Raw genomic sequence first — 88,343 nt, forward strand, 5'->3', positions numbered from 1 at the left:
GGAGTCATGAGTAGCCAGCTTCGTGAGACGAAAACCGGGTGCCGTAAGTGTCTGAGCGGGCACGCGGACTCGACTTATGGGTAAAGCTATGGACTACATCGACTGACAGACTGACTGAACTGTTTGGGTCCTACACCACACTGCCAAGCGAAACGGCGTCCTTGCGGGCCAATGACCGGTAATGGCCTCGTTTCCTGGTCCCTGTATCGGCATCCACGGCTGAAACTTGATCGATCCCTGAAGCGAAGTCGCGGAGTCAGCGGCTGCAAGCTGCTCTGGTAGCGAGTTGGCATCGGGCGCGTCAAGATTTCTGGTCCTATGAAATCAATGGTTTGAGCCGCCGCTGGTTTGGGAGTGACGATATGCGCCGTCATGAGGTGACACCTTGTGTCATTTTGAGACGGCAGGTATTGCTGCATGGCTATTCCCGAGGATATCTGGCCCCATGGCGGGCGCATGCGATGCGCTGGCATATCTCGCTCAAGTCTCTTGCTCCGTCAGCCAATCCTCCAGTACGTCGGTGATGCGTTCGAGCGGCGTCGTCTGGGAATGGAAGCTGGACGTCTTGTGACTGGCTCCCTCGCACAGGATCCGGAGCAGATCCGCATAGTCGAGGAGCGACGAAAGCTGACGATAGCTGGCCCCACGGGTAATGATGCCCTTCAGTTCGGCGATATGGGTCTCGGTTTCGGAACCGGTCAATGCGTAGTGTCTCAGGCGCATGAGCAGACTCAGTTCCAGCTTGATGGCATCGGCCGAGGCACCGGGAGACTCACGCACGTAGTCGGCCGCACGCTTGGTGTTGTGTGTCCGATGGTCCTGCCAGGTTCGCTCGCGCGCCCGGCGGACCGCCTCCCCGAAACGGGAGCCGTTGGTCATGAGGTGATAGAAGGTCTCGGCGAAGGTCGGGGCCGCCTGGTCGTCCACGGCCCATCCGGCGGCGACCACGGCACGCACCCCCATGCGAATGAACTGGGCCGCCAGGTTCGCCGCGATCCGAGTGCTTTCCTTGACCGTCCAGGCGTCCGAGGTGACAGCAGTTGATGAACACCAGGTCCGGTCCGCACAGCGGACCTACCGAGGCCGCGAGCGTAGGGTCCGCTGTGCGGACCGAGTCGCTATGGTCGGCATCGGGGATGCGCTCGATCGGAGGGTGAGGGCCGATCTCGGGTAGGGCGCAATAGGCCGCCATCGACGGGTGGCTGAGACCTTTGTCTTCTGGTTGTCCATTTCATGAATCGCCGGCGTTCGATCTCGGGGCGGCCGTATTGCGCCGTATGGGAGTGGCAGACGCGATCCAGGTCTCGCGGCTGCCTGCCATGCGGCGCAATACGCTGGCGCTATTGCGCCCTACGTCGCGGGTCGGCGTTCATCCTAGCCGGCCTGCACGGCCGCCAGTGCGGTCATGTTGAGCAGGCCCCGCACCGAGGTGCTGGGGGTGACGATGTGCGCGGCGTGGGCGGTGCCAAGCAGCATGGGGCCGAAGGCGCCGCCTTCGTTCATCGTCTTGAGCAGGTTGAAGGAGATGTTGGCCGCGTCCTGGTTGGGCATGACCAGCAGGTTGGCGCGTCCCTCCAGGCGCGAGTCGGGGAAGCGGGCCTGGCGGCCGATGGCGTCGAAGGCCAGGTTGGCGTGCATCTCGCCCTCGACCTCCAGCTCGGGGTCCTGGCCGCGCAGCAGGCGCAGGGCCTCGTGCATCTTGGTCGCGGTCGGCGATTCGTGGCTGCCGAAGTTGGAGTGCGAGACGAAGGCGACCTTGGGCACCAGTCCGAAGCGTCTGATCTCGGCGGCGCAGAGACGGGTGATCTCGGCCAGGTCCTCGGCGCTGGGATCCGCCTGGACGTAGGTGTCGGCGATGAAGAGCGGGCCCTTGGGCAGTACCACGGCGCTCATGGCGGTGAGCTTGCGCACCCCGGGGGCGGTGCCGATGACCTCCTCGACGTGTTTGAGGTGACGGGCGAAGCGGCCGACGATGCCGCAGATCATGGCGTCGGCGTCGCCGCAGCGGACCATGGTGGCGGCCAGCACCGTGGGGTCGTTGCGGATGTATTCGCGGGTCTCGTCGGGGGCGTAGCCGCGGCGCTTGACCCGATCGTAGAAGGTCTGCCAGTGGGTCTCGAAGTTGGGGTTCTCGCAGGGGACGATGAGGTCGAAATCCTTGTCCGCTCGGATGCTCAGGCCCAGATCCTCGAGACGGTTGCCGATGACCTCGGGACGGCCGATGAGCATGGGGCGCGCGATGCCCTCGGCGACCGCCTGCTGGGCCATCTGCAGCACACGCTCCTCCTCGCCCTCGGCGAAGACGACCCGCTTGGGCGCGAGCCGGGCCTGGTCGAAGACCGGCTTCATGGTGATGCCGGTGCGATAGGCGCGGTGGCCGAGTTTCTGGCGGTAGGCATCCAGGTCCTCGATGGGGCGCGTCGCCACGCCCGACTCCATCGCCGCCTGGGCGACCGCCGGGGCCAGGTGCTCCATGAGACGCGGGTCGAAGGGCTTGGGGATGAGGTATTCGGGACCGAACTGGAGCTGGTGTCCGCCGTAGGCCGCGCGCACGATGTCCGAGGGCTCGGCCATGGCCAGGTCGGCGATGGCGCGCACGCAGGCGACCTTCATCGCCTCGTTGATCTCGCTGGCGCCGCAGTCGAGCGCGCCGCGGAAGATGAAGGGGAAGCAGAGGACGTTGTTGACCTGGTTGGGGAAGTCCGAGCGGCCGGTGGCGATGATGGCGTCCGGGCGCGCCTCGCGGGCCAGGTCGGGCATGATCTCGGGGACCGGGTTGGCCAGGGCCATGATGATGGGGCGCTCCGCCATGCGCGCCAGCCATTCGGGCTTGAGCACGCCGGCCGCGGAGAGCCCGAGGAAGATGTCGGCGCCCTCGATGGCCTCGGCCAATGTACGCTGGTCGGTCGCGACGGCGTAGCGGCCCTTGTAGGGGTCCATCTCCTCGACGCGGCCCTCATAGACGACGCCGGCGATGTCGGTGAGGGTGACGTTCTCCCTGGGCAGGCCCATCTCGACCAGCAGATCGACGCAGGCCAGTGCTGCCGCGCCGGCCCCGGCGGTGACCAGGCGTACCTGGCCGATGTCCTTGCCGACCACGCGCAGCCCGTTGAGGATGGCCGCGTTCACCACGATGGCGGTGCCGTGCTGGTCGTCGTGGAAGACCGGGATGCCCATGCGCTCCTTGAGGGCGCGCTCGATGATGAAGCAGTCGGGGGCCTTGATGTCCTCGAGGTTGATGCCACCGAAGCTGGGCTCCAGGCGCGCGACCGTCTCGATGAACTGCTCGGGGTCGCGTTCCTCGATCTCGATGTCGAAGACGTCGATGTCGGCGAACTGCTTGAAGAGCACCGCCTTGCCTTCCATCACCGGCTTGGAGGCCAGGCCGCCGATCGCACCCAGGCCCAGGACGGCCGTGCCGTTGCTGATGACGGCGACCAGGTTGCCGCGCGAGGTGTAGTGCGAGGCGGTCAGGGGATCCTTCTCGATCTCGCGGCAGGCCGCCGCGACGCCGGGGGAGTAGGCCAGCGCCAGGTCGCGCTGGTTGGCCAGCGGCTTGGTGGCCTTGATCTCCAGTTTTCCCGGCTTGGGATAGCGATGGTAGTCTAATGCACTCTGGTTGAGCTCTTCCGACATCTGGGTCTCCGATGGTGGGGCTTGGTCGATCGGGACGGCTCTTTGGCCGTTGGATCGTGCAAAGCCATGATGCAGCGCAACATATTACCGCAAAATGTAGGACTCGAAGCCGTCGCCATCTACCCCGAAGATTCTGTCCATCGCCTACTATGAGGCACTGGACTCTGAGTTCTACGATGTTCACGGGCCGGCTCTCAGTCTTCTTCCCGCTCGACGCTCTTTCGCCCCGCAGTCTCGGCGATCCTCGGCCTGACAGATATCCTCGTTCGCCTATTTCGTCCCGCAGGGGGTCGCGATGTTTCCGATCATCTTTCTCATGGGGTTTCCGCTCGTCGCGGGCCTGGCCATCGCCGCCGCGCCCGATGCCGAGACCCGAGGGCGCTGGGTCCGTCTCTCGGTCGCTCTGATCGCCCTGGTCTCCGTACTGCTCGCCCTTTCCTCGATGGGCGAGGCGCCGCGCTTCTTCGCGCTGGGTGAGGGCACCCAGCATGGGTTCGATCTCGCCATTACGGCGGCATCGCTCGCCCTGGCGCTGGTGCTGCTCTATTTCTGCCGCCGCATCCGCCCGCGCGAGTGGTACATCCCGGTCCTGATCCTGCTCCAGACGGGGCTCATGCTCGCGGTCGAATTCGCCGCCGAGCATCCCGAGGTGGAGCACGCGCTCTACGTCGACAGCTTCTCGGCGCTCATGGCCCTGATCATCGGCGGCGTCGGCGGTCTCATCTGCATCCACGCCATCCGCTACATGCAGGACTATCAGGCGCATGCCGAAGGGATTTCCGACCGGCGTCCGGCCTTCTTCTTCATGCTGTTCCTCTTCCTGGGGGCCATGTTCGGCATCGTCTTCGCCAATCATCTGCTGTGGCTCTTCTTCTTCTGGGAGGTGACGACGCTCTGCTCCTTCTGGCTGATCTCCTATTCGGGGACCGAGGAGGCGGTGCGCAACGGCTTCCGTGCCCTGGGGCTCAATCTGGTCGGCGGTGTCGCCTTCGCCGGGGCCCTGGTCTGGCTGACGATGGGGCCTGGGCTCCACACCTGGGAGCTCGACCGTCTGGTCGATGCCGGTTCCACCCTGGCGCTGATTCCGGCGGTTCTGATCGCGGTGGCCGGTCTGGCCAAGTCGGCCCAGCTGCCTTTCTCATCCTGGCTGCTGGGCGCTATGGTCGCGCCCACGCCTATCTCGGCCCTGCTGCACTCCAGCACTATGGTCAAGGCGGGCGTCTTCCTGCTGGTGAAGCTGGCCCCGGTGTTCCACGGGACCTTCGCCGGCTTCTCGCTGTCGCTGATCGGCGGTGTGACCTTCCTCGTCACCTCGCTGATCGCGGTCAATCAGCGCAACGCCAAGCTGGTCCTGGCCTATTCGACCATCGCCAATCTGGGGCTCATCGTCATGTGCGCCGGGATCGGGACGACGGCGACGCTCTGGGCGGCGATCCTGCTGATCCTCTTCCACGCGGTGGCCAAGGCGTTGCTGTTCCTGGGCGTCGGGACCACCGAGCATCTGATCGGCAGCCGCGACATCGAGGACATGGAGGGGCTGGTCTATCGCCATCCGACCATGGCCGCCATGCTGCTGGTCGGCGTCCTCGGCATGTTCCTGGCCCCGTTCGGCATGCTGTTGAGCAAGTACACCTGCTTCCAAGCCTTCCTGACCGTCGACGTGATGCCGGGCGCCGGGGTGCTGCTGGCGGCGATCCTCGCCTTCGGCAGCGCGCCGACCCTCTTCTTCTGGAGCAAATGGATGGGCAAGCTGGTCGCCGTGCCGCGCTCGGCGCCGAGTCCCGAGCCGAAGATCCCGCGCGACGAGTGGATCGCGCTGGTGAGCCTGACGGTCGTGACCTACGTGGCCTGCGCGCTCTTCCCACTGGCCGATCTGGCCTTCGTTCAGCCCTACACCCAGGCGCTCGTGGACTCCGGCCTGATCCCGGCGTCCGCCGACCGCATCCCCTGGGAGACGATCGTGCTCATGAGCGTCATGCTGGCCGGGCTCTTCACACTGCCCCTGGCTTTCTGGCTGCGGCGTCCCCAGTACGCGGAGGTGAGCGGATATCTGAGCGGCGCCAACGTCTCCGGTGGGGCCTCGTTCCGCGGGGCCATGGGCCTGGAACGCCAGGTCGAGAGCCGCTCCTACTATCTGCAGTCGTTCATCCATGAGGTGCCGCTGATGCGCTATGCGCTGATCGGCTCCGCTCTTCTCGTGATCCTGATGTTGGGGGCTGGACTATGAGCGCCTATACCTGGTGGCTGGCGATCGGCTTTCTGGTGCTGGGGCCCCTGGTCGGGGCGCTGCTGGCCGGCATCGACCGCATCCTCACGGCACGCATGCAGTCGCGCAAGGGCCCCCCCCTGCTGCAGCCGGTCTACGACGTCCTCAAGCTGTTGGAGAAGGACACGCTCGTCGTCACCCATCTGCAGAGCCTCTATCTCTGGGGCTTCCTCTTCTTCATGCTCATCTCGGGCTTCATCCTCTTCCTCGGCAGCGATCTGCTGCTGAGTCTCTTCGCCCTGACGGTCTCCGGCATCTTTCTCTGTCTGGCGGCCTATTCGACCAACTCGCCCTACAGCAACATCGGCTCGGCGCGCGAGCTGATGCTGACCATGGCCTACGAGCCCATGCTCATCATGGTGGCGCTCGGCTTCTTCCTGGTCTCGGGCAGCTTCCGGGTGTCCGACATCGTCCAGGGAAGCCCCTGGCAGGTCCTGCAGCTGGGCGGGATCCTGATCGGGTTCCTCTTCGTCCTGACCATCAAGCTGCGCAAGTCGCCCTTCGATCTCAGCGCCTCGCACCACGGTCATCAGGAGCTGGTGAAGGGCATCACCACCGACCTCTCCGGGACCGATCTGGCGTTGGTCGAGATCGGACACTGGTACGAGAACGTCATCCTGCTCGGCTGGCTCTATCTCTTCTTCGCGCCATGGGGACTCGCCGTGGCGCTGCCGATCTCGATCGTCCTCTTCTTCGCCGAGGTGCTGGTCGACAACACCCATGCGCGGCTCACCTGGTCGAGCGCGCTGCGGGTGTCCTGGTGGGTCACCGTGCTGTTCGGCGTGACCAATCTTCTGGTCCTCCCTCTGATCGGTCATTCGTCATGAGCTTCCTCAAGAAATCCCCCTGGGTGCTGCACTATGCGGCGACGAGCTGCAACGGCTGCGACATCGAACTGCTCGCCTGTCTCACGCCGCTCTACGACGTCGAGCGCCTGGGCATCGTCAACACCGGCAACCCCAAGCACGCCGACATCTTCCTGGTCACCGGGTCGGTAAACGAGGAGTCGCGCAAGGTGGTCGAGAATCTCTATGCCCAGATGCCCGACCCCAAGGTGGTGGTGGCCATTGGCGCCTGTGCCCTGAGCGGGGGCATCTTCCGCGACGCCTACAACGTCTACGGCGGGATCGATCAGGTGCTGCCGGTCGACGTCTATGTCCCCGGATGCGCGGCCCGGCCCGAGGCCATCATCGACGGCGTGGTGCAGGCATTGGGCATCCTCGAAGAGCGCGCCAAAGAGCGGAAACGTCAGCGTAGAATGGTGAGAGCATGAGTGAGCAAGAATCCTTCACGGACCTGGAGCTGGACGCCTGGGTCCCGACCGCCGAGCGTCACCGCGACCAGGGCTATCGGCTGGTGCAGATGACCGGCACTGCGCGCGCGGATCATTTCGAGATCATGATCAGCTACGACAAGGACTACCGCTGCAACCACTATCGGGTCTGCGTCCCGCGCGAGCGTCCCCGGCTGCCCAGTCTGAGCGGCGTCTTCCTCGCCGCCTTCACCTACGAGAACGAGCTCAAGGACCTCTTCGGTTTCGAGGTCCCCGGGCTCGCGGTCGACTACGGCGGCGGCTTCCTGCGCACCAAGACCAAGATCCCCTTCTCCGGGAAGGTGGAGCTGAAGACCGAATCGGGTGCCAAGGCGCCCGCCACCAAGGTCGCCGCGCCCTCGACATCCGGTTCCACCGGGGAGGCTTGAGCCATGGCCGATACCACCATCGTACCCTTCGGGCCGCAGCATCCGGTCCTGCCCGAGCCGATCCATCTCGACCTGGAGCTCGACGACGAGCGCGTGGTCCAGGCGCTGCCCTCGATCGGCTACGTGCATCGCGGTCTGGAGCTGCTCGCCGAGCGTCACGACTTCCTCGAGATGGCCCAGGTCGCCGAGCGCATCTGCGGCATCTGCAGCTTCATCCACAGTCAGGGTTACTGCCAGGGGGTCGAGACGCTGATGGGGCTGGAGCTGCCTCCGCGCGCCGTCTATCTGCGTACCTTCTGGGGCGAGGTCTCGCGCATCCAGAGCCATCTGCTGTGGCTGGGGCTCTCGGCCGACGCCTTCGGCTTCGAGAGCCTCTTCCAGCACAGCTGGCGCATCCGCGAGGGGTTGGTCGACATCATCGAGGAGACGACCGGCGGGCGCGTCATCTTCGGGACCTGCAAGGTCGGCGGCATCCGCAAGGACGTCGACGACGAAACCCTGGGCCGGGTGCGCCAGCGGATCCGCGAGATCGAGTCGGACTACGACGAGGTGGCCGGCATCTTCCGCCGCGATCTGACCGTGAAGCAGCGCACCGTCGGGATCGGCGTGCTCAGCGCCGAGGACGCCTATGCGCTGGGGGCCGTGGGTCCGGTGCTGCGCGGCAGCGGCGTCGCCCGGGATACGCGCCAGCTGGGCTATGCCGCCTACGGCGAGCTGGACTGGGAGCCGGTCGTCGAGCAGGCCGGCGACTGCTACGCCCGCTGCGAGGTGCGGCTGCGCGAGATCAGCCAGTCCTTCGATCTCATCGCCCAGTGTCTCGACCGCATGCCCCAGGGCGAGATCGACGTCTCGGTCAAGGGCAAGCGTCCCAGCGGCGAGCTGATGAGCCGGCTCGAGCAGCCGCGCGGCGAGGTCTGCTATTACATGCAGGCGGACGGCAAGAAGAACCTCGGCCGATTCCGGGTGCGCACCCCGACCTTCGCCAATATCGCCCCGCTGGTTCACATGCTGAAAGGCTGCGAACTGGCCGACGTTCCAGTCATCGTGCTGACCATCGATCCCTGCGTCAGCTGCAACGAGAGGTGACGCCATGTCATGGTCCTGGTTGTCCGTTTCATCGCTGGTCACGCGCAGCGCGCTCAAGCCCCCGGTCACCCGGCTCTATCCGATCGAGCGCCGCACGCCCTACGCCAAGACGCGCGGCCATATCCTGTTCGTGGTCGACAATTGCAACTTCTGCACGATCTGCGCCCACAAGTGTCCGACCAGGGCGATCGTGGCCAACAAGAAGGAGAAGACCTGGGCGATCGATCACAGCCTCTGCATCCTCTGCGGCAACTGTGTCGAGGACTGCCGCGAGGGCTGCATTACATTGAGCGATCAGCCCTGTCCGCCGATGCGGGCGAAGGAGGTGCTGCAGTTCAGGAAGGAGCACGATACGCCCTCCGCCTGATCTGCTCAGATTCCAGGCTCGTCGATCTGCATCCAGATGAGGGAAGCCACCGCCACCTTGCGAGCCTGGTTCGACGTTTCAATAGGGCCGGCATTGATGCCGGCCTATCCATTTCGCTGATTCAGGTGTTCGACATGCCTTTTCCTGGACTTGGCTCGTGGCGAGATGCTACCGCCAAACGCGCATCGATTTCCGGTTCGGTACTGCTGTGGACTGTGTCCCTGTCGGTACTTCTGTTGCTCGTCGCTGGCTGCACCCGGCACCAGGATCCGCAGATCGCCTTCGATGGTCCCACCATGGGGACCTACTACTCGGTCAAGATCGCGCGTCCACCCGAGGGCATGACCGCCGAATCCCTGCAGCCCGGGGTCGCCGAGGTGCTCGACGCGGTCGTGGCCGAGATTTCCACCTACGACGACAGCTCCGAGCTGTCGCGGCTCAACCAGAATCCGAGCACCGACTGGATCCCCATCTCGGCGAACCTCCACCGGGTGATCGCCGAGGGTCAGCGCATCTCCTCTCTGACCGACGGCGCCTTCGACATCACCATCGGTCCGCTGGTGAATCTCTGGGGATTCGGCCCGGAGACGCGTCCGGCCCGACTGCCGACCGAGGCGGAGATCGCCGACGCCAAGGCCCGGGTCGGCTGGCACAAGCTGGAGCTGAGGGCCGATCCGCCGGCCCTGCGCAAGGCGCGGGGCGACATCTATATCGATCTCTCGGCCCTCGGCGAGGGCTACGGCGCCGACCGGGTCGGTAACTGGCTGGAGTCGCAGGGCATCGAGAACTACATGGTCGCGGTCGCCGGCGCCATCCGCACCCGTGGGATCAACGCCAAAGGCGAGCCCTGGGCCATCGCGATCGAGGAACCGCTCCCCGACCGGCGCAGCGTGCATCGCATCATCCCGGTCTCGAACAGGGCGCTCTCGACCTCGGGCGACTATCGCAACTTCTTCGAGGAGAACGGCAAGCGCTATTCGCATGAGATCGATCCCATGACCGGGGCGCCCGTGGACAAGCGGCTGGGATCGGTCACCGTGGTCGACGAGACGGCCATGGTCGCCGACGGCTGGGCGACGGCGCTCATGGTGCTGGGCGATCGGCGCGGTCCGGAGGTGGCCGAGTCGCAGGGGCTCGTGGCCTATTTCATCGTCCGCGACCAGCAGGATCAGCCGCGCGGATTCGGCTCCAAGTCCTTCGAGTCCCTCCTCGGTCGCTGAGGGTTTGGCTCGTATCGATTGTGGATGCGTTCACGATATGATGGCATCCTTCTTGTCGCCGGGGTGGCGAGGCACTAATCTGACCGAATCAGTCGGCTAGGGCGAATCCTCACCGAAGCGTGCCCTTCGGGTGTCGGCTTGCCATTCGTCGCCCGATACGTCCCCTGGTCTCGTCATGCAGTCCCCGATCGCTCCTTCGGTTGCGAGGCCCTCGTTCATGTCCATGTCAGGAGATGCACCAGCATGAAGAACCGAGTGACGCCGACGTCGGTCGAGCGCGTGATGCGCGAGGACGATTTCATCGTCTCCAAATCCGATCTCAAGGGTCGGGTGACCTACGGCAACCGAACCTTCATCGAATTCTCGGGCTTCACCGAGAAGGACCTGCTCGGGAGCCAGCACAACATCATTCGCCATCCGGACATGCCGCGCGCCGTGTTCGCCCTGCTCTGGGAGACCATTCGAGGTCAGCGGGAGTTCAACGGCTATGTGAAGAACATGGCCAGGGACGGCAGCTTCTACTGGGTGTTCGCCAACGTGACCCCGGACATGGACGAGGAACGCCAGGTGACGGGCTATTTCTCGGTCCGGCGCAAGCCCAAGGCGTCTGCCGTCGCGACCATCTCCCAGCTCTATCGCGGAATGGTCGAGGCCGAGCGGAAGGCCGGTCCGCGCGATGCGATCGCCGCCTCCTCCAAGATCTTGCAGGACAGCTTCCGCGAGAAGGGGATGACCTATGATGAATTTGTCCTTGGGCTCTAGGATCGCGGCTCCGCTCTGGTCCCTGACCGCGCTGCTGGTGCTGACGGCGGGCGTCGGCATCGCCCGTTCGGGCTGGAGTTGGCAGCTGATCGTCCCAGTGGTGCTGGGCGTGGCCATCGCCGTCTGGGCTCAGATCGGGCTTCGCAATCTGCTCTCGTCCCTGGCGAATCTGAAATGCATCGTCACGGAGATGAGTCAGGGCCGGTTCGGCAAGCGCGTGACCAGAATCCGGGCGAACGACGAACTGGGCGAGCTGGCCTGGAAGATGAACGATCTGGTCGACCAGCTCGAGGCCTATCATCGCGAGCAAGTGACCAGCTTCCGGCAGCATCTCGATGGCCACTTCCATCGCAAGGCATTCCTGGGCGGTCTCCGAGGGATCTTCAAGGACGGTATCGAGAACAACAATCGGCTGCTGGACAGTATCAAGGACGTTCAGCTCGAACGTCTGCGCAATCATCTCATCGCGCGTATCCAGAGTCTCAACAGCACGAATCTGCTGGACAATCTGGCCTCGAACCAGCGTGATCTGGTGCGGGTGAACGATGAGATGCAGGCCGTTCTCAAGCTCGCGAGCGCCACGGTCGAGGAGGCCGAGGAGAGCCGCGACGGCGTGCACCAGGCCGTGACGCATCTGGGATCCATCAGCGAGCGTATCGACCATACCGCCGCGGTCGCGGCCAGTCTCAGTGCCCGCAGCCAGCAGGTGACCTCGACGGCCCAGCTGATCAACTCGATCGCCGATCAGACCAACCTCCTGGCGCTGAACGCGGCGATCGAGGCCGCGCGCGCGGGGGAGGCCGGCCGCGGATTCGCCGTGGTCGCCGAGGAGGTGCGCAAGCTCGCCGACAATACCAAGAAGGCATCGGAATCCATCGGCGAGGTCATGGGAGGGCTGAGCGACGAGACCGAGCGAATGGCGGAATACGCGGGCACCATGTGCGAGGTCGCCAAGCGGACCGGCTCCATCGTCGACGAGATGGAAGGGCGATTCGGGCGTTTCGCCGCCTCCGCCCAGGAGACCCGGACCCGCGCCCTGCTGGCGGGCGACATGGGGTTCAGCTCGCTGGTCAAGGTCGACCACATGATCTACAAGCAGCGCGCCTACATGGCCATCAGCACGGGCGGCCAGGATTCCAGCTTCACCGATCCCATCAAGGTGGACCATTTCAGCTGCCGGCTCGGTCAATGGTATGAGGCCCAGGGCCGCGATCTGTTCGGTGCGACAGACAGCTACACTGCCCTGCAGGAGCCTCACTCCAGGGTGCATTACAGCGTGCACAAGGTGCTCGAGGAGCTGAAGCGCGACTGGCAGACGGACATGTCGATCCAGCAGGAGATCGTCGATTCCATGCGTGCCACGGAGCAGGCCAGCCAGGAGGTCATGACGCTCTTGGATCGCATGGTCGAGGAGAAGCACGGATTGGTCTAGCCGGTGCGCGTCCGGCACGCCTGAAAGCGACAAGGGGAGAGTCATGGTCGGTTTCTACGGCAAGCTGCCCGATCTGGGGGGGGTCGTCACCCGGCGTCTGCCGAAGGAGTTCATCCAGCCCTGGGATCTCTGGCTACGCGAGTCTCTGGCCAGCGGCCAGCTGCAGCTGGGCGACGATTGGCTGGACGTCTATCTGACCAGTCCGTCGTGGCGTTTCGCATTGACCTCGGGCCTGGCCGGCCAGTCGGCCTGGGCCGGGGTCATGATGCCGAGCGTCGATCGGGTCGGGCACTATTTCCCGCTCACCCTGGCCTGTCCGCTCTCGCCGGACCGGAATCTCATGGCCGTCCTGGGCGAATCCTACTGGTTCGAGCGTGCCGAGCTCCTGCTGTTGTCCACCCTGGAGGACGAGTGGACGTTCGACGCCTTCGATTTGCAGGTCCAGTCTTTGGGCGAGCCGCCCTCGAGCCCGTCGGTTCCTGAGCCGTCTCAGCCCGAGGGTCTGGTGCGGCCCAATGCCTGGCGTCTCTGCGCCGACACGCCCGCCGAGATGCGCGCCGCTTGTGCGCCACTGCTGAGGCGCGCGCTGGATCAGATGTTCTTCGGTTACAGCTTCTGGTGGTCGCAGGGGTCCGAGCGGGTCTCCCCCTCGCTGCTGCTGTGCCAGGGGCTTCCGCCGGCCGAGGGCTTCAGCGCGCTCATCGGCGGTAACTGGTCCGGTCACGGCTGGTGGGAGTTCCCGCCGGCTCGGGAGGATCCCTCGTGTTCGAGCGAGGAGCCACGATGACGCCTTCCATGTCGCTGGAATGGCGATCCGGTGCTGCGACGGATGCGGGCCGGGTCCGCACCGACAATCAGGATGCCTTCCTGGATCGCCCGGAAGCTGGACTTTGGGCGGTGGCCGACGGGATGGGCGGACATCAGGGGGGAGGGGCCGCGAGCCGCATGATCGTGGAGCGGCTGAGCTCCATGGGCGCCGCCTCGCTGCTGGGCGTCGCGGCCGACTCGGCGAGCGCCATCGTCGCCGACATCAATCATCGTCTGATCGAGGAGGCGGCCCTGTCCGGTGGCGGCATCATGGGCAGCACCCTGGTCCTGATCCTCGCGGTCGGCGACCATTGCGTCCTGCTCTGGGCCGGCGACAGCCGGGCCTACCGGCTGCGCGACGGCGGTCTGCTCCAATTGACGACCGATCATACCCAGGTGCAGGAGATGGTCGATCAAGGTCTGCTCGCCCCCGAGGAGGCCGAACACCACCCGCTGTCCAACGTCCTGGTGCGTGCCGTCGGCGGCGAGATCGATCTGGTGCTGGATCGCAGGATCGAGGCACTTCGGGGTGGCGACCGCTATCTGCTGTGCAGCGATGGTCTGGACAAGGAGCTGACCTCGGATCGGATCGCAGAGATACTGGCGCGCGCCGAACCGCCGGAGGCGACGGCCCAGTCGCTGGTCGAGGCCGCCTGCGAGGCGGGCGGACACGACAATGTGACGGCGCTGGTAGTGGATTTCAGCAGCTTTGGATCCTGAAGGCGCGGCATGTGTAGGCGACGCATGCATCGAGCGGGCGGGGGAGGGGTGTCCTCACGCCGCCACGCGCCAGCCCAGCTCGATACGCACCCCCTCATAGGGGAAATGCAGTTTGCCGTTCTCGGACTTGTCGATCAATCCGATCGCTGCCAGGCGCTGGGCATCGGCATGGACCGCGCGCACGTCACGTCCGACCCGGCGCGCGAGCTCGCGGACCCCGATGGGATCGGTTCCGGCCAGCGCCTTGAGGATGGTGAAGCGGTTGCCGTTGAGCGTGTCGAGCAAATCCTCGTCGGTCTGGAAGGAATACCCGGGCGGTTGCGGTTCTCCGCGCTCGATGGCCTGTAGCAGGCGCGCGCTCCATTCGGCTTCGGTTTCAACGCGAATCGTCAGTGTGTCCATGGGCTCGCCTCCAGGTCTCGATGTCACGGTGGAAGTCCGCGAACAGGGTTGCGAGATCGACGAAGGTCACCGGGGTCTCGATATCGTCGATATGCTTGTGGTCGCCCTTGCCGCGCTCGTTGTCGTAGCGCAACACGCACCGATCCTCATGCACCAGAGCCAATCGGTACTTGTATCGATGTCTGCATCCATCCATCGGTTCCGGCAATCGCTAAACCTTGACCTCCTTGAACAGGTCGATTGCGAGGGGCTGGCGTTCGTGGGCGAGGAGTTGCGCCGGTATGTTGCTATCATAGCAACACTCGGGGGCGTCGACGGGTGGACAACCCTTGTTTCAGCGTCTGGAGCGAAAGAAGGCGCGCAGCATCTCGCCGCAGGTCTCCGCCAGGACGCCGCCTCGGCATTGGGTGCGGTGGTTGAAGCGTCCATCCGAGGGGAGCAGGTCGAAGACGCTGCCGCAGGCGCCGGCCTTGGGATCGGTCGCGCCATAGATGACCTCGCCGACGCGGGCATGGACGATGGCGCCGGCGCACATGACGCAGGGCTCCAGGGTCACGTAGAGCCGGGTGTCGGGCAGGCGGTAGTTGCCGACCCGCCGGCCGGCATCCCTCAGTGCCTGGATCTCGGCATGGGCGGTGGCGTCATGGGCGCCGATCGGCCGGTTCCAGCCCTCGCCGATCGGCTCTCCGTCGCGGACCAGGACCGCGCCTACAGGCACCTCGCCCTCCTCGGCCGCGCGCTCGGCGAGGGCGAGCGCATGGCGCATCCAATGCGCGTCCTGCTCCGTCTCCAGGATTACTCCCACTCGATGGTGCCCGGCGGCTTGCCGGTGATGTCGTAGACCACGCGCGAGACGCCCGGGACCTCGTTGGCGATGCGTCGGCACACCAGATCCAGGAAGTCGTAGGGCAGGTGCGCCCAGCGGGCGGTCATGAAGTCGATGGTCTCGACCGCGCGCAGGGCGATCACGTGGGCGTAGAGCCGGTTGTCGCCGACCACGCCGACCGAGCGCACCGGCAGGAAGACGGCGAAGGCCTGCGAGACCTGATCGTAGAGATCGGCCTTGCGCAGTTCCTCGATGAAGATGTGATCGGCCTGGCGCAGTGTCTGGGCATAGTCCTTCCGGACCTCGCCGAGGATGCGCACGCCCAGGCCCGGGCCGGGGAAGGGATGGCGGTAGACCATCTCGGAGGGCAGTCCGAGCTCGATGCCGATCTTGCGGACCTCGTCCTTGAACAGCTCGCGCAGGGGCTCGACCAGATCGAGATTCATCTCCTCGGGCAGTCCGCCGACGTTGTGGTGCGACTTGATGACCTTGGCCTTGCCGGTCTTGGACCCGGCGGACTCGATGACGTCCGGATAGATGGTGCCCTGGGCCAGCCATTTGACGTCCTGGATCTTGCTCGCCTCGTCGTCGAACACCTCGATGAAGGTGTTGCCGATGATCTTGCGCTTCTGCTCCGGATCGCTGACGCCCTTGAGCCGGCCGAGGAAGCGGTCCTCGGCGTCGACGCGGATCACGTGCACGCCCATGTGGCGGGCGAAGGTGCTCATCACCTGGTCGCCCTCGCCGAGACGCAGCAGACCGTTGTCGACGAAGACGCAGGTCAGCTGGTCGCCGATGGCGCGGTGGAGCAGGGCGGCCACGACGCTGGAGTCGACCCCGCCCGAGAGTCCGAGCAGCACCTTGTCGTCGCCGACCTGGTTGCGGATCCGGGCGATGCTGTCCTCGATGATGTTGTCCGGGGTCCAGAGCCGGCCGCAACCGCAGATGTCGTGGACGAAGCGGTCGAGGATGCGCTGGCCCTGACGGGTATGGGTGACCTCGGGGTGGAACTGGACGCCGTAGAAGCGGCGTTCCTCGTCGGCGATGCCGGCGAGCGGTGCGTTGTCGGTCTCGGCGATGACCTGGAAGCCGGGCGGCAGGCTCTCCACCCGGTCGCCGTGGCTCATCCAGACGTCGAGCAGGCCGAAGCCCTCGGGGCTGGCGTGGTCCTCGATGTCGCGCAGCAGGCGCGAGTGTCCGCGCGCCCGGACCTGGGCATAGCCGTATTCGCGATGGGTCGAGGGCACGACCGTGCCGCCGAGCTGGGCCGACATGGTCTGGAGTCCGTAGCAGATGCCCAGGACGGGAACGCCGAGCTCGAAGACGCAGGGATCGGCGCGCGGGGTCTCGGCCTCGTGGACCGACTGGGGGCCGCCCGAGAGGATGACGCCGCTCGGCGCGAAGGTACGGATGGCCTCCTGGTCCATGTCGTAGGGATGCAGCTCGCAATAGACGCCGGCCTCGCGGACGCGCCGGGCGATGAGCTGGGTGTACTGGGATCCGAAGTCCAGGATCAGGATGCGGTCGGCGTGGATATTGGCCATGAGTGTGCTGGGTGATGGGGACGAGCCCGGTTGAACGGGGAGGACGCCGAGCGGTGGTCGGCTGGAGCCGGCGGGGCTGCCGTCTCGAGCCCCGCCGGTGCGTCGCGATGGACGATCGCCTCAGTTGTCGATCCGGTAGTTCGGCGCTTCCTTGGTGATCTGCACGTCGTGCACGTGCGACTCGCGCATGCCGGCGGCGCTGACCCGGACGAACTGGGGCCTGGTCCGCATCTCGTCGATGGTGCCGCATCCGGTATAGCCCATGCTGGAGCCCAGGCCGCCGATCAGCTGGTGGATGATGTTGAAGAGGCTGCCCTTGTAGGGGACGCGGCCCTCGATGCCCTCGGGGACCAGCTTCTCCTTGTCGGTGCCTTCCTGGAAGTAGCGGTCGCTCGAGCCCTCGGACGAGCCCATGGCCCCGAGCGATCCCATGCCGCGATAGGACTTGTAGGAGCGGCCCTGATAGATCTCGACCTCGCCCGGCGCCTCGTCCGTGCCGGCGAAGAGCCCGCCGATCATGACGCTGTTGGCGCCGGCGGCGATGGCCTTGGCGACGTCGCCCGAGAAGCGCAGCCCGCCGTCGGCGATCAGCGGCACGCCGGTGCCCTCCAGTGCCTCGGTGACGTTCGAGACGGCGGTGATCTGGGGCACGCCGACACCGGCGACGATGCGGGTGGTGCAGATGGATCCCGGGCCGATGCCGACCTTGACCGCGTCCGCTCCGGCCTCGACCAGCGCCCGCGCCGCGTCCGCGGTGGCGATGTTGCCGCCGATCACCTGCAGGTCCGGATAATGGGTCTTGACCCATTTGATGCGGTCCAGCACGCCCTGGGAGTGGCCGTGTGCCGTGTCGACCACGACCACGTCGACCCCGGCCTCGACCAGCGCTGCGACGCGTTCCTCGGTGCCCTTGCCGACGCTGACCGCCGCGCCGCAGCGCAGACGCTCGTGCGAGTCGCGCGAGGCCTTGGGGAAGTCGCGCGCCTTCTGGATGTCCTTGACCGTGATCAGGCCGCGCAGCTCGAAATCGTCGTTGACCACCAGCACCTTCTCGATCCGGTGCTTGTGCAGGAGGGCCATGACGTCCTCGCGGCTGGCGCCTTCCTTGACGGTGACCAGTCGCTCCTTGGGTGTCATGATGGCGGAGACGGGGGCGTCCATCCGAGTCTCGAAGCGCAGGTCGCGCCCGGTGACGATGCCGACCAGCTCGCCGTTCTCGGTCACCGGCACGCCCGAGATGTTGTTGGCGTGGGTGAGCTGGACCACCTCGCCGATGCTGACGTGCGGCGAGACGGTGATGGGGTTGCGGATGATGCCGCTCTCGTATTTCTTGACCGCCAGCACCTCGCGCGCCTGGCGTTCGGCGGTCATGTTCTTGTGGATGATGCCGATGCCGCCCTCGAGCGCCATGGCGATCGCCAGCCTGGATTCGGTGACCGTATCCATCGCCGCCGAGACGAGCGGGATACGGAGATCGATCTCGCGGGTGAGTTTGGTGTGGAAATCCACCTCGTTGGGAAGAACGCTCGAATGGGCGGGAACGAGGAGAACGTCGTCGAAGGTGAGTGCTTCCTGGATCAGGCGCATGGGAATCGGGCTCCGCGAATCGCTTCCAAAGACTGGAAAGTAACAGATAACTATAAAACTATGATGACCTCTTGTAAATACAAGTCCGGCGTTATCGGGCTCTGCTTCGACCTGGTCTTCCGGGCGTGAGGCCTCTCGCCGGAGACCCGCGTTCAGGATACGGGGGTCGCGATATCTACAGCGTGGCGCGCCTCACGAGCGAGGTCCGATCCGTTCTCGACGGCAGCTTCCCGGCGGTCTGGGTGCGCGGCGAGATCTCCAATCTGGCGCAGCCCGCATCCGGGCACATCTATTTCACCCTGAAGGACGAAGGGGCCCAGATCCGCTGCGCCATGTTTCGCTCCAAGCGTGTCCTGCTGGCGTTTCGACCGGGGAACGGCCAGCAGGTTCTGGTGCGCGCCAGGGTCACGCTCTACGAGGCGCGCGGCGATCTGCAGCTGGCGGTGGACCACATGGAGCCGGGTGGCGAGGGCGCCCTGCGACTGGCCTTCGAGCGGCTGAAGCAGCGGCTGGCCGCCGAGGGGCTGTTCGACGAATCGCTCAAGCGGTCTTTGCCGCCCTTCCCGCGACAGGTCGGGCTCGTCACCTCGCCGACGGGCGCGGCGGTGCGCGACCTGTTGGCGGTCTTCCGGCGGCGTTTCGCCGCCTTGCCGCTCCTAATCTATCCGGCCCAGGTCCAGGGCGAGGCGGCGCCCGCGTCCCTGATCGCCGCGCTGGCCCTGGCCAACGCGCGCGCCGAGTGCGATCTGCTGATCCTGGCACGGGGCGGTGGCTCGCTGGAGGATCTGGCCGCCTTCAACGACGAGGGGCTGGCGCGCGCCATCCGCGCATCGGCGATTCCCGTGGTCAGCGGCGTCGGTCACGAGACCGATCTGACCATCGCCGATCTGGCCGCCGATCGCCGCGCGCCTACCCCCTCGGCCGCGGCCGAGCTGGTCGCGCCTTCGGCCGAGCATCTGACGCAGAGGGTCGCCGCGTTGGCCTTGCGTCTGAGCGACGCGCAGCGGCGGCGTCTGACGGCGGAGCGTCGGCGCGCCGAGGCATTGGCTCGGCATCTGGCGCTGCTGCATCCGAGCGCGCGTCTGCAGCAGCAGGCCCAGCGGCTCGATCATGTCCAGCAACGTTTGACCTTTCTGCTGTCCGAGCGCGTGGCCAGGGGGCGTGCGAGGTTGCATCCGCTCATCTCGGCCCTGCACGCGGCTTCTCCCGAGCGGCGTTTGTCGCAAATCGAGATGCGGCTGGACATCCTGGCGCGGAGGCTCGCGTATGCCGGCGAGCGGATGCTCCATGTCCGAGGCGATCGGCTCGGGCGTCTCGTCGCCGGGCTCGAGGCCCGCAGCCCGCTGGCCACGCTTGCCAGAGGCTATGCCATCGTGACGCGGTCGGATGACGGCCGCATCCTGCGCGATGCCACCGACGCCGTGCCTGGAACACGGATCGAGGTGCGTCTGGCCGAGGGTGTTTTGACCGCCGTCGTCGAGCCGGGGACTGGACATGCCGGGTCTGCCGGGTCTTCGGAGGCATCCGGAAGGCGATCCGGGCGGCGCCCCAAGTCGAGCGACCGAGGGTCGGGTGACTGAGGTTTCGCCATATCCAGATCGCGCACGGCGTCTGGCGTTCCGGTTCCTGCGACGCTCCTCGGGGGCGAGAGGATCGGGGGCTTTTACGCATACTCTATCGCTTTGGACAGGGTACACTACTCTTGAATCCTACATAGCGTGTTCCCGGGCCCGGCCACGCGTCCTTGTTTCCACTCTATTTTCCGGTGCTATCTATGTCCGTCTTCGGCTTCGGCATTCTGGCGCGCGCGCGTCTGCTGTTCGCGGTGCTTGGCGGCTTGTCTCTGATGGCCGGGCTCGGTGCCTACTATATGGCCGGCCATGTCCAGTCGGCGCTCGACGAGATCGTCGTCAAGCAGGATCAGATCGAGCAGTTGTCCTACGAGTTCAGGATCGACGTCGTCCAGATCCAGCAATGGCTGACGGACATCAGCGCGACGCGGGGTCTGAACGGCTTGGACGATGGTTTTGACAAGGCCCGCGAACATTACGAGCAGGCGGGGAAGACCATCGAGCTCCTTGAATCGCTCTATTCGCAACCGGACGCGCTCCCCAAGGATCTGCGCCAGGCTCTGACGGACTATTACCTCGCCGGTCAGCGCATGGCCCATCTCTATGTCGAGCAGGGACCGGAGGCGGGCAACCAGCTCATGGCCGGATTCGACGCCACCGCCGAGGTGATGGGCGAGAAGCTGGATATCTTGCTCGAGCACGCCAAGTCCGAAAAGCTCGACGCCCAGCTGGGCCTGGAGTCTCAGCTGAGAGTGGCGACCACCGTCAGTTGGATCGCGACACTGCTGGTGGCGATCGCGCTCATCGGCGGTCAGTTCGCCCTGCAGCGGATGCTCGCGCCGCTCGCGGTGCTCGAGGGCCTGACCGGTCGCATGGCGCAGAAGGATTTTCGCGGCGAGATATCGGTTTGCGGCAATACCGAGATCTCACGGCTCGGCTGTGCCGTCATGAGCCTGCAGCAGAGCCTGGTCCGGACCTTCGCCCAAACCGCCGAGGACGTGGGTCAGATCCATGGGATCATGCAGCGCTTGCGCTCGGTCGCCACCGGCAGCTTCGAGAGCATCACCCGCGAGCGGGACGAGATCGACCAGATGGTCACCTCGATCACCGAGATGGCCGCGACCGTGCAGGACGTGGCGCGCAACAGCGCCGTCGCCTCCGATTCGGCCGCGGACGCCAAGGTGGACGTCCGGCACAGCGAGGAGGTGATGCAGACGGCCATGCGTTCGGTCCAGAGTCTGGCCGAGGGTGTGCTGAGCGGTGCCGAGGCCATGTCCAGACTGGATGCGGACATCGAGCAAATCGGCTCGGTGGTCGGTGTGATTCGTGGCGTCGCCGAACAGACCAATCTGCTGGCGCTCAATGCAGCCATCGAGGCGGCGCGTGCCGGCGAGCAGGGGCGCGGCTTCGCCGTGGTTGCGTCCGAGGTTCGCATGCTGGCGTCGCGGACCCAGCAGTCGACCCAGGAGATCGAGGGCATGATCGCGCGCATTCAGCAGGGCTCGCAGGCGGTGACCGAGGCGATGAGCCGGGACCGCGATCAGGCCGAACTCATGCGCGAGCAGACGGCCGAGGTGGATACCGCGCTCAAGGCGATCGGCCGTGCCGTGATGACCATCAGCGATCTGCTGATCCAGATCGCGACCGCGACCGAGGAGCAGAGCCAGGTCGCCGCCGAGATCGACCGCGGCGCCCATGCCATTCAGGGGTCGGTCGGTCAGACGGCGCAGGGCGTCTCGGAGACCGCCGATGCCTGCGAGCGGCTCAAGGCCCTGGTCGACGAACTCGACCGGGAGATGGCCGCTTATCGCTTCGGTCCAGCGGAAGGCCGGGAGACGTCCTGACATCCGGGGTCCTGGAGCGGCTCGCACGGCCGAGATGCCGCTCCGAGGTTCGGTAGGCGCATCCTGCGGTCGTCCGCGCGGTCAGTATCGTCCCCCGCTCTTGAGCAGATAGTTGCGCATCTCGGCGCTCTCCAGATTCATGCGCATGAGGTTGGCGTGGGTGATGCGGAAAATGGCGCGCATGATCTTGAAGACCAGATGCGGATGGGTGTCGATCAGTGCCTCGAAATCGTCCGGCTCGAGCGTCATCACCTGGCTGTCGGCCTCGGCGCGCAGTCCGGCCTTGCGGGGCGAGCCGTCGACGAAGGCGCGGGTGCCGGCGCATTCGCCGGGGCGCATCCGATAGACCGTCTCTTCGGTGCCGCCGATGCAGCGGCAGACGCAGACGCGGCCCTCGGCGAGCAGGAAGAGCGTGCGCCGCTCGTCGCCTTCCTCGACCAGGCGGTCGCCGTCCGAGAGCGACTCCAGGCCCATCTTGTCGGCCAGGACCTGGCATTCGTTCGGATCGAGTTCGGCACCCAATGCCGATTGCTTGACGGCTTCCGCCTTGTTCAGTGTGTTCATTTCGTGTCTCTCCCGAGTTTCGATGTGGGTTCCTGATCCAGGAGCGGGTCATGCCGCTCGCCGGTGCAATCCATGACGGGAAGTTTACAGCGAACCCCGGCTTCTGGTTTTTTCGATCGTCGCACCTTCGCCGATCGAATGATGCCTATGGGGATCCGGGTCGCCGACCGATATCCGTGATCCGCCGTTCCAGAGCGCGCAGGCTCATGATGATCTGGGTCGCGTCCTCTCCGTCTCCGAGCCGGATGGCGAAGCGGTTCCAGGACTCGAAGAAGGCGTATCGGATTCCGGCGATGAAATAGGCCGGGCGGCGATCCGTAGCGCGTGCGGCCGCCGAGCGGAGCAGTGTCTGGACCCCGCTCAGGTCCAGGCTGTGCTCGATCAGGCTGTCGCTGATCTGGCGTACGCCCCGAGCGATGAGACCGACGAGCGGATCCGTGCCCTCTCCGCGCGGCATTTCGGTCGTGATGCCGTCGGCGAGACGCTGTTTGAAGGCGTCCCGGATGGCAGGCAGATCCACGAAGGGTGCGATGGCCTGAGGGTCCGGCTCGGAGAGCGCCTGATCGATACGCAGGATTCCGTAATAGGGCCAGACGGCGTAGGCGACGAGGACGAAGGAGAGCAGAAAGGCGATGATGCGGCCCATGACCGGGACTCCCTGGATGGCGGCTGCGGAACGATGGGCCATTCTACGGTGGTTTCGGGGGCGCTTATAGATGAGGCGCCACTATAATCGGGTGTCTGACTATCGATGCGAGGCATTGCCGTGGACGAGATGACTCAGACCCTGGCGTTGACGCTCGGAGCCGGTTGGGCGAGCGGCATCAACCTCTATGCCACCGTTCTTCTGCTGGGCCTGCTGGGTGCGACGGGGACCGTGGATCTGCCGCCCGGACTGGATATCCTCATGGATCCGCTGGTGCTGCTGGCGGCGGGCTTCATGTATCTGGTCGAGTTCGTGACCGACAAGGTGCCGGGCGTGGATACCGCCTGGGATTCGCTCCATACCTTCGTGCGGATCCCGGCCGGTGCCATGCTGGCCGCGGGCGCGGCTGGCGATCTGGGGACCGGGGCGGATCTCGCCGCGGCCATCCTGGGTGGCGGGCTCGCCGCGGCCTCGCACGTCGCCAAGGCCGGCAGCCGCGTCCTGATCAATGCCTCGCCCGAGCCGTTCACCAACTGGGCCGCATCGTTCGGCGAGGATGTCGGAGTGGTGGGCGGTCTCCTGCTCGCCGTCAGCCATCCCCTGGTCTTCCTGGTTCTGCTGGCGGTCTTTCTGGCGTTCCTGGTGTGGCTGCTGCCGAAGATCTGGCGTGGGCTGGGGCGTCTGTTCCGCTTCATCGGCCGCTGGTTCGGCGGCCGCGAGGAGCGGGATGCCGGAACGGCCGGTCCCGGCGGGGGGCCGCCGGGCTAGGCCGAGTGCGCCTCAGGGCCGATATGGCTGACCAGCTTCTTGTCGGATCCGGTGGTGTGCAGTGCGAACCATTGGAAGAGGAATTCCACCATGGAGCCCAGGTCGTCGTCCTCCTCCAGCCGGTATTGGTGGATCCGGTTGTCGAGGCTGCTGACGAGCATGGCGTGCTCGCGCTTGTGCGCCTCGTAATCCGGATAGGCGTGGTCGATCATGATGTTCTCTTCGCTGTAGAAATGGAAATCGGCGTATTTGCGGATCTCCGTCAGGAGGCGAAGGATACGTTCGCGCGGCGCCTTCTGGTCGTCGGCGAGCGAGACGTTTCTGATCAGGTCGAGAAAGACCTGATGCTCGTGATCGATACGTGCGTGGCCGACGGAGAATTTATCGTCCCATTGGATGTCGATCATCGGTTCCTCCTGCCCGCGGGGCGTCGGGCGGAATTGGGATGGCGTCTGGAATGCGCCATCGCATCCTGATGGCCGGACGCGGTTTGGTCGATGCGAAGGCGACGCTCGATCCGCTGACGACGAACCGAGCGCCTCACCTGGTCGAGGGAGCGGGAATCAGCTCCCCGTCAGCGCAAGCAGGATGCCGGCCGCGACCGCCGAGCCGATGACGCCGGCTACGTTCGGCCCCATGGCATGCATGACGAGGAAGTTGTGCGGATCCTCTTCCAGCCCGACCTTGTTGACCACGCGCGCCGCCATGGGCACGGCGGAGACGCCGGCGGCCCCGATCAGAGGATTCACCTTGCCGCCGCTCGCCCGGTACATGATTTTGCCCATGAGAACCCCGGCCGCGGTGCCGATACAGAAGGCGAGTGCGCCCAGGACCAGGATGCCGAGCGTTTCGACCGCGAGGAACTTGTCGGCCGACAGCTTGGAGCCGACCGCCAGGCCGAGCATGATGGTCACGGTGTTGATGATCTCGTTCTGGGCCGCGCGGCTCAGGCGCTCGACCACGCCGGCCTCGCGCAGCAGGTTGCCGAAGGTCAGCATGCCGATCAGCGGGGCCGCCGAGGGCAGCAGCAGGGCGCAGAGGATGAGCACCACGAAGGGGAAGAGGATGCGTTCTAGACGCGACACCGGGCGCAGCTGCTGCATGACCACGGCGCGTTCCTGCTTGGTGGTCAGGGCGCGCATGATCGGCGGCTGGATGATGGGCACCAGGGCCATGTAGGAATAGGCCGCCACGGCGATGGCCCCGAGCATGTCGGGCGCCAGACGCGAGGCGAGGAAGATGGCCGTGGGGCCGTCCGCGCCGCCGATGATGGCGATGGATGCGGCCTCCTGGAGCGTGAAGTCGAATCCGGGCAGATAGTTGAGCGCCACCGCTCCGATCAGTGTGGCGAAGATGCCGAACTGGGCGGCCGCGCCGAGCAGCAGCGTCGAGGGGCGGGCGATGAGCGCGCCGAAATCGGTCAGCGCCCCGACCCCCATGAAGATCAGCAGCGGGAAGACCCCCGTCTCCACGCCCACGTGGTAGATCTGTCCGATCATGCCGTCCGGACCGCCGATCCCGGCGACCGGGATGTTGCTCAGCAGTGCGCCGAAGCCGATCGGGACCAGGAGCAGCGGCTCGAACTTCTTGGCGATCGCCAGATAGATGAGCACGCAGCCGATGGCCATCATCAGGAGCTGGCCCCATTCCATGTTGGCGAGGCCCATCGACAGCCAGAGTTTCTCCATGACTTCCATAGGTGTCAGCCCAGAACCATCAGCGGGGTGCCGAGGGCGACGGTGTCGCCTTCCTTGACCCGGATCTCGGCCACCTGGCCCGCCCATGGCGTGCGGACCTCGGTCTCCATCTTCATCGCCTCGAGGATGACGACGACGTCACCGGCCGCGACCGTCTGGCCCGGCGTGACGCAGAGCCGGACGATGTTGCCGGCGAGCGGCGTCTCGACCACCTGGGTGCCCGTCGGTGCCGCCGCTGGAGCGGCGGCGGCCTGTGCTGCGCTCGGGACGACCGAATCGACGGCGCCCTGAGGGGAGACGCGCACCTCGTAGGCGCGGCCGTTGACCTCGACTCGATACTGCTCGGGACCGCCGGCCGGTGCCGCGGTCGGGGTGGCGGCGGGCGCCGGAGCGGCCTCCTGGATCTCCCAGGGGCGCGGTTCGAAGGCTCCCGGGTTGTTGCGATTTTCGAGGAACTTGAGACCGACCTGGGGGAACATGGCATAGATGAGCACGTCGTCCACGACCTGGTCGACCAGATCCAGGCTGCGCTCGCGGGCGATGCCCTCCAGCTCCTCGGTCAGGCGGTCCAGCTCGGGCGGGAGGTCGTCGGCCGGGCGGCAGGTGATGGGTTCCTCGCCGGACTGCAGCACGCGCGACTGGAGCTCGGGATCGACCGGGGCAGGGGTGGCGCCATAGGCCCCCTTGAGCACGCCCGCCGTCTCGTTGGTGATGCTCTTGTAGCGCTCGCCGGTGAGCACGTTCAGGACCGCCTGGCTGCCGACGATCTGCGAGGTCGGGGTGACCAGGGGCAGATAGCCGAGTTCCTCGCGCACCTTGGGGATCTCGGCCAGTACCTCGTCCAGACGTTGCTCCGCGCCCTGTTCGCGCAGCTGGTTCTCCATGTTGGTGAGCATGCCGCCCGGCACCTGGGCGACCAGGATGCGCGAGTCCACGCCCTTGAGCGAGCCCTCGAAGCGCGCGTACTTCTTGCGTACCTCGCGGAAATAGGCCGCGATCTCCTCCAGCAGCTCGAGCTTGAGGCCGGTGTCGCGTTCCGTGCCCTGCATGATGGCCACCACGGACTCGGTCGGGGAATGGCCATAGGTCATGCTCATCGAGGAGATAGCGGTGTCGACCATGTCGATCCCGGCCTCGGCCGCCTTGAGGATGGACGAGGTGCTCAGGCCGGTGGTGGCATGACACTGCATGGCGATCGGGATGGAGCAGGTCTCCTTGAGACGGGTCACCAGATCCTCGGCGACATAGGGCCGCAGCAGCCCGGCCATGTCCTTGATGCAGATGGAGTGACAGCCCATGTCCTCCAGACGGCGCCCCATGTCGACCCAGTAGTCGACGTCGTGGACCGGGCTGACCGTATAGGACATGGTGCCCTGGGCGTGGGCGTCCGTGTTCAGGGCGGCATGGACGGCCCGCTCCAGATTGCGCAGATCGTTCATGGCGTCGAAGATGCGGAAGACGCCGATGCCGTTGATGGCCGCGCGCTCGACGAACTTCTCCACCAGATCGTCGGCGTAATGGCGGTAGCCGAGCAGGTTCTGACCGCGCAGCAGCATCTGCTGCGGCGTGTTGGGCATAGCGGCGCTGAGCTGGCGCAGACGTTCCCAGGGATCCTCGCCCAGGTAGCGGATGCAGGCGTCGAAGGTGGCTCCGCCCCAGGACTCCATCGACCAGTAACCGACTTGATCCAGCTTCTCCGCGATCGGGAGCATGTCCTCGATGCGCATGCGGGTCGCCAGCAGCGACTGATGGGCGTCGCGCAGGACGACTTCGGTGATACCGAGTGGGATGTTCTGATTCATGGCATGTTTCTGCGTGTTCGCGCCGATCCCGGCCTCGGGCCGTGGGTCAGGCGTCGTCGGTGAGGGTTCGGGACTTGCCGAGGCGTGGCCTGCCTCAGCGATGGCCTCGACGGTAACGCGCGACGGCCGCGCCGATGACCGCGATCAGGTCATCCGAATCGGACGCCGGTGGATGCGGGAGTGGGCTGGGGCTCGGGACCGGGTGCGCTTCGGCCGGAACGATGCGCTGCGCGACGGACGACACGAGCTTGAGGATGCCCACCAAAAGCAGCAAGAAGCCGAAAACGATGCCCATGCCGATCATCATCAGGCGCAGGCTCTCCATCATCAACGTGCTCTCACTCATGACTCAAGGCTCCAACAGATTGCGTGGTCGGTTCGTCGCCGTTCGTTGGGACAGCTCCGCCGTCGGTGCGCCGACGGTGCTGGCGGCGAGCTCGACGGATGCCGCATTCGGCGCATGAATGACCACGCAGACCTCTACCCGGGAATTCGGCGAATCCAACCGCCCCAGACGGCATTGAAGGCGGCGAGGTTAACCGCGAAGTCTCTGATCGGCAAGATTTCTGTCAGCCCGCCGTGATCTCGGAACCCGCGGATCGGTGAGCGAGCCGTGATAGAATCCGGCTCCCGAGGTGGCCGTCGCCCGTCCTTTCCACATCCCGTGCGATCCTTTCTCCCCCAGAGATCCGCCGTTGCCTCACGGCCGTTCGCGGCCATGGATCGGGTCCGAAAGGGTCCTGTCGGTATGTACCCGGCGGCACGATGCCGTGAGCGACATGACAGCATGAGAATAACAGCACGCTTCTTCGTTTTTCTGTTCGTCTGTCTGCTGACGGCGGCGCTGCTCACCCCGCCGCTGATGTCGACGGATTGGATCGCCATCGAGCCGCATCGCGTCATGGGGCGTCTGGCCCAGCTGTTCATTCTGCTCGGTCTGTGGCCCATGCTCGTCGCCCTGAGACTCGACGATCGCGCGTCGCTCGGATATCGCCCGAAACGCGCCGAGCTGCTGCGCAGCCTGGTGACCGGCTGGTCGATCGGGGTCGCGATCCTGATCCTGCTGGTGGTGGTGCTGCTGGTTCTGAAGATTCGCGTCCCGGATCCCGGGGTCGAGATCTGGCCGGGATTCGCCGGGAAGGCGCTGCAGGCGTTGATCGGAGGGCTTCTGATCGGGGTCCTCGAGGAGACCTTCTTCCGCGGGGCGCTCTACACGGCGATACGGCGCCGCGACGGTCTGCGCTCGGCGGTGATCTGGTCGTCGCTCCTCTATGCGGCGCTGCATTTCATGAAGCCCAGCGCGCTGCCGGCCGGGACGGCGCTCGACTGGGCCGGGGCGCTGTCGATGTGCCTCCACGCCGTTCTCGATCTCTTCCAGTGGAAGAACCTGGATTCCCTGCTCGCGCTCTTCCTGGTCGGCGTCTTCCTCTCGCTGGTGCGCGAGCGCAGCGGACATATCGGCTGGTGCATCGGGATGCATGCCGGCTGGGTCTTCGTCATCCAGTCGACGCGCCGTCTGACCGACGGCGATCCGGCTTCGCCCTGGAGCTTCCTGGTCGGGGACTACGACGGCACCATCGGTCTGCTGGCCGCGGCCTGGATCGGCGCGCTGGCCTGGCTCTTCTGGCGGTTTTCGGCGCGGATGCGCTCCGCCTAATCGGTCTGCCGGTCGCGCTGGCCGAGCCAGCGCCGGATCTGGGCCAGATGCCGCCGGCTGACCTGCAGCCGATCGGGGCAGTCGTGAAGCCGAGCCCAGGTGGTGCCGTCCGAATGCTTCTCGAGACCGAGAAAACGGTTGCGCGCCACCAGGGCGTTGCGGTGGATGCGTACGAACAGATCCGGGAATTCCTGTTCCAGCGAGCGCAGCGACTCGTCGATCAGCAATTCGCCGCCCAGATGTTTCACCGTGACGTATTTGTGGTCCGCGCGCAGATAGATGACGTCGCTCAGATCCACCGAGCGAACCCGGCCGCGGTATTGGGCGCTGATCCGGCCGCGTCGCATCGGATATGGGGGCGCGTTACGGCCGATATCGCTGTCCGCGCGCAGGTGTCGTAGGCCTTCCCGCATTGGAGATGTGTCGTCAACGGCCAGAATCTTCATGCTGATGTTCCGCCTCCATGGAATGAGTCGTGTACGCGCAAAGATAGCGCAACCGCATAAATAGTGATTTCTTCGTGTGGAAGGAACCCCTGGGCGGCCTATTTCGCTGCCGGGCCGTGTGTCATGTTCGTCTCGAACCGGTCCCGGGTGCCTGATCCGCGGTGTCCGGTGTGTCTCTCCGTGCCCCATCCGGCGAAACCCAGCGTGTAGAATTGGTTCTTTGCCTTTCGCTGGAACGACCGATGCAAGACTCCAATTCCGCCTCGAAACCCTGGGCCGGGCGCTTCAACGAGCCCACCGATGCCTTCGTCGAGGCATTCACCGCCTCCGTCGACTTCGACCGCCGGCTCTATCGCTACGATATCCAGGGCTCGATCGCCCATGCCTCCATGCTCGCCCGCCAGGGGATCCTGACCGAGGCCGAGCACGACGCCATCGTGTCCGGTCTGGAGGCGGTGCGCGCGCGCATCGATGCCGGGGACTTCAGCTGGTCCATCCCGCTCGAGGACGTCCACATGAACGTGGAGTCCGCGCTCACCCAGGACATCGGCATCACCGGCAAGAAGCTCCATACCGGTCGTTCGCGCAACGACCAGGTCGCCACCGACGTGCGGCTCTGGCTGCGCGACGAGATCGACACCATCCGCGCCGAGATCCGGCGTCTGCAGCTGGCCCTGCTGGACCTGGCCGAGCGCGAGGCCGAGACCATCCTGCCCGGCTTCACCCATCTGCAGGTCGCCCAGCCCATCACCTTCGGCCACCACATGCTGGCCTGGCTCGAGATGCTGGAGCGCGACCGCGAGCGTCTGGCCGATTGCCGCCGCCGGCTCAACGTGATGCCGCTCGGCGCCGCCGCCCTGGCGGGGACCACCTATCCCATCGACCGGCACTACACCGCCGAGCTGCTGGGTTTCGACCGTCCGGCCGAGAACTCGCTCGACGCGGTCTCGGATCGTGATTTCGCGATCGAATTTAGCGCCGACGCGGCCATTTTGATGATGCACCTGTCACGTTTCTCCGAAGAACTCGTTCTGTGGTCGTCCGCCCAGTTCGGATTCGTGGAGCTTTCCGACAGTTTCTGCACCGGCTCCTCCATCATGCCGCAGAAAAAGAACCCGGACGTGCCCGAGCTGGTGCGTGGCAAGAGCGGACGCATCTTCGGTCATCTCATGGGATTGCTGACACTGATGAAGGCCCAGCCGCTGGCCTACAACAAGGACAATCAGGAGGACAAGGAGCCGCTGTTCGACACGGTCGACAACCTCAAGGGTTCGCTCAAGGTGTACGCCGACATGATGGCCAAGGTCCGCTGCAACCGCGAGCGCATGCGCGAGGCCGCCAAGCAGGGATTCAGCACCGCGACCGACCTGGCCGACTATCTGGTGCGCAGGGGCATCCCCTTCCGCGACGCCCACGAGATTGTCGGCAAGGCGGTCGCGCTCGGGGTGCGCGAGGGTCGGGATCTGGCCGAGCTGACCCTCGATGAGCTGCGTCAGTTCTCCGCGGCGATCGGCGAGGATGTCTTCGAGGTGCTGACGCTCGAAGGGTCCGTCGCTGCGCGCGACCACCTCGGCGGGACCGCGCCGGTCCAGGTTCGGGCCGCCGCCGCGCGGGCGCGCGAACGGCTGACTCATGGCTGACGGCTCGGATCGGCCCGACAGCCTGGACCGCCTGAATGCCCGTCTCCTGGATTTCGCCCGCGAGCGCGACTGGGAGCCGTTCCATTCGCCCAAGAACCTCGCCATGGCCCTGGCCGGCGAGGCCGGCGAGCTGCTCGAGCACTTCCAGTGGCTCACCGAGGCGCAGAGCGCCGCGCTGGACGATGAGAAGAGGCGCCGGGTCGCCCACGAGCTGGCGGACATCCTCATCTATCTGATCCGGATCTCCGAGCGGCTCGGGGTCGATCTCATCGCCGCCGCCGAGGAGAAGATCCGCATCAACGAGCGTCGATATCCGGCCGACAAGGTGCGCGGCGACGCGCGGCGGGCCGAGGAGTACGGGGACTGAGCCGGCCCGCGGTGTGCGTGTCCATGCCGTCATCGAGTCTGTAGTGGGGCTTGAGACCTAATGAATGACATCCTTGACCCGGAAGGATCGCATCCTTGCGAGACAGCGGATTCGAGCCGGGAGGATCTCGCCGAACCCTATCGGCGGCTCGCGAGCCATGGCGGGCCCCAGCTCCAGCGCGTCACCGACGCCTTGCCCGCGCTCATCTCCTATATCGATAACGAGATGAGATACAGGTTCGTCAACAGGGCCTATACCCGGCTGCTCGGCTTCGAGCACGAGAGGGTCCAGGGGCATCGCGTCGCCGATGCCCTGGGGCCGGAGATCTACGATCAGCTGCGGGTCTATCTCGAGACCGCCCTGGCGGGCCGTGAGGTGGCCTATCGGTTCAGCTACGACCACCCGACTCGCGGGCGGCTCCATTTCGAGGGCTCCTATCTGCCGCATCGCGACGGCAACGGACGGGTCCTGGGGCTCTATTCCCTGGCTCGCGATATCACCCGTCAGACGCTGGTCGAGTCCGAGCTCGGGCGTCGGGACGGTATCCTCTGTGCCGTGGCCAATCTCTCGCAGCTGTTCCTCAAGGCCAATCGCTGGACCCATGTCATGGCCGATGCGCTGGAACAGCTCGGTCGAGCCGCCGGGGTCAGCCGTGCCTATCTGTTCGAGGGATCGCGCGACCGCGACTGCGGGCATGGCTGCCGCCTGGGCTACGAGTGGTGCGCGGAGGATCTGGAGCCGACCCGGGCGCGGTGGGAACGACTCGAGATCGACTGGCGGGCACTGGACCTGTGGCACTGGTATCTCGTCCTGAGCAGCGGTGGAAGTCTGAGCTGTCTGCGTCGCGACTATTCGCCCGCCGAGGAGCGGTTTCTGGTTCCTTTGGGGGTGAGATCCCTGCTCCTGGTGCCGCTCTTGGTCGACGGCGTCTTCTCCGGATTCCTGGGCTTCGACGATTGTCACGAGGAGCGGGTCTGGTCGCTGCCCGAGGTCGCGGCGCTCCAGTCGGCGGTCGCCGTGATGGCGGCGGCGATCGAGAAGGCGGACATGGGCCGGCGTCTGGCCGAGCGCGAGCGTCGCTATGTGCTGGCCACCGAGGCCGGCAGGGTGGGGGTCTGGGAATGGGATCTGAGCACCGACAGGGTCTTCAGCGATCCTGTTCTGCACCGCATCCTCGGTTGCGTCTCGGGCGGCATCGATGCCGATGCCGATGCCGATGTCGATCATCTGATCGCCTCTCTGCCTCCTCGGGACCGCTCGTCCGCCAGCTTGCTGCGCCGGAAACTGGAGAGGGGCGAGTTGACCGAGTTCGATCAGTTGCTGCGCGTCCCCGGACGGAGCGGCTTCGATCTCTGCCTGGCCTTTCGCGGTACCCTGGTGCGCGATTCCGCGGGAATGCCCTCGAAGGTCGTCGGGACCGCCATCGATCTCAGCGATCGGCATCGGGTCGAGGAGGAGCTGCGCCGGGCCAACGACGAATGGTCCAAGACCTTCGACACGGTTCCGGATCCGATCCTGATCCTCGATGTCGAGGGCCGGATCCTCAAGGTCAACCGGGCCTGTTCCGAGCGGTTCGGCAGCGGTATCGAGAGCCTGATGATGCGTCTCCACCGCGCCGTTCCGACGCTCGGCGGTCAGGGTGGGCAACCCCGCGTCAGCGAGATCGAGGAGGACGGACCGGGGCGTCTTTTGCGCGTTACAATGTCCCCATTGTACGATCATGCGGAGCGGCTCTGCGGCTGGGTTCACGTCATCCACGACATCACCGATCGCCAGCGTGCCGAGCGCGATCGGCTGGCCAAGCTCGAGCGGCAGCGCGATGTGCTGGTGCGGGAGGTGCATCACCGCATCAAGAATCATCTCCAGGGGCTGATCGGGCTGCTCTCGCTGGGCGCCAGCGAGCAGACCGGGTGCAGCGGCGTCATCGCCGGGGCGGTCGCTCAGGTGCAGTCGATCTCCGCCGTCTATGGGCTTCAGAGCCGCGATGCCGGGTCGGACGTCTGTTTTCGCGAGATGCTCGAGGCGATAGTATCCAACGTCAAGGGGTTCAGCCCGGTTCCCCTGCTGCTGGCCCCCGAGGAGGCGAGCGGGCGCGAGCCCCGCATCGCCCGCGACAAGGCCGTGGTACTGGCCCTGGTGGTCAACGAACTGCTCGTCAACGCCGTGAAATGGAGCACGCCGGATACCGCTGGCTGTCCGGTCGAGCTGACGCAGCGCAACGATCGGGAATGGCTGGTCCTCGTCATCAGCAATGCGGGCGCCCTGCCGGCCGGGTTCGATTTCGATGCCGGGCGGGGGCTGGGAACCGGACTCGAGTTGTTGCGGGACATGCTTCCGCATCAGGGGGCGCGCCTCTCGATCGAGCAGCTCGAGGGGCGGGTCGCGGCGACGGTGCGCATGGGGCCGCCGCTGCTGATCGATTCTCCGGCGATGGATGCTTCGGCATGACTCGCCGGAAGGCATCGTCGGTCATGAATGGGATGCTCGGCTCACGAGGTGATATGTACACATCGACACTGTTGGTCGTGGACGATGATGAGGTCGTGCTGGCGACCTTCGGCAAGGGTCTTCGGGATGCCGGTTTTCTCGTGGAACTGGCCAGCTCGGGTTCCGAGGCCCTGATGAAGGCGAGGTCGGATCCCCCCGATCTGGCGATCCTGGATCTGCGCATGCCGGGGCTCTCCGGGGTGGATACCGCCGATCTGATGCGTGAGATGGGGGTCCCCGTCGTCTTCCTGTCGGCCTATGACGATCGGGAATCGGTCGAGCAGGCGGTCAGCCGCGGGGCGCTGGGCTATCTGGTCAAGCCCATCGACGCGGTGCGGGCCATTCCCGGTATCCGGACCGCCCTGGAACGGGCCCGAGAGATTCGCGATCTGCTCGAGCAGAAGGAGCGTCTCGCCCATGCCGTCGATACGGGCAGTCTGGTCAATGTCGCGATCGGGATACTGATGGAGCGTCACCACATCGGCCGCAACGAGGCCTTCGAGACGATGCGCGAGCGATCGCGCAACGAGCGCCGCAAGGTGCGCGAGGTGGCCGTCGACGTGCTGAACGCCTGGCAGCTGATCAACGATCTGCGTCCCTCGGCTCCGGGCGGGTCGGAGGAGTCCCCGCTCCCCTCGCGCGGCCGGCAGGGCAAGAAGGAGGCGGGACGCTCTGGTTGATGCCTCGGGGCGCGAGCCCGGTTGAACCCGGGTTGGCCTCATGCTATGTATTGATCCGGCCGATCGACGGTCGGTGCTCGAGTCACGGAGGACCCTGACCCCGACGTCCTCCGGTCTCTCGGTCCGCGTCCCCTGTCCCCGGACGCCTCTCGCCTTGAACGACCGCCCTTCCCCCGCGGCCTTATCCATACTGGTGTGCCGATGGATGAGCACGATCGGGATTCTCTCCCGGATGTTCGCCCGAGGGTTCCGAGGTCGGCGGACGGCCAACCGACGGTAGCGACGGGTGGGAAATGTGCCGCCTGGCCATTTCTGGACTCCGGACCGGCCCTTGCCGAGGCCATCTTCAGGAATGCCCGCGAGGGTATCCTGGTGACCAATGCCGAGGGGCTGGTCATCGACATGAACGACGCATTCGGTCTGATTTCCGGCTATTCGCGCGAGGACATCCTGGGTCGCAGCCTGTTCTCCCCGGCCTCCGGGACCCTGGGATCTGTCTCCATCCCGGACGTGTGGCGCGATCTCGTCGACAAGGATCATTGGCATGGCGAGATCTGGAACCGGCACGCCGACGGTCGGTTCTTCCCGGGGACGGCGATCATCGACGCCGTGCGCGATCCCCAGGGGGTGCGGCGGCATTTCGTGGGACTCTTCTTCGAACTCTCGGGCCACGAGGAGCATCGTCGCCATCTGGAATACGTCGCCCATTACGATCTGCTGACCGGTCTGCCCAATCGGGTCCTGCTGGCCGAGCGGCTCCAGCGCGCCATGCTCGAGGTCAAGCGGCGCGGCCGACGCCTGACGGTCGCCTATCTGGACCTGGATGGCTTCAAGTCGATCAACGACCTCTATGGTCACGACGTCGGCGACCGGCTCTTGATCACGCTCGCCCAAAGGATGCCGCAGGCGCTGCGCGAAGGAGACACCATCGCCCGTCTCGGCGGGGACGAGTTCGTTGCCGTGCTCCTGGATACCGACGAGGATGCCGTCTGCGAGCCCATTCTCCGGCGTCTGCTCACCGCCGCCTCGGATTCGGTGCTGGCTGGCGAACTCATCCTCCAGGTGTCGGTCAGCATCGGCATCACCCATTACCCTCAGGCCCATGAGGTCAACGCCGATCAGCTCCTGCGCCAGAGCGATCAGGCCATGTATCAGGCCAAGCTCGCGGGCAGGAACGGCTATCAGCTGTTCGACTCGGACCAGGCGCACAGCCAGAAGGACCGCCACGAGTGCCTGGTGCGCCTGCGTGCCGGACTCGAGCGCAACGAACTCGTGCTCCACTATCAACCCAAGGTCAACATGCGCTCGGGGGTCGTGGTCGGGGCCGAGGCGCTGATCCGCTGGCAGCATCCAGAGCGCGGTCTGCTGTCGCCGGCGGCCTTTCTGCCGGCCCTGGAAGGACACGCCCTGGCGGTCGAGGTGGGCGAGTGGGTCATCCGCAGCGCATTGAGACAGCTGCGCGTCTGGCGCTCGGCCGGTCTCGAGATCCCCGTGAGCGTCAATGTCGGGGCCCATCAGCTGCAGCAGACCGATTTCATGGACCGTCTGTCGATGCTGCTGTCGGCCCATCCGGATGTTCCGCCCGGTCTGTTGGAGCTCGAGGTCGTCGAGAGCAGCGCTCTGCAGGACACCGAGCAGGTGTCCAGGATCATGCATGAATGCGCCGGGATCGGCGTGCGCTTCTCGCTCGACGATTTCGGTACCGGCTATTCCTCGCTGACCTATCTGAAACGTCTTCCGGTTTCCTCGCTCAAGATAGACCAAACCTTCGTGCGCGACATGCTCGACGATCCGGACGATCTTTCGATCCTGGAGGGCGTGCTGGGCCTGGCCAGGGCCTTCGAGCGCGAGGTGATCGCCGAGGGGGTGGAGACGGTGGAGCATGGGCGCTTGCTGCGCCAGCTCGGCTGCGAGCTGGCGCAGGGTTTCGGAATCTCGGCGGCCATGCCGGGGGGCGAGCTGCCGGCCTGGGTGGCGGCCTGGCGGCCCCCGACGCTCTGGGCGAGCGAGTCGCGGATGGAGCGAGACGATCTGCCCCTGATCTTCGCCCATGTCGAGCATCGTGCCTGGCTGCGCAAGCTCGAGGGGGTCGTGCGTTTCGACCGAACCTCGCCACCGCCCCTGGATGGGCGCCATTGCCGCTTCGGTCGCTGGCTCCATGGCGAGGGTCGCGCCCGTTACGGAGGACTCGAATCCTTCGATGTCCTGAGCGCCAGGCACCATTGGATCCACGCGCGTGCGGTCGAGATGCTGGAGCTCAAATATCAGGCGCGGGACGAGGAGGCGCTGGCGCTGCTCGATGAGCTCATGGTGGCGCGCGAGTCGTTCCTCGAGCAGCTGCTGTCGCTGGCTCGGGTGCCGCGCGTGTCGGGCCCGAGGCCGCTCGGCCGGCTTCCAGATCGCCCTTAAACGACCGCAGAGGACTGATCCATGGGGTTTGTGATATCGGGTTTCTCGGTTGGAGTCAGGCTGATCATCCTCGTCTGTTGCGGACTCCTGTTCGGCCTGGCCATCGGTTTCCTGACCGCCTTCCTGTTCTGGGGCCGGCCGGTCGATCCGGGGACGCTCGGTGTGGCGGCCGACTATCCCTGGTCCTTCGGTGCCGGGATCCTGGGCATTTTCATCCTCTTCGTTCTCATGTCCTGGTCCGTCATCTGCGACATCAGATCTCCACTCCAGAACCTGAGTCAGTCGATGCGGCGAATCGCCGAGGACGGCTGCGTCGATCCTCTCGGCGGTTTCGATCGGAATGACGAAATCGGACGCATGAGCGCCGCGCTCCAACAGCTGTTGGGACGTATGCGAGATTTCTTGGTCGCCGTGCAGTGCGAGCTGTCGGGCTTGGTGCTCGCGGGAGAGGGTCTGTCGTCCACCGGAGCTCGGGTGTCGCGGCAGATGCATCGGTTGGACCGAGAGACCTCCCTGGTCGCCTCCGCCGTCAAGCGGATGTCCGCCTCGGCCGAGGAGATCGCGCGCAACGTCGGGGCGACCGCGAAGAATTCCGGTGACCTGGATCGGCAGGCGCTGGCGGGTCGGGAGGTCGTCGACGGTGCGCTGGTCGCGATCGAGACATTGGCCGCGGGGATACGGGATGCGGGCGACCGCGTGGGGCGCCTCGCCCAGGATGCCGAGGGTATCCGTTCGGCCGTCGAGACGATCCATGGGATCGCGGATCAGACCCATCTCCTGGCGCTCGACGCCGCCAGCGAGGCCGCCAAGGCCGGAGAGCGGGGGCGGGGATTCTCGATCCTGGCCGAGGATGCGCGTGAGCTGGCCCGGCGTACCCAGCTATCGGCCGATGAGATTCGGCTTCGGATCGAGCGTCTCGACCAGGACGTCGGAGAGACGCTGGATCGAATGAAGTCCTGTCTGGACTCTACCGGTGAGGGACTGAGGCTTGCCACGGAGGCCCGGCAGACATTGGATTCCATTCATGACTCGGCGACCGCGATCGGCGCGCTGAGCGCACAGATCGCCAGGGCCTCCCTGGATCAGAGCCGGGTGTCCGAGGAGGTCGCCCGCACCATGGTCGATATGGATAGAATCGCCGCTGCCATGCTCGATCTGGGGGGGGAATCCGCTGGCCGGAACGGCCGGTTCGGCTCCGCTCTGGCGAAGGTCGTCGACGCACTCGGGGCCTTCCATACCGTCGACGACTGGGCCTACCAGATCGCCGCGGCCAAGACCGCGCATCTGTTGTGGAAGATGCGTGTGCGCGCCTTTCTCGACGGCCATCTCGAGTTGTCGGCCGACGAGTCGATGTCGCATCTGGACTGCGGGCTCGGCCGCTGGCTGGAGGCGCTGTCGGCCAGGCGCACGCGGCTTCCCGAGGCGCTCGTGGCGATCGCCGCGCCGCACCAGTCGCTGCATCGGCTGGTTGGGCAGATCGTCGAGCTCGAGCGGGCGGGGCATGCGTCCGAGGCCGAGCGGCTCTTCGACCAGTTCGAGCAGGATTCCATGGCGATTCTGGAGGGGCTCGATCGGGCGCTGCTGGACGTCGGGAGATGGGGCTAGCGCCCGTCGGGGGCGGTCGGTCAGGACGAGCTCAGCTCGCGTGCGTCCCATTGGTCCTTGATGCCTAGTATGCGGGGCAGGATCTCAAGGAAATGTCCGACCAGGCGCGGCTCGAAGTGGGTCCCCGAGCTGGTTCTCAGGGTATCCACCGCCTTTTCGATCGGCCAGGCATCCTTGTAGGGACGCTTCATGGTCAGGGCGTCGAAGACATCGGCGACGGCGACGATACGCGCCGATTCCGGGATGGCCTCGCCTGCGAGTCCATCCGGATAGCCGCTGCCGTCCCATTTCTCATGATGACGCAGTGCGATTTCGGCCGCCGATGCGAACACCGGGGCGTCGCTCTTGCTCAGGATGTCGTAGCCGATACGGGCATGGGTCTTCATCACCTCCCATTCGTGCGCGTCCAGCTTGCCGGGCTTGCGCAGGATCTCGCCCGGAATGCCGATCTTGCCGGTATCGTGCATGGGGGCGGCGCGTTCGAGATCCTCGCAAGCGGCCTGGCTCCAGCCGCAGGCACCGGCCAGCTCGCGCGCGAACGCGGCCATGCGCCATATATGGGCTCCGGTATCCGTGTCGTTGTAATGGCCGGCCTCGCCGAGCATGGACAGCGCGTCGCCATAGCTCTTCTCCAGGCGCGAGGCCTGGACGAGGGAGAGATGGGTCTTGACCCGGGCGCGCACGATGGGCGCCGACAGAGGCTTGACGATGTAATCGACCGCGCCGGCGTCGAACCCGGCCGCCTCGTCGCCCACGTTGGCCAGCCCGGTGACGAAGATGACCGGGATGGGTTCGGTCGTCGGGTCGGTCTTGAGGGCGCGGCAGACGGCGTATCCGTCGAGGTCGGGCATCTGGATGTCGAGCAGGATCAGCGAGGGCTGGCGGGCGACGGCGGCCCTCAGCGCCTCCTGGCCGCTGCGGGCGAAGATCAGCGGATGATCCCCGGCGAGAACCTGACGCATGGCCGCCAGGTTCTGGGGCTCGTCGTCGACGACCAGAATTGGACCGTTGCGCATCAAGGTTCCTCGATCGAAATGTTCATCCTCTCGGCCAGCTCGCCGATGGCGGCGATACCCGCGGTGGAATCGAAGCTCTGGACGGCCTGGCGCACCGGGGCGAGCAATCCGGCCGGCAGCCGCTCGGAGAGGGTATCCAGTATGGGCTCGGAAGAAATGATATCGAAGTCTTCGAAGGCCGCGAGCGCATCGCGCAGCAGCTGGGCGGTGCGGCCGGGATCCGGATCCTCCCACGCCGAACCAGTGCCTGGCGTCTCTGGACCGGCAGGGTCCGAGGCGTCTGCGGCATAGGCGCCGATGGATGTCATGGCGGTCTCGAGCGCGTCTTTCAAGGCCCTGTAGTCGGCGGATCCAGCCGATCCGGACAGCGTCCGCTCGAGCCGCTCGGCGCAGTCGGCGACCCGGGGCAGTGCCAGCTGGTGGGCGCCGCCCTTGAGTTTGTGCAGATAGCGCCTGGCCTCTTCGCGTTCGAGCTTGGCCAGATGCGCCGGCGCGTTACGGTAGTCCTGGGCGAACTGGCGCAGATATCGGCGATAGACGGTCGGATCGCGCCACAGCCTCAGTCCCTTGCCGACGGCCAGTCCGGGCAGGTCGCGTCCCTGTTCGTGCTGCGCTTCTCCGGTTTTCGTCCCCTTCTGCGTGCCATCCATCTCGATGCCGGAGGCGGCCATTGCGTCCCGATCGGGACGAGCCCGGTCATTGCCGGTGAGATGCCGAATCAGTGCGATCGTCTTGGATACGTCGAAGGGTTTGGGGAGGAAGGCGTCCATGCCGGCCTCCAGCGCGGCCGTCTCCTGATTGTTCAGCGCCCCGGCGGTGAGCGCGATGATCGGCAGGTCCGAGATGGCCTGCGTTCGGCGGATCAGGCGGGTAGCATCGTGTCCGTCCATGACGGGCATCTGGACGTCCATCAGCACCAGATCCACCGCGTTCGGGTGCGCGACGAGCCACTCCACCGCCTCGCGTCCGTTTTCGGCCATGAAGACTTGCGCGCCCGCGTCGGCGAAGATGCGTCTGGCGACCTCGCGATTGATGTCGCTGTCGTCCACGACCAGGAGGCGCAGACCGGAGAGCTGGCCCTCGGCCGTCTGTGGCGAGGGCCGCTCGGGCGATCGAACCCCCAGGCGCCGGCTGCGGGCCCGGATGACCGCGTCGTAGAGCGGGGAGGGGGCGATCGGTCTGGCGAGCACGGCGTCGGCCGAGTCGGCGCCGGGCATCGCCAGGATGCGCTCGCGGCGGTGCGCGCTCGAGATGAACAGCAGCGGTTGTCTGGATCTGGGGAGTGCCTGGCGGATGGCGCTCGCGACGGCCAGTCCGTCCATGTCCGGCATGCGCCAGTCTAGAAGTACCAGGGCGTTGGGGCCCTGCAGGTCCGTGTCTTGGAGCACCATCTGCAGTGCGCGCTCGCCGGAGTCGACCTGCCGGCCCGTCCAGCCCAGTGCCGTGACGGTGGTCGCAAGCGCCTCGCGGACGAGGGCCTTGGCGTCGGCGACCAGGACCTTCATGCGCATTCCATGGTCGCGCCAGGGGTCGTCTCGGCGCTCCATCAGATCCAGCTCCAGCTCGAACCAGAAGGTGCTGCCCTGGTCGGGCTCGCTCCTCACCCCGATGCGGCCTCCCATGAGATTCACCAGCCTGCGGCAAATGGCCAGACCGAGGCCGGATCCGCCGAAACGGCGCGTCGTCGACGGATCCGCCTGCGAGAAGGGCCGGAAGAGTCTTTCCTGGGAGGCCATGTCGATGCCGATACCCGTGTCGATGACCGAGAATCTGAGTCCGACCCTGGTCTGGGTCTGCTCGAGAATCTGGATCCGCACCTCGACCATTCCGGATGCGGTGAACTTGATGGCGTTGCTGGTGAGGTTGATCAAGACCTGCTCCAGCCGCAACGCGTCGCCGCGCAGGATCATATCGATGCAATCGGGCGGTGTGATGATCAGCTCCAGCGGCTTGTCGGCGGCGGTGGCGGTCATGATGGTCGCCAGATTGTCGAGGACGTCGCAGAGCCGGAAGGGGGCCTGCTCGATCTCGACGCCTCCCGACTCGATCCTGGAGAAGTCCAGGATGTCGTTGATGATGCCGAGCAGGGTCTGGCCGGACTTCTGGATCTTGCGCGCCAGATCCTGGGCGTCTTCGGGCAGGTTCTGCTGCTCGAGCATGTAGGCCAGTCCCAGGACCGCGTTCATCGGGGTGCGGATCTCGTGGCTCATGTTCGCCAGGAAGTCGCTCTTCGAGCGCGCCAGCCGCTCCGCCTGCTGTCGGGCCAGCTCCAGCTCGGCGGTGCGTTCGGCCACTCGCGCCTCGAGCGCGTCGCGGTGGCGTCGCAGTTCGTCCTCCATCGCTCGGCGCTCGGTGATGTCGCGGGTGATCTTGACCACGCCGCAGAGCGAGCCGCCGGCGTCGCGCGCGGCCGAGAGCGTTACCTCGGCATAGAATCTGGAGCCGTCCCTGCGGACCCGCCATCCCTCGTCGCAGCTGCGTCCCTCGGCGATCGCCTGCTCGAGCCGGTCGCGAGGGCGTCCGTCGGCGGTATCCTCGTTAGGGTAGAAGAGGGATGCCGGCTGACCGATGATCTCATCCGCCTCGTATCCCATGAGGTTGGCGGCCCCCTGGTTCCAGGTCGTCACCCTGCCCTGGGTGTCGAGCATGATGATGGCGTAGTCGCGGATGTTGTCCATCAGCAGACGCAACCGCTCCTCGCTCTCGCGCAGCGCCCGCTCGGAGGCGAGCCGCTGGGAGATGTCGCGCAGCATGATGGTGTAGATTTTCTCCTCGTTGCACCTGGCCCTGGAGCAGCTGGCCTCGAGCGGAAGGGTCCGGCCGTCCTTGTGCGTGCCCCGGAGGACGATGTAGTGGCTTTCGTAGACCCGAGTGCCCGCTGGCTCGGGGGCCAGCTTGGCGGGGATGAGCTTGAGGCGGTGGAAGGCGTCGCCCGGCAGCAGAACCCCGATGTGCTGGCCCAGGATCTCGCTCGCGTTGTATCCGAACGCGGTTTCCGCGCCCTTGTTGAAGATCTGGACGTAGCCCGTTTCCTGAACCACCAGGATGGCGTCCAGGGTGCTGTCGAGGATGGCCCGGTACTGGACCTTGGTGACCAGGGTCTGACGCCGGTTGGCGGATTCCTTGAGTTCGCGCTCCAGTGCCGGACCCAGCCGCGCCAGGTTGTCCTTCATGAGGTAGTCGTTCGCCCCGCTGCGCATCGCCCGGAGTCCCACGTCGTCCATGAGGGTCCCCGAGACGAACAGGAAGGGTGTGTCTCGGTATTGCTGGCGCACCAGTTGGAGGGCGCGCAGACCTTCGAGCTCGGGCAGTTCGTAGTCCGAGACGATGACATCCCAGAAATAGCCCGCGTAGAGGATCTCGCGCAGCTCGCGCTCGTTCGTCACGCGCTGGTGTCTGACGGCGTATCCCGCCTCCGCGATCGCGTTCAGGAGCCGAATCTCGTCGTCCGAGGAGCTCTCGATCAGCAGCAGACGCAGCGGCTTGAGTGTGCTCATGAAAATGTGGAGGCGATGAATGCGGTGTCCGGTGCGGTGCGATCCTCAGCCGTTGTCGGCCATCCATGTCTCGAAATCGGCGGATGGCAGCGGTCGGCCGAAGAGATATCCCTGGCCGTCCTGGCAGCCGTGCTCCATCAGACATCGTCTCTGTTCCTCGGTTTCCACGCCCTCGGCCGTGGTGCCGAGATTGAGCTGACGACCCAGCGCCACGACCAGATCGGCGATCCCGCTGTCGTTGGGGCGCCCGATCTCCTGGACGAAGGCGCGGTCGATCTTGAGCCGGTCGATGCCCAGCTGCTTGAGCACGCTCAGCGAGGAATACCCCGTACCGAAGTCGTCGAGCGCGATGGAAACGCCCATGCGCCGGATCTCGGCGATCTTGGCGGCCGTGGACTCCATATGGCCGATGGCGATCGATTCGGTCAGCTCCAGCTCGATCTGCTCGGGCGCGACCTGGTATTCGCGCAGCACGCGATCCAGCATGGAGATGAAGTCCGGCTCGCGGAACTGGGTCTGAGAGACGTTGACCGCCATTCGGAATCCCGATTGCTTTCGGTCGTCGAGTCGCTTCAACTGCAGGCAGGCGGTCCTCAGAACCCATTCGCCGATGGGGATCATCAGCCCCGAATGCTCGGCCAGCGGAATGAAGCGCTCGGGTGGGATGACCTGACCCTCCTTGGTCGTCCAGCGCAGCAGGGCCTCCGCCCCGACCACGCGTCCGGTCTCGAGTTCCACCTGGGGCTGGAAGGCGAGATGGAGCCGCTCGGCATAGAAGGCGGAGCGCAGGCTGGTGAGCAGGCGGATGCGGTCGCGTGCCGCCAGCGAGAGATCCTCGGTGAAGAGGGTGGCCCGGCCCCGGTTCAGGCGTTTGGCCTGTTTGAGCGCGATGCTGGCGTCCTTGAGCAGATCGGCGCCTCCGCGCGGCTCGGGACCGACGCGGATGAGACTGGCGGTCGCCGAGATGCGGATGGACTTGTCCTGCAGATCGAAGGGGGTCGAGAAGACCTGTTCGATGGCGCGGCGATCGATCGCCTCGCTGGGGCCGAGCAGGGCGAATGCGTCGGCCGTGACACGGGCGATCAGGGTCGGCGGCTGGAAGACCTGCTCCAATCGGTAGGCGACCGCGCGCAGGACCCGGTCGCCGAAGTGGTGGTCGAGCGCCGCGTTGATCTCGGCGAAGTCGTCGAGGTCGACCAGGGCCAGCGTGGAGTCTCGATGAGCGTCCTTGCGATCGTCGATCAGCTGAATGAGCCGCGTGCGGTTGGGCAGGCGCAGCAAGGGATCGTAGTAGGCCGAATCCGTGAGCTGCTCATGCAGCAGCGCGTTCTCGAAGCCGACCGTCACGTTGGCGCAGAACACCTCGAGCAGGTTGCGGTTCACCCGCTCGAGCGGGAGATCGGCCGCCACGTGAGCCGCGATGCCCTGGGTGCCCTGCACATCGAAGTAGAGACAGGTCCGCGGCTCTAACACATGGGTCTTGAGCCTCAGGCAGCGCTCCAGCGCCTCGCGCACCTCGGTGTCGGGCAATGCATGGAGCGGGGACTGGATGAGATCCCGGTAGTGTCCGGCGGCCGCGATGAGCCAAGGCGATTCACCTCCAGCGGGGGAGGCAACGCATACCAGCCCTTCCGGGGCGATGTTCAGGAGCGCACAGAGCTGGGTGACCACGCCCTCGGCGAAGCAGTGCAGTGCCCTGCGCTTGGCCAGTCCGAGGCTTGCCGAGACGATGAGCTCCAGGCCGCGCCGGCCCATTTCGAGCTGGTGGATCTGGCGATAGGAGCGGATGGCGACGGTCAGGCTGGTGAACAGCCGTACCCGGGTCAGCTCGGACTTGGTCTTGTAGTCGTTGATGTCGTAGGCGCGAATGGCATCGATCTCGGGGGCATAGCCGGGCTGTCCGGTGCGCAGGATGATGCGCACCGCCCGCTGGGCAAGCTCCTCCCGAATCCGGTGGACCAGTTCGAGCCCGGCGCCCTCCGACTCCATGACCACGTCGAGCAGCACCACGGCGATGTCCTGGGTCTCGGCCAGGATGTCGTAGGCCTGCTGTGCCGAATAGGCGTGGAGAAAGACGAGCGAGCGATCGTCGATGATCAGATCGCGGAGGGCCAGCTCGGTGGCCTCGTGGACATCCGCCTCGTCGTCGACGATGAGGATGCGCCAGACGTCCCTGGGTTGGTCGCGCCCCTCGGGCCGATCCTCGATGAGGAAGAGCGCGTCCTCGTCATCCGGACTCGAGGCGGGATTCATGAGGCTCCCCAACCCGATCTCGTCCGATGTCGCGGGTCGGCAGCCTGCCGGCGTCCATCGAGCGGCCATGCATGCCCTGCGCGCCATCCATCCTGCGAATGCCATCTGCCCTGTGGGCTGAGAGTACCTGCGTTCATGGGTCCGTTCTCGCCCGGGGATGGCTGTACTTTCTGCTCCGACCATCTGATCGTTTCGCTGAAGGTCTCACGATGTCGAGCGCGGACGCAAGATGCGCCGCATCGAATTGAGAGCCAAGTCTCAGACATCATGATCCACCTCTTGCATGATTACCTACCTTGGCCGAAGAACTCTCAACCCTGGTGTATCGGCCGGATTCCCGCCATCTTTAAAATATCTTCAAGACGCCCCCGTCGAGGTGCGCATCAAGGTATCGGTCGCGTTCGGAAGCGTCGGTATGCGCGGGTTTTCGAAGGGGATCCCCGCACCTTTCCTCAGTCCGCTTCCAATTGGATCGGCGGCTCGCTCTCATTCACCAGCCGCCGGTGTCAGGGATAGGCCGCTGACGCGCTCGACGCCTCGGCTCAGGGCATCCGCCAGGACCTGAGGCTCCTGATAGAGCAGGGTGAACCTCTCACGGGCGCGCGTGATGCCGGTGTAGAGCAGCTCGCGGGTCAGCACCGGATTGGGCGCGTCCGGCAGCACCAGTGCGGTATGGACGAACTCGGAACCCTGGGATTTGTGTACCGTCATGGCGAGCACGGTCTCGACCGATGCGAGCCGGCTGGGCAGGATCCAGCGGATTGCGCCGCTTCCGTCGCCGCTCGGGAAGGCGACGCGCAGGACGCGCCGAACGCCGCCGTCGGACTGGCGCACCGGGACCTCGAGCGCGATGCCGATGTCCCCGTTCATCAGCCGCAGCCCGTAATCGTTGCGGGTGACCATCACCGGCCGGCCCGCGAACCAGCCCTCGGTGGTGCCGCCGAGCCTCGGCGAAGGACCGGCGTGTGGCCGCAGCAGCGGCTCGGGTCCGGCGCTCAGCACGCCGATCAGCCGCCGGTTGAGCCCCTCGACGCCCCAGGCGCCCCGGCGCAGCGCTGTCAGCAGCTGGAAGCGGCCATGGGCCTCCAGAACGGCGGCGGCCCAGGCATCCAGCGCCTCTCGGCTCGCCCGCTCCCCCGGATCGTCATCCCGCATCCGCCGCAGATAATCGGCATAGCCGTCCCGCGCCAGACGATCGAAGTCCGCGTCCTCCGCATCCCTCAGCCGAATGGCCTCGATGCGCCCGAGCGGACCGTCGGCTTCGGGCTGCCGACGCGCGAACAGTGCGTCGAGCGCCGACAGCCGCTCGGCGGCCGATCTCCTGTCTGGCAGGCTGGTGTTGACCAGCTCGGCCAGTGCGCCGATCCCTCCCTCGGGGCTGAAGCGGTAGCTGCGGCGCAGCATGACGATGGCCTGGTCGAGCGGCCGACCATCGGGGTCGAGATGGATCGATGGAATCGGGTGGCCGGTGACGTCACGCAGCCAGTCGGCGGTCTCCGGACGATAGTGCGCCTCGCGCGCCCGCTGACAGAGATCGCCGAGCACGGCGCCGGCCTCGACCGAGGCCAGCTGGTCCTTATCGCCGAGCAGGACGAGACGGGTCTCGGGGCGCAGCGCCGCGAGCAGGGCGGCCATCATCTCGACATCGACCATGGATGCCTCGTCGACCACCACCAGATCGGCTGGGAGCGGATTGCCGGCGTGATGGCGGAAGTGCCGGCTGTCCGGAACCGGCCCGAGCAGGCGGTGCAGCGTGGTCACCTGGGTCGGGATCTCGGCGCGGATGCGCTCGCCCTCCGAGAGCGCATCGAGCGGCAGACCGGCCACCTGGCCGGCGATGGAGGCGTTCAGCCGCGCGGCGGCCTTGCCGGTGGGCGCGGCGAGGCGGATGCGCAGCGGCGTCTCGCCGCGCCCCATCGCCAGCCCCTGGAGCAGCGCCAGCAGACGCACCACGGTGGTGGTCTTGCCCGTCCCCGGTCCGCCGGTGATGACGGCGAATGTATTGCGCGCGGCCAGTGCGCAGGCGATCTTCTGCCAGGGGTCGAGCCGGGCGCCGGACTCGGCGGGGAACAGCCGGTCCAGCAGATCCCTGACCCGGTCCAGGGGCAGATCCACGACCGTCGCGAGACGCCGCTCGATTCCGGAGCGGATCCGTTGCTCGTCCAGCCAGTAGCGGCGCAGATAGAGCAGGGGCCGATCCGGCGTGCCCTGCAGAACCAGGGGTGGGGGTTCGTCCATGTCCCCCGTTTCGTCCGTCTGGAGCGGGTCGGGCATGTACTGGATCGCCGGGCTGGCCGAGAGCCGGGCCAACCAGTCCCGGATCCGCAGCGTCGCCAGCAGTCCCGAGAGGGCGCGGCGGGCCTCGCCGGCCTCCACCGAGTCGGTGCGCGGTCCGCCGAGCACCAGGTCGGGCCGCTGCAGGGTGCCCACCAGATCGAGGCACACATGACCGTGCGCGTTGCGCTCGCTGGTCAGGGCGACCGCGAGCAGCACGGCCGGATCCGTCTCGCCGCCCCGGTCGTGGACGAATCGGGCCAGCGCCAGGTCGAGCGCGCGCATGCCGCCGGCGTCCACCCAGGTCTCGAGGCGCTCGAAGAGATCCTCCGCGTTCATGACCCCGTCCCTTTCGGCGTTCCCGCCCTCGCGGTCTAATGTCTCCTTATCGGTCTGCATCGCTGCCCCCTTCGGTTGCCCGGCCCCCGGCGAAGAGCGCGTCCAGCGTCTCGATCGCCTCGCGGCCGGGGCGGTCCATGTAGAGCCCCTGACTGGGGTTCTCGGTGCCGCGCAGGAAGACGTAGATGGCCCCGCCGACGTGGCGCTCGTAGTCGTAGCCCGGCAGCCGCGCCTTCAGCTGGCGGTGCAGGGCCAGCAGATAGAGCAGGTACTGGAGGTCGTAGCGCTCCTCGAGGATGGCCGCGCGCATGGCCTCGGTGCCGTAGTCCGCGTCGGTGTCGCCCAGCTTGTTCGACTTCCAGTCCGCCAGGTAGTAGCGCCCACGGTGCTCGAAGACCAGATCGACGAATCCCTTGAGCATGCCGTTCAGCCGATGCGGCGCCAGGGCGGGACGGGGAATCCCGGGATGGATGTGGTCGAGCGCCAGACGGTCGATGCGCCGGGTATCCACGCCCAGGCTCGGCAGCCAGAACTCCATCTCGACCTGCATCCGCTCGGGTTCCAGGTCGCGCAGGGCCAGTTCGGGCGGATCGGCCGGATCTGGGGCCAGATCCCGCAGCCTCCAGGTGCGTCCGAGCAGGTCGCTCAGCCAGGCGTCGAGCGGGTCGATCCAGCGTTCCAGGTCGCGCAGATTGCAGCGTCGGCCGAGCATCTCGCGGCGCAGCGCGTCCGATTCGGCCGCCGCGGCATAGCCCCTGAGGAGGCGTCCGTCCGCCGTCCGGGCGCGCTGGTCCGCGGCCCATTCGAGGATACCGTGGAGGAAGGTTCCGTAGCGTCCGCCCGCCGGGAGGTCGTGCAGCCGGCCGCGCGAGGGTCCGGTCTCGGCCGGGTCCCGCGTGGGGGCGGCCGGTCCGCTCGCGTTCGCGGATTCCTCCTGCGCGGTCTCCTGCTCGGCGGTCTCGGCCGAGAGCGTCGGGTCCGATCCCGTCTCGGCCCCGGCGCCGCGTCTCAGCGCCGAATAGCTGGCGATCCACCAGGGCTGGAGCCGGATCTCGGGGGCCGGTCTGGCCCGGTCCAGCGTCCGGACGTCCTCGGGCTGCAGGGGGATGGCGAGCGCCGTCGGGACCGGCTCGATGCGGATGTCCTTGCACTTGCCTTTCAATTCTCCCAGCGCCTCCCAGACCGCCTGCGGATCCTCGAAGACGGCCCCGCCGCCGAGCAGGTGTCCGATCGCCGACTTCTCCAGCTGGGGCCGTCTGGAGCGTCCGCTCTTGAGCGGGGCGATGCCGGCCCAGATCGCGTGGCGGGCGCGGGTGAAGGCGACGTAGAGCAGACGCATGTCCTCGCTCAGACGCGCCTCGTCGGCCGCCTGCCATGCCTCGGCGAATCCGCTCTTGGCGGCGATCTCCAGATAGGTCTGGCCATCATGGCGGTAGGGCACCTGATGCCGCCTGCCGTCCACCTCCTTCCAGCCGCAGATGAAGGGCAGCAGCACCAGCGGGTACTCGAGCCCCTTGGATTTATGGATGGTGACGACCTGGATCAGCTCGGCGTCGCTCTCCAGGCGCAGGATCTGTTCGCTGTCCGAGGACCCGAGCTGCTCGGCGAGATGGCGGATCAGGGCCTGCTCGCCGTCGATCGCCGTGGCCGCCGACTGGAGCCATTCGGCCAGATGCAGCAGATTGGTGAGGATGCGCTCGCCGTCGGCGCGTCCGACCAGGCGGGCCGGCAGGTCCAGGTCCTGCATCAGACGGTGGAGCATGGCGAGCACGCCCTGGCGGCGCCAGATACGCTGGTAGAGACCGAAACGCTCGACCTGCTCCTCCCATTCGAGCTCGTCGTCCTGGAGTCGCGCCAGCTCGGCGAGCGGGACCGCGAGGGTGTTGGTGCCGAGCGCGGCTCGCACCAGCCCCTCGTCCCCGGGCGCGGCGCAGGCGCGCAGCCAGTGCAGAAGGTCGGCCGCCTCACGGGTCTCGAGCACCGAGTCGCGGTCGGAGAGATAGACGCTCGGCACCTGGCGCTCGGCCAGCGCCTCGCGCATCAGGGCCGCCTCCTGGCCGGTGCGGACCAGGATGGCGATGTCCCTGGGTCTCAGCGGCTCGAATCCGCCCTCACCGGCGAAACCTGCCTGGCCCCGGCGCGCCGCGCTCAGCCAGTCGACGATCCGGGTCGCCGCGGTCTCGGCCATCGTCCGGCGATAGGTCTCCGGCGAGACCGGGTCCTCGCCCGCGTCCAGGGTCCAGAAGGTGAGCGCGGGAGGCTCCGACCCATCCAGCCTGAGACGCTCCGGGCGGCCCTTGGCCAGGACCGGCTCGAAGGGGATGGGGTTTTCGCCGGTCTCGTTCCTGAAGCGAAAGGCGCCCCGATCCCAGCTCTTTTCGGCATGTTTGAAGAGTTGGTTGCAGGCAGCGACCAGCGGCTTGGTGGCGCGGTAGTTGGTGTCCAGGCTGTCGTGGCGACCCTCGGTGGCCGAGCGGGCCGCCAGATAGGCGTGGATGTCGGCCCCGCGGAAGCCGTAGATGGCCTGCTTGGGATCTCCGATCATCACCAGTGCGCTGCCTGGATGGGGCTTGGCGACCCGATAGATGCGGTCGAAGATGCGGTACTGGATGGGGTCCGTGTCCTGGAACTCGTCGATGAGCGCCACCGGGAACTGGCGGCGGATGGTCTCCGCCAGGTGGGCCGCACGGTCGCCGCCGAGGTCCGGGTCCAGGGCGGAGTCGAGCTGGCGCAGCAGGTCGTCGAACCCCATCTCGGCGCGGCGCCGCAGGCGTCGGTCCAGCTCGCGGCGCACCCAGGCCGCGGCGTGCGCGAGCAGACAGGGCTTCAGCGGCGGTTCGGGCGGGTCCGGCGGGACCGGGCGCGCGCCGTCGGCCGCCGTCCAGTCGGCGATCGCCTGAAAGGCAGCATGCACGGGTTCGGTGCGAACCTTGGCGGTCTTCTTGAAGGAGAAGGCGCCCTGGGCGAAGTTCTTGAGCTTGCCGGGTGCCTGGGCGCCCTCTGACCAGTCGGCGACGGACCGGAGCAGCTGGTCGAATTTGTCCGGCTTGGCGCTGTCGTGCGAGGTGCCGTTGAGATGCGGCCGCAGGTCGCGCAGCAGCGACTCAAGACCGGCCCGGTCCGCCCGCCAGGCCGCGCGCGCCCGATCCTCCAGTGCATGCAGCTCGGTCTCGAGCTCTGCGCATTCGGCCTCGATCGCCCGTCGCTCGGCGGACCAGGCCAGGTGCGCGGACAGGGGCGCATCCAGCGAAGCGCAGATCAGCGGCTCGCCCTTGTAGGTGAATCCGGAATCGCGCCGCCGGATCCATTCCGAGAGCTCGCGGCCCAGGGCCTCGGGCGACCCCGCGACCTCCAGCACGGCCTCCGCCCGGTCCGGTTCGAGCGGATAGAAATGGGCGCGCCAATAGTCCCTCAGCACCTCAGCCACCAGATCGGACTGGTCGGTGACCAGCTCGCGGTCGAACAGACCCCGGGTGTCGAAGGCGTGCTCCGCGAGCATGCGGTTGCACCAGCCGTGGATGGTCGAGATGACCGCCTCGTCCATGGCCTCGGCGGCAAGCCGCAGACGGCGCGCGCATCCGGGCCATGCCTCCGGTGGGTAGGCGGCCCGCAGCTCCCTCATGGGGTCGCGGCCCGAGGGGGGCTTCCCCCTGTCCTCGTCCCTCGACTCGAAGAGCGCCGACGCCTCGACCAGACGCGCGCGGATGCGGTCGCGCAGCTCCTGGGTCGCGGCCTCGGTGAAGGTCAGCACCAGGATGTCCGAGGGCGTCAGATCGCGCCCGAAGCGGGTCTCGTGTCCCAGGACCAGACGGGTGTAGAGGAGCGCCAGGGTGAAGGTCTTGCCGGTCCCGGCGCTGGCCTCGATGAGACGGCTTCCCTCGAAAGGGAAACGGAGCGGTTCGAGTGTCCGGCTCATGTCGGATTCACCTCCGTGCGGGTCGCCGGATCCAGGCTCGGGTGCTCGAAGAGCGGCCGGTAGAGCCGGTCGATCAGCGTCTCGAATATCGGGCCGGCGGAGAGCCGGCCGTAGTTCGGCCAAAAGCGCGCATAGCCCGGGTGGTCGTCGATTTCTCCGGCCTGGTTGAAGCCACCCTCGTAGACGGCCGTAGGGTTCGCGGATTTGCCCTCCTGCGAGCGGAGCAGGGCGAAGCCCGTCCGGCAGGCGAGCGGTTGGAGTGTCGTCATGCCCTGGAGATAGGCGTCGAGCAGGTCCTCCAGCAGCGCGCGCGCGGTCTCGACCGGTAGCGGGTCCAGGGCCAGGTCGGTCTCGGGTCCCAGCAGCCGGGTGACGACCGGGCCCTCGAGCTGGGCGGCGAGATGCGTTGGCCAGTGGCGCACCAGATGGTGCCACTTGAGGTCGTCGCCGGCGTGGAGCCGGCTGGCCTGGAGCTGGACCAGGATGCAGCGTCCGTCCGCGTTCCGGCGCAGGTCGTCGAGGCTGTCCTCGAGCCGGATCCCGGGCCGTTCGAGCAGCAGTCGCCTGGACGGACAGGGCTCCGGATAGTCCCTCAGCAGCGCCTGATAGCGGGCGACCGGGTCGCGCAGATGCTCGGTCAGCGACTGGATCCAGGCCGCGTCGAAGGGCGGCAGGGGCAGATGGCCGGCGCGGGCCAGGCGCCCCATGTCCCGCTCCAGGGCGGTCTCGACAGGGATGTCCGGATCCCGGTGCAGACGGCTCGCGACCGACTGGATCAGGCGGTTCTGCAGGTCCCAGTTCTGCAGGGCCGTCAGCGCGAAGGTCTCCTCGTCCTCGGCGCCCTCGCCGGGCTCGGTGAAATGGAGCGCGAGCCTTTGTCGATAGAAACTCGCGACCGGATGGCGCAGGAAGCGCCCCAGCGTCTGCAGCCGGACGGGCGCGTCCAGGATTGGCGTATCGAGGCTGGGCGGCGGCTCGATGTCGGATGGACGCTCCTCGTGGACCAGACGCCATTCGCCGGCATAGGTGAAGAGCCTCGGATCCCGCCCGGGCTCGAAATAGCGCCGGCTGAAGGGCTGAAGCGGATGCTCGGTGGTGAGCGCCTCCAGCAGGTCCTCTCCGCTGCCGCCGGGCGTGCGCCAGGCGGCGGCGATGTGGTCGCGCAGCTGCCCGACCAGCACCGAGGGCGGTCTGACCGAGTTGTCCCGGATGCTGCGTCCGACCCAGCCGATGACCAGGCGCTCGCGCGCCGAGAGCAGCGCCTCGAGGAAGAGATAGCGGTCGTCCTCGCGGCGCGAGCGGTCGCCGGGGCGGTAGTCGTCGGCCATGAGGTCGAAGTCGGCCGGCCGCCGGCTGCGCGGATAGTCGCCGTCGTTCATCCCCAGCAGCCAGATGTGGCGGAAGGGGATGGCGCGCATCGGCATGAGGGTGGCGAAGTTGATCGCGCCGGCGAGGAAGCGCTGGCTCAGCGCGGGCTGGTCGATCTCGCCCAGCAGTGCCTCGCGTACCACCTCGAGCGGCAGGTCCTCTCCGGTCGCCCCGCCTTGGCGGCAGGCGTCCTCCCAGTGCTCGAGCGCCTGCTGGACCTGGGCGATGGCCAGCGCATCCGGGTCGCCCGTCTCGGCGAAGGCGTCGGCGAGCAGCCGGCCGATCAGCGCGGCCCATTCGGCGGGCCGACGCGCCTGCTGCAGCTCGGTCCAATAGTGCTCCAGGGTCTCCAGGAGCCGGCTCAGCGGGCCCAGCAGGGCCGCCTCCAGACCGCCGATCTCGTCGTAGGGCTCCACGCCGCGCCAGGGTCCGGCCCCGGCGCTGGCGAACCCGAGCAGCATGCGTGCGAGGCCGAAGCGCCAGCTGTTCTGCTCCAGTCCCTCCGGCAGGTCGAGCGCGGCACGCTGGCGGGCGTCCAGGCCCCAGCGGATGTTGGCGCCCGCGACCCAGGCGCGCAGCCGCGGCAGGTCGGACTCCTCGATGCAGAAACGGGCGCGCAGGGCCGGGATGTCGAGCAGGTCGAGCAGCTCGCTCACGGCGAACCGCGAGCCGGGCAGTCTGAGCAATGTCTCCAGTCCGATCAGCAGCGGGTTGCGGTGGCGCAGACCCTGGTCCGAGATGTGGAAGGGGACGAAGCGCGGATCGCCCGGCTCCAGCCGGCCGAAGACGGCCTGGATGTGGGGCGCATAGGTGTCGATGTTCGGCACCATGACCAGCACCTCGCGCGGCTGCAGCGGCCGGCCGGTGCGGGCGGAGCGCTCGAAGGCGTCGAGCAGCTGGTCCTGGAGGATCTCCATCTCGCGCTGCGGGCCGTGGGCGACCAGGAACTCCAGGCTGCGGTCCGCGTCCGGGTCGATCCGGGTGTCCGACTCCCGGCGCTCCTGCAGCGGACGCAGATCCAGGATGTCGCCCTGCAGCTGGCGAAGCAGGCTCGATTCGCCGGGGGATTCGAAGAGATCGATCTCCAGGCTCTGGGCGCGGAAGTGCGATTCGTAGGACTCGCGCCGGTCGTGCTCGTCGAGCAGACGGATGTAGTCGCGGCCCTGCTTGCCCCAGGCGGCGAGCAGCGGATGGCCGTGCAGATGCAGCAGATCTTCGTCCAGGTCCTCGGGCACCTTGCGCGCCGCGCTGCGGCGGTAGGCGCGGCGGAACAGCTCGCGTCCCTCGACGATGTCGCCCCAGTAGTGCCGGCTCGGGTTGTGCACGAAGAGCATCACCTGCGAGCGTCCGGCGATCGCCTCCAGTACCTCGAGCGATTGGCGCGGCATCGAGGAGACGCCGAAGAGGATGACCCGGCGCGGCAGCCGTTCGCCGTCGCCTGGATCCTCGAAGCTGGGCGCGGCCTCGAGAAAGCGGAGATGGACGGCGGCGCGGCTGGCGCGGTCGAAGGGGCCGTCGCCGAGATCCGGGTCCGAGGCGATGTCGTCCCTCAGCGCGCGCCAGAGCGCCGGCTGCCAGCGCTGGGCCGGGTCGATCGCGGGGCGCTCGCCGTTCGGGCGGATGAGGATGTCCTGGCCCCGCTCCCAGGCGTCCAGCCAGTCGGCGCGGTAGACCTGATACTGGTCGAACAGATCGGCGAGGCGCGCGGCCAGCTGATGGCGACGGCGCGCGTCCTCGTCGCCGTCGAGGAAGCCGGTCAGCGGCGCCTGCCAGCCGCCGTCCGGGTCGAGCGTCCCGAGCAGCCGGTAGAGCCGCCAGGTCAGGGGCCTCTTGTCGAAGGGCGAGCTGTCCGGAAGATCGCCGAGGACGGCGCGATAGGCCTCCCAGACGAAGCGTCCCGGCAGCATGATCCGCATCGCCGCGGCGATGCCGCAGCCGCCAGTTTCATCCTCGCTCGGGTCCGCGGCCAGCGCCAGCCTCAGCCACTGGGCGATACCGTTGCTCTGGACCAGTACCAGCTCGTCCTCCAGCGGTGCGAGCGGATAGCGCTTCATCCAGGTGACCATGAGGCTGCGCAGCAGCTCCAGGCGGTTGCCCTGGATCAGCATGAATCCGGTCGGCCACTCGTCCGTTCGCAGCGACATGCGGGTCTCCTCGCGTCAAGGACGCCGCTGGTCGAGCATCCCCTGCTCGAGGACGAAATCGACGACCGCGTCGAGTCCCTCGCCCGACTTGAGGTTGGTGAAGACGAAGGGGCGCTCGCCGCGCATGCGCCGCGAGTCCCGCTCCATGACCTCCAGAGAGGCGCCGACATGGGGCGCGAGGTCGATCTTGTTGATGACCAGCAGGTCCGAGCGGGTGATGCCCGGGCCGCCCTTGCGCGGGATCTTCTCGCCCTCTGCCACGTCGATGACGTAAAGGGTCAGATCGGCCAGCTCGGGGCTGAAGGTGGCGCTCAGGTTGTCGCCGCCGCTCTCGACGAACACCAGATCCAGGTCGGGGAAGCGCCGCTGCAGGTCCTCCACCGCGGCCAGGTTCATGGAGGCGTCCTCGCGGATGGCGGTGTGCGGACAGCCGCCGGTTTCGACGCCGAGGATGCGCTCTGCCGGGAGCGCCTGGCTGCGGATCAGGAACTCGGCGTCCTCGCGGGTGTAGATGTCGTTGGTGACCACCGCGATCTGGTAGCGGTCGCGCAGACGCTTGCAGAGCAGGTCGAGCAGGGCGGTCTTGCCGGAGCCCACCGGGCCTCCGACACCGACGCGCAGGGGGGACTGACTCATTTGATGCTCCTCGGGCGGAGAACGGCCGTCTCCGCGCCATGGCTGGGTGATGGCGTTCGCGACGCTTCGCCGACGTTGCCGGCTAATGTACATGGTGGAAGGCCAACTCGATATCTTCTAGATCGCCGCGCAAGCGTTGTGCCTCTCTGTACCTTTGGGCAGGTAACGGTTCGGGTCCGGGGCGGGCGCGATGTCCATCACGCCTCCCACTCCACGCAGGAACGCCTTTGAGATGTTTGGTTACACTAGCCTTCAAATCGGATTTCAACAATAAAATATTGATTTTTATATTTTTTATTGTTATTCGGAATAGCGGTCTAGCTTGCCTGTTCGAGCGCGCGCCACCTCTCCCGCGAGAGCCGATACAAGCAGTGCTCCCGAACCAGGCTTTCGGCGGGAACGGCCGGATGTTCGAAGGTGGCGGATTCCTCGACCATCCCGAGCCGCTCCATGACGTTCCTCGAACGTCGATTGCGAGCGGCGGTGAAAGAGACGATTTCGGAGAGTCCGATCCCTTCGAAGCCAACCTGCAAGGCTCCTTGGGCGGCCTCCGTTGCGAAGCCCTGTCCCCAATACGCATGCGCAAGCCGCCACCCGATCTCGACGCAGGGTGAGAAGGGCAGCTCTGGAATGGGTACGTGCAGCCCCACGAATCCGATGAATTCTCCGCTTCCCTTGATTTCCGTCGCCCAGAACCCCCAGCCGCGCTCGGCGATCAGCGCCTCACAGCGATCAGCTATGGCATCGCTCTCGGATCGATCGAGAGACGATGGAAAGAATTCCATGACCCGTGGGTCGGCGTTGACCGCGGCGAAGGGCGCCCTGTCTTTCGGTTGCCACTGGCGGAGGCGGAGTCGAGGCGTTTCGAATTCGATTGGGGTGATCATCGTGGATAATATATCCGTTCCTTTTCCGCGTTCCTTTTCCGCGTTCCTTATTCCGGGTGTTGTCGGAGTTGGCACGAATTCCTTCGCGCCCCCCAGCCGTCACCGCTGTGTGATATGTCCTCAAGAATCCTAATGCCGTAGCTGAAGAGTCGGCCCCGGGTGTGCTAGTCTCCTTTCGAGATCAGTGAATTCGAACGCTGTCAAGCGTCTGATCGCAGTATCCTGTGTTTCCTCAAAGGATGCGCACCGCAGGGCGGGGCTTCGATGTTCGAAGGCGCCCGTTCTCGCAACCGACGATGAATTCCGCCTCGTGGGGTTCCTAACCCTCGGGGTTTTTTGTCTTGGGCGTCACCTACGTCCACGCGAGGAGCTTCGCCATGACCCGATCGGAAGCCGCCAGAAATATCTTGAATATGCGGGCGTTTCGCCGCCAAGTGACGGCCTCGCCAGAGGCTGCGCGCCAAGCCCTCAAGGATGCCGGGATCATGACCGAGGAGGGGCGGATTGCCGCGCCCTACAAGGCGCTCTTCGAGCGTGAAACCAGCAAGTGTACCGAAGAAACCCAAGCATAGTCTTCGGGTTTCATGCGACGACGGCCGAGACGGCCAGAGCGCTCGTCGAGCGTCCTGAGACCCCATTCAGGCCCAGCGAGAACGATTACGATTGGCTGGGATATGGGATGTACTTTTGGGAGAACAGCGTTCATCGCGCCGAGCGGTTTGCGAAGGATCTCCGGATTCGGGATGCCGTGGTGGTCGGGGCGGCGCTCGACTTGGGACATTGCCTGGATCTGACGGACAGCGAGGCGCTCGCCTATCTGGCGAGTGCCTATCAGGTCCTCAGGGCCACGCTGGGTAAGGTCGGCATACCTTTGCCGGAGAACAGGTCTCCCAAATCCTGTACCAGCGGCGACCTTCTGCTTCGCAAGCTCGACTGTGCGGTGATCAACTTTCTCCATTCGCAACGCGACAGAGCTTGGCGTGACCGCGTGGCCGACGGACACGAGCCGGAAGAGCCGCCCTACGATTCGGTTCGCGGCGTCTTCTGGGAGGGCGACGATCTTTACCCGGGAGCTGGTTTCAAGGAGAAGAACCACATCCAGCTTTGCATCCGCAATCCGAACTGCATCAAGGGATTCTTCTATCCGAGGAACAGTGTGCAGTGGCCCCTGCCTGAAAATGCCTCGCTAGAGCGGTAGCCGTTGGGCGATATCCCGCCGGAGACGCCCTCGTTCCTGACTCTCCTCTCCCGTTCCGCAAAGCCCCATCACCAGACCTCGAGCCGACTGGCGAAGAGATCGAGTCCGGGGATGCGGACCTCGTCCCTGGCGGTTTCGAGCTACTGGGCGCGCCAGGTCCCGTCGCCCGGAATGGTCGCGCGCTTGATCTTGTCCTCAATGTCCACCGGCCATGCTTGCTGGGTCTCCAGACCATCCTCGTCGAGAGCGGCGGTTCGGCTCAGGACCGGAACAACCGGGTGTACTGGGTCTCGTGCAGGCTGCTGGCGATGGCGAGCGCGGGCGCGCCGGCGCCGATCTCCGCGTCCTCGACGGCGAGCGCACGGTCGATGGCGCGCGGGACGGACTGGATCAGCCGGGCGAGCGTCCGCTGGCCCTGGGTCTGGCCGAGCGGGACGATCTTGACGGCGGCGATCACCAGATTCTCCAGCCAGCTCCAGGCATAGGCGAGCAGCGTGCGGCGCGGGTCGATGTCCCAGCGGGCGGCAGCGTAGGCGAAGCCGGCCGCCTGGGCCCGGGCGATCGCCGGCTTGCGGTCCGCGGCGCCCTCCACCTCCAGAGACACCAGCAGGTCGGCCAGGGCGCGGCCCCGGTTGGATTCCTCGTCGCGCAGCTCGCGGGTCTCGCGGCTGGCGAGCAGCAGGTCGGTCCAGTCCGTCATGGCGCAATCGTCGCTCGCGAGCGCCGCGGCGTGCAGCCGGGCGACCAGCGGCAGGTCGAGTCTGGCCATCTGGTTGCGCAGTTGGTCCCCCAGCCATCCTTCCAGGTCGGCCGGGCTGCGTACCCAGCCGCATTCGACGGCCCACTCGATCCCCTGCGAATAGCTGAACGCGCCGGTCGGCAGTGTCGGACTCGCCAGGTGCAGCAGCCGCAGCAGGGTCAGGTCAGCCATCATGATGATGCCGATGGTCGTGCGCATGATGGCCGGCCCCGTAGGCCCCTGGCTCGGGCTCGAAGGGCGCCTGCTCCAGTCCGACCTCGAGCCCCAGTCCGCGCAGCATGGCGTCCAGGACGTGGTCGTGCGGGTAGCTCAGACGTCCCGGTCCGATCTGCAGGGCGACGTGACGGTTGCCCAGGTGATAGCAGGCTCGGGCGAACAGCAGGGGATCGTCGCAGCGCACGCAGGACAGGGCCTCGTCTCCGGCGCGGACGCGAACTGCCAGTCCGTCCTCCGAGATCAGAGAGTCGCCGTCGCGCAGGCAGATTCCCCGTTCGAGGAAGATGCCGGCCTCGCGGCCGTCGTCGAGCAGGACGCGCAGCCGGCTGCGAATCCTTTGGTCGTAGGTGAGGGTCAATGAGACGCCGGTGTCGACGGCCTGGTCTGACTTGCGTGTGAGACGGATCATGGATATCCGGAGTGGTTGAATGTCTTGGACCCCTATGGTCCGCGTCCGGGGGGCGATTGCCAAGTGGTTCCATGCTCCAGATTTCGATCGCCATCTGTTTTCTAGGTATGGCGCCGAGTCGCGGTTATGCTTCGCGCCCCGGTCTAGGCGTTTGGGCCGGCATCTCCATTCCAATTTCACGATTCAAGAGGCAATCACATGTCCAATCTGGTGCTCGAGGACATCCTGAGACGTCTGCGCGAGACGCAGCGGGAGTTCGATCGGGAGCGCGATCGCATGCTCGAAGAGGGGCGCGATCGCTTCCGCTACGAACTGCGGCGCGGCAAGGTCGTCTTCGAGCGCAACGTGCGGCGTTTGCATCGGCAGCGGCGCATCGGCCTGTGGCGTTATATCAGGGATGCGCCGATCGCCTTCATCCTGACCGCACCCGTCATCTACGGCATGATCCTGCCCTTCGCGATCCTGGACCTGTCGATCACCCTCTATCAGAACGTCTGCTTCCGGGTCTACGGCATCCCCCTGGTCAGGCGCTCGGACTATCTGATCATCGACCGTCACCGCCTGCCCTATCTCAACCTGATCGAGAAGCTCAACTGCGTCTACTGCGGATACGGCAATCAGGTCCTGGAGTACGCCCGCGAGGTCTCCGCCCGCACCGAGCAGTTCTGGTGTCCCATCAAGCATGCCCGGCGCACCATGGATCCCCATCCGCGCACGCCCCATTTCGTCGATTACGGCGATGCCGACGGCTATCGCGAGGCCCTGCCGAGTCTGCGCAAGCAATGGCAGGAAGAGCCTGTGCTGCAGTCGTGAGAGGCAGCTTCCAGCCTTCAGCTGCCAGCCTCCAGCCATACAATCTCGCTGGCAGCGGGTAGCTCAGAACAGAAAATACCGCTGCGCCATCGGCAGGACGGTCGCCGGTTCGCAGACCAGCAGCTCGCCGTCGGCGCGGACCTGGTAGGTCTGGGGATCGACCTCGATCCGGGGCAGGTAGTCGTTCAGCACCATGTCCTTCTTCTTGAGGTCTCGGCAGCCCTTGACGACGCCGATCCGGCTCTGCAGACCGATGGCGTCCTGCACGCCGGTCGCCACGGCCGACTGCGACAGGAAGGTCATGCGGGTCGCCGTGCGCGCGCCGCCGAGCGCGCCGAACATGGGCCGGTAGTGCACCGGCTGAGGCGTCGGGATGGAGGCGTTGGGATCCCCCATGGGCGCGCCCACGATCATGCCGCCCTTGATGATGAGGCTCGGCTTGGCGCCGAAGAAGGCCGGCTTCCAGAGCACCAGGTCGGCGAGCTTGCCGACCTCGACCGAGCCGACCTCGTGGGCGATGCCGTGGGCGATGGCCGGGTTGATGCTGTATTTGGCGATGTAGCGCCGGGCGCGCAGGTTGTCGTGCTCGGCCGGGTCGCCCTTCAGGCTGCCGCGCTGGACCTTCATCTTGTGGGCGGTCTGCCAGGTGCGGGTGATGACCTCGCCGACCCGGCCCATGGCCTGCGAATCGGATGCGATCATCGAGAAGGCACCCAGGTCGTGGAGGATGTCCTCGGCGGCGATGGTCTCGCGGCGGATGCGCGACTCGGCGAAGGCCACGTCCTCGGCGATGCTCGGGTCCAGGTGATGGCAGACCATGAGCATGTCCAGGTGCTCGTCGACCGTGTTGACCGTATAGGGTCGGGTCGGATTGGTCGAGGAGGGCAGGACGTTGGGCTCGCCGCAGGCCTTGATGATGTCCGGTGCATGGCCGCCGCCGGCGCCTTCGGTGTGGTAGGTGTGGATGGTGCGGCCCTTGAAGGCGGCCATGCTGTGCTCGACGAAGCCGGACTCGTTGAGGGTGTCGGTGTGGATGGCGACCTGGACGTCCATCCGCTCGGCGACGTCGAGACAGCAGTCGATGGCGGCCGGCGTGGTGCCCCAGTCCTCGTGCAGCTTGAGCCCGATGGCACCGGCGCGGACCTGTTCCTCCAGCGCTTGCGGCAGACTGGCGTTGCCTTTGCCGAGAAAGCCCAGGTTCATGGGCAGGGCGTCGGCGGCCTGGAGCATGCGGTGGATGTTCCATGGGCCCGGCGTGCAGGTGGTGGCGTTGGTGCCGGTCGCGGGACCCGTGCCGCCGCCGAGCATGGTGGTGACGCCGGACATGAGGGCGTCCTCGACCTGCTGCGGACAGATGAAATGGATGTGCGAGTCGATTCCGCCCGGCGTGAGGATCTGGCCCTCACCGGCGATGGCCTCGGTGCCCGGACCGATGACGATGTCGACCCCGGCCTGGGTGTCCGGATTGCCGGCCTTGCCGATCCCGGTGATGCGTCCGTTCTTGATGCCGATGTCGGCCTTGACCACGCCCCAATGGTCGAGGATGAGTGCGTTGGTGATGACGACGTCGACCACCTCGTCCGCGATCCGCTGGGACTGTCCCATGCCGTCGCGGATGACCTTGCCGCCGCCGAACTTGACCTCGTCCCCATAGACCGTGTAATCGCGCTCGACCTGGATCCAGAGATCCGAATCCGCGAGCCGCACCCGGTCGCCCGTCGTCGGGCCGTACATCTCCGCATAGGCCTGCCGGCCGATCTTTGCCATTGCTCAGTGTCCAGATTTGCGTTGATAGAGGGGTTGTCGATCAGCCCGCCCGCTCGGCGGGCTTGGGTCAGCAGACATCGAAACGCCTGCGTTGCAGCCCTTGCTCGGTCTCTCGAGTCTGAGGTCGGCGTAGATGCGATCCAGGCTGGATGCGTGTTGGTCGCGAATCGCGCGAACCTCGTCCAGGATGCGGCTACTCATGTTCATCTCCGATCAGTGATGAATGGACCCGTACCGGATCCGCGTCACTTCCAACCTGCTCCGCTCCTCCATGAGGACGACCATCCTTCTCCCGAAACTGCGGCACTCAAAGGTGCGCCGAAGAACTGCCGGAGCAGCGACAGCACGACATCCAGCTCGATCGGCTCCAGTGCGTTCTTTCCGAGGAAGGCGCGCCATTGGATCTGTTTCTGGCCGTCCGACGCGAATTCCTCCGACAAACCGAAGGGCATGCCGGCAGGGATCGGCGTGGCCCGTCGGTCGAATGTCGCTCGGATCGCCTGGGTCAAGATGGCACCCTCGAACTCCGAATGGGTCGCCAGTACCCAGAGATCGAAATAGTCCTTCATGCGACTGTTGGCGATGCCGAGGGACGTCAGCGCCTCCAGCTTCTCGGCGATGACCGTGTAGCGCGGGTAGGCTCGAAGCCGAGGGGCGGGCAGATCCGGCAGCATGGTCGGATAGTCGACCAGTTCGGGGGGCGGGGTAACCGCGTCGCCAAAACCCACGTCGATCTGCACCGGGCAGCGGGCGCCGGCGAGCCGCCCAACCAGGGTAATGCGGATGCCTCCGTAGTTGGCCTCCTTGCGGATCTCGCTGGCCGAGACCGTTTCGGGCTGAAAGCGGATGCCGTCGTCGGGTTCGCCAGGGAGGGTGCAGAGCTCGGTGAAGAGGGTCTCCAGGGCCGAGACCTCGGCGGAACCAAAACCCAGCAGGTCGGCATCGCGCGTCGGGCGATGGGGAATGTCGAACCAGAGATCGAACAGCAGGGCGCCCTTGAGCAGGAAACGCTCGGCATGTGCCGAGGAACCCAGGCGGTACAGAAGCCGCTCCAGTGCGTACCGAGTCAGGATCAGGTTGAAGTCCTGGCCCTCGGCCTTCGCCTTCTTCAGCAGACGGGCTCGGATCGATGCGCCGATGTCGGGTCCACTCATGCCAGGCTCTCCAGGTACGGCCGCATGACGTTGGCAACCCGATTCAGCCGGGCATAGCGCCACAGTTCGTCGATGCTCGCGCGACGGCTGCCCCCTGGCTGACCCAGGGTCTCCTTCAGCGCCTCCAACGCGACATCCAGACCAATCTTGTTGCGGTATTTGAAGCAGTCCGCCACGGTTCGAGCCACGTTCGTGATTCGCACGGGCACACCCTCGATCTCGTATTCATCGACCCCCTCGGTCATGCCCGCCTCCGAGAGGCGCACGATACGCAGCGGGGGATAGTCCGGTCTCGGGGCACGCGACTGGCCCGGGACGCCAAGCCAAACCTCGAAGGGAGCCTGGGTCGTCAGCTCATGGAAACGCAGCGCCGACAGGAGACAAACAAGGCTCCGCGGATGCTTGCGAGCGACCTCGGCCAAGGCCGAGTGCTCCGACACCGGCCGATCCGGCAGCGCATACAGCCCACGTCCGACCCGCTCCAGGCGACCCTGACGGACCAGCCGCGTCAGGGATACCCTCGGCAGACCATGAGCATCCAGATCGATAGGGCGGATGAGTCCCCGGTCCTGGGCAAGGGCAAGGATGGAATCCTGGGTGGTCATACTGGGAGAGTGTTCCGATTCTGATATAGATATCTATATTTTATGACATTTTGGAACATCTGCCGGTGACGATCATCTGTACTTGGCTCACATGACTACAAATGACCCATCACCTTGGCGTTGAAGCCGTAGACCTCGCGGTCACCGGCATAGGTGACGAGCTCGACGTCTCGGCCCTGGCCCGGCTCGAAGCGGACCGCCGTGCCCGCCGGGATGTTGAGCCGGTAGCCGCGCGCCTTCTCGCGGTCGAAGCGGAGTGCCGGGTTGGTCTCGTAGAAGTGATAGTGCGAGCCGACCTGGATCGGCCGGTCGCCGCTGTTCTCGACGCGCAGCATGATGGTGTCGCGTCCGGCGTTGATCTCGATCTCGCCGGGTGCGGCCACGACTTCGCCTGGAATCATGGTTGTCTCCACTGGAACTGAATTCGGTTGATCCGCATGCGTCAGACGATCGGCTCGTGCACCGTGACCAGCTTGGTGCCGTCGGGGAAGGTCGCCTCGACCTGGACCTCGTGGATCATCTCGGGCACGCCCTCCATCACCTCATCCCGCGTCAGCAGGGTGCGCCCGTAGTCCATCAGCTCGGCGACGCTCCGGCCGTCGCGCGCGCCCTCCAGGATGGCGGCGCTGATGAAGGCCATGGCCTCCGGATAGTTGAGCTTGAGGCCCCTGTCCCTGCGCCGCTCGGCCAGCAGGGCGGCGGTGAAGAGCAGCAGCTTGTCTTTCTCGCGTGGGGTGAGTTCCATGGTCGATCCTCGTGCTGTGTCAGGTGGCCCAGATGCGCGGCGCCTGGGCCGGGCGGCCGAGCAGCGGCTGGCGAATGCCTGCCCAGATGGCGGTCAGTCGGTTGCGGACCCGGTCGCTGGCGAGCCCCAGTGCGCGCACGATCAGCAGGTCCTCGATGCGGGTGATGCCGATCAGGGTGTCCGGGTCCGGCACCAGGGTCTCTCGGGCCAGTCTCAGGACGTCGTTGTCGGCGCCGGTTGCGATCAGGGTTGCGGTGACGGGCATGCCGCGCAGACCGCTGGGGCCGTCCAGGTCGTTCGCATCCTCGATGTTCAGCCGATCCCAGAGCAGCGGACGTCCGTCGCGTTCGATGCGCAATTGTAGGCTGGCACGGCCGGGATCCAGCCGCTCTCCGTTGCTCGGCAGGCCCAGACACTGGATCTCCCAGCCGATGAAGCGGGCGTCTCCATGCAGCTCGACCCGGGTGCTCAGGTGCGCGTTGCATCCGGGGAAGAGGATGTTCTCCTGCGGCAGCCATTCGAGGCCGGCGTCCCGGATCCGCAGACGCTGATGCTGCTCGGCGCGGGGTCCCAGACTGCGGTAGAACTTGGCCGCGCCCGGCGTGGTGATCATGGCCGAGGATCCGGGGTCGAGATCCAGTTCCACCTCGAGCCGGTCGCCGCCGACCAGTCCGCCGGGCGGATGGAGCAGGTAGAGATGGCAGAGGTCGCCCTCCGGATAGAAGGGACGCTGGACCGTCAATGGACCGCGCGCACTCCGTTTGGCCAGTACGGTGCGTGCGCCGCGACGGGCGAATCCGAGCGAGAGTCGGGCCTCCCAGCCCATGGGGGCCGCGTCTGCTGCCTCGCTCGGATGGGTATCGATGCTGAGCGGATGGGTCACGGGCGTTGGTCGGTCTGTCGGGTGACGGGGATCGCTTGGCTCCGATGGTCTGCACAATTCCCGGAACGGTCAAGGGGGATGACGGGACCGGACCTGGGCGGCTCATGCCCGGATCGAGCCGGTTCCCGGCTGCCGCCGAGTCCGGATCAGCCGGATCAGCGCCAGGATCAGGAGTCCGCCCAGCAGCCAGACCAGTGCCGGTCCCACCGTCACCAGTGCCGTGAGCTCGGTCCGGCTCGGCAGACCGCTGAGGTTGAGCCCGATGCGCAGGAAGGCGGCCGCGGCCAGCGTCGCGAACAGCAGTCCGGTGAAGGTCGCGGTCCGTCCTGGGCGTCCGGACTCGGCCGCCAGGCCGAAGGCGCTCGGCAGCGCGCTGCCCCAGCCGAGCCCGGCGAGCGCATAGCCGCCGACCGCCGCGCCGAGTCCGTCGAGCGTCGTCAGGGCCAGGCCGGTCGCGCCGGCCAGACAGCCGGCGATGAAGACCCGGGGGGCGCCCCAGCGTGCGCCGAGCTTGCCGGCGGCGAAGACCAGCAGGCTGAAGGCGACCCAGAAGACGGGCATCAGCCAGGGCAGGGCGCTCGGGTCGACCTCGCGCAGATAGCGGGGGCCGGCGTTGATGAAGACGCCGATCTGGAAGGCGAGCGATGCCAGAAGCAGTGCCGGGATCCAGCCCCAGGCGGGCAGGGGGCGCGGCGGTTCGGTCTCGGGTGCCGGTTCGGCTGGGGCGCGGCGCTCGGCGACCAGGATGCCGGAGCAGACGGCGAGCAGGGTCAGGCTGGAGAGGGCGAATGGCAGGCGCGGATCCATCTCGGCCAGGAGGGTGCCCAGATAGGGCGAGACGGCCGCCGCCAGCCCCATCCCGATCAGCGCCAGGCCGGCCAGCCGGGGAACGGCCGGGGTGGCGGCATGACGGGCGAGCAGGGCGAACAGCGGCGAGCGCAGAGCGGCCGAGGCGATCACCCAGACGGCCGTGACGCCGAGAAAGAGCGCCGGACCCGCATCGGCTCCGGGCAGCAGCGGCAGGGCCAGGAAGGCCGCACAGGAGATGGCCGTGAAGCCCAGCACCCAGTGCCCGATCCGGGCGTAGAGCCGGAAGGCCCGGTCCGCCAGGAAGCCGACCGCCACGTCGAAGCAGGCGAAGAGCGCCTGGTCGGCGAGCAGGATCCAGCCGGTCCAGCTGCGGGCGATGCCGACCGACTCCAGCAGTCCGGGTAGATAGACCGCATAAACGGTCCAGGTGAGCAGCAGCAGGAACTGCAGGACACCGAGATAGATCGCGAGTCCGTTCGAGGAACCTGTCCGAGGCTGGGCATCTGGCATGGGAGGCTCCCTCGTCTGCGGGTGGTGTGTTCCGGGCCGGGTATCCGCCGGGTTGCCATTGCGGTCACGCCGCACATGATCGGTCGGATCGACCCGGATGGGCTCGCTGCGGAAGATGGGGATGCGGATGGAGGGCCAGAAGGGCCTGGTGCAAGATGCGCGCGGAAACCCCGTTCCCGTGCCCGGCTCGGGTCAGACCGTCAGGTATTCGCGGACCAGTCCTTCGTCGAGTCCTTCCATGGGTCCGTTCGCCACGGCCCGGCCGCGGTCCAGGATGCAGAAGCGGTCGGCGACGCGGCGCGCGAACGGCAGCTTCTGCTCCACCAGGACGACGGTCAGACCCATCTCGCGATTGAGCCGGCGGATGATGTCCCCGATCTCGTGCACGATGTTGGGCTGGATGCCCTCTGTCGGCTCGTCGAGGATCAGCAGCTTGGGGTCGATCGCGAGTGCGCGGCCGATGGCGAGCTGCTGCTGCTGTCCGCCCGAGAGGTCGCCGCCGCGCCGGCCGAGCATCTGCTCGAGGACCGGGAAGAGGGCGAAGATCTCCTCCGGGATCCGGCGCCGGCCGTCCGGCCGTGCCCCGAGACCGATACGCAGATTCTCCTCGACCGTGAGCAGCGGGAAGATCTGGCGTCCCTGGGGGACGTAGCCGATCCCCAGTTCGGCGCGTCTCTCCGCCGACAGCCGCAGCAGATCCTGCCCGCGATAGGCGATGCGGCCGGACGCCACCGGCAGCAGCCCCATGATGCACTGGAGCAGGGTCGTCTTGCCCACCCCGTTGCGGCCCATGATGCAGGTACATCGGCCCTCGGGAACCTCGAGGTCCAGGTCCCAGAGCGTGTGGCTCTCGCCGTAGAACTGGTTGAGCCCCTGCATGCTCAGGAGCATGGCGTCCTTGGCCCTGTCATCGGGGGCTGCCCTTTCAGCTATTGGATCGCTTGTCATGAGGAATGACCGCGTTGGATGCCTTGGCACCTGTGCTCTGGTCCCAGGGGGCGGGGGTCGATAAGGTCTTGAGCAGACGCTCGTTTGGCGCTGGAGGGGCGTCGAGACGCGCTCGGAAGGCAGCGAAGGCATCGGGCTCGGCCCGAAGGAGTCTCTGATCGATCATGCGACTTTCCTCGGGCCTGATACGCTGGTTCAGCGTCTGGCCGTTCGTTCCGGTGTCTTCCGCTGTGGGCATGCTGGGATACCTGGTGCAGGTGCGGCCTGGGATGCTGTATTGACATTGTTTGATTCTCGCTTCCGGATAGGCAAGGGGGGCGTCAGGCCATGGGGCCATGCACGTCCTCGCCGCCCAGATACACCTCGATCACACGAGGGTCGTTCTGGACCTCGTCCATGGTGCCTTCGGCGAGTACGCGGCCCTGATGTAGCACCGTGACCTTGTTGGCGATGGAGCGCACGAAGTCCATGTCGTGCTCCACGACCACCACCGAGTGTTTGCCGGCGAGCGAGGTCAGGAGCTCGGCGGTGCGGTCCATCTCCTGGTGGGTCATGCCGGCGACCGGCTCGTCGACCAGCAGCAGGTGCGGGGCCTGCATCAGCAGCATGCCGATCTCCAGCCACTGCTTCTGGCCGTGCGAGAGCGCGCCGGCGCGCCGGGTTCGATGCTCCTGCAGACCGATGGTCTCCAGCACCTCCTCGATGCGGGTCCGCTGCTCGGGGGTGATGCGCGCCCTCAGGGTCGGCCAGACGCGCTTGTCGGCGGCCATGGCCAGCTCCAGGTTCTCGAACACCGTGAGCGGCTCGAAGACGCTGGGTTTCTGGAACTTGCGTCCGATGCCGACGCTGGCGATCTCGGGTTCGGACAGACGCAGCAGGTCGATGGTCTGGCCGAACCAGGCGGTGCCCGTGTCGGGCCGCGTCTTGCCGGTGATGATGTCCATCATGGTCGTCTTGCCGGCGCCGTTCGGCCCGATGATGCAGCGCAGCTCGCCCGCGTCGATGTAGAGATTGAGCCCGTCGATGGCGCGGAAGCCGTCGAAGCTGACCGAGATGTCCTCCAGATAGAGGAGCGTGCCGTGGCTGGTGTTCAGCTCCAGGCTGAGGTCGGGGCGCGTCAGGTCCCAGGCCCGATTGCGGAGGAGACCTTGGCGCAGTCTGTCGAGCGTCTTCATGCCTGGACCTCCTTGCGGCGCATCAGGCCGGCGATGCCCTGCGGCAGGAAGAGGGTCACCAGCACGAAGAGCCCGCCCAGGGCGAACAGCCAGGCGTCCGGCATGACCCCGGTGAGATAGGTCTTGCCGTAGTTGACCAGCAATGCGCCCAGCACCGCGCCGTAGAGCGTGGCGCGCCCGCCGATGGCGACCCAGACCACGATCTCGATCGAGTTGAGCGGCGAGAATTCGCCCGGGTTGATGATGCCGACCTGAGGCACGTAGAGCGCCCCGGCGATCCCGGCGAGCACGGCCGAGAAGGTGAAGATCCAGAGCTTCACCTGCTCGACCCGGTAGCCGATGAAGCGGGTGCGGCTCTCGGCGTCGCGGATGGCGACGGCGACCCGTCCCAGTTTGGAGTTGACCAGATAGCGGCAGGCCAGATAGCCGCCGGCGAGTGCCAGCGCGCTGGCGATGAAGAGCCCGATCCGGGTCGCGTCCGATTGCAGATCGAATCCCAGCAGATCCTTGAAGTCGGTCAGGCCGTTGTTGCCGCCGAATCCCATCTCGTTGCGGAAGAAGGCCAGCATCAGGGCGTAGGTCAGGGCCTGGGTGATGATGGACAGATAGACCCCGGTGACGCGCGAGCGGAAGGTGAGCCAGCCGAAGACGAAGGCCAGGGTCCCGGGCACCAGGATCACCATGAGGGCGGCGAACCAGAACATGTCGAAGCCGTGCCAGAACCAGGGCAGCTCGTGCCAGTTGAGGAAGACCATGAAGTCCGGCAGATCCGGGTTGCCGTAGACGCCGCGGTCGCCGATCTGGAGCATCAGATACATGCCCATGGCATAGCCGCCGAGGGCGAAGAAGGCGCCGTGTCCCAGGCTGAGGATGCCGAGATAGCCCCACACCAGGTCCACCGCGACGGCCAGCAGGGCATAGGTCAGATACTTGCCGAGCAGGGTCACCGTGTAGGTGGAGACATGCAGCGGGCTGTCCGCGGGGACCGCCAGGTTGAGGATGGGGACCAGGAGGGTCGTGACCGCCAGCAGGGCCAGGAAGATCCGGCCGCCGCGATCCAGATGCAGTGCCTCGAGTCGCATGGTCGGTCAGGCCTCCGCCGCCCGGCCCTTCTGCGGGAAGAGTCCGCGCGGGCGTTTCTGGATGAAGAGGATAATGAAGACCAGGACCAGGATTTTGGCCAGCACGGCCCCGGCCCAGGGCTCCAGGAACTTGTTGACGACGCCGAGCGACATGCCCGCGACCAGGGTCCCCCAGAGATTCCCGACCCCGCCGAAGACCACCACCATGAAGGAGTCGATGATGTAGCTCTGCCCCAGATTGGGTCCCACGTTGGTGAGCTGGCTGAGCGCCACGCCGGCGACGCCCGCGATCCCGGATCCCAGACCGAAGGTCAGGGCGTCGACCCGCGCCGAGCGCACCCCCATGGCCCGCGCCATGGCGCGGTTCTGGGATACCGCACGCACCTGCAGACCCAGCGCCGTTCTGCGCATCACCAGATAGAGCGCGGCGAAGACGATCAGACAGAAGGCGATGATGACCATGCGGTTCATGGTCAGGGAGAGGACGCTGTTGATCTGCCAGGCGCCCGACATCCACTCCGGATTGGCGACCGGCACGTTCTGGGGCGAGATGAGGGTGCGCACCAGCTGCTGCAGCACCAGGCTGATGCCGAAGGTCGCGAGCAGGGTCTCGAGCGGCCGGCCGTAGAGGAAGCGGATCACGCCCCGTTCGATGAGGATGCCGACCGCCCCCGAGACGAGGAAGGCCGCCGGGACGGCGATCAGGACGGAGGCCCCGATGTGATCCGGCATCAGCTGCTGGACGATGTAGGTGGTATAGGCGCCGAGCATGATGAGCTCGCCGTGGGCCATGTTGATGACCCCCATGACGCCGAAGGTGATGGCCAGCCCGATCGCCGCCAGGACCAGGACCGATCCCAGGCTGAGGCCGAAGAAGAGGGTCTCGGCCAGGCTGTAGAGCTGGAGCTTGAATTCGATGCTGTCCGTCGCCCGCTGCGCGGCCTGGCGCACCTCGGGGTCCGGGTCGGTGTCGATCAGGCGCCGGATGGAGCCGCGCACGGCCGGATGCAGGGTGCCTTTCAGTTCGGCCAGCGAGGCGATCCGGGCCTCGGGGTCCGGGCTCTCCAGATCGCCGAGCGCGATCGCGGTGGTCATGGCCTCGCGCACCTCCGCGTCCGGTTCGTTCGGCATGCGTGCGCGCAGCAGATCCAGACCCTCGGCGTCCAGATTGGCGATCATCTCGGTGACGCCCGACAGACGGACCGCCGGATCCGGGTGCGAGAGATCCAGTCCGGCGATGGCCGAACGCAGCTGGCTGCGCAGTCGGTTGTTGATGCGGACGCGTTTGAGCTCGCGCTTGGAGGCGACGCTTCCGGCCGGCTCTCCGGTGAGTGGGTCGAGGAGATCGTAGCCGTCCGTGCCTCTGGCCGCGACGACCAGGGTCCGGTCGGACTTGCGCAGATAGAGATCGCTCCCCTGCAGCGCCAGAAGCAGCTTGCGTGCCTGGGGATCGCCGCTGGCGGCGACGAGCGCCACGCCCTCCTCGAGGCTGGCGAACCGGTTCTCGGCGATCAGCGCGGCGCCCCGCTGAAAGTCGGCCGGATCGGCGAAGGCGGTCGGAATCAGGGCGATCAGCAGGAGTCCGGCGATCAGGCCGGCTCGCCATCCGCCGGTTCCGCCGCCGCGGCTGAGACATCTGACTGGCATAGCGGGCCCTCGGACCGCGTCCCGGTCGCCGGGGCTCGGTCATGGATGTGTTGGGTTGCGGGATGGTTGAGGAGCTCGGCGCCGGGCGGAGAACCGGCGCCAGCCCACCCAGGGACACGCTGGATTGCATGACAGCGCGACCCGTGACTCGGTCCGTCCCGGTCCGGCCGGTCGGCCGGATTCGGATCGGTCGTGCTACGGGATCAGTAGTTCTGACCGGAGCACTTCTTGGTGACGCGGTTGTAGTTGCCGCAGGAGATTGGCGGCGTCCAGTCGGCGACGATGTCCTTGCTGCCCGGCAGATAGTCGGACCAGGCGTCTCCGGGCACCTCTTCCTCGGTCTCCCAGACCACGGCGAACTGGCCGTCGTCCTGGATCTCGCCGATCAGCACCGGCTTGGTGATGTGATGGTTCTTGAGCATCACCGCCTTGCCGCCGGTCAGGTTGGGCGTCTCCAGCCCGATGATGGCTTCGGCCACCTTGTCGGGATCGGTGCTGCCGGCCTTCTCGACCGCCTTCACCCAGAGATTGAAGCCGATGTAATGGGCCTCCATGGGGTCGTTGGTGACGCGCTTGTCGTCCTTGATGAAGTCGTGCCAGGTGTCGATGAATGCCTCGTTCTCGGGCGTATCGACGCTCATGAAATAGTTCCAGGCCGCGAGATGGCCGACCAGCGGGCCGGTGTCGATGCCCGAAAGCTCCTCTTCGCCCACCGAGAAGGCGACCACAGGGATATCCTCGGAGGAGATGCCCTGGTTGCCCAGCTCCTTGTAGAAGGGCACGTTGGCGTCGCCGTTGATGGTCGAGACCACGGCGGTCTTCTTGCCGGTGGAGCCGAATTTCTTGATATCCGAGACGATGCTCTGCCAATCGGAATGACCGAATGGCGTGTAGTTGAGCATGATGTCCGCGTCCGAGACGCCCTTGGCCTTGAGATAGGCCTCCAGGATCTTGTTGGTGGTGCGCGGATAGACATAGTCCGTGCCCGCCAGGACCCAGCGTTCCACGCCCAGGTCGTTCATCAGATAGTCGACCGCCGGGATCGCCTGCTGGTTGGGCGCGGCGCCGGTGTAGAAGACGTTCTTGGAGGACTCCTCGCCCTCGTACTGCACCGGATAGAAGAGCAGGCCGTTCAGCTCCTCGAACACCGGCAGTACCGATTTGCGCGAGACCGAGGTCCAGCAGCCGAAGACGGCCGCGACCTTGTCCTTCGCCAACAGCTCGCGCGCCTTTTCGGCGAACAGCGGCCAGTTGGAGGCCGGATCCACCACCACGGGCTCCAGCTTCTTGCCGAGCAGCCCGCCCTTCTCGTTCTGCTCGTCGATCAGCATCAGCATGGTGTCCTTCAGCGTGGTCTCGCTGATGGCCATGGTGCCCGAGAGCGAATGCAGTATTCCCACCTTGATGGTGTCGGCGGCCGAGGCCATCGACGCGAAACCGATCGAGAGTGCGGCGGCCAGGACGGCGGCCGAGGCGCGAGACTTGGTTATCGACATGGACGCATATCTCCTGCTGGATGGGTTCGAGCGCATGGTCTCGAATGCCTTAAGCAGGTGGCGTGCCAGTTTTTCGGGTTTCGTTCGGCTTGGTGGGGGAATGTCGGCATATCCGCACTCGAGGGGATTCGATTGCCCTCTATGGGTGCCGGGTGGAATGGCTGCTGGGCGATTATGGTGCGATCGGTTATTGGATGCGCACCAAATTGGGACTCTTGGGTGTCGGAGATCCAGGTCTGGGTGGAGTCCGGGGGCGGATTCGGCTCTCGGGGTCAGTCTGGTGCCTTGGGGTGGGACATGCAGAATCGCTGGATCAATGAGCGCAGGATGCCCAGCATGGGATCGATGCGATCGAGCGCCAGATACTCGTCCGGCTGGTGGGCCTGGGCGATGTCGCCCGGGCCGAGCACCAGGGTGTCCATCCCCAGCTGGTTGAGGAAGGGGGCCTCGGTGCCGAAATTGACCGCTTCGGCGGCGTGTCCGGTCAGCGCCTCGCAGGCCCGGACGATGTCCGCGTCGGCCGGGGTCTCGGCGGGCGGGATGGCCTCGAACAGCGGCTCGACCGACCATTGGAGGCCGCGCCGATCACCCACCTCGGCCACCCGGCGCGCCAGTTCGGCGCGCAGATCGGCCGGGTCCTGTCCCGGCAGCACCCGCAGGTCGAGATGCAGCTCGCATTCGCCGCAGATGCGGTTCGGGTTGTCGCCGCCGTGGATGTGGCCCAGATTGATCGTGGGATGGGGCACCTTGAAGGCCGGGTGGTGGTGGTCGCGCTGCAGCGCCTCGCGCATCGCCAGCACCGAGGCCAGCACCTGATGCATGCCTTCCAGGGCGTTGTTGCCCAGGCTCGGGTCGCTGGCATGGCCGCTGCGCCCGATCAGCCGCACCGACTCGCCCATGACGCCCTTGTGCATCCGCACCGGACGCAGCCCAGTGGGCTCGCCGATGACCGCATGGCGGCCGAGCGGCCGTCCGGCGGCGACCAGCGCGCGCGCCCCGTGCATGGCCGACTCCTCGTCCGCCGTGGCCAGGATCATGAGCGGGCGGTCGAGATCCTTGGCCGAGAGCCCCCGCGCCGCCTCCAGGGCCAGGGCGAAGAAGGACTTCATGTCCGCGATCCCGAGTCCGTAGTAACGGCCGTCGGCCTCGGTCAGCGCGAGCGGGTCGTGGCTCCAGAGCGGGGCGTCGAAGGGGACCGTGTCCGTGTGTCCTGACAGCACCAGGCCGCCCGGCCCGCTGCCCAGCGTGCCGAGCAGGTTGAACTTGTCCGGATGGCCCGGGATGGGGAGGATCTCGGCGCGGAATCCGGCCGACTCCAGCCAGCCGGCCAGCAGCTCGACGAGCGGGCGGTTGCTGCAATCGAAATCGGGGGTGACGCTGCTGACCGAGAGCGTGCCGACGAGCTCGGCGAGCATGGTGACGAGTGGCGGTGCCTGATCGGTCATGGTGGTATGGGTCTCTTGCGCTGGCCGGCTTGCATTTTGACGGCCGCTCTGTAGATTGCTCCCAGCTTATTCCTCTGTCCGGTCCGTCGCCAGTGCCGCCCCCTTCCATCGCTCGATCCCTCTCGTCGACTCAGTGCGATCCGCTCGTGCGTCCCGCCGTGCTGAGCGATCTCGGCGCCCTGCTCCGGCTCGAGAACGCCTGTTTCGAGACCGACCGCATCAATCGGCGCCAGTTCCGCTATCTGCTGACCCGGGGACGCGCCCGCACCCTGATCGCCGAGGCGGACGGCGCGCTGCTCGGTTACGTCCTGCTGCTGTTCAGCCGCGCGACCTCGGTGGCCCGCATCTATTCGATCGCGGTCTCCGAGCAGGCGCGGGGCCGGGGTGTCGGCCGCATGCTGGTGAAGGCCGCCGAGGAGGCCGCCTGGGAAGAGGACCGCGCCTATCTGCGCCTGGAGATCCGGCGCGACAACCTGGCCTCCCAGGCGCTGTTCGAGGGCGCCGGCTACCGGCGTTTCGGGGTCCTCTCGGACTATTACGAGGACCACATGGAGGCGCTGCGCTACGAGAAGACCCTCTCCCCCGGCCTTCAGGCCGAGCTGAAACGGGTGCCCTTCTACGAGCAGACCCTGGACTTCACCTGCGGACCCTCCTCGCTGATGATGGCGATGCAGGCGCTGCGGCCCTCGCTGGAGCTCAATCGCACCCTGGAGCTGCGCATCTGGCGCGAATCGACCACCATCTTCATGACCTCGGGGCACGGCGGCTGCGGGCCGCTCGGACTGGCCCTGGCGGCCCATCATCGCGGCTTCGCGGTCGAGGTCTTCGTCAACGACACGGGCGTGCTGCTGGTGGACTCGGTGCGCAGCCCGGAGAAGAAAGAAGTGATGCGCCTGGTCCAGGAGGACATGCTGGCCGAGGCGGGCGGGCTCGGGATCCCCATCAACTACGAGACGCTCGGCATCGAGGACCTGCAGAGGCGCTGGGACGGCGGTGCCGTGCCCCTGGTGCTCATCAGTTCCTACCGCATCTATCAGGAAAAATTCCCCCACTGGGTCGTGGTCACGGGCTTCGACGAGCACTTCGTCTACGTCCACGACCCCTATGTCGACTACGACAACGGAGAGACCTCCCTGGACTCCATGGACATGCCGATACAACGCGACGAATTCAGCCGCATGGCCCGCTATGGCCGGGTCGGGCTGCAGGCCGTGGTCCTGGTCCACGAGCCCGAGGGACGCGAGCGTCATGGCTGAGCATCTGCTCCTGGTCGAACAGCAGGGCGACTGGAAGCCCGGCTTTCCGCGTCTTCCGGTGGTGACGGCGCGGGACTATCTTGCCGGCGGCGAGCTGGCGGCCAAGCGCGACCTTCGGGTCATCAATCTCTGCCGCAGCTACCGCTATCTCTCGGTCGGCTACTACTGCTCCCTGCTCGCCGAGGCGCGCGGACACAAGGTCATCCCCAGCGTGCGCACCATGCAGGAGCTCTCCAGCCGCGAGCTCTACGGCTTGGCGACCGAGGAGCTGGACGCGCTGGCCCAGCGGCTGTTGGCGCGGCGCAAGACCTCGGCCCTGGTCCCGACCGCCTACGAGCTGACCATCTGCTTCGGTCATTGCGACGTCAAGGAGCTGCAGTCGCTCGCCAGCCTCATCTTCGAAACCTTCCGCTGTCCCATCCTCAAGGTGGAGTTCCGGCTGCAGGGGACCTGGCGCATCGGCGCCATCAAGGCGCTGCCCCTGGCCTCGGTTCCTTCGGAGGGCGAGGCGACCTTCTTCGGCTCCCTGGAGCGCTATCTGTCCAAGCGCTGGCGTCAGCCGAGGGCGCGTCTCTCCTATCGCTACGACCTCGCCATCCTCTACGATCCGGACGAGGATCTGCCGCCCTCGGACGCCAAGGCGCTGACCCGTTTCGTCAAGGCCGGCAAGGCGCTCGGCGTCAACGTCGAGCTCATCCAGCGCAAGGACTACGGAAGGCTCGCCGAGTACGACGCCCTCTTCATCCGCGAGACCACCCGCATCGGCCACCACACCTTCCGCTTCGCCAAGAAGGCCGACAGCGAGGGCATGGTGGTGATCGACGATCCGGACTCCATCCTGCGCTGCACCAACAAGGTCTATCTGGCCGAGCTGCTGGCCGCCCACCGCATCCCCAGGCCCAAGACCCTGGTGCTGCGCAAGGAGAACCTGCTCGACGCCGAGGCCCGGATCGGCTACCCGGTGGTGCTCAAGATCCCCGAGGGATCCTTCTCGCGCGGCGTCTTCAAGGCCGAGGACCGGACCGCCCTGACCCGAACGGCCACCAAGCTGTTCAAGGAGTCCGACCTCATCCTGGCCCAGGAGTATCTCTACACCCCCTTCGACTGGCGCATCGGTGTGCTGGGCCGCAAGCCCTTCTATGCCTGCAAGTATCTGATGAGCCGGAACCACTGGCAGATCGTCAAGCACGAGGCCGACGGCGGGCACGAGGAAGGGGGCTTCGAGACCCTGCCGGTGGAGTCCGTGCCCTCGGCGGTGATCAAGACCGCCCTGCGCGCGGCCGATCTCATCGGCGACGGTCTCTACGGCGTGGACCTCAAGGAGACGCCCTCCGGCCCCGTGGTGATCGAGGTCAACGACAACCCGAGCCTGGACGCCGACGTCGAGGACAAGGTGCTGGGCGACGCCCTCTATTCGCGCCTCATCGCCGAATTCGTCGCCCGCCTCGACCGCCGCCGCGAGGGCAAGCGCAAGAGCGGGGTCCAGGCCGAGACCTGACCGAGAGAAATTTTGAACCGCAAAGGCGCAAAGGGCGCAAAGTTGTGGAAATGGCAATCAGCCTGCGTGCCAGTGTAGGGCGCAATAGCGACAGCGTATTGCGCCGCATGGCAAGCGGCGGCGAACGATCGCCCATGCGCACCGATGGCATACCGCTCAATGCATCCGCTTCCCCTTTCTCTTCGCGCCTTTCGCGTCTTTGCGGTTCTATTGACCGTATCCAGGATCGACATAGAACGATGACACGACCCACCAGATCCGCCCGCAACAGCGAGGCGGCTTCCTGCACCCCCGAGGCCATCGCCGCCTCTCCGCTCGCCCGCTATCGCGATCTGATCGACGACTGGGACGCCTTCGCCGCCGCCCTGGGGCGCCCGCTGCCGACCTGCGTCTGGGCCAACCCCAGCCGGATCTCCCGAGACGAACTTGCACTCCTGATCGCCGAGGACGGATTAGCGTCCTCGCCCCAGCCCGGCCTGCCGCAGGCCCTGTCGCTGGCGCCCGGTGTGCGCACCGGACAACGCTGGTGGTACTGCGCCGGTCTGGCGCATGCCCAGGAGTCGGTGTCGCAGCTACCGGCGCAGCTGCTCGACCTTGAGCCCGGTCAGCGGGTGCTCGACATGTGCGCGGCGCCCGGTGGCAAGACGGCCCAGATCGCCTTCGCGCTCGGCAATCGCGGCACGGTCGTGGCCAACGACATCTCCTACATGCGCATCAAGGCGCTGCAGGGCAATCTGGACCGCCTGGGCCTGGTCAACGTCACTACCACCTGCCGCGACGCCTCCAACTGGCCGACGGCGAGCGGCCAGTTCGATCGCATCCTGGTCGACGCACCCTGTTCCAGCGAGGGAACCCTGAGACGCAATCCCTCGCTGCTCGCCCGGCTCGATCCGGCGAACGCCCAGCGGCTCGGGCCGCGCCAGCGGCTGCTGCTGCGCAAGGCGGTGCATCGTTGCCGGCCGGGCGGGCGGGTCGTCTATTCGACCTGCACCTTCTCGCCCGAAGAGAACGAGCTGGTCGTGGCCGACATCCTGGCCGAATTTCCCGGGACCTTGCGTCTGCTCCAGGTCTCGTTGCCGGGCTGGGAGACAAGCCCCGGCGTCACCCATTGGGACGGGCGCGATCTGGCGCCCGAACTGGCGCGCAGTCTGAGGTTCTGGCCGCATCGCAACGACAGCGGCGGATTCTTCATCGCCGTCCTGGAGAAGGATGCCTCCGCGCCCGCCGAGCCCGAGCCTGAACCGGCCCCGCTCGACGACGCCGACGGCGCCGAATGGCTTGAGGGCTTGAGGTCCAAATACGGACTGCCCGACGACTACTGGTCGGGCTATCGGGTCAACCGCCAGACCCGTCGCGGTCTGCACCTGATGGCGGCCGACCATGCGCCCCCGGCCCAGCCCCCGGCGGCCGGCAGCGGGCTCTTCTTCCATCGCACCAATGCCCGTCCGCCCAAGCCGACCACGGGCGGGGCCATGCTGTTCGGGCGAGACGTCGCGCAATTCGCGCTCGACCTTTCCGAGTCGCAGCGCGACGCCTATCTGCGTCGTGAAACTTTCGCCCCGACGCCGGATCAATGGGAGCAGTGCACCCCGGGTCAGGCGGTCGCCCGCTATCGCGGCCATGTTCTGGGGATCGCGGTCCTGCACCCCTCGGGCGTGATCGAGAGCCAGTTTCCGAGCCGCTGGAGCGCCAGCATGGCCGGGGCGGACTGAGGTCGGCGGGCCGCTCCAATCGCTCGCACCGGGTCCTGTTGGCCCATATGGAGGTCGAAGATGTCACGGGTCTATCCAATGCGTGTGTCGCTGCTTCTATCCTTGCTCGGCGTCCTGACGTCCGCCGTCCAGGCCCAGACCGCCGAGATGCGCCCCGAGCCCAGGGCGCTCGAGACGATGCGCTCCGAATGGGCGGTCGCTCCGCCGGGAGCCAGCATGCCCGAGGGGAGCCGCATCCCGGAGGACGCGGTCCTTCCCGAGGGCACCGTGCTCCAGGAGGGCGTGACGCTGCCGCCGGGTACCATCCTGCCGGGCGGGGCCATTCTGCCCAAGACCGCCGCACCCGTCGTCGGAGAGGACACTGGCTCCATGCCGGCCCAAGCTCTGCCGCCGAGCGTCCCCGCCGCGCCCGAGGAAGGGGAGGTCGCCGGCGGCGTTCCCTATGTCAGCGGCGGTATCGGGGCCTCCGGGCGCGAGGAGATGCGGGAGATCCGGTCCAAGTTCAATCTGCGGCTGCTATTCGCGGTGCAGGGGTCCGGGGAGTATCTGGCCGACGTCAAGGTGCGGATCGAGGATGCGGCGGGGCCGACCCTCCTGACCGCCGTATCTCAAGGACCCTGGTTCTACGCGAGCCTCGCCCCCGGGAATTATCGTTTGACGGTCGAGAACGACGGAAACGTCCAGACGCGCGACGTGACCGTGCCCTCCACCGGGGCGACGGATCAGTCCTTCTACTGGTCGCCCTGAGGATTGGGCGTACCGGGCGGTCTGTGGGAACTTCGCCGCCCATCGGGGGATCCATGGAGAGCGATTGACGGCCTTGCCGCGCTCAGAGCAGGGCGCGCATCACCTTGCGCAGCAATGGCGCCATCGCCTCGCGGTCGAGTTCGGGGTGCGAGATGGCGCGGGCGGCGAGTCCATCGAAGAGCGCCATGAGGATTTCGGTCTCGGCCTCCATGGATTCGCTGGACGATTGCTCCGCGTGCTCGCTGGCGCGTGACAGCCGAGCCTTCTGGAACACCTTGACGAGATGCCCCCGCTTGATGCGGTCCGCTTCCATCAGGATGGAGGCCACGTCCGGGTTGCGTGCCGCCTCGGCGTAGATCTCCATTTCGAGGGCGGCATACTCGCGCTCGGTCTTCTCGCGCAGCCCGATGTCGACGCGGTCGAGCAGCGCCTGGAAGACATCCTCGGCGCTCTCGAAATGCCGTGCCATCTCCTGAGCGCACTCGAGGCGACGCTCGATCAGGGCGGCGATGATCGTCTCCTTGTTGGCGAAGAAATGATAGATGTGCCCGGAACTCATCCCCGCCTCCTTGGAGAGTCTGGCGATGCTGGTGCCATGGAATCCCTCCCGCGCGAAGCATTCGGCCGCGGCGTCCAGGATCTGTTGTCTTCTGGCCTCGCAGCGTGGCAGGGCTGGGTCTAGCGAGCTTGGCATCTGCATCCTCCGGATCTTGGTGTCGGTGCGGCCCGTGCTGGAGACCGCATCCCGTGACGGGCATCGATCGATTCGCATTTCAGGGTTGACGCATCGATTCCAGCCAACTAGATTGAACGTTCATTCTAGAATGAACGTTCAATCTCTAAAAGACCAGACCGAGGTGATCATGAAGTCCGACATCCATCAGCCAGCGGGGATCCTGTCGATCACGCTCGCGGCATCGCTCTTCCTGGTCGGCTGCGGTCCAGAGAGTCATGCGGCCGGTCCCCCGGGGGGCGGTGGCACGCCCGAGGTCGGGGTGGTGCGCGTCGAGGCGCGGCCGGCGGTGCTGACCACCGAACTGCCGGGGCGCACCATGCCCTATCAGATCGCCGAGGTGCGTCCCCAGGTCGGCGGCATCATCCAGGAGCGCAAGTTCCGCGAGGGCGGCCAGATCCAGGCCGGCGAGGTGCTCTATCAGATCGATCCGGCCGTCTATCAGGCGACCTACGACAGCGCCAAGGCGTCTCTGGCGCGCTCGCAGGCGACCCTGGAACGGGCTCGGCTTAAGGCCGACCGCTACGCCAATCTGCTCAAGGCCAACGCCGTGAGCCAGGAGGACTCCGACGACGCCGAGGCTGCGCTCAAGGAGGCGATCGCCAGTGTCGCGGTCGATAAGGCGGATCTGGTCAGCGCCCGCATCAATCTGGACTATACCCGCGTGACCTCGCCCATCGACGGCCGGATCGGGCGCTCGGCCGTGACCCAGGGTGCACTGGTGACGGCCTATCAGGATCTGGCCCTGGCGACCGTCCAGCAGCTCGACCCCATCTATGTCGACCTGACCCAGTCCAGCGCCCAGCTGCTGCGTCTGCGCAGGGCACTGGAGGACGGTCGCCTGCAGCGCCCGGACGGGGATCAGCCCAAGGTGACCCTGATCCTGGAGGACGGTTCGACCTATCCGCTCGCCGGCCATCTGGAATTCGCCGAGGTCACGGTCGATCAGGGGACCGGTGCCGTGACCATGCGCGCGACCTTCCCCAATCCGGAGCACCTGCTGCTGCCCGGCATGTTCGTGCGCGCCAAGGTGGAGGAGGGCGTGCGTCCGGACGCCATCCTGGTGCCCCAACAGGGCGTGCAGCGCAATCGCCGCGGCGAGCCGACCGCGCTGGTGCTGGCCGAGGACGGGACCGTCGAACAGCGCGAGCTGGAGACCAACCGCGCCATGGGCAGCCGCTGGCTGATCGACTCTGGCCTGGAGCCCGGCGACCGTCTGATCGTCGACGGCGTTCAGATGGTGCGGCCCGGCGCCAAGGCCAAGGCCGTGGATCGCACCGACGAGCCGCAGTTCGCCGCACACTGAATAGCCGCCAGCTACCAGCTATGTGGATCTGGTCGCGCATCAGGTGACAGCCCATAGCTGGCCGCTGGTCGCTGGAGGCTGAAAGCTCAATCGACATTCCGAGGAACGCCCTTCATGGCCCGCTTTTTCATCGACCGCCCCGTCTTCGCATGGGTCATCGCCATCGTCATCATGTTGGCGGGCGTGCTCTCCATCCTGTCGCTGCCGGTGTCCCAGTATCCCGGCATCGCGCCGCCGGCGATCGCCATCACCTCCACCTATCCCGGCGCCTCCGCCGAGACCGTGCAGGACTCGGTTACCCAGGTCATCGAGCAGCAGATGAACGGGCTCGACGGTCTGCGCTACATGTCCTCGACCAGCGAGTCGAACGGCGTCTCCACCATCACCCTGACCTTCAACAACGATGTCGACCCGGACATCGCCCAGATGCAGGTCCAGAACAAGCTTCAGCTGGCCAACGCCCTGCTGCCGACCCAGGTGCAGCAGCAGGGGATCCAGGTCGCCAAGTCGGTGCGCAACTTCCTCATGGTGGTGGCCTTCGTCTCGCGCGACGGCAGTCTCGGCAGCGAGGACCTGGGCGACTATGCAGCCAGTCTGGTCAAGGATCCGGTCAGCCGGGTCCAGGGCGTCGGCGAGATCACATTGTTCGAGTCCCAGTACGCCATGCGCATCTGGCTGGATCCGAACCGTCTCAACCAGTACGGCCTCACCCCGGCCGACGTGGCCTCGGCGATCGAGGCCGAGAACGCCCAGGTGTCGGCCGGTCAGCTCGGCGCCATTCCGGCCGAGGAGGGGCAGCAGCTCACCGCCACGGTGAACGTGCAGAGCCGGCTCAACACGCCCGAGGAATTCGGGGCCATCCGGCTCAAGACCAACTCGGACGGCTCGACCGTCCTGCTGCGCGATGTGGCGCGCGTCTCCCTGGGCAGCGAGATCTACGGCAAGACGGCCCGTCACAACGGGAGGCCGGCCGCCGGTATGGCGATCCGGCTCGCGACCGGGGCCAATGCCCTGGATACCGCGGATGCGGTCAAGCGCAAGGTCGAGGAACTCTCGGCCTTCTTCCCTCCGGGCATGGAGGCCGTCTATCCCTACGACACCACGCCCTTCGTGCGCATCTCCATCAGCGAGGTGATCAAGACCCTGTTCGAGGCGGTCATCCTGGTGTTCCTGGTGATGTATCTCTTTCTGCAGAACTTCCGCGCCACCCTCATCCCCACCATCGCCGTGCCCGTGGTGTTGCTCGGGACCTTCGGCGTGCTGGCCGCCTTCGGCTATTCGATCAATACGCTGACGCTCTTCGCCATGGTCCTGGCCATCGGTCTGCTGGTCGACGACGCCATCGTGGTGGTGGAGAACGTCGAGCGCGTCATGCGCGAGGACAAGCTGCCGCCCAAGGAGGCCACGCGGCGTTCCATGGACCAGATCACCAGCGCCCTGGTCGGCATCGCCCTGGTGCTCTCGGCGGTATTCGTCCCCATGGCCTTCTTCAGCGGCTCCACCGGGGTCATCTATCGCCAGTTCTCGGTGACCATCGTCTCGGCCATGCTGCTGTCCGTGGTCGTGGCCCTGACCCTGAGTCCGGCCCTGACCGCCACCCTGCTCAAGCCGATCCCGCACGGTCCGCGCCGCGGATTCTTCGGCTGGTTCAACCGCAATTTCGGCCGCAGCGTCGACCTCTACGGCAATACCGTGGAACGCATCGTGAAATGGCGCTGGCTGTTCATGGGCGTCTATGCCCTTCTGGTGGGCGCCATGGTCGTCCTGCACGAGCGCATGCCGACCTCCCTGCTTCCCGAGGAGGATCAGGGCATCCTCATCGTCCAGGCGGTCCTGCCCGCCGGCGCCACCCGTGAAAGGACCCTGGACGTGCTGGCCGAGGTCGAGAAATATTTCAAGGAGAACGAGCAGGAGGCCGTGAAGGAGATGATCACGGTGGCCGGATTCAGCTTCTCCGGTCAGGGCCAGAACATGGCGATCGGCTTCGTGCGCCTGAAGGACTGGGACGAGCGCGACCGCCGGGATCTGCGGGTCGACGCGATCGCCGGGCGGGCGATGGGGGCCTTCTCCAAGATCCGCGACGCCCGCGTCTTCGCCTTCGTCCCGCCGGCGGTCATCGAGCTGGGAACCGCCTCCGGCTGGGACGTCCAGCTTCAGGACCGGGCCGGTCTGGGGCACGAGGCGCTCATGGAGGCGCGCAACCAGTTCCTGGGCATGGCAATGCAGGATCCCGGACTCATCGCCGTGCGTCCCAACGGCCGCGACGACGAACCCCAGTATCAGGTCGAGGTGGACCGCACCAAGGCGGGCGCGCTCGGGCTGTCGCTCGACGACATCAACCGCACGCTTTCCATCGCCTGGGGCAGTTCCTACGTGGACGACTTCGTCCACGAGGGCCGGGTGAAGAAGGTCTACATGCAGGCCGATGCCCCCTATCGCATGCTGCCCGAGGATCTGGACGCCTGGTACGTCCGCAACGGGAACGGGGAGATGGTGCCCTTCTCCGCCTTCGCCTCGGCGCACTGGACCTATGGTTCGCCGCGTCTCGAGCGTTACAACGGTCTGCCCTCGACCGAGATCCTCGGTCAGGCCGCTCCGGGGCTGAGCTCGGGGACCGCCATGGAAAAGGTGGTCGAGCTGGCCGAGAAGCTGCCGAAGGGGATCGGGATCGAATGGACCGGTCTGTCCTTCGAGGAGCGCGCGGCGGGCGCCCAGGCGCCGGCCCTCTACGCCCTGTCCGCGCTGGTGGTGTTCCTGGCCCTGGCGGCGCTCTACGAGAGCTGGTCGGTTCCATTCGCCGTCATGCTGGTGGTGCCCCTGGGCGTGCTCGGCGCCGTGGTCGCCGCGAGCGGGCGCGGACTGCCGAGCGACATCTATTTCCAGGTCGGTCTGCTCGCGACCATCGGTCTCTCGGCCAAGAACGCCATCCTCATCGTCGAGTTCGCCAAGACGCTCCAGGAGCAGGGCGCCGATGCGCTGTCCGCGGCGCTGGAGGCGGCGCGGATGCGAATTCGTCCCATCGTCATGACCTCGCTGGCCTTCGGGTTCGGCGTGCTGCCGCTGGCGATCAGCACGGGGGCCGGTGCCGGCGGGCGCAACGCCATCGGTACCGGCGTGCTCGGCGGCGTGGTGGCGGCCAGCATGCTGGGCGTGCTCTTCGTGCCGCTCTTCTTCGTCCTCATCCGCGGTCGTCTGAAGCCGAAACAGGCGGATTGATCGCGACATGTCCGGAATCGGTCGAGGAGGCCGATCCGGGCATGGCCTTCGCCGGGCTTCCGGGACTCAGTCGTCCGGCATGCGCGCCTGAAGCTGGTGCCTCTGCAGCATATAGACGTGGCGGATCAGCGCCTCGCGATCGGCATCGCGCAGATGGCTGAAATCCAGGGCCACTTCGCCGCTGGGGCTGTTCGCGTCGTTGCGCACGACGCGTCCGAGCGCCTCGACACGGCATGGGCCGGGGAAGAGCGTCATCTTGACGTCCACCAGGGATCCGATCGGGTAGCTGCCGTCGATGGTCAGGCTGATGCCCTGCGCGCTGATGTTCGCCAAGTGCGAGGCGGCGGTCGGGAAGTCGTCCCTGCCGTCGATCGCCAGTGCGAGCATGTCGATCTGGCGCTCGAGGGTGCGCACGTAGGCGGCGACGGTGGGAAACTTGTTTTCGAGGCTGCGCTGCTGAGGCAGATGCTGGTAGCGCATCCCGCGCAGCTCGTTCAGGAGGCCGGCGCATCTGCTGTCATTCTCGAAGGCATCGATGGCCGCTTGCTCGTCGGCCGCGGCGATCGGCGTGAGCTTGATTCCGATTTCGTCCTGGATGCGGTAAAACCGCCGCCGTTCCTGATCCTGGCTGGTAGGGGAGGTGTCGGTCATGGGTTGGCCTTCGTCGGTGAGCTCAGGTCCAGGCCGGAGATGTCCTCGAGCGCTTCCCGGGCGCTGGCATCGCCGAGCACGATGATCTCCACCCGTCGATTCTGCGCCCGGCCTTCGGCGCTGTCGTTGGATGCCAGCGGCTTGTTCTCGCCGTAGGCGCGGATCTCGACGCGCTGCGGATCGATCTGGTCGTCTCGGGTCATGGTGTCGGCCACGGCGGCGGCGCGCGCGGCCGAGAGGACCCAGTTCGAGGGGAATTCCGCGCTCTGGATGGGGATGTTGTCCGTGTGTCCGGCGACCATGATCTTGCCCTCGACCTGATCGAGCGCCTCGCCGATCTTCTCCAGCATCCGTCTGAAGTCCGGCGAGATGCGGGCCGAGGCCGATTCGAAGGAGCCCTTCTCCTGGATGCGGATGATCACCAAGTCCTCGATGGTCGAGACCTCCAGCAGCCCCTCGGAGATCTCCTGCTTCAGCATCTCGCGGATTTCCTCGGCCTTTTTCTCCGCATCTTCCCGCGCCTCTGCCTCCGTGGTCGCCTGCCCCTCGATCTGGAGATACTGCCGCATCTCGTCCATGGTCTGCTGACGCACCTCGTTGACCAGGGTGGGCTGGGGCTGCGCGGGGGAGAACTCCTGGGCGATGATGCTGGTGCCGGTCGGGATGTCGGACACCTTGACCTCGCGCTGGACGCCGAATGCCGCCTTCATCGAGCCGGCGATCTGCTTGTATTTCAGCACGTCCATCTCCGAGAAGGACAGCAGCAGCACGAAGAAGCACATCATCAGCGACATGAGGTCGGCGAAGGTGGCCATCCATTCGGGTGCGCCGGCCGGCGGATCTGGGCATTCGCATTCGGTCTCTTCCATCGGATGGCTCCGCCTGGGTTCGTGTGTGTCGGATCAGTCCTTGCTCTGGGTGCGCTGGCTTTCCGGGAGATAGGTCATGAGCAGCTGCTCGAGAACCCGGGGATTCAGGCCTTCCTGGATCCCCGCGATGGATTCGAGGATCAGCGTCTTGGACAGCTTCTCCTCGCCGCTGCGCAGCTTGAGCTTCTCGGCGATCGGGGTGGCGAAGGCGTTGGCGAGAATCGCCCCGTAGAGCGTGGTCAGGAGCGCCACGGCCATGGCCGGGCCGATGGCCTTGGGGTCGTCCATGTTCGCCAGCATCTGCACCAGCCCGATGAGGGTTCCGATCATCCCCATCGCCGGGGCCACCTCGGCCGTGGCCTTGAAGACACTATAGCCGGCCTCCTGGCGCTGGATGGTCATGTTGATGTCCTTGCTGAGCACCTTCTGCACCACGTCCGGCGGATGTCCGTCGATGCACAGCGAGATCCCGGTCTGCAGGAAGGGGTGCGAGATCGGTTTGCCCTCGAGTGCCAGCAGCCCCTCGCGGCGGGCGGTGTTGGCCAGGCCCACCGCCTCCTCGATCAGGGCGTTCGGCGAGGTCGATTTGTGGAGGAAGGCCCCTAGCGCGACCTTGAAGCTGCCCAGGAAATGGCCGAGGGTGGTTCGGAACATGACCACGAACATGGTGCCGACGAGTACGATGACGATCGATGGTATGTCCATGAAGACCATGATGTCGCCACCGAGCACGATGGCGCCGACCATCACGCCGATCGCCCCTACCATTCCCAACAGGGTCGCTAAATCCACTTCGTTGTCCTCGATACGTCAGAGATTCGATCGCGCGATCCAGACAAGCCCGGAGCCGATCGACTCGGATCGCGCCGCACGCCATGCAGCCAGCGCCTCTCGATCGTTGGAGACCATGGTCTCGAGACCGCGTCATTCTCCAGCGATTGTGCCATTCGGGTCCAGCCGTTGTCCTGCATTACAATGGCCGATCCATGACGGCTGACGGATCCGATCGACCATGCAGAGCGCCCCCGATATTTTCTCCTACCGCAAGCACTGGGCGCACCGTTTCGGGGTCGCGCCCGAGCTGCCGATGTCGCGTGCCGAGATGGATCTCCTCGGGTGGGACAGCTGCGACGTCATCGTGGTCACCGGCGACGCCTACGTGGACCATCCCTCCTTCGGCATGGCCATCATCGGCCGTCTGCTGGAGGCCCAGGGGTTTCGGGTCGGCATTCTCTCGCAGCCGGACTGGACCTCGGCCGAGGATTTCAGGCGGCTCGGCCGGCCCAATCTCTTCTTCGGCGTGACCGCCGGCAACATGGACTCCATGGTCAACCGCTATACCGCCGATCGGCGTCTGCGTTCGGACGACGCCTATACCCCGGATGCGCAGCCCGGTCGCCGGCCGGACCGCTCGGTGACCGTCTATGCGCAGCGGGCGCGCGAGGCGTACCGGGACGCATGCATCGTCCTGGGAGGCATCGAGGCCAGCCTGAGGCGCATCGCGCATTTCGACTACTGGTCCGAGAAGGTGCGCCGCTCGGTCCTGCTCGACTCCAAGGCCGACATCCTGCTGTTCGGCAATGCCGAGCGCGCCGTGGTCGAGTTGGCGCACCGCCTGGCGCGTGGCGAGCCCGTCGCCGAGATCCGCGATCTGCGCGGCAGCGCCTTCATGACCCGGGGCGGTCTGGAGGGGTGGGCCGAACTGGACCTGAGCCGGGTCGAGGGGGAGGTCGCTCCCAAGCGCCATCCCAATCCCTACGAGCCGGATCCCGAGTGCCATCTCCAGGGGCGGGCGCCCGAGCCGAGCCGGCCGCGTCCGGCCC

Annotated in this window: 72 protein-coding genes and 1 pseudogene; 31 read left to right on the top strand and 42 right to left on the bottom strand. The window is 66.6% G+C overall.

The window, feature by feature from the left end:
- Nucleotides 1-480: 480 nt before the first annotated feature.
- Together D779_RS02465 and D779_RS02475 are read right to left on the bottom strand one after the other, a co-directional pair.
- The gene (locus tag D779_RS02465; RefSeq protein WP_332307739.1) at nucleotides 481-996 is read right to left on the bottom strand and encodes a CHAT domain-containing protein; all 516 of its coding nucleotides are present in this window, start codon (nucleotides 994-996) and stop codon (nucleotides 481-483) included.
- Between the two features lie 378 nt (nucleotides 997-1,374).
- Nucleotides 1,375-3,636: an NADP-dependent malic enzyme gene (locus D779_RS02475; protein ID WP_043748932.1), complete on the bottom strand. Its 2,262-nt coding sequence runs from the start codon at nucleotides 3,634-3,636 to the stop codon at nucleotides 1,375-1,377.
- Between the two features lie 295 nt (nucleotides 3,637-3,931).
- Between D779_RS02475 and D779_RS02480 the strand changes: the two genes are divergently transcribed.
- The 11 genes from D779_RS02480 to D779_RS02530 all read left to right on the top strand — a co-directional run bounded on the left by D779_RS02480 (nucleotide 3,932) and on the right by D779_RS02530 (nucleotide 13,997).
- Entirely contained in the window at nucleotides 3,932-5,863 is a 1,932-nt protein-coding gene (locus D779_RS02480) for an NADH-quinone oxidoreductase subunit 5 family protein (RefSeq protein ID WP_043748934.1), read from the top strand.
- Nucleotides 5,860-6,729, top strand: coding sequence for a respiratory chain complex I subunit 1 family protein (locus D779_RS02485; protein ID WP_043748936.1), 870 nt, complete (start codon nucleotides 5,860-5,862; stop codon nucleotides 6,727-6,729). The genes D779_RS02480 and D779_RS02485 overlap by 4 nt, the downstream gene beginning before the upstream one ends.
- Nucleotides 6,726-7,175: an NADH-quinone oxidoreductase subunit B family protein gene (locus D779_RS02490; protein ID WP_043748938.1), complete on the top strand. Its 450-nt coding sequence runs from the start codon at nucleotides 6,726-6,728 to the stop codon at nucleotides 7,173-7,175. The genes D779_RS02485 and D779_RS02490 overlap by 4 nt, the downstream gene beginning before the upstream one ends.
- Nucleotides 7,172-7,603 (top strand): NADH-quinone oxidoreductase subunit C, encoded by a 432-nt coding sequence (locus D779_RS02495; RefSeq protein WP_043748941.1) that lies wholly within the window; start codon nucleotides 7,172-7,174, stop codon nucleotides 7,601-7,603. Before D779_RS02490 ends, D779_RS02495 begins: the two co-directional genes overlap by 4 nt.
- Nucleotides 7,604-7,606: 3 nt before the next feature.
- Entirely contained in the window at nucleotides 7,607-8,689 is a 1,083-nt protein-coding gene (locus D779_RS02500; protein ID WP_043748944.1) for a hydrogenase large subunit, read from the top strand.
- A 4-nt stretch (nucleotides 8,690-8,693) separates the two neighbouring features.
- A complete protein-coding gene (locus tag D779_RS02505; protein WP_052347729.1) occupies nucleotides 8,694-9,056 on the top strand; it encodes a 4Fe-4S binding protein in 363 nt (120 codons plus the stop codon).
- 236 nt (nucleotides 9,057-9,292) lie between these two features.
- The gene (locus D779_RS02510; protein WP_332307738.1) at nucleotides 9,293-10,276 is read left to right on the top strand and encodes an FAD:protein FMN transferase; all 984 of its coding nucleotides are present in this window, start codon (nucleotides 9,293-9,295) and stop codon (nucleotides 10,274-10,276) included.
- A 243-nt stretch (nucleotides 10,277-10,519) separates the two neighbouring features.
- On the top strand, nucleotides 10,520-11,038 hold the full coding sequence (locus D779_RS02515) for a PAS domain-containing protein (protein WP_043748945.1): 519 nt from the start codon (nucleotides 10,520-10,522) through the stop codon (nucleotides 11,036-11,038).
- Nucleotides 11,013-12,470, top strand: coding sequence for a methyl-accepting chemotaxis protein (locus D779_RS02520; RefSeq protein ID WP_043748948.1), 1,458 nt, complete (start codon nucleotides 11,013-11,015; stop codon nucleotides 12,468-12,470). Before D779_RS02515 ends, D779_RS02520 begins: the two co-directional genes overlap by 26 nt.
- A 43-nt stretch (nucleotides 12,471-12,513) precedes the next feature.
- Entirely contained in the window at nucleotides 12,514-13,257 is a 744-nt protein-coding gene (tagF, locus tag D779_RS02525) for a type VI secretion system-associated protein TagF (protein WP_043748950.1), read from the top strand.
- On the top strand, nucleotides 13,254-13,997 hold the full coding sequence (locus D779_RS02530; RefSeq protein ID WP_043748954.1) for a PP2C family protein-serine/threonine phosphatase: 744 nt from the start codon (nucleotides 13,254-13,256) through the stop codon (nucleotides 13,995-13,997). The genes tagF and D779_RS02530 overlap by 4 nt, the downstream gene beginning before the upstream one ends.
- Before the next feature lie 54 nt (nucleotides 13,998-14,051).
- Here D779_RS02530 and D779_RS02535 read toward each other — a convergent pair whose 3' ends face one another.
- The 5 genes from D779_RS02535 to guaB all read right to left on the bottom strand — a co-directional run bounded on the left by D779_RS02535 (nucleotide 14,052) and on the right by guaB (nucleotide 18,356).
- Nucleotides 14,052-14,399, bottom strand: coding sequence for an HVO_A0114 family putative DNA-binding protein (locus D779_RS02535; RefSeq protein ID WP_043748956.1), 348 nt, complete (start codon nucleotides 14,397-14,399; stop codon nucleotides 14,052-14,054).
- Nucleotides 14,374-14,595 carry a toxin-antitoxin system TumE family protein gene (locus tag D779_RS22745; RefSeq protein WP_269747359.1) on the bottom strand — a complete coding sequence of 74 codons (222 nt, stop codon included), beginning with the start codon at nucleotides 14,593-14,595 and terminating at the stop codon, nucleotides 14,374-14,376. Before D779_RS22745 ends, D779_RS02535 begins: the two co-directional genes overlap by 26 nt.
- 138 nt (nucleotides 14,596-14,733) lie before the next feature.
- A complete protein-coding gene (gene tadA, locus D779_RS02545; protein ID WP_043749091.1) occupies nucleotides 14,734-15,195 on the bottom strand; it encodes a tRNA adenosine(34) deaminase TadA in 462 nt (153 codons plus the stop codon).
- Nucleotides 15,195-16,769: a glutamine-hydrolyzing GMP synthase gene (guaA, locus tag D779_RS02550; RefSeq protein ID WP_043748960.1), complete on the bottom strand. Its 1,575-nt coding sequence runs from the start codon at nucleotides 16,767-16,769 to the stop codon at nucleotides 15,195-15,197. Before guaA ends, tadA begins: the two co-directional genes overlap by 1 nt.
- Before the next feature lie 120 nt (nucleotides 16,770-16,889).
- On the bottom strand, nucleotides 16,890-18,356 hold the full coding sequence (gene guaB, locus D779_RS02555; RefSeq protein ID WP_043748963.1) for an IMP dehydrogenase: 1,467 nt from the start codon (nucleotides 18,354-18,356) through the stop codon (nucleotides 16,890-16,892).
- 182 nt (nucleotides 18,357-18,538) lie between these two features.
- On the opposite strand from guaB, the gene xseA reads away from it, so the two are divergent.
- Both xseA and D779_RS20890 read left to right on the top strand, forming a co-directional pair.
- A complete protein-coding gene (xseA, locus tag D779_RS02560) occupies nucleotides 18,539-19,936 on the top strand; it encodes an exodeoxyribonuclease VII large subunit (protein WP_232424044.1) in 1,398 nt (465 codons plus the stop codon).
- A gap of 194 nt (nucleotides 19,937-20,130) precedes the next feature.
- Complete coding sequence (locus D779_RS20890) at nucleotides 20,131-21,771, top strand: methyl-accepting chemotaxis protein (protein WP_052347733.1); 1,641 nt, start codon at nucleotides 20,131-20,133, stop codon at nucleotides 21,769-21,771.
- An 81-nt stretch (nucleotides 21,772-21,852) separates the two neighbouring features.
- Here the strand turns inward: D779_RS20890 and D779_RS02570 are convergent, their stop codons facing one another.
- Both D779_RS02570 and D779_RS02575 read right to left on the bottom strand, forming a co-directional pair.
- The gene (locus D779_RS02570; protein WP_043748968.1) at nucleotides 21,853-22,335 is read right to left on the bottom strand and encodes a Crp/Fnr family transcriptional regulator; all 483 of its coding nucleotides are present in this window, start codon (nucleotides 22,333-22,335) and stop codon (nucleotides 21,853-21,855) included.
- A 145-nt stretch (nucleotides 22,336-22,480) separates the two neighbouring features.
- Nucleotides 22,481-22,981: a DUF2939 domain-containing protein gene (locus D779_RS02575; RefSeq protein ID WP_043748971.1), complete on the bottom strand. Its 501-nt coding sequence runs from the start codon at nucleotides 22,979-22,981 to the stop codon at nucleotides 22,481-22,483.
- A gap of 129 nt (nucleotides 22,982-23,110) precedes the next feature.
- Between D779_RS02575 and D779_RS02580 the strand changes: the two genes are divergently transcribed.
- On the top strand, nucleotides 23,111-23,749 hold the full coding sequence (locus tag D779_RS02580; protein WP_232424050.1) for a DUF4126 family protein: 639 nt from the start codon (nucleotides 23,111-23,113) through the stop codon (nucleotides 23,747-23,749).
- Here D779_RS02580 and D779_RS02585 read toward each other — a convergent pair.
- The 4 genes from D779_RS02585 to D779_RS02600 all read right to left on the bottom strand — a co-directional run bounded on the left by D779_RS02585 (nucleotide 23,746) and on the right by D779_RS02600 (nucleotide 27,594).
- Nucleotides 23,746-24,156 (bottom strand): bacteriohemerythrin, encoded by a 411-nt coding sequence (locus D779_RS02585; RefSeq protein ID WP_043748978.1) that lies wholly within the window; start codon nucleotides 24,154-24,156, stop codon nucleotides 23,746-23,748. The genes D779_RS02580 and D779_RS02585 overlap by 4 nt on opposite strands.
- Nucleotides 24,157-24,312: 156 nt before the next feature.
- Entirely contained in the window at nucleotides 24,313-25,446 is a 1,134-nt protein-coding gene (locus D779_RS02590; RefSeq protein WP_043748982.1) for a sodium ion-translocating decarboxylase subunit beta, read from the bottom strand.
- Between the two features lie 5 nt (nucleotides 25,447-25,451).
- Nucleotides 25,452-27,248 carry a sodium-extruding oxaloacetate decarboxylase subunit alpha gene (oadA, locus tag D779_RS02595; RefSeq protein WP_043748984.1) on the bottom strand — a complete coding sequence of 599 codons (1,797 nt, stop codon included), beginning with the start codon at nucleotides 27,246-27,248 and terminating at the stop codon, nucleotides 25,452-25,454.
- A gap of 94 nt (nucleotides 27,249-27,342) precedes the next feature.
- On the bottom strand, nucleotides 27,343-27,594 hold the full coding sequence (locus D779_RS02600) for an OadG family protein (RefSeq protein WP_043748987.1): 252 nt from the start codon (nucleotides 27,592-27,594) through the stop codon (nucleotides 27,343-27,345).
- Nucleotides 27,595-28,035: 441 nt separating this feature from the next.
- Between D779_RS02600 and D779_RS02605 the strand changes: the two genes are divergently transcribed.
- Nucleotides 28,036-28,905 (top strand): CPBP family intramembrane glutamic endopeptidase, encoded by an 870-nt coding sequence (locus D779_RS02605; protein ID WP_043748990.1) that lies wholly within the window; start codon nucleotides 28,036-28,038, stop codon nucleotides 28,903-28,905.
- Here D779_RS02605 and D779_RS02610 read toward each other — a convergent pair.
- Nucleotides 28,902-29,318, bottom strand: coding sequence for a LytR/AlgR family response regulator transcription factor (locus tag D779_RS02610; protein WP_232424045.1), 417 nt, complete (start codon nucleotides 29,316-29,318; stop codon nucleotides 28,902-28,904). The genes D779_RS02605 and D779_RS02610 overlap by 4 nt on opposite strands.
- A gap of 275 nt (nucleotides 29,319-29,593) precedes the next feature.
- On the opposite strand from D779_RS02610, the gene argH reads away from it, so the two are divergent.
- From argH to D779_RS02640, 6 genes are all read left to right on the top strand, one after another.
- Complete coding sequence (gene argH / locus D779_RS02615; RefSeq protein WP_043748993.1) at nucleotides 29,594-30,991, top strand: argininosuccinate lyase; 1,398 nt, start codon at nucleotides 29,594-29,596, stop codon at nucleotides 30,989-30,991.
- Complete coding sequence (locus tag D779_RS02620) at nucleotides 30,984-31,358, top strand: nucleotide pyrophosphohydrolase (protein ID WP_043748995.1); 375 nt, start codon at nucleotides 30,984-30,986, stop codon at nucleotides 31,356-31,358. Before argH ends, D779_RS02620 begins: the two co-directional genes overlap by 8 nt.
- A gap of 60 nt (nucleotides 31,359-31,418) precedes the next feature.
- Nucleotides 31,419-33,806 carry a PAS domain-containing protein gene (locus D779_RS20895; protein ID WP_052347737.1) on the top strand — a complete coding sequence of 796 codons (2,388 nt, stop codon included), beginning with the start codon at nucleotides 31,419-31,421 and terminating at the stop codon, nucleotides 33,804-33,806.
- A gap of 53 nt (nucleotides 33,807-33,859) precedes the next feature.
- The gene (locus D779_RS02630; RefSeq protein WP_094300754.1) at nucleotides 33,860-34,525 is read left to right on the top strand and encodes an ANTAR domain-containing response regulator; all 666 of its coding nucleotides are present in this window, start codon (nucleotides 33,860-33,862) and stop codon (nucleotides 34,523-34,525) included.
- A gap of 342 nt (nucleotides 34,526-34,867) precedes the next feature.
- Nucleotides 34,868-36,934 carry an EAL domain-containing protein gene (locus D779_RS02635; protein WP_269747361.1) on the top strand — a complete coding sequence of 689 codons (2,067 nt, stop codon included), beginning with the start codon at nucleotides 34,868-34,870 and terminating at the stop codon, nucleotides 36,932-36,934.
- A 21-nt stretch (nucleotides 36,935-36,955) separates the two neighbouring features.
- Nucleotides 36,956-38,539: a methyl-accepting chemotaxis protein gene (locus D779_RS02640; RefSeq protein WP_081763290.1), complete on the top strand. Its 1,584-nt coding sequence runs from the start codon at nucleotides 36,956-36,958 to the stop codon at nucleotides 38,537-38,539.
- 20 nt (nucleotides 38,540-38,559) lie between these two features.
- On the opposite strand, the gene D779_RS02645 is transcribed toward D779_RS02640, so the two are convergent.
- The 8 genes from D779_RS02645 to D779_RS02680 all read right to left on the bottom strand — a co-directional run bounded on the left by D779_RS02645 (nucleotide 38,560) and on the right by D779_RS02680 (nucleotide 56,869).
- The gene (locus D779_RS02645; RefSeq protein WP_043749000.1) at nucleotides 38,560-39,555 is read right to left on the bottom strand and encodes an HD domain-containing phosphohydrolase; all 996 of its coding nucleotides are present in this window, start codon (nucleotides 39,553-39,555) and stop codon (nucleotides 38,560-38,562) included.
- A complete protein-coding gene (locus D779_RS02650; protein WP_052347739.1) occupies nucleotides 39,555-43,052 on the bottom strand; it encodes a response regulator in 3,498 nt (1,165 codons plus the stop codon). Before D779_RS02650 ends, D779_RS02645 begins: the two co-directional genes overlap by 1 nt.
- 45 nt (nucleotides 43,053-43,097) lie before the next feature.
- Nucleotides 43,098-45,305 carry a putative bifunctional diguanylate cyclase/phosphodiesterase gene (locus D779_RS02655; RefSeq protein WP_043749003.1) on the bottom strand — a complete coding sequence of 736 codons (2,208 nt, stop codon included), beginning with the start codon at nucleotides 45,303-45,305 and terminating at the stop codon, nucleotides 43,098-43,100.
- A gap of 486 nt (nucleotides 45,306-45,791) precedes the next feature.
- The gene (gene recD, locus D779_RS02660; protein WP_232424047.1) at nucleotides 45,792-47,978 is read right to left on the bottom strand and encodes an exodeoxyribonuclease V subunit alpha; all 2,187 of its coding nucleotides are present in this window, start codon (nucleotides 47,976-47,978) and stop codon (nucleotides 45,792-45,794) included.
- Nucleotides 47,965-51,834, bottom strand: coding sequence for an exodeoxyribonuclease V subunit beta (gene recB / locus D779_RS02665; RefSeq protein ID WP_043749010.1), 3,870 nt, complete (start codon nucleotides 51,832-51,834; stop codon nucleotides 47,965-47,967). The genes recD and recB overlap by 14 nt, the downstream gene beginning before the upstream one ends.
- Nucleotides 51,831-55,346 carry an exodeoxyribonuclease V subunit gamma gene (gene recC, locus D779_RS02670; protein WP_043749013.1) on the bottom strand — a complete coding sequence of 1,172 codons (3,516 nt, stop codon included), beginning with the start codon at nucleotides 55,344-55,346 and terminating at the stop codon, nucleotides 51,831-51,833. Before recC ends, recB begins: the two co-directional genes overlap by 4 nt.
- A gap of 15 nt (nucleotides 55,347-55,361) precedes the next feature.
- Nucleotides 55,362-55,982 (bottom strand): urease accessory protein UreG, encoded by a 621-nt coding sequence (ureG, locus tag D779_RS02675; protein ID WP_043749112.1) that lies wholly within the window; start codon nucleotides 55,980-55,982, stop codon nucleotides 55,362-55,364.
- 317 nt (nucleotides 55,983-56,299) lie between these two features.
- A complete protein-coding gene (locus D779_RS02680; protein ID WP_043749016.1) occupies nucleotides 56,300-56,869 on the bottom strand; it encodes a GNAT family N-acetyltransferase in 570 nt (189 codons plus the stop codon).
- A 377-nt stretch (nucleotides 56,870-57,246) separates the two neighbouring features.
- On the opposite strand from D779_RS02680, the gene D779_RS02685 reads away from it, so the two are divergent.
- Nucleotides 57,247-57,441: a hypothetical protein gene (locus D779_RS02685; RefSeq protein WP_157726301.1), complete on the top strand. Its 195-nt coding sequence runs from the start codon at nucleotides 57,247-57,249 to the stop codon at nucleotides 57,439-57,441.
- A gap of 107 nt (nucleotides 57,442-57,548) precedes the next feature.
- Nucleotides 57,549-58,067: a hypothetical protein gene (locus tag D779_RS02690; RefSeq protein ID WP_052347741.1), complete on the top strand. Its 519-nt coding sequence runs from the start codon at nucleotides 57,549-57,551 to the stop codon at nucleotides 58,065-58,067.
- A 259-nt stretch (nucleotides 58,068-58,326) separates the two neighbouring features.
- On the opposite strand, the gene D779_RS02695 is transcribed toward D779_RS02690, so the two are convergent.
- Nucleotides 58,327-59,025 (bottom strand): urease accessory protein UreF, encoded by a 699-nt coding sequence (locus D779_RS02695; protein WP_198295652.1) that lies wholly within the window; start codon nucleotides 59,023-59,025, stop codon nucleotides 58,327-58,329.
- Complete coding sequence (gene ureE, locus D779_RS02700; RefSeq protein WP_043749025.1) at nucleotides 58,991-59,452, bottom strand: urease accessory protein UreE; 462 nt, start codon at nucleotides 59,450-59,452, stop codon at nucleotides 58,991-58,993. Before ureE ends, D779_RS02695 begins: the two co-directional genes overlap by 35 nt.
- Before the next feature lie 198 nt (nucleotides 59,453-59,650).
- Here ureE and D779_RS02705 point away from each other — a divergent pair, with 198 nt between their 5' ends.
- Nucleotides 59,651-60,265 carry a hypothetical protein gene (locus tag D779_RS02705; protein WP_043749027.1) on the top strand — a complete coding sequence of 205 codons (615 nt, stop codon included), beginning with the start codon at nucleotides 59,651-59,653 and terminating at the stop codon, nucleotides 60,263-60,265.
- A gap of 63 nt (nucleotides 60,266-60,328) precedes the next feature.
- Here the strand turns inward: D779_RS02705 and ureC are convergent, their stop codons facing one another.
- The 14 genes from ureC to argE form a co-directional block, all read right to left on the bottom strand.
- Nucleotides 60,329-62,032 carry an urease subunit alpha gene (ureC, locus tag D779_RS02710; protein ID WP_043749029.1) on the bottom strand — a complete coding sequence of 568 codons (1,704 nt, stop codon included), beginning with the start codon at nucleotides 62,030-62,032 and terminating at the stop codon, nucleotides 60,329-60,331.
- 245 nt (nucleotides 62,033-62,277) lie between these two features.
- Nucleotides 62,278-63,186, bottom strand: a complete 909-nt coding sequence (locus D779_RS02715; RefSeq protein ID WP_081763291.1) for a nucleotidyl transferase AbiEii/AbiGii toxin family protein — start codon at nucleotides 63,184-63,186, stop codon at nucleotides 62,278-62,280.
- Nucleotides 63,183-63,791 carry a type IV toxin-antitoxin system AbiEi family antitoxin domain-containing protein gene (locus D779_RS02720; protein ID WP_043749032.1) on the bottom strand — a complete coding sequence of 203 codons (609 nt, stop codon included), beginning with the start codon at nucleotides 63,789-63,791 and terminating at the stop codon, nucleotides 63,183-63,185. The genes D779_RS02715 and D779_RS02720 overlap by 4 nt, the downstream gene beginning before the upstream one ends.
- 95 nt (nucleotides 63,792-63,886) lie before the next feature.
- Nucleotides 63,887-64,192: an urease subunit beta gene (locus tag D779_RS02725; protein ID WP_043749033.1), complete on the bottom strand. Its 306-nt coding sequence runs from the start codon at nucleotides 64,190-64,192 to the stop codon at nucleotides 63,887-63,889.
- A gap of 41 nt (nucleotides 64,193-64,233) precedes the next feature.
- Entirely contained in the window at nucleotides 64,234-64,536 is a 303-nt protein-coding gene (ureA, locus tag D779_RS02730; RefSeq protein ID WP_043749037.1) for an urease subunit gamma, read from the bottom strand.
- 19 nt (nucleotides 64,537-64,555) lie between these two features.
- A complete protein-coding gene (locus D779_RS02735) occupies nucleotides 64,556-65,419 on the bottom strand; it encodes an urease accessory protein UreD (RefSeq protein ID WP_081763292.1) in 864 nt (287 codons plus the stop codon).
- A gap of 102 nt (nucleotides 65,420-65,521) precedes the next feature.
- Nucleotides 65,522-66,739 (bottom strand): MFS transporter, encoded by a 1,218-nt coding sequence (locus tag D779_RS02740; RefSeq protein ID WP_043749041.1) that lies wholly within the window; start codon nucleotides 66,737-66,739, stop codon nucleotides 65,522-65,524.
- A gap of 192 nt (nucleotides 66,740-66,931) precedes the next feature.
- Entirely contained in the window at nucleotides 66,932-67,687 is a 756-nt protein-coding gene (urtE, locus tag D779_RS02745) for an urea ABC transporter ATP-binding subunit UrtE (protein ID WP_232424048.1), read from the bottom strand.
- Nucleotides 67,665-68,024 (bottom strand): type II toxin-antitoxin system TacA family antitoxin, encoded by a 360-nt coding sequence (locus D779_RS23255; protein WP_408605990.1) that lies wholly within the window; start codon nucleotides 68,022-68,024, stop codon nucleotides 67,665-67,667. The genes urtE and D779_RS23255 overlap by 23 nt, the downstream gene beginning before the upstream one ends.
- On the bottom strand, nucleotides 68,008-68,862 hold the full coding sequence (urtD, locus tag D779_RS02755) for an urea ABC transporter ATP-binding protein UrtD (RefSeq protein ID WP_043749045.1): 855 nt from the start codon (nucleotides 68,860-68,862) through the stop codon (nucleotides 68,008-68,010). Before urtD ends, D779_RS23255 begins: the two co-directional genes overlap by 17 nt.
- A complete protein-coding gene (gene urtC / locus D779_RS02760) occupies nucleotides 68,859-69,944 on the bottom strand; it encodes an urea ABC transporter permease subunit UrtC (protein ID WP_043749048.1) in 1,086 nt (361 codons plus the stop codon). The genes urtD and urtC overlap by 4 nt, the downstream gene beginning before the upstream one ends.
- A gap of 6 nt (nucleotides 69,945-69,950) precedes the next feature.
- The gene (urtB, locus tag D779_RS02765; RefSeq protein WP_043749052.1) at nucleotides 69,951-71,591 is read right to left on the bottom strand and encodes an urea ABC transporter permease subunit UrtB; all 1,641 of its coding nucleotides are present in this window, start codon (nucleotides 71,589-71,591) and stop codon (nucleotides 69,951-69,953) included.
- 203 nt (nucleotides 71,592-71,794) lie between these two features.
- The gene (urtA, locus tag D779_RS02770) at nucleotides 71,795-73,087 is read right to left on the bottom strand and encodes an urea ABC transporter substrate-binding protein (RefSeq protein ID WP_043749055.1); all 1,293 of its coding nucleotides are present in this window, start codon (nucleotides 73,085-73,087) and stop codon (nucleotides 71,795-71,797) included.
- A 272-nt stretch (nucleotides 73,088-73,359) separates the two neighbouring features.
- Complete coding sequence (gene argE / locus D779_RS02775; RefSeq protein ID WP_043749057.1) at nucleotides 73,360-74,532, bottom strand: acetylornithine deacetylase; 1,173 nt, start codon at nucleotides 74,530-74,532, stop codon at nucleotides 73,360-73,362.
- Between the two features lie 146 nt (nucleotides 74,533-74,678).
- Between argE and D779_RS02780 the strand changes: the two genes are divergently transcribed.
- From D779_RS02780 to D779_RS02795, 4 genes are all read left to right on the top strand, one after another.
- A complete protein-coding gene (locus tag D779_RS02780) occupies nucleotides 74,679-75,788 on the top strand; it encodes a peptidase C39 family protein (protein WP_043749060.1) in 1,110 nt (369 codons plus the stop codon).
- Nucleotides 75,781-77,286, top strand: coding sequence for a RimK family protein (locus D779_RS02785; RefSeq protein ID WP_043749065.1), 1,506 nt, complete (start codon nucleotides 75,781-75,783; stop codon nucleotides 77,284-77,286). The genes D779_RS02780 and D779_RS02785 overlap by 8 nt, the downstream gene beginning before the upstream one ends.
- Before the next feature lie 239 nt (nucleotides 77,287-77,525).
- On the top strand, nucleotides 77,526-78,998 hold the full coding sequence (locus tag D779_RS02790; protein ID WP_052347745.1) for an RsmB/NOP family class I SAM-dependent RNA methyltransferase: 1,473 nt from the start codon (nucleotides 77,526-77,528) through the stop codon (nucleotides 78,996-78,998).
- A gap of 60 nt (nucleotides 78,999-79,058) precedes the next feature.
- On the top strand, nucleotides 79,059-79,745 hold the full coding sequence (locus D779_RS02795) for a carboxypeptidase-like regulatory domain-containing protein (RefSeq protein WP_043749068.1): 687 nt from the start codon (nucleotides 79,059-79,061) through the stop codon (nucleotides 79,743-79,745).
- An 82-nt stretch (nucleotides 79,746-79,827) separates the two neighbouring features.
- Here the strand turns inward: D779_RS02795 and D779_RS02800 are convergent, their stop codons facing one another.
- Complete coding sequence (locus tag D779_RS02800; RefSeq protein WP_043749124.1) at nucleotides 79,828-80,439, bottom strand: TetR/AcrR family transcriptional regulator; 612 nt, start codon at nucleotides 80,437-80,439, stop codon at nucleotides 79,828-79,830.
- 169 nt (nucleotides 80,440-80,608) lie between these two features.
- On the opposite strand from D779_RS02800, the gene D779_RS02805 reads away from it, so the two are divergent.
- Entirely contained in the window at nucleotides 80,609-81,784 is a 1,176-nt protein-coding gene (locus D779_RS02805; protein ID WP_043749129.1) for an efflux RND transporter periplasmic adaptor subunit, read from the top strand.
- Nucleotides 81,785-81,898: 114 nt separating this feature from the next.
- Nucleotides 81,899-85,000: an efflux RND transporter permease subunit gene (locus tag D779_RS02810; RefSeq protein WP_043749072.1), complete on the top strand. Its 3,102-nt coding sequence runs from the start codon at nucleotides 81,899-81,901 to the stop codon at nucleotides 84,998-85,000.
- 66 nt (nucleotides 85,001-85,066) lie between these two features.
- Here D779_RS02810 and D779_RS02815 read toward each other — a convergent pair whose 3' ends face one another.
- From D779_RS02815 to pomA, 3 genes are read right to left on the bottom strand one after another with little or no spacing between them, the layout of a single operon-like run.
- Entirely contained in the window at nucleotides 85,067-85,651 is a 585-nt protein-coding gene (locus D779_RS02815) for a PilZ domain-containing protein (protein WP_043749074.1), read from the bottom strand.
- Nucleotides 85,648-86,520: a type VI secretion system protein TssL, long form gene (gene tssL / locus D779_RS02820; protein ID WP_043749078.1), complete on the bottom strand. Its 873-nt coding sequence runs from the start codon at nucleotides 86,518-86,520 to the stop codon at nucleotides 85,648-85,650. Before tssL ends, D779_RS02815 begins: the two co-directional genes overlap by 4 nt.
- A gap of 33 nt (nucleotides 86,521-86,553) precedes the next feature.
- Complete coding sequence (pomA, locus tag D779_RS02825; RefSeq protein ID WP_043749081.1) at nucleotides 86,554-87,312, bottom strand: flagellar motor protein PomA; 759 nt, start codon at nucleotides 87,310-87,312, stop codon at nucleotides 86,554-86,556.
- A 220-nt stretch (nucleotides 87,313-87,532) separates the two neighbouring features.
- On the opposite strand from pomA, the pseudogene D779_RS02830 reads away from it, so the two are divergent.
- A pseudogene (locus D779_RS02830) lies at nucleotides 87,533-88,343 on the top strand (YgiQ family radical SAM protein); the annotation flags it as partial.

It is taken from the genome of Imhoffiella purpurea, from assembly GCF_000585215.1.
GTDB classification, from domain to species: domain Bacteria; phylum Pseudomonadota; class Gammaproteobacteria; order Chromatiales; family Chromatiaceae; genus Imhoffiella; species Imhoffiella purpurea.

What these genes read in the sequence shown, in the direction of transcription:
- D779_RS02695 (WP_198295652.1), bottom strand. Translation starts at nt 59,025, where the DNA reads ATGCGCACGACCATCGGCATCATCATGATGGCTGACCTGACCCTGCTG.
- D779_RS02790 (WP_052347745.1), top strand. Translation starts at nt 77,526, where the DNA reads ATGACACGACCCACCAGATCCGCCCGCAACAGCGAGGCGGCTTCCTGC.
- argE (WP_043749057.1), bottom strand. Translation starts at nt 74,532, where the DNA reads ATGACCGATCAGGCACCGCCACTCGTCACCATGCTCGCCGAGCTCGTC.
- ureA (WP_043749037.1), bottom strand. Translation starts at nt 64,536, where the DNA reads ATGGAACTCACCCCACGCGAGAAAGACAAGCTGCTGCTCTTCACCGCC.
- D779_RS02690 (WP_052347741.1), top strand. Translation starts at nt 57,549, where the DNA reads ATGTACTTTTGGGAGAACAGCGTTCATCGCGCCGAGCGGTTTGCGAAG.
- D779_RS02630 (WP_094300754.1), top strand. Translation starts at nt 33,860, where the DNA reads ATGTACACATCGACACTGTTGGTCGTGGACGATGATGAGGTCGTGCTG.
- D779_RS02785 (WP_043749065.1), top strand. Translation starts at nt 75,781, where the DNA reads ATGGCTGAGCATCTGCTCCTGGTCGAACAGCAGGGCGACTGGAAGCCC.
- D779_RS02570 (WP_043748968.1), bottom strand. Translation starts at nt 22,335, where the DNA reads ATGAACACACTGAACAAGGCGGAAGCCGTCAAGCAATCGGCATTGGGT.
- D779_RS02640 (WP_081763290.1), top strand. Translation starts at nt 36,956, where the DNA reads ATGGGGTTTGTGATATCGGGTTTCTCGGTTGGAGTCAGGCTGATCATC.
- D779_RS02620 (WP_043748995.1), top strand. Translation starts at nt 30,984, where the DNA reads ATGGCTGACGGCTCGGATCGGCCCGACAGCCTGGACCGCCTGAATGCC.
- D779_RS02720 (WP_043749032.1), bottom strand. Translation starts at nt 63,791, where the DNA reads ATGACCACCCAGGATTCCATCCTTGCCCTTGCCCAGGACCGGGGACTC.
- D779_RS02585 (WP_043748978.1), bottom strand. Translation starts at nt 24,156, where the DNA reads ATGATCGACATCCAATGGGACGATAAATTCTCCGTCGGCCACGCACGT.
- recB (WP_043749010.1), bottom strand. Translation starts at nt 51,834, where the DNA reads ATGAGCCGGACACTCGAACCGCTCCGTTTCCCTTTCGAGGGAAGCCGT.
- D779_RS02480 (WP_043748934.1), top strand. Translation starts at nt 3,932, where the DNA reads ATGTTTCCGATCATCTTTCTCATGGGGTTTCCGCTCGTCGCGGGCCTG.
- D779_RS02495 (WP_043748941.1), top strand. Translation starts at nt 7,172, where the DNA reads ATGAGTGAGCAAGAATCCTTCACGGACCTGGAGCTGGACGCCTGGGTC.
- D779_RS23255 (WP_408605990.1), bottom strand. Translation starts at nt 68,024, where the DNA reads ATGGCCCCATGGCCTGACGCCCCCCTTGCCTATCCGGAAGCGAGAATC.
- D779_RS02740 (WP_043749041.1), bottom strand. Translation starts at nt 66,739, where the DNA reads ATGCCAGATGCCCAGCCTCGGACAGGTTCCTCGAACGGACTCGCGATC.
- D779_RS02645 (WP_043749000.1), bottom strand. Translation starts at nt 39,555, where the DNA reads ATGCGCAACGGTCCAATTCTGGTCGTCGACGACGAGCCCCAGAACCTG.
- D779_RS02605 (WP_043748990.1), top strand. Translation starts at nt 28,036, where the DNA reads ATGAGAATAACAGCACGCTTCTTCGTTTTTCTGTTCGTCTGTCTGCTG.
- D779_RS02530 (WP_043748954.1), top strand. Translation starts at nt 13,254, where the DNA reads ATGACGCCTTCCATGTCGCTGGAATGGCGATCCGGTGCTGCGACGGAT.
- urtB (WP_043749052.1), bottom strand. Translation starts at nt 71,591, where the DNA reads ATGCCAGTCAGATGTCTCAGCCGCGGCGGCGGAACCGGCGGATGGCGA.
- D779_RS20895 (WP_052347737.1), top strand. Translation starts at nt 31,419, where the DNA reads ATGAATGACATCCTTGACCCGGAAGGATCGCATCCTTGCGAGACAGCG.
- ureC (WP_043749029.1), bottom strand. Translation starts at nt 62,032, where the DNA reads ATGGCAAAGATCGGCCGGCAGGCCTATGCGGAGATGTACGGCCCGACG.
- D779_RS02590 (WP_043748982.1), bottom strand. Translation starts at nt 25,446, where the DNA reads ATGGAAGTCATGGAGAAACTCTGGCTGTCGATGGGCCTCGCCAACATG.
- D779_RS02520 (WP_043748948.1), top strand. Translation starts at nt 11,013, where the DNA reads ATGATGAATTTGTCCTTGGGCTCTAGGATCGCGGCTCCGCTCTGGTCC.
- guaA (WP_043748960.1), bottom strand. Translation starts at nt 16,769, where the DNA reads ATGGCCAATATCCACGCCGACCGCATCCTGATCCTGGACTTCGGATCC.
- D779_RS02655 (WP_043749003.1), bottom strand. Translation starts at nt 45,305, where the DNA reads ATGAATCCCGCCTCGAGTCCGGATGACGAGGACGCGCTCTTCCTCATC.
- D779_RS02705 (WP_043749027.1), top strand. Translation starts at nt 59,651, where the DNA reads ATGTCCAATCTGGTGCTCGAGGACATCCTGAGACGTCTGCGCGAGACG.
- D779_RS20890 (WP_052347733.1), top strand. Translation starts at nt 20,131, where the DNA reads ATGTCCGTCTTCGGCTTCGGCATTCTGGCGCGCGCGCGTCTGCTGTTC.
- D779_RS02800 (WP_043749124.1), bottom strand. Translation starts at nt 80,439, where the DNA reads ATGCCAAGCTCGCTAGACCCAGCCCTGCCACGCTGCGAGGCCAGAAGA.
- D779_RS02580 (WP_232424050.1), top strand. Translation starts at nt 23,111, where the DNA reads ATGACTCAGACCCTGGCGTTGACGCTCGGAGCCGGTTGGGCGAGCGGC.
- urtA (WP_043749055.1), bottom strand. Translation starts at nt 73,087, where the DNA reads ATGTCGATAACCAAGTCTCGCGCCTCGGCCGCCGTCCTGGCCGCCGCA.
- D779_RS02535 (WP_043748956.1), bottom strand. Translation starts at nt 14,399, where the DNA reads ATGGACACACTGACGATTCGCGTTGAAACCGAAGCCGAATGGAGCGCG.
- D779_RS02575 (WP_043748971.1), bottom strand. Translation starts at nt 22,981, where the DNA reads ATGGGCCGCATCATCGCCTTTCTGCTCTCCTTCGTCCTCGTCGCCTAC.
- urtD (WP_043749045.1), bottom strand. Translation starts at nt 68,862, where the DNA reads ATGAAGACGCTCGACAGACTGCGCCAAGGTCTCCTCCGCAATCGGGCC.
- D779_RS02685 (WP_157726301.1), top strand. Translation starts at nt 57,247, where the DNA reads ATGACCCGATCGGAAGCCGCCAGAAATATCTTGAATATGCGGGCGTTT.
- urtE (WP_232424048.1), bottom strand. Translation starts at nt 67,687, where the DNA reads ATGACAAGCGATCCAATAGCTGAAAGGGCAGCCCCCGATGACAGGGCC.
- tagF (WP_043748950.1), top strand. Translation starts at nt 12,514, where the DNA reads ATGGTCGGTTTCTACGGCAAGCTGCCCGATCTGGGGGGGGTCGTCACC.
- D779_RS22745 (WP_269747359.1), bottom strand. Translation starts at nt 14,595, where the DNA reads ATGGATGGATGCAGACATCGATACAAGTACCGATTGGCTCTGGTGCAT.
- D779_RS02515 (WP_043748945.1), top strand. Translation starts at nt 10,520, where the DNA reads ATGAAGAACCGAGTGACGCCGACGTCGGTCGAGCGCGTGATGCGCGAG.
- ureE (WP_043749025.1), bottom strand. Translation starts at nt 59,452, where the DNA reads ATGATCCGTCTCACACGCAAGTCAGACCAGGCCGTCGACACCGGCGTC.
- D779_RS02610 (WP_232424045.1), bottom strand. Translation starts at nt 29,318, where the DNA reads ATGCGGGAAGGCCTACGACACCTGCGCGCGGACAGCGATATCGGCCGT.
- D779_RS02475 (WP_043748932.1), bottom strand. Translation starts at nt 3,636, where the DNA reads ATGTCGGAAGAGCTCAACCAGAGTGCATTAGACTACCATCGCTATCCC.
- oadA (WP_043748984.1), bottom strand. Translation starts at nt 27,248, where the DNA reads ATGAATCAGAACATCCCACTCGGTATCACCGAAGTCGTCCTGCGCGAC.
- recD (WP_232424047.1), bottom strand. Translation starts at nt 47,978, where the DNA reads ATGCAGACCGATAAGGAGACATTAGACCGCGAGGGCGGGAACGCCGAA.
- D779_RS02795 (WP_043749068.1), top strand. Translation starts at nt 79,059, where the DNA reads ATGTCACGGGTCTATCCAATGCGTGTGTCGCTGCTTCTATCCTTGCTC.
- D779_RS02600 (WP_043748987.1), bottom strand. Translation starts at nt 27,594, where the DNA reads ATGAGTGAGAGCACGTTGATGATGGAGAGCCTGCGCCTGATGATGATC.
- D779_RS02680 (WP_043749016.1), bottom strand. Translation starts at nt 56,869, where the DNA reads ATGATCACCCCAATCGAATTCGAAACGCCTCGACTCCGCCTCCGCCAG.
- D779_RS02505 (WP_052347729.1), top strand. Translation starts at nt 8,694, where the DNA reads ATGTCATGGTCCTGGTTGTCCGTTTCATCGCTGGTCACGCGCAGCGCG.
- D779_RS02715 (WP_081763291.1), bottom strand. Translation starts at nt 63,186, where the DNA reads ATGAGTGGACCCGACATCGGCGCATCGATCCGAGCCCGTCTGCTGAAG.
- D779_RS02815 (WP_043749074.1), bottom strand. Translation starts at nt 85,651, where the DNA reads ATGACCGACACCTCCCCTACCAGCCAGGATCAGGAACGGCGGCGGTTT.
- D779_RS02490 (WP_043748938.1), top strand. Translation starts at nt 6,726, where the DNA reads ATGAGCTTCCTCAAGAAATCCCCCTGGGTGCTGCACTATGCGGCGACG.
- urtC (WP_043749048.1), bottom strand. Translation starts at nt 69,944, where the DNA reads ATGCGACTCGAGGCACTGCATCTGGATCGCGGCGGCCGGATCTTCCTG.
- guaB (WP_043748963.1), bottom strand. Translation starts at nt 18,356, where the DNA reads ATGCGCCTGATCCAGGAAGCACTCACCTTCGACGACGTTCTCCTCGTT.
- D779_RS02810 (WP_043749072.1), top strand. Translation starts at nt 81,899, where the DNA reads ATGGCCCGCTTTTTCATCGACCGCCCCGTCTTCGCATGGGTCATCGCC.
- recC (WP_043749013.1), bottom strand. Translation starts at nt 55,346, where the DNA reads ATGTCGCTGCGAACGGACGAGTGGCCGACCGGATTCATGCTGATCCAG.
- argH (WP_043748993.1), top strand. Translation starts at nt 29,594, where the DNA reads ATGCAAGACTCCAATTCCGCCTCGAAACCCTGGGCCGGGCGCTTCAAC.
- ureG (WP_043749112.1), bottom strand. Translation starts at nt 55,982, where the DNA reads ATGAGTCAGTCCCCCCTGCGCGTCGGTGTCGGAGGCCCGGTGGGCTCC.
- D779_RS02650 (WP_052347739.1), bottom strand. Translation starts at nt 43,052, where the DNA reads ATGAGCACACTCAAGCCGCTGCGTCTGCTGCTGATCGAGAGCTCCTCG.
- tssL (WP_043749078.1), bottom strand. Translation starts at nt 86,520, where the DNA reads ATGGAAGAGACCGAATGCGAATGCCCAGATCCGCCGGCCGGCGCACCC.
- D779_RS02485 (WP_043748936.1), top strand. Translation starts at nt 5,860, where the DNA reads ATGAGCGCCTATACCTGGTGGCTGGCGATCGGCTTTCTGGTGCTGGGG.
- D779_RS02805 (WP_043749129.1), top strand. Translation starts at nt 80,609, where the DNA reads ATGAAGTCCGACATCCATCAGCCAGCGGGGATCCTGTCGATCACGCTC.
- D779_RS02500 (WP_043748944.1), top strand. Translation starts at nt 7,607, where the DNA reads ATGGCCGATACCACCATCGTACCCTTCGGGCCGCAGCATCCGGTCCTG.
- D779_RS02725 (WP_043749033.1), bottom strand. Translation starts at nt 64,192, where the DNA reads ATGATTCCAGGCGAAGTCGTGGCCGCACCCGGCGAGATCGAGATCAAC.